Source organism: Streptomyces sp. NPDC047315, from assembly GCF_040643215.1.
Lineage (GTDB): Bacteria > Actinomycetota > Actinomycetes > Streptomycetales > Streptomycetaceae > Streptomyces.
The window spans coordinates 1-113,069 of sequence record NZ_JBEYTZ010000025.1; the positions used below are offsets into that span (position 1 = coordinate 1).

Annotated in this window: 100 protein-coding genes and 1 pseudogene (1 of these 101 running past the window's edge); 44 read left to right on the top strand and 57 right to left on the bottom strand. The window is 72.7% G+C overall.

The features are described 5' to 3' along the window. Nucleotides 1-84 precede the first annotated feature (84 nt). Nucleotides 85-1,044, top strand: a complete 960-nt coding sequence (locus ABZ842_RS26435; RefSeq protein WP_361541884.1) for an amidohydrolase family protein — start codon at nt 85-87, stop codon at nt 1,042-1,044. An 11-nt stretch (nt 1,045-1,055) separates the two neighbouring features. On the opposite strand, the gene ABZ842_RS26440 is transcribed toward ABZ842_RS26435, so the two are convergent. Beyond that, nucleotides 1,056-2,339, bottom strand: coding sequence for a helix-turn-helix transcriptional regulator (locus tag ABZ842_RS26440; RefSeq protein WP_361541887.1), 1,284 nt, complete (start codon nt 2,337-2,339; stop codon nt 1,056-1,058). Between the two features lie 317 nt (nt 2,340-2,656). Here ABZ842_RS26440 and ABZ842_RS26445 point away from each other — a divergent pair, with 317 nt between their 5' ends. The 3 genes from ABZ842_RS26445 to ABZ842_RS26455 all read left to right on the top strand — a co-directional run bounded on the left by ABZ842_RS26445 (nt 2,657) and on the right by ABZ842_RS26455 (nt 5,590). After that, a complete protein-coding gene (locus ABZ842_RS26445) occupies nt 2,657-4,009 on the top strand; it encodes a M64 family metallopeptidase (protein ID WP_361541537.1) in 1,353 nt (450 codons plus the stop codon). 171 nt (nt 4,010-4,180) lie between these two features. Beyond that, nucleotides 4,181-4,528, top strand: a complete 348-nt coding sequence (locus tag ABZ842_RS26450; RefSeq protein ID WP_361541540.1) for a hypothetical protein — start codon at nt 4,181-4,183, stop codon at nt 4,526-4,528. Nucleotides 4,529-4,603: 75 nt separating this feature from the next. Next, nucleotides 4,604-5,590, top strand: a complete 987-nt coding sequence (locus ABZ842_RS26455; RefSeq protein WP_361541543.1) for an aldo/keto reductase — start codon at nt 4,604-4,606, stop codon at nt 5,588-5,590. 24 nt (nt 5,591-5,614) lie between these two features. On the opposite strand, the gene ABZ842_RS26460 is transcribed toward ABZ842_RS26455, so the two are convergent. After that, nucleotides 5,615-6,067, bottom strand: a complete 453-nt coding sequence (locus ABZ842_RS26460) for a GNAT family N-acetyltransferase (protein ID WP_361541546.1) — start codon at nt 6,065-6,067, stop codon at nt 5,615-5,617. 135 nt (nt 6,068-6,202) lie between these two features. Here ABZ842_RS26460 and ABZ842_RS26465 point away from each other — a divergent pair, with 135 nt between their 5' ends. Then, nucleotides 6,203-7,120: an aldo/keto reductase gene (locus ABZ842_RS26465; RefSeq protein ID WP_361541549.1), complete on the top strand. Its 918-nt coding sequence runs from the start codon at nt 6,203-6,205 to the stop codon at nt 7,118-7,120. Between the two features lie 14 nt (nt 7,121-7,134). On the opposite strand, the gene ABZ842_RS26470 is transcribed toward ABZ842_RS26465, so the two are convergent. Further along, nucleotides 7,135-8,373 carry a Cmx/CmrA family chloramphenicol efflux MFS transporter gene (locus ABZ842_RS26470; RefSeq protein WP_361541552.1) on the bottom strand — a complete coding sequence of 413 codons (1,239 nt, stop codon included), beginning with the start codon at nt 8,371-8,373 and terminating at the stop codon, nt 7,135-7,137. A gap of 710 nt (nt 8,374-9,083) precedes the next feature. Between ABZ842_RS26470 and ABZ842_RS26475 the strand changes: the two genes are divergently transcribed. Next, nucleotides 9,084-10,763: an ATP-binding cassette domain-containing protein gene (locus ABZ842_RS26475; protein ID WP_361541555.1), complete on the top strand. Its 1,680-nt coding sequence runs from the start codon at nt 9,084-9,086 to the stop codon at nt 10,761-10,763. 151 nt (nt 10,764-10,914) lie between these two features. On the opposite strand, the gene ABZ842_RS26480 is transcribed toward ABZ842_RS26475, so the two are convergent. Then, entirely contained in the window at nt 10,915-11,346 is a 432-nt protein-coding gene (locus ABZ842_RS26480) for a nuclear transport factor 2 family protein (protein WP_361541558.1), read from the bottom strand. A gap of 246 nt (nt 11,347-11,592) precedes the next feature. On the opposite strand from ABZ842_RS26480, the gene ABZ842_RS26485 reads away from it, so the two are divergent. Then, nucleotides 11,593-12,528 carry an oxygenase MpaB family protein gene (locus tag ABZ842_RS26485; protein ID WP_361541561.1) on the top strand — a complete coding sequence of 312 codons (936 nt, stop codon included), beginning with the start codon at nt 11,593-11,595 and terminating at the stop codon, nt 12,526-12,528. Nucleotides 12,529-12,572: 44 nt separating this feature from the next. On the opposite strand, the gene ABZ842_RS26490 is transcribed toward ABZ842_RS26485, so the two are convergent. Further along, entirely contained in the window at nt 12,573-15,863 is a 3,291-nt protein-coding gene (locus ABZ842_RS26490; RefSeq protein WP_361541564.1) for a S8 family serine peptidase, read from the bottom strand. Nucleotides 15,864-16,014: 151 nt separating this feature from the next. Further along, the gene (gene soxR / locus ABZ842_RS26495) at nt 16,015-16,443 is read right to left on the bottom strand and encodes a redox-sensitive transcriptional activator SoxR (RefSeq protein ID WP_361541567.1); all 429 of its coding nucleotides are present in this window, start codon (nt 16,441-16,443) and stop codon (nt 16,015-16,017) included. Nucleotides 16,444-16,516: 73 nt separating this feature from the next. On the opposite strand from soxR, the gene ABZ842_RS26500 reads away from it, so the two are divergent. The 3 genes from ABZ842_RS26500 (at nt 16,517) to ABZ842_RS26510 (ending at nt 19,720) form a co-directional block, all read left to right on the top strand. After that, nucleotides 16,517-18,031, top strand: coding sequence for an MFS transporter (locus tag ABZ842_RS26500; RefSeq protein ID WP_361541570.1), 1,515 nt, complete (start codon nt 16,517-16,519; stop codon nt 18,029-18,031). Nucleotides 18,032-18,158: 127 nt separating this feature from the next. Next, complete coding sequence (locus tag ABZ842_RS26505; RefSeq protein ID WP_361541573.1) at nt 18,159-19,337, top strand: DUF418 domain-containing protein; 1,179 nt, start codon at nt 18,159-18,161, stop codon at nt 19,335-19,337. 50 nt (nt 19,338-19,387) lie between these two features. Further along, nucleotides 19,388-19,720 carry a glyoxalase superfamily protein gene (locus ABZ842_RS26510; protein ID WP_361541576.1) on the top strand — a complete coding sequence of 111 codons (333 nt, stop codon included), beginning with the start codon at nt 19,388-19,390 and terminating at the stop codon, nt 19,718-19,720. Between the two features lie 118 nt (nt 19,721-19,838). On the opposite strand, the gene nadE is transcribed toward ABZ842_RS26510, so the two are convergent. Next, nucleotides 19,839-20,669, bottom strand: coding sequence for an ammonia-dependent NAD(+) synthetase (gene nadE, locus ABZ842_RS26515; protein WP_361541579.1), 831 nt, complete (start codon nt 20,667-20,669; stop codon nt 19,839-19,841). 383 nt (nt 20,670-21,052) lie between these two features. Between nadE and ABZ842_RS26520 the strand changes: the two genes are divergently transcribed. The 4 genes from ABZ842_RS26520 to ABZ842_RS26535 all read left to right on the top strand — a co-directional run bounded on the left by ABZ842_RS26520 (nt 21,053) and on the right by ABZ842_RS26535 (nt 23,328). After that, entirely contained in the window at nt 21,053-21,271 is a 219-nt protein-coding gene (locus tag ABZ842_RS26520; RefSeq protein ID WP_361541582.1) for a hypothetical protein, read from the top strand. A gap of 139 nt (nt 21,272-21,410) precedes the next feature. Beyond that, nucleotides 21,411-21,974 (top strand): GNAT family protein, encoded by a 564-nt coding sequence (locus ABZ842_RS26525; protein WP_361541585.1) that lies wholly within the window; start codon nt 21,411-21,413, stop codon nt 21,972-21,974. 281 nt (nt 21,975-22,255) lie between these two features. After that, on the top strand, nt 22,256-22,834 hold the full coding sequence (locus tag ABZ842_RS26530) for a hypothetical protein (RefSeq protein ID WP_361541588.1): 579 nt from the start codon (nt 22,256-22,258) through the stop codon (nt 22,832-22,834). A gap of 68 nt (nt 22,835-22,902) precedes the next feature. Beyond that, nucleotides 22,903-23,328 carry a hypothetical protein gene (locus ABZ842_RS26535; protein WP_361541591.1) on the top strand — a complete coding sequence of 142 codons (426 nt, stop codon included), beginning with the start codon at nt 22,903-22,905 and terminating at the stop codon, nt 23,326-23,328. Here ABZ842_RS26535 and ABZ842_RS26540 read toward each other — a convergent pair. The 3 genes from ABZ842_RS26540 to ABZ842_RS26550 all read right to left on the bottom strand — a co-directional run bounded on the left by ABZ842_RS26540 (nt 23,306) and on the right by ABZ842_RS26550 (nt 28,676). Then, a complete protein-coding gene (locus ABZ842_RS26540) occupies nt 23,306-24,277 on the bottom strand; it encodes an NAD(P)-binding domain-containing protein (protein WP_361541594.1) in 972 nt (323 codons plus the stop codon). The genes ABZ842_RS26535 and ABZ842_RS26540 overlap by 23 nt on opposite strands. A gap of 161 nt (nt 24,278-24,438) precedes the next feature. Continuing rightward, nucleotides 24,439-25,788 carry an SWF or SNF family helicase gene (locus ABZ842_RS26545; protein WP_361541597.1) on the bottom strand — a complete coding sequence of 450 codons (1,350 nt, stop codon included), beginning with the start codon at nt 25,786-25,788 and terminating at the stop codon, nt 24,439-24,441. Next, entirely contained in the window at nt 25,785-28,676 is a 2,892-nt protein-coding gene (locus ABZ842_RS26550; RefSeq protein WP_361541890.1) for a DEAD/DEAH box helicase, read from the bottom strand. Before ABZ842_RS26550 ends, ABZ842_RS26545 begins: the two co-directional genes overlap by 4 nt. A 349-nt stretch (nt 28,677-29,025) precedes the next feature. Between ABZ842_RS26550 and ABZ842_RS26555 the strand changes: the two genes are divergently transcribed. From ABZ842_RS26555 to ABZ842_RS26570, 4 genes are all read left to right on the top strand, one after another. Further along, nucleotides 29,026-30,180: an acyl-CoA desaturase gene (locus tag ABZ842_RS26555; RefSeq protein ID WP_361541600.1), complete on the top strand. Its 1,155-nt coding sequence runs from the start codon at nt 29,026-29,028 to the stop codon at nt 30,178-30,180. Between the two features lie 70 nt (nt 30,181-30,250). Beyond that, nucleotides 30,251-30,433, top strand: coding sequence for a hypothetical protein (locus ABZ842_RS26560; protein ID WP_361541603.1), 183 nt, complete (start codon nt 30,251-30,253; stop codon nt 30,431-30,433). Between the two features lie 428 nt (nt 30,434-30,861). After that, a complete protein-coding gene (locus ABZ842_RS26565; RefSeq protein WP_361541606.1) occupies nt 30,862-31,275 on the top strand; it encodes a roadblock/LC7 domain-containing protein in 414 nt (137 codons plus the stop codon). 127 nt (nt 31,276-31,402) lie between these two features. Next, a complete protein-coding gene (locus ABZ842_RS26570; protein ID WP_361541609.1) occupies nt 31,403-32,509 on the top strand; it encodes a DUF6397 family protein in 1,107 nt (368 codons plus the stop codon). Between the two features lie 85 nt (nt 32,510-32,594). Here the strand turns inward: ABZ842_RS26570 and ABZ842_RS26575 are convergent, their stop codons facing one another. Then, nucleotides 32,595-32,900 carry a hypothetical protein gene (locus ABZ842_RS26575; RefSeq protein ID WP_361541612.1) on the bottom strand — a complete coding sequence of 102 codons (306 nt, stop codon included), beginning with the start codon at nt 32,898-32,900 and terminating at the stop codon, nt 32,595-32,597. A gap of 425 nt (nt 32,901-33,325) precedes the next feature. Between ABZ842_RS26575 and tdh the strand changes: the two genes are divergently transcribed. From tdh to ABZ842_RS26590, 3 genes are all read left to right on the top strand, one after another. Beyond that, the gene (gene tdh / locus ABZ842_RS26580; RefSeq protein WP_361541615.1) at nt 33,326-34,354 is read left to right on the top strand and encodes an L-threonine 3-dehydrogenase; all 1,029 of its coding nucleotides are present in this window, start codon (nt 33,326-33,328) and stop codon (nt 34,352-34,354) included. Nucleotides 34,355-34,464: 110 nt separating this feature from the next. Then, a complete protein-coding gene (locus ABZ842_RS26585; RefSeq protein WP_361541618.1) occupies nt 34,465-35,646 on the top strand; it encodes a glycine C-acetyltransferase in 1,182 nt (393 codons plus the stop codon). Between the two features lie 17 nt (nt 35,647-35,663). Next, complete coding sequence (locus ABZ842_RS26590) at nt 35,664-36,578, top strand: LysR family transcriptional regulator (RefSeq protein ID WP_361541621.1); 915 nt, start codon at nt 35,664-35,666, stop codon at nt 36,576-36,578. Nucleotides 36,579-36,617: 39 nt separating this feature from the next. Here ABZ842_RS26590 and ABZ842_RS26595 read toward each other — a convergent pair whose 3' ends face one another. Both ABZ842_RS26595 and ABZ842_RS26600 read right to left on the bottom strand, forming a co-directional pair. Further along, the gene (locus ABZ842_RS26595; RefSeq protein WP_361541894.1) at nt 36,618-38,723 is read right to left on the bottom strand and encodes an NB-ARC domain-containing protein; all 2,106 of its coding nucleotides are present in this window, start codon (nt 38,721-38,723) and stop codon (nt 36,618-36,620) included. Between the two features lie 221 nt (nt 38,724-38,944). Beyond that, nucleotides 38,945-39,394: a hypothetical protein gene (locus ABZ842_RS26600; RefSeq protein ID WP_361541624.1), complete on the bottom strand. Its 450-nt coding sequence runs from the start codon at nt 39,392-39,394 to the stop codon at nt 38,945-38,947. A 333-nt stretch (nt 39,395-39,727) separates the two neighbouring features. On the opposite strand from ABZ842_RS26600, the gene ABZ842_RS26605 reads away from it, so the two are divergent. Next, nucleotides 39,728-40,171, top strand: a complete 444-nt coding sequence (locus tag ABZ842_RS26605; protein WP_361541627.1) for an SPW repeat protein — start codon at nt 39,728-39,730, stop codon at nt 40,169-40,171. 151 nt (nt 40,172-40,322) lie between these two features. On the opposite strand, the gene ABZ842_RS26610 is transcribed toward ABZ842_RS26605, so the two are convergent. From ABZ842_RS26610 to ABZ842_RS26630, 5 genes are all read right to left on the bottom strand, one after another. Beyond that, complete coding sequence (locus tag ABZ842_RS26610; RefSeq protein WP_361541630.1) at nt 40,323-41,060, bottom strand: DUF2470 domain-containing protein; 738 nt, start codon at nt 41,058-41,060, stop codon at nt 40,323-40,325. A gap of 80 nt (nt 41,061-41,140) precedes the next feature. Beyond that, nucleotides 41,141-41,380 (bottom strand): DUF6296 family protein, encoded by a 240-nt coding sequence (locus ABZ842_RS26615; protein WP_361541633.1) that lies wholly within the window; start codon nt 41,378-41,380, stop codon nt 41,141-41,143. 109 nt (nt 41,381-41,489) lie between these two features. Continuing rightward, nucleotides 41,490-42,611: a serine hydrolase domain-containing protein gene (locus ABZ842_RS26620; protein ID WP_361541636.1), complete on the bottom strand. Its 1,122-nt coding sequence runs from the start codon at nt 42,609-42,611 to the stop codon at nt 41,490-41,492. 150 nt (nt 42,612-42,761) lie between these two features. Next, nucleotides 42,762-43,973: a cation:proton antiporter gene (locus ABZ842_RS26625; RefSeq protein WP_361541639.1), complete on the bottom strand. Its 1,212-nt coding sequence runs from the start codon at nt 43,971-43,973 to the stop codon at nt 42,762-42,764. A 64-nt stretch (nt 43,974-44,037) separates the two neighbouring features. Further along, entirely contained in the window at nt 44,038-44,898 is an 861-nt protein-coding gene (locus ABZ842_RS26630; protein WP_361541642.1) for a (2Fe-2S)-binding protein, read from the bottom strand. A gap of 415 nt (nt 44,899-45,313) precedes the next feature. Here ABZ842_RS26630 and ABZ842_RS26635 point away from each other — a divergent pair, with 415 nt between their 5' ends. The 5 genes from ABZ842_RS26635 to ABZ842_RS26655 all read left to right on the top strand — a co-directional run bounded on the left by ABZ842_RS26635 (nt 45,314) and on the right by ABZ842_RS26655 (nt 52,478). Beyond that, nucleotides 45,314-46,534 (top strand): ATP-grasp domain-containing protein, encoded by a 1,221-nt coding sequence (locus tag ABZ842_RS26635; protein ID WP_361541645.1) that lies wholly within the window; start codon nt 45,314-45,316, stop codon nt 46,532-46,534. A 38-nt stretch (nt 46,535-46,572) separates the two neighbouring features. After that, entirely contained in the window at nt 46,573-48,291 is a 1,719-nt protein-coding gene (locus ABZ842_RS26640; RefSeq protein WP_361541897.1) for an IucA/IucC family protein, read from the top strand. After that, nucleotides 48,288-50,054 (top strand): IucA/IucC family protein, encoded by a 1,767-nt coding sequence (locus ABZ842_RS26645; protein WP_361541648.1) that lies wholly within the window; start codon nt 48,288-48,290, stop codon nt 50,052-50,054. Before ABZ842_RS26640 ends, ABZ842_RS26645 begins: the two co-directional genes overlap by 4 nt. Beyond that, on the top strand, nt 50,051-51,256 hold the full coding sequence (locus ABZ842_RS26650) for a type III PLP-dependent enzyme (RefSeq protein ID WP_361541651.1): 1,206 nt from the start codon (nt 50,051-50,053) through the stop codon (nt 51,254-51,256). Before ABZ842_RS26645 ends, ABZ842_RS26650 begins: the two co-directional genes overlap by 4 nt. A gap of 226 nt (nt 51,257-51,482) precedes the next feature. Beyond that, complete coding sequence (locus ABZ842_RS26655; protein WP_361541654.1) at nt 51,483-52,478, top strand: phosphotransferase; 996 nt, start codon at nt 51,483-51,485, stop codon at nt 52,476-52,478. Nucleotides 52,479-52,509: 31 nt separating this feature from the next. Here ABZ842_RS26655 and ABZ842_RS26660 read toward each other — a convergent pair whose 3' ends face one another. Next, nucleotides 52,510-53,166: an HD domain-containing protein gene (locus ABZ842_RS26660; RefSeq protein ID WP_361541657.1), complete on the bottom strand. Its 657-nt coding sequence runs from the start codon at nt 53,164-53,166 to the stop codon at nt 52,510-52,512. 448 nt (nt 53,167-53,614) lie between these two features. Here ABZ842_RS26660 and tgmA point away from each other — a divergent pair, with 448 nt between their 5' ends. Both tgmA and tgmB read left to right on the top strand, forming a co-directional pair. Beyond that, a complete protein-coding gene (gene tgmA / locus ABZ842_RS26665) occupies nt 53,615-53,806 on the top strand; it encodes a putative ATP-grasp-modified RiPP (RefSeq protein ID WP_361541660.1) in 192 nt (63 codons plus the stop codon). Nucleotides 53,807-53,816: 10 nt separating this feature from the next. Then, nucleotides 53,817-54,746 (top strand): ATP-grasp ribosomal peptide maturase, encoded by a 930-nt coding sequence (tgmB, locus tag ABZ842_RS26670; RefSeq protein ID WP_361541663.1) that lies wholly within the window; start codon nt 53,817-53,819, stop codon nt 54,744-54,746. Between the two features lie 39 nt (nt 54,747-54,785). On the opposite strand, the gene ABZ842_RS26675 is transcribed toward tgmB, so the two are convergent. After that, on the bottom strand, nt 54,786-55,724 hold the full coding sequence (locus ABZ842_RS26675) for a CorA family divalent cation transporter (RefSeq protein ID WP_361541666.1): 939 nt from the start codon (nt 55,722-55,724) through the stop codon (nt 54,786-54,788). A 15-nt stretch (nt 55,725-55,739) separates the two neighbouring features. Beyond that, complete coding sequence (locus ABZ842_RS26680) at nt 55,740-55,925, bottom strand: hypothetical protein (protein WP_361541669.1); 186 nt, start codon at nt 55,923-55,925, stop codon at nt 55,740-55,742. Between the two features lie 577 nt (nt 55,926-56,502). On the opposite strand from ABZ842_RS26680, the gene ABZ842_RS26685 reads away from it, so the two are divergent. Genes ABZ842_RS26685 through ABZ842_RS26700 form a run of 4 tightly spaced genes read left to right on the top strand, consistent with a single transcriptional unit; the run spans nt 56,503 to nt 63,422 of the window. After that, complete coding sequence (locus ABZ842_RS26685; protein ID WP_361541672.1) at nt 56,503-57,480, top strand: hypothetical protein; 978 nt, start codon at nt 56,503-56,505, stop codon at nt 57,478-57,480. After that, nucleotides 57,477-59,651 carry a hypothetical protein gene (locus ABZ842_RS26690; RefSeq protein WP_361541674.1) on the top strand — a complete coding sequence of 725 codons (2,175 nt, stop codon included), beginning with the start codon at nt 57,477-57,479 and terminating at the stop codon, nt 59,649-59,651. The genes ABZ842_RS26685 and ABZ842_RS26690 overlap by 4 nt, the downstream gene beginning before the upstream one ends. Continuing rightward, entirely contained in the window at nt 59,648-60,589 is a 942-nt protein-coding gene (locus ABZ842_RS26695; protein WP_361541677.1) for a MoxR family ATPase, read from the top strand. Before ABZ842_RS26690 ends, ABZ842_RS26695 begins: the two co-directional genes overlap by 4 nt. Beyond that, entirely contained in the window at nt 60,582-63,422 is a 2,841-nt protein-coding gene (locus ABZ842_RS26700; RefSeq protein ID WP_361541680.1) for a TIR-like protein FxsC, read from the top strand. Before ABZ842_RS26695 ends, ABZ842_RS26700 begins: the two co-directional genes overlap by 8 nt. 19 nt (nt 63,423-63,441) lie before the next feature. Here the strand turns inward: ABZ842_RS26700 and ABZ842_RS26705 are convergent, their stop codons facing one another. The 3 genes from ABZ842_RS26705 to ABZ842_RS26715 form a co-directional block, all read right to left on the bottom strand. Beyond that, nucleotides 63,442-63,672, bottom strand: coding sequence for a YbdD/YjiX family protein (locus tag ABZ842_RS26705; protein ID WP_361541683.1), 231 nt, complete (start codon nt 63,670-63,672; stop codon nt 63,442-63,444). Beyond that, complete coding sequence (locus tag ABZ842_RS26710; protein WP_361541686.1) at nt 63,669-65,792, bottom strand: carbon starvation CstA family protein; 2,124 nt, start codon at nt 65,790-65,792, stop codon at nt 63,669-63,671. The genes ABZ842_RS26705 and ABZ842_RS26710 overlap by 4 nt, the downstream gene beginning before the upstream one ends. Nucleotides 65,793-65,935: 143 nt before the next feature. After that, nucleotides 65,936-66,142 carry a DUF3311 domain-containing protein gene (locus ABZ842_RS26715; protein WP_361541900.1) on the bottom strand — a complete coding sequence of 69 codons (207 nt, stop codon included), beginning with the start codon at nt 66,140-66,142 and terminating at the stop codon, nt 65,936-65,938. 298 nt (nt 66,143-66,440) lie between these two features. Here ABZ842_RS26715 and ABZ842_RS26720 point away from each other — a divergent pair, with 298 nt between their 5' ends. From ABZ842_RS26720 to ABZ842_RS26735, 4 genes are all read left to right on the top strand, one after another. Next, nucleotides 66,441-68,018: a sodium:solute symporter gene (locus tag ABZ842_RS26720; protein WP_361541689.1), complete on the top strand. Its 1,578-nt coding sequence runs from the start codon at nt 66,441-66,443 to the stop codon at nt 68,016-68,018. Then, nucleotides 68,015-68,701, top strand: a complete 687-nt coding sequence (locus tag ABZ842_RS26725; RefSeq protein WP_361541692.1) for a sigma-70 family RNA polymerase sigma factor — start codon at nt 68,015-68,017, stop codon at nt 68,699-68,701. Before ABZ842_RS26720 ends, ABZ842_RS26725 begins: the two co-directional genes overlap by 4 nt. Next, on the top strand, nt 68,698-69,051 hold the full coding sequence (locus ABZ842_RS26730; RefSeq protein WP_361541695.1) for a hypothetical protein: 354 nt from the start codon (nt 68,698-68,700) through the stop codon (nt 69,049-69,051). Before ABZ842_RS26725 ends, ABZ842_RS26730 begins: the two co-directional genes overlap by 4 nt. A gap of 93 nt (nt 69,052-69,144) precedes the next feature. Continuing rightward, nucleotides 69,145-70,011, top strand: a complete 867-nt coding sequence (locus ABZ842_RS26735) for an AraC family transcriptional regulator (RefSeq protein WP_361541698.1) — start codon at nt 69,145-69,147, stop codon at nt 70,009-70,011. An 87-nt stretch (nt 70,012-70,098) separates the two neighbouring features. On the opposite strand, the gene ABZ842_RS26740 is transcribed toward ABZ842_RS26735, so the two are convergent. From ABZ842_RS26740 to ABZ842_RS26760, 5 genes are all read right to left on the bottom strand, one after another. Beyond that, nucleotides 70,099-71,541, bottom strand: coding sequence for a M6 family metalloprotease domain-containing protein (locus ABZ842_RS26740; RefSeq protein ID WP_361541700.1), 1,443 nt, complete (start codon nt 71,539-71,541; stop codon nt 70,099-70,101). 301 nt (nt 71,542-71,842) lie between these two features. After that, the gene (locus ABZ842_RS26745) at nt 71,843-72,724 is read right to left on the bottom strand and encodes a universal stress protein (RefSeq protein WP_361541703.1); all 882 of its coding nucleotides are present in this window, start codon (nt 72,722-72,724) and stop codon (nt 71,843-71,845) included. A 194-nt stretch (nt 72,725-72,918) separates the two neighbouring features. Further along, entirely contained in the window at nt 72,919-74,082 is a 1,164-nt protein-coding gene (locus ABZ842_RS26750) for an isoaspartyl peptidase/L-asparaginase (RefSeq protein WP_361541706.1), read from the bottom strand. 134 nt (nt 74,083-74,216) lie between these two features. Next, nucleotides 74,217-74,918: a nitroreductase family protein gene (locus ABZ842_RS26755; protein WP_361541709.1), complete on the bottom strand. Its 702-nt coding sequence runs from the start codon at nt 74,916-74,918 to the stop codon at nt 74,217-74,219. Between the two features lie 62 nt (nt 74,919-74,980). Continuing rightward, on the bottom strand, nt 74,981-75,565 hold the full coding sequence (locus tag ABZ842_RS26760) for a TetR/AcrR family transcriptional regulator (RefSeq protein ID WP_361541712.1): 585 nt from the start codon (nt 75,563-75,565) through the stop codon (nt 74,981-74,983). A gap of 125 nt (nt 75,566-75,690) precedes the next feature. On the opposite strand from ABZ842_RS26760, the gene ABZ842_RS26765 reads away from it, so the two are divergent. Beyond that, nucleotides 75,691-76,128, top strand: a complete 438-nt coding sequence (locus ABZ842_RS26765; protein ID WP_361541715.1) for a VOC family protein — start codon at nt 75,691-75,693, stop codon at nt 76,126-76,128. Between the two features lie 28 nt (nt 76,129-76,156). On the opposite strand, the gene ABZ842_RS26770 is transcribed toward ABZ842_RS26765, so the two are convergent. Both ABZ842_RS26770 and ABZ842_RS26775 read right to left on the bottom strand, forming a co-directional pair. Next, the gene (locus ABZ842_RS26770) at nt 76,157-77,329 is read right to left on the bottom strand and encodes a serine hydrolase domain-containing protein (protein WP_361541718.1); all 1,173 of its coding nucleotides are present in this window, start codon (nt 77,327-77,329) and stop codon (nt 76,157-76,159) included. A gap of 133 nt (nt 77,330-77,462) precedes the next feature. After that, a pseudogene (locus tag ABZ842_RS26775) lies at nt 77,463-78,089 on the bottom strand (TetR/AcrR family transcriptional regulator); the annotation flags it as partial. Between the two features lie 148 nt (nt 78,090-78,237). Here ABZ842_RS26775 and ABZ842_RS26780 point away from each other — a divergent pair. Genes ABZ842_RS26780 through ABZ842_RS26790 form a run of 3 tightly spaced genes read left to right on the top strand, consistent with a single transcriptional unit; the run spans nt 78,238 to nt 81,168 of the window. Next, a complete protein-coding gene (locus tag ABZ842_RS26780; protein WP_361541721.1) occupies nt 78,238-79,680 on the top strand; it encodes an amidase in 1,443 nt (480 codons plus the stop codon). 46 nt (nt 79,681-79,726) lie between these two features. Further along, on the top strand, nt 79,727-80,344 hold the full coding sequence (locus ABZ842_RS26785; RefSeq protein ID WP_361541724.1) for a TetR/AcrR family transcriptional regulator: 618 nt from the start codon (nt 79,727-79,729) through the stop codon (nt 80,342-80,344). Then, the gene (locus tag ABZ842_RS26790; RefSeq protein WP_361541727.1) at nt 80,341-81,168 is read left to right on the top strand and encodes an NAD(P)H-binding protein; all 828 of its coding nucleotides are present in this window, start codon (nt 80,341-80,343) and stop codon (nt 81,166-81,168) included. Before ABZ842_RS26785 ends, ABZ842_RS26790 begins: the two co-directional genes overlap by 4 nt. 331 nt (nt 81,169-81,499) lie before the next feature. Here ABZ842_RS26790 and ABZ842_RS26795 read toward each other — a convergent pair whose 3' ends face one another. After that, a complete protein-coding gene (locus tag ABZ842_RS26795) occupies nt 81,500-83,035 on the bottom strand; it encodes an insulinase family protein (protein WP_361541730.1) in 1,536 nt (511 codons plus the stop codon). 1,216 nt (nt 83,036-84,251) lie between these two features. On the opposite strand from ABZ842_RS26795, the gene ABZ842_RS26800 reads away from it, so the two are divergent. The 3 genes from ABZ842_RS26800 to ABZ842_RS26810 all read left to right on the top strand — a co-directional run bounded on the left by ABZ842_RS26800 (nt 84,252) and on the right by ABZ842_RS26810 (nt 86,739). Then, the gene (locus tag ABZ842_RS26800) at nt 84,252-84,617 is read left to right on the top strand and encodes a hypothetical protein (protein WP_361541733.1); all 366 of its coding nucleotides are present in this window, start codon (nt 84,252-84,254) and stop codon (nt 84,615-84,617) included. Between the two features lie 77 nt (nt 84,618-84,694). Next, entirely contained in the window at nt 84,695-85,276 is a 582-nt protein-coding gene (locus ABZ842_RS26805; protein WP_361541736.1) for a carbonic anhydrase, read from the top strand. Nucleotides 85,277-85,284: 8 nt separating this feature from the next. Beyond that, nucleotides 85,285-86,739, top strand: a complete 1,455-nt coding sequence (locus ABZ842_RS26810) for a SulP family inorganic anion transporter (RefSeq protein WP_361541739.1) — start codon at nt 85,285-85,287, stop codon at nt 86,737-86,739. Nucleotides 86,740-86,842: 103 nt separating this feature from the next. On the opposite strand, the gene ABZ842_RS26815 is transcribed toward ABZ842_RS26810, so the two are convergent. The 25 genes from ABZ842_RS26815 to ABZ842_RS26935 all read right to left on the bottom strand — a co-directional run. Continuing rightward, the gene (locus ABZ842_RS26815; RefSeq protein ID WP_361541741.1) at nt 86,843-87,271 is read right to left on the bottom strand and encodes a DUF1992 domain-containing protein; all 429 of its coding nucleotides are present in this window, start codon (nt 87,269-87,271) and stop codon (nt 86,843-86,845) included. Nucleotides 87,272-87,333: 62 nt separating this feature from the next. Continuing rightward, on the bottom strand, nt 87,334-87,942 hold the full coding sequence (locus ABZ842_RS26820; RefSeq protein WP_361541744.1) for a GNAT family N-acetyltransferase: 609 nt from the start codon (nt 87,940-87,942) through the stop codon (nt 87,334-87,336). Nucleotides 87,943-87,945: 3 nt separating this feature from the next. After that, on the bottom strand, nt 87,946-88,230 hold the full coding sequence (locus ABZ842_RS26825; RefSeq protein ID WP_361541747.1) for an acyl carrier protein: 285 nt from the start codon (nt 88,228-88,230) through the stop codon (nt 87,946-87,948). Next, the gene (locus tag ABZ842_RS26830) at nt 88,220-89,740 is read right to left on the bottom strand and encodes an AMP-binding protein (protein ID WP_361541750.1); all 1,521 of its coding nucleotides are present in this window, start codon (nt 89,738-89,740) and stop codon (nt 88,220-88,222) included. Before ABZ842_RS26830 ends, ABZ842_RS26825 begins: the two co-directional genes overlap by 11 nt. 49 nt (nt 89,741-89,789) lie before the next feature. Next, nucleotides 89,790-90,293 (bottom strand): beta-carotene isomerase domain-containing protein, encoded by a 504-nt coding sequence (locus ABZ842_RS26835; protein WP_361541753.1) that lies wholly within the window; start codon nt 90,291-90,293, stop codon nt 89,790-89,792. A 7-nt stretch (nt 90,294-90,300) separates the two neighbouring features. Continuing rightward, on the bottom strand, nt 90,301-92,292 hold the full coding sequence (locus ABZ842_RS26840; RefSeq protein ID WP_361541756.1) for a class I tRNA ligase family protein: 1,992 nt from the start codon (nt 92,290-92,292) through the stop codon (nt 90,301-90,303). Further along, nucleotides 92,289-93,452: an FAD-dependent oxidoreductase gene (locus tag ABZ842_RS26845; protein ID WP_361541759.1), complete on the bottom strand. Its 1,164-nt coding sequence runs from the start codon at nt 93,450-93,452 to the stop codon at nt 92,289-92,291. The genes ABZ842_RS26840 and ABZ842_RS26845 overlap by 4 nt, the downstream gene beginning before the upstream one ends. Next, the gene (locus ABZ842_RS26850) at nt 93,449-94,768 is read right to left on the bottom strand and encodes a SidA/IucD/PvdA family monooxygenase (protein WP_361541762.1); all 1,320 of its coding nucleotides are present in this window, start codon (nt 94,766-94,768) and stop codon (nt 93,449-93,451) included. Before ABZ842_RS26850 ends, ABZ842_RS26845 begins: the two co-directional genes overlap by 4 nt. Nucleotides 94,769-94,846: 78 nt before the next feature. Beyond that, nucleotides 94,847-96,106: a saccharopine dehydrogenase family protein gene (locus ABZ842_RS26855; protein WP_361541765.1), complete on the bottom strand. Its 1,260-nt coding sequence runs from the start codon at nt 96,104-96,106 to the stop codon at nt 94,847-94,849. Next, on the bottom strand, nt 96,096-97,172 hold the full coding sequence (locus tag ABZ842_RS26860) for a saccharopine dehydrogenase (RefSeq protein WP_361541768.1): 1,077 nt from the start codon (nt 97,170-97,172) through the stop codon (nt 96,096-96,098). The genes ABZ842_RS26855 and ABZ842_RS26860 overlap by 11 nt, the downstream gene beginning before the upstream one ends. 82 nt (nt 97,173-97,254) lie before the next feature. After that, a complete protein-coding gene (locus tag ABZ842_RS26865) occupies nt 97,255-98,457 on the bottom strand; it encodes an acyl-CoA dehydrogenase family protein (RefSeq protein ID WP_361541771.1) in 1,203 nt (400 codons plus the stop codon). A 74-nt stretch (nt 98,458-98,531) separates the two neighbouring features. After that, nucleotides 98,532-100,385, bottom strand: a complete 1,854-nt coding sequence (locus tag ABZ842_RS26870; RefSeq protein WP_361541774.1) for an FAD/NAD(P)-binding protein — start codon at nt 100,383-100,385, stop codon at nt 98,532-98,534. Nucleotides 100,386-100,422: 37 nt separating this feature from the next. Beyond that, nucleotides 100,423-100,671, bottom strand: coding sequence for an acyl carrier protein (locus ABZ842_RS26875; RefSeq protein ID WP_361541777.1), 249 nt, complete (start codon nt 100,669-100,671; stop codon nt 100,423-100,425). Nucleotides 100,672-100,907: 236 nt separating this feature from the next. Then, nucleotides 100,908-102,077 carry an FAD-binding oxidoreductase gene (locus ABZ842_RS26880; protein ID WP_361541780.1) on the bottom strand — a complete coding sequence of 390 codons (1,170 nt, stop codon included), beginning with the start codon at nt 102,075-102,077 and terminating at the stop codon, nt 100,908-100,910. Between the two features lie 82 nt (nt 102,078-102,159). Beyond that, on the bottom strand, nt 102,160-103,656 hold the full coding sequence (locus ABZ842_RS26885) for an NAD(P)/FAD-dependent oxidoreductase (protein ID WP_361541783.1): 1,497 nt from the start codon (nt 103,654-103,656) through the stop codon (nt 102,160-102,162). A gap of 92 nt (nt 103,657-103,748) precedes the next feature. Further along, nucleotides 103,749-105,419, bottom strand: a complete 1,671-nt coding sequence (locus ABZ842_RS26890; RefSeq protein WP_361541786.1) for a class I adenylate-forming enzyme family protein — start codon at nt 105,417-105,419, stop codon at nt 103,749-103,751. Beyond that, on the bottom strand, nt 105,416-106,912 hold the full coding sequence (locus ABZ842_RS26895) for a lyase family protein (RefSeq protein WP_361541788.1): 1,497 nt from the start codon (nt 106,910-106,912) through the stop codon (nt 105,416-105,418). The genes ABZ842_RS26890 and ABZ842_RS26895 overlap by 4 nt, the downstream gene beginning before the upstream one ends. Continuing rightward, the gene (locus ABZ842_RS26900; protein WP_361541791.1) at nt 106,909-107,676 is read right to left on the bottom strand and encodes a 4'-phosphopantetheinyl transferase superfamily protein; all 768 of its coding nucleotides are present in this window, start codon (nt 107,674-107,676) and stop codon (nt 106,909-106,911) included. The genes ABZ842_RS26895 and ABZ842_RS26900 overlap by 4 nt, the downstream gene beginning before the upstream one ends. Next, nucleotides 107,673-108,758 (bottom strand): C45 family peptidase, encoded by a 1,086-nt coding sequence (locus tag ABZ842_RS26905; RefSeq protein WP_361541794.1) that lies wholly within the window; start codon nt 108,756-108,758, stop codon nt 107,673-107,675. Before ABZ842_RS26905 ends, ABZ842_RS26900 begins: the two co-directional genes overlap by 4 nt. A 68-nt stretch (nt 108,759-108,826) precedes the next feature. After that, nucleotides 108,827-109,750 (bottom strand): 3-oxoacyl-ACP synthase, encoded by a 924-nt coding sequence (locus ABZ842_RS26910; RefSeq protein WP_361541797.1) that lies wholly within the window; start codon nt 109,748-109,750, stop codon nt 108,827-108,829. Between the two features lie 97 nt (nt 109,751-109,847). After that, on the bottom strand, nt 109,848-110,273 hold the full coding sequence (locus ABZ842_RS26915; RefSeq protein ID WP_361541800.1) for a MaoC/PaaZ C-terminal domain-containing protein: 426 nt from the start codon (nt 110,271-110,273) through the stop codon (nt 109,848-109,850). Then, nucleotides 110,257-110,748, bottom strand: coding sequence for a MaoC family dehydratase N-terminal domain-containing protein (locus ABZ842_RS26920; protein ID WP_361541803.1), 492 nt, complete (start codon nt 110,746-110,748; stop codon nt 110,257-110,259). Before ABZ842_RS26920 ends, ABZ842_RS26915 begins: the two co-directional genes overlap by 17 nt. 94 nt (nt 110,749-110,842) lie before the next feature. Beyond that, a complete protein-coding gene (locus ABZ842_RS26925; RefSeq protein WP_361541806.1) occupies nt 110,843-112,315 on the bottom strand; it encodes a UbiD family decarboxylase in 1,473 nt (490 codons plus the stop codon). A gap of 180 nt (nt 112,316-112,495) precedes the next feature. Next, complete coding sequence (locus ABZ842_RS26930) at nt 112,496-113,011, bottom strand: hypothetical protein (RefSeq protein ID WP_361541809.1); 516 nt, start codon at nt 113,009-113,011, stop codon at nt 112,496-112,498. After that, nucleotides 113,008-113,069, bottom strand: partial view of a beta-ketoacyl synthase chain length factor gene (locus ABZ842_RS26935; protein ID WP_361541812.1) — the end only. 577 nt of this gene lie beyond the right edge of the window; 62 of the gene's 639 nt are visible here — the last part of the coding sequence; its start codon lies off the right edge, out of view; its stop codon occupies nt 113,008-113,010. The genes ABZ842_RS26930 and ABZ842_RS26935 overlap by 4 nt, the downstream gene beginning before the upstream one ends.

Here is a 113,069-nt window from a genome sequence, read left to right on the forward strand (position 1 = left end):
CCCGCCCGGGCCGCCGCCCGCCCGGTCGGCACGGGCCGGCCGGCCCGTGCCGACCGGGCCGGAGCGGACGCCAGCAATGCCCGGATCGACGTCCACCACCACTACACCGCTCCCGCCTGGCGCACCTGGGCGACCGCCCAGGAACTCGTCGACCCGGCGCAACTGCCCTGGTGGACCGCGTGGGATCTGGACGAGACCCTGACCGTGATGGACGCGGCCGGCATCGCCACTGCCGTCGTCAGCCTCGCCATGCCCGTCCGGGGCTTTCGCGACCGGGCCCAACTGCGTCAGAGCACCACGGTCGCCCTGGAGGCCGTCACCGAACTGACGCGGACCCACCCCGACCGGTTCGCCTTCTTCGCCCCGCTCTTCCCCGACGACCTGGAGACCTCCCGCTGGTCGCTCGCCCGGGGCCTGGACGAACTCGGCGCGGTCGGCGTCCAGATGCGGGCGAACACCCGCGGCGTCTACCTCGGCGACGCCTCCCACGACCGGCTCCTGGCGGAGCTGAACGAGCGCTCCGCCGTGATCAACACCCATCCGCACGAACTGCCGGGCACCGACCCCGGCCACCACGCCGTGCCGGGCGTGCCCGCCTTCTTCTGCGACTTCCCCCTGGACACCACGCGCGCCGCGGTCAACCTGATCCTCAACGGAACCCTGGACCGGTACCCCAACCTGTCCTTCATCCTGCCGCACGGCGGGGGATTCCTGCCCTTCATCGCCGATCGCATGGCGGCCTTCGCCGGCTTCCTGACCCCCGAGATCGACGGCGCGCGCGTGCGGGACTACCTCCACCGCTTCTACTTCGACACGGCGGCGCCGATGGGCGCGGCGTCCGCGGCTGCGCTGCTCGCCACCGCGGACCCCGGCCGCATCCTGTACGGCAGCGACTGGCCGGCCACCCCCGCCGGCACCGTCAGCGACATCGCCGCACCCGCGCTCGACCGGGAGAGCGGACTGAGCACCTTGCAGCGGCGGCGCGTCAACCGGGAGAACGCCCTGCGCCTGATGCCGGCCCTGGGGGGCCGCGCCGTGCGCTGACGGCCCGTGCGTCAGCGGTCCGGGCGCGGGGGAGCGGCCGGGGGCGGGCCCAGCGTGGTCGTCCCCGGGGCGGCCCGGTGGCCCAACCCCGTGCGGTACGCGTCCATCGCCGCCTCCGTGCGCCCCGTGCGGCGCAGCAGATCTCCCAGGAGCCGGCAGAGGTCGGCCAGGTCACCGCTGGCGCCGCTGCGCTCCAAGAACGCCAGCGCCTGCACGTAGTGCTTCTCGGCCTCCTCCGCGTCGTCGCGCTCCTCGGCGATCAGACCGAGCAGCCGGTGCGCGCCGCCGGCGTGCACCGCGCCGTGCCGGTCGCCCAGCCGCAACAGGGTCGCCGCGACCTCGGCCGCCTGGTCGAAGCGGCCCAGCCGGCGCAGCACGTCCGCCAACTCCACCTCCACCTGCGCGGTGTACAAGGTGGCCCGGCGGGCGGTCAGCATGTCCCGGGCCGTGCGCAACTCCCTTTCTGCAATGTCGAGTTCGCCGTTCTGGGCGTGGACGTACCCACGCATCCAGTGGCAGTGCGCCAAGTCCGTGCCCAGGCGCAGTTGACGGTAGATCGTCTGGGCCTCGGCGAGTGAGGCGTCCGCGTCCGCCGTGCGCCCCTCGGCGAGGAAGGTGCGGGCCACCTGGCGGTGCATCCCCGCCACCAGCGCCGGATCGCTGACCCGGGGCGCCAGCGCCAGGGCGACCTCGGCGGCGTGCGCGGCCCGTGCGTGCGCACCCATGTCGATGTACGGCCCGATGACCGCCGCGTACAACAGGACGAGCGCCTCCGGATCGGCCAGTCCGCTGGTGCTGAGCCCGTCGATCGCCGACTCCAGCAGATAGCAGGCGTACCGCAGTTCGCCGGCGAGCAGATGCGCCACGGCCCGGCCGCGGACCGCCCGGGCGCGCTTGGGCAGCGGGGCGTCCGCGAGTAGCCGCTCGGCCTCCTCGAAGCGGTCCCGCGCGAGGTCGAGCTCCCCGGTCTCCAGGGCGCAGTCGCCGAGGCCGAGCAGCGCCTCGGCCCGCTCGGGGCCGAGGTCCAGCGCTTCGGCCTCGGCCAGTAGCCGGTCGAAGCAGACGGCTGCCTCGGCGGCGGAGCCGGTGGCCAACTCCCGCTGGGCGTCGGTGAGGGCGTACCGCAATTCGGTGGCCAGCCGGGCGGGGCGGCCGGTGGTCAGCTCCTCGACCGACGTGTCGAGCCGCTCGGCGAAGAAGCGCAGCGCCGTCTCGGAGGGGCGGACCTTGCCCGACTCGACCGTGGAGACGTACGCCGGGGTGTACGCCGGCTCCGAGAGCTGACGCTGGGTCATGCCCCGTTGTTTGCGCAGCCGGCGCACCCGGCGGCCGATGTCGGCCCGCGCCGTCGACCCGGCCCGCGCCGATGGCGCCGCCTGTTCGGCGTGCGCCGTCCGCCCTGCCTGGTCGGTGTGCTCGGCCTGCTCGGCCTGTTCCTTCATCGGGCCCCACTCCGCTCGGATGCCTCCGTGTGCCGGGCCCAGTATCGCGGGCTGCCGCTGCGACTTCGGGTCGGACCGACCATTGCGCCGCCGGGGCCCGCACCCCTAACTTAAGCACGCGTTTCACTGAAATTAACAAGATGCTTAACTCTTCCCGGGGAGGGGATCCCATGCGCCGTGCCGTGCGCAGGAGCACCGCGGCGACAGCCGTGGCCGCCGTCGTCACCGCCGTCGTCGCCGTCGCACCGGGGGGCGCGGCCGTCGCCGCCACGCCCCCCGACCGGCCCGTGGTGGAGGTCGAGGTACCCGGGCCCGAGCGCGGCTCCGCGGTCGGATCCGGCCACGTCCTCGTCCCGCAGAACGGCCGGGACCGGCCGCGGCCGAGGCTGTCGGCGGCCGAGAGCGCCGAGGACGGCCGGGTCACCAAGCTGGTGGACAACGGCGCCACCGACGACCGCCTCGACATCGTCGTGGTCGGCGACGGCTACACCGCAGCCGAGCTCCCGCAGTTCCACACCGACGCCAAGGAGATCTGGGCCCAGACCGCCGCCGTCGAGCCGTACACGACGTACGAGGGCATGTTCAACATATGGGCGGTCGACGCCGTGTCCAACGAATCCGGCGTCAGCGGCGACCCGGACCGGGCCACCGTCCGCGACACCGCAGTCGGCTCCTACTTCTGGTGCGGCGACATCGAGCGGCTGCTCTGCGTCGACCAGGTCAAGCTCGACCGGTACGTGGCCAAGGCGCCCGAGGCCGACCTGGTGATCGTCCTCGCCAACAGCACCAAGTACGGCGGTGCGGGCTACAACGAGCCGAGCCCGAGCCTCGGTTACGAGGGCATCGCCACCGCATCCGCCGGCAACGCCAAGTCCGGCCAGGTCGCCATCCACGAGACCGGCCACTCGCTCGGCAAGCTCGCCGACGAGTACTTCTACCCCGGCTACCCGGGCTACGAGCAGTACACCGGCCCCGAGCCCGGCGACAGCAACATCTCCACCCTCTCCGCCGCCGACATCGCCGCCCAGCGCGTCAAGTGGCACCGCTGGCTCGGCGAGACCTCGCCCGACGGGGGCGCGGTCGGCGCGTACGAAGGCGGCGGATACTTCGTCAAGGGCCTCAACCGGCCCACCGACAACTCGATGATGCGATCGGTCGACAAGCCGTTCAACCTGCCCGGCGTCGAAGCGATGATCGCCGGCTTCTACCGCCATGCGAAGCCGCTGACCGCCGTGACGCCCACCGAATCCCCGCTGCGCGTGCGGCACACCGCGAAGGCGGACGTCGTCAAGCTCGCGGGCCCGGGCACCCAGCAGCTCACGGTCCGTTGGTACGTGGACGGCAAGGAGGTGCGCCGCCTCGCGGGCCGCACCCAGGTCCGGGTCGCGGAGGTCGCCCGCTACTTGGTGGACCGCCGCACCCACACCCTGACCGTCACCGCCGAGGACCGCACCGCATCGGTGCGGGACCCGAAGGTCGCCGCCACCATGAAGTCGGCGCTCTCCTGGAAGGTCCGCCTCTGATCCCCGACCCGCGGCGAACGCGCGTGCACCGTCGACCGCGCGTTCGCACGAGCGGGTGAGGAAACCGCCACCGCTCGCCCACAGGGCGGGCGGTGGACCGTTTCCCCCTCCCGGGCCGCGCGGTTTCCGTACGGTGGAAGCGGTGGAAGGCGTCGTCACCGGGAGGGGCGCGTGGACGAGGAAGCACGTCGGCGCATGCTCGTCGAGGTCCAGGCCGAGCGGGAACGGCTGCTGCCGCTGCGCGCGGAGGCCACGCGCACGACGATCGCCATGGTCAGACAGAACACCGAGCAGCCCCCGGACCTGGTGCCGTACCTGAACCTCGCGTACCTCCTCGGCGTGCGGCGCACCCAGGGCGAGGACGCACTGATCGCCTTCGCCCTGTCCCTGGCGAACTGGGCGGTGGCCACGGTCGACGAGGTGGCCAGTTACACCGGACGCAGCGCCGAACAGGTCGTCGACCAGTACGAGACGGACATCATGGCCGCGCGCGCCGAGTCGCCGGAGCCCTGGAGTTGACTTGGAGCGCGCTCCAGCAGGCAGGCTCCCGTCCCGTAGCCCGTGAACACCGCGGGCACGGACGAGGGGACCCCCATGAAGTACCGCCAGATCGGCACCGACCCGGCGACCCGCCGCGAGGTCAGCGTGCTCAGCCTCGGCGCGATGCTGTTCGGCACCCGTACCGACGAGGAGACCGCCTTCGCGCTCCTCGACCGCTACGTGGCAGCGGGCGGCACGTTCGTCGACACCTCCAACAACTACGCGTACTGGATCCACGACACCCAGGGCGGCGAGAGCGAGCGGGTGCTCGGGCGCTGGCGCGCCAGCCGGGGCATCGACGACGAGGTCACCATCGCGACCAAGCTCGGCGCCCGCCCGCTCGCCCCCGGCACCGGATTCCGGGACAACCCCGAAGGGCTGTCCGCCGACACCATCCGGGCCAGTGCCGAAGCCAGCCGCGAACGCCTCGGCATGGACCGGCTGCCGCTGCTGTACGCCCACATACGGGACCCGAAGACGCCGCTGCGCGAGACCGTCGAAGGCTTCGCCGCACTCGTCGCCGAGGGCACCGTGGGCCTGCTCGGGGTCAGCAACCACTGGGCGTGGGAGGTGGAGCGCGCCCGGTCGATCGCCGCGGCCGGCGAACTGCCCGGCTTCGAAGTCCTCCAGTACCAGCACAGCTATCTGCGCCGCCGCGTCGACCGGCCCGACCCCTACTCTCCCGACGGGCCCTACGCCGTGGTCGGCGGTGACCTCCTCAGCTATCTGCGCCAGGAGCCCGCGCTCGCGATGGTCGCCTACACCCCGCTCCTCGGCGGCGCCTACGCCCGCGACGACCGCCCGTACGGGCCGGACTTCGACCACGGGGGCACCGAGCCGCGCCTGGCCGCGCTCACGGCGGTGGCGAAGGAGACCGGCGCCACCGTCAACCAGGTCGTGCTGTCCTGGCTGATCGGCGCCGAGATCCCGATCATCCCGCTGGTGGGCGCCTCCTCGGTGGCGCAACTCGACGAGAGCCTGGCCGCGGTCGACCTGGAGCTGACGCAGGAACAGCGCACCAGGCTCGACGAGGCGGGCTGACCGCCCGCGGCCCGTCCCCGAGGGTCAGTCCGCGAGCGGCAGTGCGCGGGTGAAGACGACCATCGTCCGGCCGCGCCCGTCGTAGTCGGGCACCGGGGTGCAGGCGAAGCCGAGGGAGCGGTGGAAGGCGATCGACCCGGTGTTGGCGGGGGAGGTGATCGCCTTCAGCGCGGTCGCCCCCTGCGCCTGCGCGGCCTTCGCGAACGCCCCGTACAGCCGCCGTCCGAGCCCCGTTCCCCGGGCGTCGTCGCGGGTGGCGACGAGATGGACGTACCCCGTGCCGGCGGGGGTGGTGAAGCCGAAGACGTAGCCGACGACCTCCCCGCCGGCCCGCGCCACCAGGCACGTCGGCCCGAACTCCTGCACCATCGCCAGCAGGTGCAGGGAGCGCATGTCGCGCTCGCCCCAGAAGCGGGGATGGTCGGCGAGCACCCGGTGGAAGTCGTCCGTCGTTGCCGCGTCCATGGTCACGTTCATGCACCGCATCCTCGCAAGCGCGGTGCCCGCAGGGCCATCGGCCCCCGCCCTGACGACCCCGCCCCCCGGCGCGGACATGATCTGTCCCACAGCGACTTGAATCTCACACCGGTGTGACGTCCTACCGTCCCCACCATGACGACCACCGAGCACACCGCGAGCAACAGCCACCGCACCTTCGCCATCGGCGGCGACCTCCCCGTACGGCGCATCGGCTTCGGCACGATGCGCCTCGCCGACGGCCCCGGCGCACCCACCGGTGCAAAAGCCCCCGTCTGGACCGCGCCCAGCGACCGACCAGCGGCGATCGCACTGCTGCGGCGCGCCGTGGAACTGGGCGTACGCCTCGTCGACACGGCCGATGCCTACGCCCTCGGCGCCGGCGAGGAACTGGTCGCCGAAGCCCTGCACCCCTACGGGGACGAGGTCGCCGTCGCCACCAAGGTCGGCGTACTGCGCCCCGGGCCCACCGAATGGGTGCCGCTCGGCCACCCGGCGTACCTGCGCCAGCAGGCCGAGTTGAGCCTGCGCCGGCTGCGCACCGACCGCATCGACCTGCTGCACCTGCACCGCATCGATCCCGCGTTCCCGCTCGCCGAGCAGATCGGCGCCCTGCGACGACTCCGGGAGGAGGGCAAGGTCCGGCACATCGGACTCTCCGAGGTGAGCGTGGAGCAACTCGTCGAAGCGGAGCGGATCGCCCCGATCGCGAGCGTGCAGAACCTGTACAACCTCGCGGCCCGCGACCACGAGGCGGTGGTGGACCACACGGCCGCCCGCGGCATCGCCTTCCTGCCGTTCTTCCCGATCGCGATGGGGGACCACGCCGGGGCGGACGGGCTGCTCGCCGCCGTGGCGAAGGACATCGGGGCGACGCCGTCCCAGACCGCGCTGGCCTGGCTGTTGCACCGTTCGCCCACGATGATCCCGATTCCCGGCACCTCTTCGCTCGCCCATCTGCGGGAGAACACCGAGGCCCTGGCCATCCGCCTGACCGACGAGCAGTTCACGCGGATAGCGAGGGCCACGGCGAATCCGGCTGCTCCGCAGTGACGTGCCGCCGTGCCCTACGGCAGCGGTGCGCCCTGCGGCGTCGCGGCCCGAGTGTGACGGGCCGCGGCGCGCGTCCGCCCGACGGCCAGGGCGGCGCCCGCCAGCACGAGGGCCGCCGTCACGAGCGCGGCGCTCGACCACGGCGCCGAGCGGTAGCCGAGACCGGTGCCGATGGCGGCCCCCGCCACGCCCGGTCCCAGCGCGGCGCCGACGTTCATCGCCGCCGTCGCGTACGCACCGCCCAGCGTGGGTGCCCCGGGCGCCTCGTATACGGACCGGGTGATCAGCGTGGCGCCGACCGCGAACGACAGCGTGCCCTGCACGAGCACCAGGAACAGCGCGACCGGGAGGCTTCCCGCGGTCAGTGCGAACAGCACCCAACCGGCCAACAGGGCGGCGCTGCCGGGCACCAGCAGGCGTAGCGGCCGGGAGTCCGCGAGTCGCCCGCTGAGGGTGACGCCGACGAACGACCCGATGCCGAAGAGCGCCAGCACCACGGGCACACCGCCGTCCGCGAGGCCGGCGACGTCCGTCATCACCGGAGCCAGGAAGGCGAAGGTGCCGAAGGTCGCCGCATTGACCAGCGCCCCCAGGGCGAGGGTGACCAGCAGCCGGGGCCTGCCCAGCTCCCGCAACTCCCGGCGGGCGCTGGGCTGTTCGGCTCGCAAGGATGCGGACGCTCCCGCGTCGACGGGCTCGGCCACCGGCGTCGTCGCGGGCACCGAACGCAGGATCGCGACCACGACCGGTACGCAGACCAGCGCCACGGCCCAGAACGCCGCCCGCCAGGACCAGACCTGGCCGAGGACCGCGCCGGCCGGGACGCCGGCGATGCAGGCGAGCGTGATGCCCGAGATCAGTACGGAGATCGCCCGCCCCTTGGCGTCGGGCCGCACCATCGAGGTGGCGGTCGCCATGCCCACGGCGAGGAAGCCGGCGTTGGCGAGGGCGCCGACGACGCGGGTGGCGAGGAGGACGGCGAAGCTGTCGGTGAGCGCACCGACGACGTGCACGGCCATGAAGACCAACAGGAAGACCAACAGCGCCCGACGGCGGGGCCAGCGCAGGCTGACCGCGGCCATCAACGGTGCGCCGATCACCATCCCGATGGCGAAGGCGCTGGTCAGGGCTCCGGTGCTGGCCACGGACACCCCGAGGTCCCGGGCGATGTCCGGCGCGATGCCGGAGAGCATGAATTCGGAGGTGCCCTGGGCGAAGACGGCCAGGGCGAGCAGATAGACGGCGGGTGGCACGAAGCACTCCACGGTGATGGCGGGGCGGCGGCAGCCGCGCCCGCCGGGACGGCACAAAGCGCCGCCGCACAGCGGGCGCGGCACGACCGCGCACCAGAAGAAAAGGGGGAGGGGAGGGCCGCGGCCGGGACGGCGGCGCGCGACGTCAGACGGCGCGTGGCGTCCTGGAGAAGGGCGGCCCGTACGACGGTGCTTCGGCGGCGGGTACGGCGCAGCGACGCGCGGGCCCGTCAAGAAGGAATCGGGCGGCGCGTCACGCGGTACGGCAAGAGGCCACCGGAAGACCGGTGGCTAGCGTCTTGACGCCTCGGGGCTGCTCACGGAGGCCACCTTAGAGAGGAGTGGACGGGCGCGTCCACCCGGTTCTCGACCGCCGCAGCCGGACCGCCGCCAGAACCTCGCACGGACCGGTCGAGGAAAGGTGTTGACGGACCACCCGTCGCCTTATACAGTGTATATCGAACTTGTTGCCGTCGATCGGAGTTGGACGTTGCTCGTCTGAGGTCTCGCGATACCGCACCTCGTGTGCCCGTGCGCATCCCCGCACGGATCCTCGCCGTACGCGACCTCGACGCCTTAGCCGTCCTCCCCGCCGCAGCAGGTCCCTCTCGGGCCTCTTCGTCCGGTTCTTCGGGAGCCCAGGTCGCCGCGCCGAGCGGTATCGCCCACGCGTTGCCCCCGTCCGTTCCCGAGCAACCGCGAGGCCGCCCATGTCTACTCACCCCACTTCCCGCACTTCCCTTCCTTCCGTCTCCGCCTCCACCGCCTCCATCGCCGTCACCGACCTGACGTACGCCTGGCCGGACGGTACCGCCGTCTTCGACGGGCTCCAGACCGCCTTCGGGACCGGTCGAACCGGACTCGTCGGCCTCAACGGATCGGGTAAGTCGACCTTGTTGAAGCTGATCGCGGGCCGGCTGCGGCCGGCCGCGGGCGCCGTCAAGGTGACGGGCGAGGTCGGCTACCTCCCGCAGGACGTCGCCCTCGACACCGCCCTGCGCATCGACGAGGTCCTCGGCATCGCCGAAACCCGGGCCGCGTTGCACGCCATCGAGGCGGGCGACGTCCGGGAGGAGCACTTCGAGGCCGTCGGCGACGACTGGGACGTCGAGGAGCGGGCACTCGCCGCGCTCGGCGGCCTCGGGCTCGCCGACATCGGCCTGGACCGCACCGTGGGCGAGGTCTCCGGCGGCGAGTCCGTGCTGCTGCGGCTGGCCGCGCTGCTGCTGCGTAGGCCCGACGTACTGCTGCTGGACGAGCCGACGAACAACCTCGACCTGCACGCGCGTCGGCGCCTGTACGCCGCGGTGGAGGGGTGGTCGTCGGTGCTGGTGGTCGTCAGCCACGACCGGGAGCTCTTGGACCGCGTCGACCAGATCGCCGATCTGCGCGGCGGCGGGATCACCTGGTACGGGGGCACGTTCTCCGCGTACGAGCAGGCGCTCGCCGCCGAGCAGGAGGCCGCCGAGCGGATGGTCCGCGTGGCGGAGTCGGACCTGCGCAAGCAGAAGCGCGAACTGGCCGACGCCCAGGTCAAGTTGGCCAGGCGCAAGCGCTACGGCCAGAAGATGTGGGACACCAAGCGCGAGCCCAAGGTCGTCATGGGCGAGCGCAAGCGCCAGGCCCAGGTCTCGGCCGCCAAGCACCGCATCATGCACGAGGAGCGGCTCGTCGAGGCGAAGGGCCGCCTCGACGAGGCGGTGGAGGCGGTACGCGACGACGACGAGGTCCGCGTCGACCTGCCGGGGACGGCCGTCCCCGCGGGGCGCACCGTGTTCACCCTGCGCGAGCTGCACCTGGCGTACGGAGCGCGCGTGGCGGGGGAGTTCACCCTGCGCGGACCCGAGCGGATCGCGTTGGTGGGACGCAACGGAGCCGGCAAGACCACGCTCCTGCGCACCCTCGTCGGCGAGCTCTCGCCGGTGGCCGGCGAAGCCGTCGCCCATGTGCCGCACCGCTTCCTGCCCCAGCGGCTCGACGTGCTCGACGACGGGCTGACGGTGGCCGAGAACGTGGCGCGGTTCGCCCCGCAGGCGACGAACAACCGCATCCGCGCCAGGTTGGCCCGCTTCCTCTTCAAGGGCGCGCGGGCCGATCAACTCGCCGGGACGCTGTCCGGCGGCGAACGCTTCCGGGCGGCCCTGGCCGCGCTGATGCTGGCCGAGCCCGCTCCGCAACTGCTGTTGCTGGACGAGCCGACCAACAACCTCGACATGGCCAGCGTGCGCCAGCTGACCGAGGCGCTCGCGTCGTACGAAGGGGCGCTCGTGGTCGCCAGCCACGACCTGCCGTTCCTGCGGTCCATCGGGATCACGCGCTGGCTGCTGATGGACGGGCCCCTGCGCGACACCACCGCGGAGGAGGTGGCGGACGCCGTGATGGAGCGGTGATCCGCCCGGCCCCCCGGCCCGCCCGGCCCCCCGGCCCGCCCGGCCCCCCCGGCCCGCCCGGGCGCAAAGGGGCCGGGCCCCGGACGAAAGCGTCCGGGGCCCGGCTTCTTCATGTGGCGTGGACCGTCGGCGCAGGTCCACCGGTACGGGACTACGAGAGGTTGTCTCCCCAGCCGCCCTGCAGCATCGTCTGGAAGACCCACTTGCCGTTCTGTTTGATCAGGACGTCGGCGTAGCGGAGCTGCTGGGTGACGTCGCCCGCCGTCATCGTCGAGTCGGTGAACACGATGACCATCGCGGAGCTCAGGAAGACGGGGGTGCGGACCGAGTCGAAGGTGATGTCATCGGAACCCTCGCCCATCACGTGCGTCATGGTCTCGACGAACTGCCTGCGGTCCCACTGGGCGCTGGCGCCCTCGCCGGCGGCGTTGTCGCTGACGAGGTTCAGGGGGAAGACCGCGACGTCGGCCATCTTGTCGATGTCACGCCGCGCGGCAGCCGCGTCGTACTTTGCGAACCAGGCGTCGATGCTGGCGAGTTCGTCGGCGGTCGGGGTGTATCCGGCATCGGGCAGTTGGGGCACGCGCGCTCCTCACAGGACTGATCAAACTTGACTACCGAGAAGAGTATCTCCTTGCGATGGGCTAGTCAAACTTGATTAGGGGGTGGGTGATGGTAGGTGCATCCGTCCGGGCGATCTTGACCGGTGTCGGCGGCGGAGTTCAACCCGTGGCGGCCATCGGTCGGCGCCGCGCGGGCCGTATCGCCTGGTGATGGGCGAGCAACTAGGCTGGGAAGACCCGTTGATGACGAACGAGGGGACCGTGCGGTGCAGCGCTACGACCGGCTCAAGCAGATCCAACGCATGGACCCCGAGCGGGACTTCCACCGCATGTACCAACTCATCGCCACCCACGAGTTCCCCTGGGACTTCAGCCGCTCGCTGGAGCTGGCCCTCTTCCGCACCTACGCCGTCCCCAGCATCGGCGGGCTCCTGGCCCGTACCGCCGAGTTCGGCACGCGCGCCCAGAAGCGCTACGACGACACCGCCCTGCTGCTGGACGCCATCGTCGAGCACGGGTTCGACGACGAGCGGGGCCGCACCGCGATCCGGCGCATCAACCAGATGCACCGCAGCTACGACATCAGCAACGACGACATGCGCTACGTCCTGTGCACCTTCGTCGTGATGCCGAAGAGGTGGATCGACCGGTACGGCTGGCGCCGGCTCACCGACGTGGAGCTACGGGCCTGCGTCGGCTACTACCGCCACCTCGGCCGGCAGATGGGGATCCAGCAGGTCCCCGCCACCTTCGAGGAGTTCGAGGACTGCCTCGACTCCTACGAGGCCGAGCACTTCGGCTGGAACGAGGGCGGGCGCGCGGTCGCCGAGTCCACCCTGGCGCTGATGGCCTCCTGGTACCCCCGCCCCCTCGCGCCGGCCGTCCGCGCCGCGAGCGCCGCCCTGCTCGACGAGCCGCTGCGGCGCGCCTTCCGCTACCCGGAGCCCGCCCCCGCCCTGCGCGCCGCGGTCGACGGCGCCCTGCGGCTGCGGGGCCGGTTCGTCCGCCTCCTGCCGCCCCGGCGCACCCCGCACTTCGGCCGGCAGAACTGGGAGGTCAAGGGGTATCCGCAGGGCCATCGCCTCGCTGACCTCGGCACCTTCCCGGTGCCGGGCCTCAAGGGGTGCCCGGTGGACCACGGGGGGCGCCGGTCGGACGGACGCGGCGCCGTTCCCGTCGACGAAGCAGGGCCCGCGCGCTGACGCGAGCCCTGCCCGATACGGCCTACGTGTACGAGCCCGTCGGCTCAGCGGCCCCGGTAGGCGTCGTGGATGGTCTGCGTGACGGTGTTCCCCTCGACGTCCTCGGCCACGGCCTGGAAGGCGATGCCCTGCCCGGCCGCCGGGTTGGTGACGGAGATGGCGCCCTTGACCACGGGCACGTCGGTCCAGGTGCGGCCGTCGTCCAGGCTGGTGCGGACCGTGAGGGACTTCAGCCGCTTGCCCGCGGCGGAGCCCTCCACGACCACCGGGACCTTCATGGCGGCACCGGCCGGTGCGGTGGAGTCCAGGGCGAGTGCGGGCTCGAAGCGCACCGCGGACACGGGGAGGTCCACCGGTGCGCTGGTGCGCTTCGAGGTGAAGGTCCACTCGGCGCTGACCCTGGTGGAGGCCACGGTGTTGCGGTTGCGGGTGTACGTGGCGCTCAGTCGGTACTCCGCCTCGTCCGCCGGCACCGTGAACTCGTTCCAGCACAGGGGGGTCGTGGCCTGGTGGGTCTTGACCCCGTTGCGGTGCATCGCGATCGCGTAGGTGTCGGCGCGCAACTCCCCCCAACGGGCGCGGCCGTCCGCGTACAACGGCAGACAGCCGTGGATCACGTCGCCGTTGCGGGTGATCGCGCCTGAGCTGACCTGCGGGAGCCCGTCCTCCCAGGCCCCGACGGACGGCCCGAAGACCCCCACCCCCAGCCGGACCGTCTCGTCCCGGCCGGCGGCGTAGCGCTGGTATCCGCTGGCGAAGCTCGGCCCCCAGCCCGTCGGGCGCTGGTCCTCCATCGTCAGTTGCCAACGCACCCCGGCGGTGTTGACGTGCACGGTCGCCTTGCCGGGCAGCGGGACCGTCGCGGCGACCTGTCCGAAGGCGCGCCACCCGTTGTCGAACCGGACCCTGGCCTCCAGGGCGCCGGTGCCACCGGTCACGGGGCTGCCCAACTCCGCCGTGATGGTCGTGAGTTCGCTCTTCTTGACGTCCTTCTCGAAGCCCGTGGGAAGCGTGCGGCCCTTGACGAGGTGGGCCAGTTGGTAGCTCTCCCCGGGCCCCTTGGTCCAGACGCTGTTGAAGCCCTGACCCGTGACGCCCCGAGGGAGCGCCGGGCCCAGGTGCCCGATGCGGAACTTGTCGAAGGTGTCGTAGTACCAGTTGTCGCGGAACTCCTTGCCCTCGACGTCCGCGTACGTCAGCAACGACGCCATCTCGCTGGTGGCCGCGGGGTCGGGGGGAGTGATCCGCACCGGCTCGGTGACCCGGGCGTCCACGGTCACGGTGGTGTCCCGGTCGACGTTGAGATATGGCTGGTGGACCACGTCGGCGGGAGGCTGGGCCGCTCCGTCCAGCATGAAGGAGGTGAGGAAGTAACTCCCCTTGGGCACGCGCATCGTGTGGGTGTTGGCAAACCTGAAGTGGTCGAGGTCGTAGACCTTCTCACCGCCGAGTCCGGTGAGGCCCGCCATCAAGGTGTTGAAGCGCGGTGCCGGCTGACCGTTCCGTCCCACGTGCTTGACGGTCAGGTCGTACGACTCGACCTCGCGGTCCACCACGCCGAGGCTCCGGACGCTCTGGCCCCCGCCCGTTGCGGTGAGCACCGCCGTGTACAGGCCGTCGACGGCGCCGGCGCGGGTGTCGGCGGTGACGTCGACCGACGCGGTGCCGCCCGCCGGGACGGTGACCCGGTCGGCGGAGAGCCGGAAGAACCCGCTCGGCGCGGGCTTGCCGTCAGGCCCCTGGCCGGTGGCCTTCAGATCCAGCGCGACCGGTGCACTGCCGGCATTGCGGTAGGTCACCTTCTTCGTCACCGGCACGTCGTCGTGCCGCGGCCAGGACTGCCGTCCGAAGGAGAGGGTCGGAGTCTCCGCCACCACGGTCTTGCCGAGGGCCGCGGCGACGTCGAGTTGACCGTGCCCCTGCTCGAAGACCGGGTTGGGCGCGTCCTTCGCCGCCCCGGCGAGCACCCCCTTGAGCGCCCCCGCCTTCCAGGTCGGGTGCTTCTGCTTGAGCAGCGCCGCGGCGCCGGCCGCGTGTGCGGTCCCCATCGAGGTGCCGGTCCTGGAGGCGTACCCACCGCCCGGGGCGGCAGCCACGATGCCCTCGCCGGGCGCGACGAGGTCCGGCTTCATGCCCGCGTCCGTCAGGTTCGGCCCGCGGCCCGAGAACGCCGAGACGAAGTTGTACTCGTCGATCGAGCCCACGGTCAGGGCCTCTTCGACGGTGCCGGGGGTGGTGACGCTGGAATCGCCCTCGAATCCCGCGTTGCCCGCGGAGGTGACGAAGAGCGCGCCCGTGGACCGGGTGAGCCGGCTGACGGCCTCCTCGACCGGGTCCACGCCCGGGCCGTCCCGCCGCCCGAGGCTGAGGTTGACCACGTCGGCGCCCTGGGCCGTCGCCCACTCGATGCCCGCGACCACCGCGGAGGTGTCCGCGATGCCCGAGTCGTCGAGCACCTTGGCGTCGATGACGCCCGCCCCGTGCGCGATGCCCTTGCTGCGTCCCTGGGACGCCGCGCCCGTGCCCGCGGCGATGGAGGCGACGTGGGTGCCGTGGCCGTGGCGGTCGACCGCGTCCGGCGACGACGAGAAGTTGCGTTCGGCGAGCTGCCTGCCCGTCAGGTCGGGATGGGTCTCGTCCACGCCGGTGTCCAGGACGGCGATCTTCACGCCCCGGCCGTCGAACCCCGCCTGCCATGCGGCGGGCGCGCCGATCTGCACGGCGCTGCGCTCCAGCATCGAGCGGTACTTCGCGTCCAGCCAGACCTTCGCCACCCCCGGTGCGGAGACCCGGTCGGTCTTCGCGTCCGCGCCGGTCCCGGTGAGCGCGGCCCAGACCTTCGTCGCCGCGGCGGCGTCCTTCACCCGTACCGCCTGGGCATTGAGGACCGGTAGGTCGCGGCCGGCCTTCGCGGCTCCGACTGCTTGCGTCACCGCCGTCCTCGACGCCTTCGCCGCGCCCTCGTACCGCACGATCAGCCCGAGCCCGCCCGGGGACCGGTACTCCGGTCGGGACAGCTCCGTGACGTCGAAGAGCTGCTGGTCCAACCGACCTTCGGAGATCAGCCGTTGGGCGTCCAACGGGATGGCCAGGGTTCGATCGCCGCGCCGGGTGACATGGACGGGAACGTCCTTGCGGTCCGGTCCCCGATCGATCCGGACCACCTGACCGGAGCCGTCCACGACCACCGTGTCACCGGTGATCAGCACGACCTCGGTGGTGCGGCCCTCCGCGGCCGGCCGTGCGGACCCCTGCGCCGTGGCGCCGGTCCGGTCCTTGTGTGCGGCGGCGGCGCCCGGGCCGGTGAACCCGGCCACCATGGTCGCCGCCGCCACGACTAACGCAACGGTTCCTCTTCTTCCGTTTCTTCCGTGCTGCAAGACGCCTCCCCGAGAGAAGTTGGGAAAGAAGTCGTTCTGTGGTGAGGAGCGCTCGGCACGTTCGTCAGGTTCCCCGCATGTGCGTGATAGGGGAGCCGGTGTCAGCTCACTCGTCCGGGATCAGCCGGCGCGGACCCGCCCCCCGGGCGGCCAGGGCGTCCCCCGGATTGAGCACCCGGCACCGCTGCAACGACAGACAGCCGCAGCCGATGCACCCGGTGAGCTCCTGCTCAAGACGCTCGATCTCCCGCCGGCGCGCCTCCAGGTGCGCCGCCCACCGCCGGGAGATCCGCTCCCAGTCGCGCTTGCTCGGCATCCGGTGCTCGGGCAGCGTCTCGAAGACCTCCGCCAATTCCGCCAACGGGATGCCCAGCCGCTTGGCGGTCAGGATCAGCGAGAGCCGGCGCAGCACATGGCGTCGATAGCGGCGCTGGTTGCCCGCGGTGCGCTCCGCGGAGATCAACCCCTGCTCCTCGTAGAAGCGCACCGCGGAGGTCGCCACCCCCGCCCGGCGCGCCACTTCGCCCACGGTCATCAGATCACTCGGCCGACGGCTCACAACGGTCCCCTTGACTTCAAGTGAGGTTGAAGTTTTAGCGTAGCGTGCCGTGACTGCATCACCCACGCCACAGACCACGTCCGCGCCTGATCAGGACGGGTCGTCGACCCCTCAACCGCAGCCCGCCGCCCCCTCGGGCGGCTGGTCCGAACTGCTTTCGCGGCAGCACCTCGCGACCGTGCTGGTGCTCGCCGGCGGTGTCGCTCTGTACGCGATGAACCTGTACTTCACGGCCGCGCTCATGCCCTCGATCGTGTCCGACATCGGCGGCGCCCGGTACTACGCCTGGGTCGCCACGGGCTTCCTGATGGCGGCGGTCATCGCCTCGATGCTGGTCAGCAGGTGTCTGGCGAGCACGGGTGCCGCGCGGGCGTACGTCGTCGGCTTCCTCGTCTTCGGCGCCGGTGCCGCGCTCAACTCCCTCAGCCCCTCGATGGAGGTGCTGATCCTGGGGCGGGTGGTCCAGGGACTCGGCGGCGGTCTGCTGGCCGGCCTCGGGTACGCGGTGATCCGCGGCGCGCTACCGGACCGGCTGTGGGCCCGGGCCGCGGGCCTGATCTCCGCGATGTGGGGCGTGGGCACCCTCGTCGGGCCTGCGCTCGGCGGGCTGTTCGCCCAACTCGGGGCGTGGCGCTGGGCGTACGCGCTGCTGCTGGTGGCCGCAGTGCTCCTCGCCGTCCTCGCGTACCGCGTGCTGCCCCGCCACGGCGGCGGGGGCCGGGGCACGTCCCCGATCCCGCTGGCCTCGCTCGCGCTGCTCACCCTCGCCGCCGCGGCCTTCGGCGTCAGCTCCGCGGTCCCGCGGGGCTGGGCCACCGGCGCGAGCATCGCGGCCGGCGCCCTGCTGCTGGCGGGCTTCGTGCGGGTCGAGCGCCGCGGTGCCGCGACCGTCCTGCCGACCCTGGCCTACCAGCGCGGCAATGCGCTGAAGTGGGTGTACCTCACTGTGGCCGTGCTCTGCGCCGGGGTGATGGCCGAGACCTTCATCCCGCTCTTCGGACAGGAACTCGGCGGCCTCACCCCGCTCGCCGCCGGACTGCTCGGGGCCGCGCTGTCGGTCGGCTGGGTGGTCGCCCAACTCTTCAGCGTCGGCCTCGCGACGCCCGCGGCGCGCAGCCGGGCCATCCGCACCGGCCCCGTCCTGCTCACCGCCGGACTCGTCGCCTACGGGCTGCTCCAGGCCTCGTCCGCATCCGCCGCGCTCGTCGCGGTGTGGGCCGTGCTCCTCTTCGTCGCCGGCACCGGCATCGGACTCGCCTTCCCTCATCTGAGCGTGGCGGCGATGCGCAGCAGCACCGACGAGAACGAGGGCAGCAAGGCGGCAGCGGCGCTCAACACCACCCAGCTGATCGCCTACGCCGTGTGTTCGGCCCTCGCCGGCACCCTCGTCAGCCTCGGCGACGACTCCATGCTCGACTCCGCCCGCTACATGACGTTGGGCATCGCCGTCATCACCGCCCTGGGACTGATCACCGCGGTGCGCACCACGAAGGACGGCGCCCGGGAAGGGGCCCGGGAAGACGCCCGCGAAGACGTGCGCGGAGGCGCGCGCGACGGCTTGTAGCCGGTCGTTCGGGCAGCACCCCTCGTCCCTGCGAAGGGTGACCGGGCGAGGGGTGCATCTTTGTGTGTAGCAGCACGTCGTCCCCGGTCATGACGTACGGGGCGGGGAGCGCTTGGACGATGAAGGGGTGACTCAGACCCTGCCCCAGAAGCCCCCCTCGCACCTGGGCCGCTCGTCCGGTCGGCTGCCGCTGCTCGACGTGTTGCGCGGCGCCGCGATCCTCGGCACGTTGATGACCAACGTCTGGATCTTCACGAGCCCCGGTTCGGAGTGGGGCGTCCTGGAGGGCGTCACCGGAACGCCGTCCTTCGCGACCTTCCCCGAAGCCGTCGCCACCGTGCTGCGGCTGCTGGCCAACGGCAAGTTCCTGGCCCTGCTGACGGTGCTCTTCGGGGTGGGCCTGGCCATCCAGTACGCGTCCGCCGCCCGGCGCGGCGAACCCTGGCCGGGCCGCTACCGATGGCGGGCGCTGTTCCTGTTCGCCGAGGGCACCGTGCACTTCCTGCTGGTCTTCGCCTGGGACGTGCTGATGGGGTACGCGGTCACCGCACTGCTCGTGGCCTGGCTGCTCACCCGCTCCGAGCGCGCCCAGAACCGGGTCCTCTGGTGGACGGCCGCAGTGCACCTGACCTTCATGACGCTGCTGACCGCCGCGCTGGTGGCGGCGGGGCCGGCGGAGGCCACCTTGTCCGAGAAGGTGCGCGACCTGTACGCGCACGGCAGCTACGGCGAGCAGATCGCCTTCCGGTGGGAGAACGCCCTCGCGCTCCGGCTGGAGCCACTGCTCACCTTCCCGCTGCTCGTCTGCCTCTTCCTGCTGGGCGTACGGCTCTTCAGGGCCGGTGCCTTCGGCGACGACGCGACCGGACGGCGCATCCGGGCCCGGCTGTTGGCGTGGGGGCTCGGCATCGGACTGCCGTTGAGCGTGGGCGCCTCGCTCGCCGGGGCCGAGCTGTTCCTGCTGGACCGCTACGTCGGCGGCCCGTTGACCGCACTCGGCTACGTCGGTCTGATCGGTGTGCTGGTCGACCGCCTCAAGAGGTACGGCCCGTTGACGAACGGGCTGAGCGCCGTCGGCCGCACCGCGCTGTCCGGCTATGTCCTCCAGAACGTGCTGTGCATGCTCGTTGCGTACGGCATCGGGCTCGGTCTCGCCGAACGGCTCGGGGACGACTGGCACCCCTGGTGGGTGATCGGACTGTGGGCGACGGTGTGCGCGGTGCTGATGGTCGGCTCGACGTGGTGGCTGCGGCACTTCACGGCGGGCCCGCTGGAGTCCGTGCAGCGCTGGGCGCTGCGCCGCTGACCGGGACTGTCACAGGCGCGGTGCAGGATGGGCCCATGGAGGACGGGCCAGTGAACGAAGAAGTGATTCCGATCCTGCGGGTGGCCGACGCGGAGGCCGCCATCGAGTGGTACGCACGCCTGCGGTTCGCCCGGCAGTGGGAGCACCGCTTCGAGCCGGGCTTCCCGCTGTTCGTCGCGGTGGCCCGGGGCTCGATGCAGCTGTTCCTCTCGGAGCACGAGGGCGACGCCCGCCCGGACACCCTGATCTACCTCAAGGTCGCCGACCTCGACGACGTGGCCGCCGAGTTCGGCGTCGAGCCGCAGGCGCAGCCCTGGGGGCGCGTGCTGGAGCTCACCGACCCTGACGGGAACCGCCTCAGAATCGCCTCCGTCGACGGCTGACGGCTGACGGCTGACGGCTGACGGCTGACGGCTGACGGCTGACGGCTGACGGCTGACGGCTGGCACTCGTGGGGTCGGCGGCTGACCGTGCTGCCGTGCGGGGGCGGGAAGCGTTCGGTCAGGGGGCGATCGGCAGCTGTCGCTTGTGCTCGGTGAGTCGGTAGCGGTGGACGATGGCCGCGTGGGCGGCCTCATCGACCGGCCGGCCTTCGAGGAAGTCGTCGATGTGGTCGTAGGTGACGCCGAGCGCGTCCTCGTCTGGCTTGCCCGGGCTCAGTGTCTCCAGGTCCGCGGTCGGGACCTTGCCCACCAGCTCGTCGGGTGCGCCCAGGGCCTGTGCCACGGCCCGTACGCGCCGCTTGGTGAGCCCGGTGAGCGGTACGAGGTCGGCCGCGCCGTCGCCGAACTTGGTGAAGAAGCCGGAGACGGCCTCGGCTGCGTGGTCGGTGCCCACCACCAGGCCCTGGTGCGCGCCGGCGACCGCGTACTGGGCGACCATGCGCTGCCGGGCCTTGATGTTGCCGTGTACGAAGTCCTGGTGGTGCGCGTCGCCGAAGGCCGTGCCGGCGGCCAGCACCGTCTCCAGCGCTGCGTCGCTGGCGGGGCGCACGTCGACGGTGAGCACCTGATCGGCACGGACGAACTCCAGCGCCAGCTGCGCGTCCTTCTCGTCCGCCTGGACGCCGTACGGCAGTCGCATGGCGAAGAACGTCGCGTCCCGCCCGCTCGCCCTGACCCGTTCGACCGCGAGCTGGCACAGCCGGCCCGCGGTCGTGGAGTCCACGCCGCCGCTGATGCCGAGCACGAGGGAGCGCAGCCCCGTCGACACCAGCCGGTCGGCGAGGAAGGCCACCCGCCGCTCGATCTCCTGCTGCGCGTCGAAGGACGGGCGCACCTGGAGCTCCCGTGCGATGTCCAGCTGAAGGGATATGGGCGCCGGCTCGGTCACGGTTGCTCCTCGGTCGTGCCCGTGGGCAGGGACGGCCCGTGCCGTCGGAGGGCTGCCACGGGGGTGTGCAGGGGGACGGAAGCACTCTAAAGGAGCAGTGCGCGACCGCCTGCCGGCGGCGCACCGAAAATCGGACACCGTCGGTAATTAGCCATGATCATTCGGTTGCCGCCAGGCACTTTACTTGCCCTTGACCCGGTGGCAAGCTGACGGACACCTCGGCCCCCCACGGGAGAAACCTTCTCAACATCCCTTGCTCGCAAGGGAGTTGACTCCTGGGCTGATTTCATCGGAATCATTGAACCTGGATCGGAGTGCGAATGAACCGTCGTGTCCGTTGTGCGGCTTTTGTGGCGACTGTGGCGGCTGGTGTTGCCCTGACCTTGTCGAGCGGCACCGCCCACGCCCAGGAGCAGCAGCAGCCGGCCCCCCGCTCCGGGGGCCTGATCAACATCAACGGTCCGCTGATCTACAACACCGGGGACATCGACCTGCTGGAAGACGTCTTCGAGCACATCAGCATCCCGATCTTCGGGCAGGCCGTGCACCAGATGTACGACTGGGCCAAGTTCGAGGGCGGCCTCTTCGGCAAGAAGAAGTAGTCGGCGCACCGTCGGCGGACCGCTGTGCGCAGCGGTCCGCCGGACCGTCCCGATGCCGCGCGCAGCCCGAGCGGTCTGCCTTCGCCGGCCGGCCGAAACCGTCTGGACACCCCGGGGCGCGGCTTGATCGGATGGCACCATGACATCGTTTTGGACGGGTGAACGAGTGCGCTTGCGGGGCGTCGAGCCCGAGGACTGGGCCGCCTTCATGCGCTTCGACGCGCACTCCGGTCACCAGCGGACGGCGGACGCCCTCCATCCGCCCCGTTCGGCCGAGGGCTACCGAGCCTGGGCGAAGGAGGCGGCGACGGCCGCCCCCGACGGGGACGCGTTCCGAGTCGCCGTCGAAGCCGTCTCGACGGGGGAGTTGGTCGGCACCCTCAACACCCATGAGACCGATGCGCGCACCGGCCGCTTCGCCTACGGCATCGCGATCGGCGACGAGCACCAGCGCAAGGGTTACGCGAGCGAAGCCGCGGTGCTGCTGATGCGCTTCATGTTCGCCGAGCGGCGCTACCACAAGTGCGAAGTGCAGATCCACGCGTACAACGAGGCGTCGTTGGCGCTCCACCGTCGGCTGGGGTTCGTGGCGGAGGGGCGGTTGCGGGAGGCCGAGTTCGTCGCCGGCCGCTACTGCGACGTGGTGCTGATGGGCATCCTCGCTGACGAGTTCGCCGAACGCCACTCGCTGGGCGAGCCGTGACCGTGACGACGTCGCCCCTGTTCCCCCCGTCACCTGCGCCACCGCCGATGCCTTGAAGACACGCGTCCGTCGCGTCCGCCTGTCCGCCCGCCCGAATTCGGGTCAACACGCGTCGTCGCGACTCAGCACGACGAGTCACCCGGTGATAGATCCCGCCGTCTCCAGCCGGGTAGTTGAGTACGAGCACGGATGTCGTCGGGCTCCCGTGACGACAAGGTGGGGGCGCGCAGGGGCACCGCCCGTGCGCGCACGGAGCGAACTCGACCTTCTGGAGGCATGTCATGCGATGGTTAGCAAAGAGTGCGGCGGCCCTGTCGCTGGCCGGCGCCACACTCGTGGGCTCGGCGGGGGCAGCCTGGGCCTCCTGCGGCCAGGTGGACGAGGTCACGGCCTCGGCCGCCGCCTGCGCCACCGGATGGGGCAGCGGCACCAAGTCGGCCACCGAAACGGTCGCCGAGCCGCTGAAGAACATCAGAACCGGCCAGCACGCCTGCTATGACCGCATCGTCTTCGACGTCACCGGCGCCCCCGGCAAGGTCGGGTACCACGTCGGCTACGTGGACGCGTTCCACCAGGACGGCACCGGCGACCTGATCCCCGTCGCGGGCGGCGCGATCCTCCAGATCTACGTGAACGCCCCGAGCTACAACCCCTCGACGGGCCAGGCCGTGTACCCCGGGATCCCCGGGCAGAGCCTGCCGGGCGTGAACATCACCGGCTACCGGACCTTCAAGGACACCAAGTACGGCGCGAGTTTCGAAGGGCAGACCCAGGTGGGCATAGGCCTGCGCGCCAAACTGCCGTTCCGGGTCCAGCAGTCGGGCGACCAGGTGATCGTGGACGTGGCGCACACCTGGTAGCCGCGAGCGGCGCAGCACGGGCCCGCGGTGATGGGCCGCGCGCCGACGCAGGGACCTAAGCTGGCGTCATGAAGCGATGTGACAGCGGCGGCCGGAGAAGACGCCTGACCGAACTGGCCGGGTTCGCCGCCGCTGTCACGGTCTCCCACTACCTCCTCGGCCTCCTGTGGGTCGGCCACGCCGTGAGCGAGGTGGGTTCGGGAACGGACTCCGTGCCGATGGCCGAGTGCCGCTACACGTCGAACCGACCGGACGGCGCCACGGTCGCCGGGCACGACGTGCGCATCCTGCCGCTGCACATCTTGTGCCGGACCACGGACGGCCGGGTGTTCAACAGCCGGGTCGTCCCGTCCTGGTTCAATCCCGCCCTCGCCGGGTCCGCCGCGATCACCGCAGCCCTGGCGGGCGGCGCCCTGCTCCGCGCCCGACGGCGCACGTCGGCCGCGCCCCGGCAGGCGCCGGAGGATCAGATCAGGCCAGCGGCTCGGACCTGACCCGCCGGACCGCCACCGGTGAGTCCCACCGCTCAAGGCCCGCGGCGGTGAGCTCGTCGAGTTCGACGCGGGCCCGCTCCAACTGCTCCGTGGAGACCCCCGCTTCCTCCGCCGCGGCGAGCTTGTTCGCCAGGGCCGCGTAGTGGATGTCCAACCCCTGGGTGATCTGCGGCGCTGTGCCGCTGCCGCGGTGCGCGTCGATCTCGGCCGCGAAGGCGGGCATGATGCGCAACATGCTGGTCAGCCACGGCACGAGGTGCTCCGTGACCCCGGCGGCGCTCCCGCCCTGCCGAGATACCGCGAACGCCACCGCGTGGTGGAAGCCGTCGTACATCATGTCCGTGGCGGTCAGCAGCGCGAGGTCGTAGAGCGCGGCCAGACCCACTTCCGCACCGAGGTGGCGCGGGGTGCCCAGGACCTCCAGGGCGGCCCGGTGCTCGGCGAAGACGGCCTCGTCACCGCTGTAGAAGACGAACGCCTCCTCGGTCGCGATCGTCGCCGGGATCGCCATGATCCCGCCGTCCAGATACGCGGCGCCGTGCTCCTTCGCCCACCGGGCGCACGCGCTCGCCTGCTCAGGGGACCCGTTCGTCAGATTGACCAGCGTCCGCCCCCGCAGGTCCTCGGCCCCGGGCTCCAGCACGTCCCGTACGGAGTCGTAGTCCAGTAGGCAGACCAGGACCAGGGAGCTCGCGCGGACCGCCTCCGCCGCCGATGCTGCCCGTACGGCGCCACGTTCCACCAGCGCGTCGGCCCGGGCCTGCGTACGGTTCCAGACCGTCACCTCCCAACCCCGGTCGAGCAGAGCCGCCGCGAGCGCCCGGCCCATGTCCCCGAGCCCGATCACACTCACGCGTCCTTCGCTCACCACAACACACTCCCGTCGTGCACGTTCCTCCGCTGCCACCCACCACCCTCTGCTGACGGCGCGCACCGGGCAAGTAGGCACAATTGAGTGGGTTACTTACCTTCTGGTTGGTGATCCGTCGCCAAGTTCACCGACGTGGGAGGACGGACGCCGTGTCGACGTCACGGGAACGGCCGGGAACGGCCCGGGCGGCGGGCACTCAGTGGTGCCGCGCCGCCCGGCCGTCCCCCGCGGCAGTGCGTTCAGCCGCCCGTTCCGCTGAGGACGCCCGCCACCGCCGCTGCCGGGTCGAGGTCCCCGGGACCCGCCGGGCACCAGCGCGACCGCTCCTTGCGGTACGGCCACCAGCGTCCGTCCGGGCCGTACCGCACCTGCGCCTCCGCGCCGACCACGGTCCAGCGCCCCGGACCCGCCGCGCGCAGGGCGGGGCGCTCCGCCGCCTCCCACGCGGCGTCCAGTGCCGCCGCCGCCCGGTGAAGGTCCTCGGGCCCCGGCGTCCAGTCGTCACCCAGGACCGCGAGCGCCGCCGGACCCCCCGCCCGCCAGGCGCGTACGGCCAGCTCCAACTCGGCCCGGTTGCGGCCCGTGCCGGCGGCGAGCCGGGCAGCGATGACCGGACCCGGCACGGCCGCGGCCAGCCGCACCGCGTCCTGGTCGAGCGTCAACCCGGGCTCCACCGGCAGCGAGCCGTGCCCTGCCGCCAGCGCCTCCGCCAGCAGGCGGTGCGCCCGTACGGCCGCGTCGGTGGCGAGGAACTCCAAGGCGTCCGTGTCGACGCCTGACACCGGGTCGGACTCGGTGTCCAGCGACGGCGGCAGCCCCGGCTCGTCGGGCACGAGAGGCGGTGGCGGCAGCGGCGGGAGGATGTCGCGCGCCGCGAACGCCTCGGCGGCCGACACCCCCGCCGGGCCCGCCCCGTCCCCGGCGTCCGTGGCCGCGTCCGAACCGTCCGCGGCGTCGCTCGCCTCCGCGGACGCGCGCGCCACGCTGCGGGCCTGGAGCTCGTCCAGCAGCCGCCGCTCGCCCCGCCCCCGCATCAGCAACAGGACGAAGGGGTCCTGGTCCAACAGCCGGGCCACCTCGTAGGCGAGGGCGGCGGCGTGCGGACACAGGTCCCAGGCGCCGCAGTCGCACTCGGGCTCCAACTCGCCGATGCCGGGCAGCAGGTCAACCCCGGCCGTCGCCGCGTCCTCCACGAGGTGCGGCGGCATCTCCCGGTCGAGCAGGGCCGCGATGTGGCCCGCCCGGTCGACGGCCATGTCCAAGAAGCGGTCCCAGGCGTCGTCCGTCAGCTCCTGCAACAGGACGTCGCTGCGCTGTCGGGTGCCGTCCCGGTCGCGGACCACCGCGGTGATCCGGCCGGGCCGCACCGACACGGCGCCCACCCCGCCCTCCCGGGCCTGCTTGCGCCCCCGCTTCAACTGCACCGAGTCGAGCGCGGTGTCCTCCAGGGCCTTGATCCAGGACCGGCCCCACCAACTGCTCGCGAAGCCCCGGCCCCTGACCGGCGGCAGCGCGTCGAAGGTCTTCTCCTCGCCGGCCGCGCCCCTCGCGCCGGCCCCGCCGCCGTCGTACGCGTCGTGGTCGCTCATCGCCCCGTCCCCCCTCGCAACTCCACCAGGTCCGCCAACTCGGCGTCCGTCAGTTCGGTGAGCGCCGACTCGCCGGCGCCGAGTACCGCGTCCGCCAACTCCCGCTTGCGGGCCAGCATGTCGGCGATCCGGTCCTCGATCGTGCCCTCCGCGATGAGCCGGTGGACCTGCACCGGCTGGGTCTGGCCGATGCGGTACGCACGGTCGGTGGCCTGCGACTCGACCGCGGGATTCCACCAGCGGTCGTAGTGCACCACGTGCTCTGCCCGGGTCAGGTTGAGCCCGGTGCCCGCCGCCTTCAGGGACAGCAGGAACACCGGCGCCTCACCCCGCTGGAACCGGTCCACCATCACCTCGCGCTGCGCGACCGGGGTGCCGCCGTGCAGCAGTTGGGTCCGCACCCCGCGGGCCGCCAGGTGCTGCTCCAACAACCGGGCCAGCTGCACGTACTGGGTGAACACCAGCACGCTCGCGCCCTCGGCCAGGATCGTGTCGAGCAGCTCGTCGAGCAGCTCCAGCTTCCCTGAGCGACCCGGGATCGTCGGCTGCTCCTCCTTCAGGTACTGCGCCGGGTGGTTGCAGATCTGCTTGAGGGCGGTGAGCAGCTTGACCACCAGACCGCGCCGCTCCATGCCGCCGGCCTCCGAGATCGCGGCCAGCGTCTCGCGGACCACCGCCTCGTACAGCCCCGTCTGCTCCGGGGTGAGCGCCACGGCCCGGTCGGTCTCCGTCTTCGGCGGCAGCTCCGGCGCGATGCCGGGATCGGACTTGCGCCGGCGCAGGAGGAACGGGCGCACGAGCGCCCCGAGGCGCTGGGCCGCTGCGGGGTCGGTGCCGCCCTCCACGGCCTGCGCGTGACGGGTGCGGAAGGTGCCGAGACGACCGAGGAGGCCCGGAGTGGTCCAGTCGAGGATCGCCCACAGCTCGGTCAGGTTGTTCTCCACCGGGGTACCGGTCAGGGCGACCCGGGCCCTCGCCCCGATCGTCCGCAGCCGGCGCGCCGTCGCCGAGTACGGGTTCTTGACGTGCTGCGCCTCGTCCGCGACGACCATGCCCCAGGGCACCTCGCCCAGTCGGTCGGCGTCCAGCCGCATCGTGCCGTACGTGGTGAGGACGAACCCGCCGGCCTCCCCGACGCCCTCCAGGTCGCGCAGGGCGCCGTGGAAGCGGCGCACGGGGGTGCCCGGCGCGAACTTGGCGATCTCGCGCTGCCAGTTGCCCATCAGGGAGGCGGGGCAGACCACCAGCGTGGGGCCGGCGGCGGACGGCTCGCCCTGCCGGTGGAGGTGGAGCGCGATGAGCGTGATGGTCTTGCCGAGGCCCATGTCGTCGGCGAGGCAGCCGCCGAGGCCGAGCGAGGTCATCCGGTTCAGCCAGTTCAGGCCGCGCAGTTGGTAGTCGCGCAGGGTCGCCGCGAGCGCCGCGGGCGCCTGGACCTCCTGGGACCCGCCCTCCGGGTCGGCGAGCCGGTCCCGCAGCCGGGCCACCCAGCCCGCCGCGTCCACGTCCACCCGTCGGCCGTCGACCTCGGCGGAACCGGTCAGGACGGCGCCCAGCGCGTCCACCGGCGTCACCTTCCGGTCCTGGCTCGACCGGGCGCGCTGCAACTCCTCCGGGTCGACCAGCACCCACTGGTCGCGCAGCCGCACCAGCGGCCGGTTGGCCTCGGCGAGCCGCTCCAACTCCTCGCGCGTCAGTTGGTTCCCGCCCAGGGTGAAGCGCCAGTTGAAGGTGAGCAGCGCGTCGGCGGACAGGAAGGACGGCAGGCCGGAGTCGCCGAAGTCGCCCCGCGGGCCGTCGACGGACTCCGGGGGGCCGATGACGGCGCGTGCGGTCAGCCGGTGCGCCATCTCCCTCGGCCAGTGCACCTGCACCCCGCAGGTGGCCAGCGCGCGGGCGGCGTCCCCGAGCAGTTCGGCGACCTCCTCGTCCGCGAGGTCGATGGTGTCGGGCACGGCCGCGTGCAGCAGCGGGGTGAGCGGGGTCCAGGCGCGGGCCGCCCGGCGCAGCGCGAGCAGCGCGTCCATGCGGGCGCGCGGGCCGAAGGGGGCGGCGGAGCCGTGCGCGCCGCGGGCCTGCGGGGAGCCGCCGGCCCACACGTCTGCCGCGTCCATCACCACACCGGGGTCGCTCACGCTGTGCATCTGGAGGACGGCCCGGAACTCGGGCTCGGCCGCCTCCGCGTCCGTGTCCTTGGTGGTGGGGGCGGTGAGTTCGATGCGCAGCGAGAGGCGTACGCCCGCGTCGTGCCCCGCGGCGATGTCCGCGGCCCAGGCGCGCGCCTGCGGAAGGTGTTGGGGCGCATCCCCGGCGTACGCCGGCGCCTCGGTGACGGTCGTGGCCGCGGGCGTACGGGGCAGGACGTCCGCGACCGCGTCGAGGAACGCCCGCACCAGCGCCTCGGGCTCCGGCAGCAGCAGGTCCTCCGGGTCCGCCGCGTGCGACGGCTGCGGCGCCGTGCACGGGACCGCGTGGGCGGTCGGCGGTATCGACGCGGTGAGCGTACGCAGGTGCTCCAGGTCCGCCGGGGTCAGCGGACCGATGCGCCAGGCGTCGTGATCGCCCCGGCTGAGACCGGGCAGCACCAGTCCGCGGGCGACCAGGTGGAGGGCGAGCAGCGCGGCACCGCCCCAGAAGGCGGCCGACGCGGAGGCTCCGGCGGAGCTGCGGATCCGGGTGAGCACCGGCAGGGCGCCTCGCACCGGCAGCAGCAACGCGGGCACGGTCCACGGTCGGACGTCGTCCCCGACCACGGTCAACGGTTCGACGGAGCCGGCAGGGCAAGTCGGCGGGGCCTCGCCGTCCGGACGCCAGAAGGCGAGTCGTCCGGTGCGGGCCGGGTCGCCTGGCAGGAAGGTGACGTGGCAGGCGGCGAGAGCAGTCAGCAGAAGGTCTCCGGGACAAGGGGCGAGGTGGGGTCCGTCGGCCGGCGAGGGTGTTGCCGCGGAAGGTCTTAGCACAGTGATGACCAGATTCCTCAAATTTGACTACTGGGGGGCTCAAGGAATCGCCGAGGGTACCCGACGTGTCTGCGGTGTGCACGGTTCTGCCTTGTGATTCCCCTCACGTGGGGCTTGCGGGTCGACGGGGGGTGTACCCAGCGACACCCCGACCGGCGGGTTGGCCCCGGTCGGTCCGGGTGGTGGCTCCATGGCCCAACGACCGCTCCGAATCTACGTTTTCTCAGGTCAGCGCAGTCGCGCAGCATCCCGTACGACTCAGAGACCGGAGACAGCCATGCCCCGTGCCAGCACCACCCCGCCCCAGCGACCGCCGTCGCCGGCGACCGCCCCCTCGGGCGCGACCGCCGTCGCGGAGGCCGTACGGGACCGGTCAAGGGGCGCGCAGGGGCCCACGGTGGGCGCCGAGCGCGCATCCGGCAGCGAGTTCGCGCCCCTGCTGCGCACCGTCAAGGAGCAGGGCCTGCTGGCGTACCGCAAGGGCTGGTACGCCCGCGGGATCGGGGTCAACCTGCTGTGCCTGGCCGGTGTGGTCGCCGGCATGTTCGCCGTCGGCGGCTCGTGGTGGGTGCTCCTGCTGGCGCCGGTGCTGGCCGTCTTCTCCGCGCGCACCGCCTTCATCGGCCACGACGCCGGCCATGCGCAGATCACCGGTGACCGGCGGATCAGCCGGATCATCCAACTCGTCCACGGCAACGTCCTGCTCGGCATGAGCCAGGAGTGGTGGAACGACAAGCACAACCGCCACCACGCCAATCCGAACCACATCGACAAGGACCCCGACGTCGTCGCGGACGTCCTGGTCTTCACCCAGCACCAGGCCGTGGGCCGCACCGGCTTCCGCGGCTGGCTCACCCGCCACCAGGCACTGCTGTTCTTCCCGTTGACCACGCTGGAGGGCATCGCGCTCAAGGTCTACGGATTCCAGTCGGTGTTCGATCCGAACGGCCCGGGCAGGACGGCGCGCGCCCGCGTCGTCGAGGGCCTGCTGCTCGCCGTCCACGTCGTCGGCTACGTCGCCCTCCTGCTGGCCTCGATGCCGGTGGGCCAGGCGCTGGTGTTCGGCCTGGTCCACCAGATGCTCTTCGGCCTCCACCTGGGCATGGCCTTCGCCCCCAACCACAAGGGGATGGAGATGGTCGACGCCGAGACCGGCAAGGGCTGGGGCCACCTGCGGCGGCAGGTCCTCACCTCCCGCAACATCCGCGGCGGCCGGGTCACCGACTGGTTGCTGGGCGGGCTGAACTACCAGGTCGAGCACCACCTCTTCCCGAGCATGCCCCGACCCCACCTGAGGCTCGTGCAGCCGCTGGTGCGGGCGCACTGCCGGCGACTGGCGCTGCCGTACGTCGAGACGGGGCTGGTCGAGTCCTACCGGCAGGCGCTGGCGCACATGCGCGAGGTCGGTGAACCGCTGCGTCAGGGCGCATAGTGGAACTGTGGGACGGGCCGGTACGTTCCACCGACAGGAGCGGCGAGGGGCCGCGCGAGGAGGCACCGAGATGTCGACACGTACCAAGATCGTCATAGGCGGAGTGGCCGTCGGCCTGCTCCTGATGCCGCTGATCGGCTTCTGGCTGTCACTGCTGGTGGTCCTCGGTGTGCCGGCGGTGGCGTATCTGATGCTCGACCCCAGCCAGCGCCGCAGGCTGCGCCGGGTCACGCGCAAGGAGATCGGCCGCTGATCCGCCGGTTGGGAGTTCGACGCGAGTCACCTGCGGGATCGGCGCGATGAAAGCCCGCGCCGAATCCCTGTGGGCTTCGTGGCGAGCGGGCGGTATGGCGCGAGCGATTTCGATGCGAGTGGTGAAGGGAATTTCCCCTCGTCCGTGAGGGCAAATTCGCTGCCCCTTCGGCCGTGCTGGAGCGGTGATTCCCCTCGGCGTCGCCGGTGTCAACTCCCGGTGGAGGAAAGGGCCTTTGTGGTCTCATTTCCTGTCCCTCCGTGTCAGCTTTCGACGAGGAGGGACGTCAGTCTCAGATGGAATATGCCGGGCGGATACACGCTGCCCGACACCGCGATTCGACGGACCCGGAACACCTTGCTCTGCGCTCTGGTGTGCGAAAGGCTGTCGCGTGACACGGGGAACGCGTGCGCGGGAGGGGCACAACCATGCCGCTGGACAAGGGACTTGACTGGCTGCTCGACGACCTCACACAGCGGATCGAGCACATTAGGCACGCCTTGGTGCTCTCCAACGACGGGTTGGTGACGGGGGCGAGCGCGGGCTTGGCGCGGGAGGACGCGGAGCATCTCGCCGCGGTCTCCTCGGGGCTGCATTCGCTGGCCAGGGGCTCCGGCCGACACTTCCGGGCGGGCCGGGCGCGTCAGACCATGGTGGAGTTCGACGAGGCGCTGCTGTTCGTCACGGCCGCCGGGGACGGTAGCTGTCTGTGCGTGCTCAGTGAGGCCGAAGCGGACGTCGGCCAGATCGCCTACGAGATGACCCTGATGGTCAACCGGGTCGGCGAGCATCTCGGCGTGGCTGCGAGGCGGCGCGAGGGTGAGCCGTCTGACCTGCGGTGATTCTCCAGAGCCTGGAGGGCCGTGGCCGGAGGTCGCCAGGTTATCCACAGGCTCAGCGCGATGACGGCGCACCGGGCTACGGTCATTACCCAGAGTGTTGGTGATCTCACGGGGGAGGCCGATGGCCATGGCAGGACAGGAAGCGTTGAGGACGCAGGGCACGTCGGGTGTGGCGGCTGCGCAGGACGTGGCCGCGCTGGGCGCGGCGGATTCGACGGCCGCGGTGACGCCCGGAGCGTCGGGGGCGCCGGCCGGCAGGGAGCGAATGACGGGCGGAGTGACGCCCGGCCGTGCGGCCAAGGCCCTGGAGCTCCAGCGGGGCGAACTGCAGCTCGCGGTCGAGTTGGGACACATCCGTACGAAGGGCGGTGACGCCGGCGCCCCGTTGAGGATCGCTTCGGAGGAGGTCGATCGATGGCGGCAGCGCGAGGGCTTCCCGGACGTCCTGCGTCGCCGGCTGCGCACCGTGGGTACGCAAAGCGGTGCCGAGCTGCTCTCGATCAGCCCGGAGCGGTTCACCCGCCTTGCGCGCACGGGCCATCTCGCACCGGTCCGCTTCTATCTGAACCGGTACCGGGCGGTCGTGTGGCTCTATCTCGCCGAAGAGGTCGAGGACTTCGGCCGGGACCATCCGGAGCTGTTGAGCGGTCGGATGCCGCCGGGGCTGCGCGCCCTGGCCGACGGGGGAGAGGACCTGCGCCCGCGCGCCTGGCGGAGCAAACGGATGGGGCTGTACCTGCGGGCGACGAGTGACCCGTGGCAGCGGGCCGCGGGCATCGCCTCGCTGCTCGATCCCCTGAGCGTCGCCGACGTGGTGCCCGATCCGTACGAGCGCTCCCACCTGGGGGTGCTACGGCCCGACCTGGTGCTCCTGCGCCCGGCCTCCGCCCCGGCTCACGAGCTGGTGCAGCGCATCCTGAGCGCGGATGATCCCGATGAGATCGAGTGGTACCGGGTCTGTCTGATGCAGGAGCTGAGCGCAGCGCGGCAGGTGAGGTCCGCGCCCCGGCCCACACGGGACACGCCGGCAGTCGCAGCAGCGGGAGGCGCACCCGAGATCGCTTGGGGAGACACAGCAGTGGACACGCCGCTGCCTGCGCCTCACGTGGGCGGCCCGGCCAGCGCTGACGAGACGGCTGCCCATCGCGGGCGCCCGGTGGAGAAACGGACCTCGTCACGAGGGCGGAGCCTGTGGCGCCGGCTCCGTATGCGGCAAGTCAAGGCCCTGGTGTGACGGCGATGGCACACCACTCCCCAGCCCCGAGGTCTCGTTCGCCGAGCCCTCGAAGCCCTCGGGCCCATGTGTCGGTTGGCTGACGTCAGTACTGGCTGGTGCTGTGTGGCTCACAGGCCACCGACGGCACCGTGGCGCCACCGCCTTCCTGCACGGCCTGCACCACCGCCTGATGCAGGGTCCGGCTGTCGTCCTCGGACTGGCAGGGCGTGGGGCTGCCCGACATGGTGAACCAGTCGGATGCGCCGCTGTACTGCACCGCGACGCGCGCTTCACCACCGGCCCAAGTGGTGTGCACAGTGAGATCCCCGGTCAATACGCCGACTTCGTCGGTAATCACTCCTCCGCGACCGGAGTACACCCCGGTCGTCGTCCACGATGCCCAGCTCATCCTCCCAGGTTCGCACCACTGGTCCATCTGCGCGACTGAAGCCCCTTCCGGGGCGCGCCCCCGCCGATTCGGGGATACCCTTCCGCCGCCCTCGTGCCGATGCGGCGCGTCGCCGGGCGAGCGTCCCTCACCCTCCGTGAAGTTCTTCTGTGGGCACGCTTAAGAAATCCTCGATGGACTCCCGCGGCGACGCTCGGCAGATTGGTCTTCGCCCTCGGTAGCTGCCACCGACTGGATCCATCACCGTTTGCGGTGGTCCCGTCGGCTGCCGCAGCCTGACCCTAGCCAGCTAGCTTTACCCCTTTTGTTCGCATTCGTTATTTGTTGTCTGTTGCTCGTCGCTCGTTTGCTCGTTGCTTGTCGCGAGCGACGCCCCGTCGTCCCGCGTCGTCCCTGACCGTTCGTCCCACCCTGGAGCCGTCCCGATGAAGGCACTCGTCAAACAGCACGCCGAGCCCGGCCTCTGGCTCATGGACGTGCCGGAGCCACAGCCGGGCCACGGCGACGTGTTGATCAAGGTGCTGCGCACCGGCATCTGCGGCACCGATCTCCACATCCGCAACTGGGACGCCTGGGCGCAGCAGACCATCAGCACGCCGAGGGTGCTCGGGCACGAGTTCGTGGGGGAAGTTGCCGCGCTGGGGCCGGACGTCGAGGACATCGCCGTGGGCGACGTGGTCAGCGGAGAGGGCCACCTGGTCTGCGGCAAGTGCCGCAACTGCCTCGCGGGCCGGCGCCATCTCTGCCGGAACACCGTGGGGCTCGGAGTGGGCCGGGACGGTGCCTTCGCGGAGTACGTGGTGCTGCCCGCGTCCAACGTCTGGGTGCACCGCACCACGGTGGACCTGGACGTCGCCGCGATCTTCGACCCCTTCGGCAATGCCGTGCACACCGCGCTGTCGTTCCCTCTGGTGGGCGAGGACGTGCTGATCACCGGCGCCGGCCCCATCGGGATCATGGCCGCCGCGGTCGCCCGCCACGCCGGCGCCCGCAACGTCGTGATCACCGACGTCAGCGAGGCCCGGCTGGAGATCGCCCGCAAGGCGGGGGCCACGCTCGCGCTGAACGTCGCCGACCGCCCCATCGCCGAGGCCCAGCGGCAACTGGGTCTGAAGGAGGGCTTCGACATCGGCCTGGAGATGTCGGGGCGGGCCGAGGCCATGCGCGACATGGTCGACAACATGACCCACGGCGGGCGGATCGCCATGCTCGGCCTGCCCGCCGAGGAGTTCGCCGTCGACTGGTCGAAGATCGTCACCTCGATGATCACCGTCAAGGGGATCTACGGACGAGAGATGTTCGAGACGTGGTACGCGATGACGGTCCTGCTGGAGGGCGGTCTCGACCTCAGCCCCGTGATCACGGGAAGCTACGGCTACCGGGACTTCGACGAGGCGTTCGACGAAGCGTCCACGGCCCGTAGCGGCAAGATCATCCTCGACTGGACCGGCTGACCCGCAACCGCAACCGCACCCCCCCGCCTCCGGCACCGCCCCAAGCCGGCACCGCGACGGGCACCGGCCTGACCGCACCGTCCACCACCGCACCCCAAGGGAGCACCCGCATGTACGCGTCCGTGCGCGACGAACTCCGCACCACCCTCGACGAGATCCGCGAAGCCGGCCTGCACAAGCCCGAGCGCGTCATCGGCAGCCCGCAGAGCGCCCGGGTGTCCGTCGCCTCCGGCGAGGTGCTGAACTTCTGCGCCAACAACTACCTCGGCCTCGCCGACCACCCCCAGGTGATCGGCGCCGCCAAGGAGGCCCTGGACCGCTGGGGCTACGGCATGGCCTCCGTGCGCTTCATCTGCGGCACCCAGGACGTGCACAAGGAGTTGGAGGCCCGCCTCTCCGCCTTCCTCGGCCAGGAGGACACCATCCTCTACTCCTCCTGCTTCGACGCCAACGGGGGCGTCTTCGAGACCCTGCTCGGCCCCGAGGACGCCGTGATCTCCGACGCCCTCAACCACGCCTCCATCATCGACGGCATCCGACTGAGCAAGGCCGCCCGGCACCGCTACGCCAACCGCGACCTCGCCGAACTGGAGCAGCGGCTCAAGGAGACCCAGGACGCCCGACGGCGGCTGATCGTCACCGACGGCGTGTTCTCCATGGACGGCTACGTGGCGCCCCTCGCCGAGATCTGCGACCTCGCCGACCGCTACGACGCCCTGGTCATGGTCGACGACTCCCACGCCGTGGGCTTCGTGGGCCCCGGAGGCCGCGGCACCCCCGAGCTCGCGGGCGTCATGGACCGGGTGGACATCATCACCGGCACCCTCGGCAAGGCCCTCGGCGGCGCCTCCGGCGGATACGTGGCCGCCCGCGCCGAGATCGTGGCCCTGCTGCGCCAGCGCTCCCGCCCGTACCTCTTCTCCAACTCCCTGGCGCCCGTCATCGCCGCCGCCTCGCTGACCGTCCTCGACCTCCTGGAGTCCGCCGGCGACCTGCGCGAGCGCCTGCGGGAGAACACCGCGCTCTTCCGCACCTCGATGACCGAAGCCGGCTTCGAGATCCTGCCGGGCGACCACCCCATCGCCCCCGTGATGATCGGCGACGCCGCAGCGGCCGGCCGGATGGCCGAGCTCCTCCTGGAGCGCGGGGTCTACGTCATCGGCTTCTCCTACCCGGTCGTCCCCATGGGGCAGGCCCGCATCCGGGTCCAGCTCTCCGCCGCGCACTCCCCGGACGACGTGCGGCGGGCCGTCGCCGCCTTCGTCGGCGCACGGCGCGCACTGGAGTCCTGAGCTGGCAGGATGGCGGTGTGATCGACCCCCGACGGCTGCGCATCCTGCGGGCCGTGGCGGACCACCGTACGGTGACCGCCGCGGCTGCCGCCCTCTACCTCACCCCGTCCGCCGTCTCGCAACAGCTGAGCGCACTGGAGCAGGAGACCGGGCACGCCCTGCTGATCCGCGGCGGCAAGGGCGTGCGCCTCACCCCGGCCGGCGAGATCCTACTCTCCCACACCCATGCGGTGCTGGCCCAACTGGAGCGTGCGGAGGCCGAGTTGGCGGCGTACGCGGGCGGGGCGTCCGGCGAGGTGTCGGTGGTGGCCTTCGCCACCGGGATCGCCGAGGTCGTGGCCCCCGCGATCGGGCTCCTCGCCGCCGACCACCCCGGGATCCGGGTCCGCGTGCGGGACGCGGAGGGCGACGAGAGCCTGCCGCTGGTGCTCGACGGAGCGGCCGACCTGGCCGTGGCCGTCGAGTACCGGGGCGCGCCCGGGGTGGACGACCCCCGGCTCTCCCGCGTACCGCTGCACGCCGAGCCCTTCGACGCCGTCCTGCCCGCCGGCCACCCGCTCGCCGACCGGGACCACGTCGAACTCGCCGCGCTCGCCATCAGCGACTGGATCAGCCCCTACCCCGGGAACCCCTGCCACGACATGGTCGTACGGGCCTGCGAGCGGGTGGGCTTCCAGCCCCGCGTGGTGCACACGTCGGACGACTTCCGCGCCATCGTCGCCCTCGTCTCCGCGGGTGCGGGGGTGGCGCTCGTGCCGCGCTCCGCGCTGCGCGGCATGGAACTGCGCTCCGCCGTCGTACGCCCGGTGTCCGGGCCCGCCGCGACCCGTCGGGTCTTCGCCGCGGTGCGGCGCGGTGCCGAGCGGCACCCCCTGCTCAGTCCGGTCCTGGACGCCCTCGGCAAGGCGGCGGCCGACCTCGTCGTCGGCTGAAGGACCGCCCTCGTGCGTCCCGCCGCCGCTACGGGGGCGTCACCCCGACGGCGGGACCAGGGCCGCCTTCAGCCCCGCGGCGAGATCGGAGTTGGCGCCCTGCTGGAAGGCGCGCTCGTACGCCGCGTCACCGACGCCCTCCCGGGCGGCGCGCTCGCACTGCTCGCGGACGGCGCGGAGTTCCGGAGTGCCCCGCTGCGGGTGCCCGACCGTGCTCCAAAACGCCTGCCCCGTGCCGTACACCTGACCGACGCGCTCGCCGTCGCCGGCAGCGGCGATCGCCGCCGCGAGGGCGTCGAGCCCCAGCGCGATGCCGAAGTTGTCCCCTATGCCCTGCTTGCCTTCGAGCATGGCGCGCGCATGGATCGCGGCGTCGTGCGGATTGCCGCAGAACAGGGCGATCAGACTGAGCTGGTAGTCCAGATAGGCACGCGTCCACGACTCCCCGCGGTCCACGCAGCCCGCGCGCAGGGACAGCGCCAGCTCCCGCGCCTCCTCCAGCCGTTGCAGACCCGTGAGGGCGAAGACCTGGACGAGGTGGCAGCGCAGCCGACCCGGGGAGTCGAACGGCCGGCCGATCGCCCTGCCCACGGCGTGCGCGGCCATCTCGCCCGCCGTCTGCGGGCGCCCCGTCAACAGGGCGATCAGCCCGGAGAGGTAGGCCGCCTCCAAGATGCCCTCCGGGGCCCCGTCTTCGTGGGCGGAGAGCGTGCAGTCGTCGCTCGCGAGCTGCGCCCTCTCGTAGTCACCCTGGAGGGTGATGGTGACCCCGAGCGCCCACAGCCCCCGGGTCCGTTCGGGTCCCGGCTCCGGATGCGCCTTCAAGGTCTGGTCCAGATAGTCCCGGGCCTCGTGCAGATGACCGCAGCAACTCCAGAAGAACCCGACCACCCCGGCCAGCCGCAGCGCCCGTGCGGGGGCGGTGCGCAGGAAATGATCGAGCGCCGCGCACAGTTCCGTGTGCACGGCGCTGATCCTCCGGTACCAGTGGGCCTGCTCGGGCCCCAGCCACTCGCGGTCGGCGCGCTCGGCGAAGCGTAAGAAGTGCTCGGCGTGGCGCTGCGCCATGACCGCGTCCTCCTCCAGGGCCCGCAGCCACATGGCGCCGTACTCCCGGATGGTGTCGAGCATCCGGTAGCGGATGCCGTCGCCCTCGGGCGTCTTGATCACCCGCAGGACGCACATGTCCACCAACCGTTCGAGCAGCGGCCCGATCTCGGTGGACGGCAACGGCCCGCCCGAGCACACCGCCAGCGCGGACGCCTCGTCGAAGTCGCCCCGGAAGACCGTGAGCCGGGCCCACAACAGCCTTTCGAGTGGCGCGCACAGCTCGTGACTCCACCCGATCGCGGTACGCATGGTCCGGTGCCGCTCGGGTCGTACGGTGGTGTCCTCCGTGGCTTCGAGGACGTCGAAGCGGGAGGTGAGGCGCGCCGCGACCTCCTCGATGCCGGACTTGCCGGCCTGGGCCGCGGCCAACTCCAGCGCCAGCGGAATGCCGTCGAGCCGCTGGCAGATCCACCGCGCGGCCTGGTACGCGTCGCCGGTGGTGAAGCCGCCCTCGGGGGGGAGTTCGGTCAGCTCCGCGATCGGGCCCGGCGCCGGCGGCACGACGCCGCCGGCGGCTGCGACGCGCTGGGCGAACAGCTCCAGCGCGTCCGGGCCCTTCACCGGCAGGGGGTCCACAGGGATCACCCGCTCGTCGTCCAGCCCCAGCGGCTGGCGGGACGTGGCGAGCACGGTCAGCCCGGGGGCCGCCGTGAGCAGATCGCCGACCAGCACGCGGCACGGGTCGACCAGGTGCTCGCAGGAGTCGAGCACCAGCAGCAGGCTCTTTTGGGCGAGCCACTCGCACAGCGCGTCGACGGGCATCCGGGGGGTGTGGTCGGAGAGGTCGCAGGCGTCGGAGACGGTGGCCAGCAGCAGCCGGTCACCGTACAGCGGGGAGAGCTCGGCCCAGGCCACCCCGTCGGGAAATCCCTCGACCGCCATGTGCGCGGCGCGCAGCGCCAATCGGGACTTGCCCACGCCGCCGGGGCCGACGAGGGCGACGAGACGGTGCTTCCGCAACGTCCGGTCCAGCCGGAACAGCTCCCAGTTCCGTCCGACGAAACTTGTCGATTCCTCGGGAAGGTTGCCCAACACGGGGTCATTGTTGCGCACTTCGTACCCCCTTGGCCCATCCACGGACCCGTCGAATTGCCGAATGCGGCGGGAAATCGACTGCCTGTCGACCGGGTGCGCACGGTTCCGGCCACTGGTGCGTCACCGCTGTTCACCGCTGTTCGTGCGGAGGCCGGGCCCGGTCTCGCGGGCCCGGCCTCCGCACGATCAGCGAGGTCCGGCGGTGTGGCGCCGTGACGGAATCACGGCACCTGCGGCTGCGGCGGAACGCTCGGCACGGTCACCGAGGGTACTGCCGGCAGTGCGGGCACCGAGGTCTGTGCCGGCGCGTCGCCGACGCTCGGGGTGGCGGTCGACGACGGGAGGTTGACGTTCGCCAAGGAAGTGTTGATCTTACTGAGCAGATCGGCGACGGCGGCGTTCACATCGGCGACGACGGCGTCGGAGTCGGCCTTCGAAGAGGCGGCCAGGTCGTTGATGGCGCTCTGGAGCGAGGCGAGGAATTCGTCCACCGTGTCCGCGCGCACCACGTCCTGGGTGGCGCCCTGATCGGGCGTCGGTGCCGCGGAGGTGGCGGCGGGGGCCCCGGCCGTCGGGGCTTCGAGCGCGGCGGCGGTGCCGGCCGTCGTGAGGGCGAGGGCGGCGCACAGTGCTGACGGCACGAGCACGCGGGTCACCGGTGCGAGACGCATACGGGGCTTCCTTCCGGAGGTGGGACGTTCTCTCGCTCACCGTGTGAAGGGCGTATACGCAACGCAACTGCTGGCCGTTGCGCCACACGGGTGAGCCGTCTCCGTGTCCCCGGCGCTGACCAGCGACTTCCCCGCGCGAGTCGAAGGTCACCCGACGGTCGGTCGACGTACGTCAGAAGGGTGAGGGCCGGCGGGTCCACGGGCGTGAAGTCATACGACCTTTCTCCGCCAGATCCCTACCCATAAGGAACGGATAAGGGCAAAATGGAAATGCGCGGCTCAATGGCGCGCAGTTCGGTCAGACGTACAGCGCACAGTGAGGAGGCGAGTCGTATGGCCGACGTCTCACACAGGGGAGATCTGGCGGGGCATCCCGACATCGGAGAGATGCGGGACCGCTATGCCCGCGTGCTCGGAGGGCGCGACGTCGCGCTCGTGGACGGCCCGGTGTTCCTGGTCGGTCTGGCGTGCGCGGTTTCCCCGTGGATAGTCCACTTCTCCAGCAGCCAGCCCGCTCTTGCGACCCACAACCTGATCATGGGCGTCGCGATCGTGGTGCTCGCGCTCGGGTTCACGGTCATGCCACAGCGGATGTACGGCCTCAGCTGGGCCATGTGCGTCATGGGCGCGTGGATGATCATCGCGCCGTGGGTCGTGGGTACGAACCCCGACAAGGGGGTCATCTGGACCAACGCCGTTCTGGGCGGCCTCACCTTCCTGCTGGGGTTGGCCTGCACGGCGGCGGCGGTGAAGAGCGGTAGGAAGGAGCGCACCTGACGTCGTGTGACGCCTGATCGCGCACTCCCGCCGGGCTGTTCACGCCCGCCAGGGACCCGCGAAGGGTGTGGGCCGGCCCGTCGAAGGAGGCGGACCGGCCCGCGCGCCGCTGTCAGCGGCCCGCGCGGGCCCCGAGATCCGCAAGGGGAACCTAGTCGGCGAACTTGCTCCGCGGCGCGCGACGGCGCGCCGCGTCGAGCAGTGCGTGGATGCGCGCCCCCGCCTCGTCCGGCTCCCACAGCTGTGCGGGGAAGGGTAGTCGTACGTCCTCGTGGGAGCGGGCGTGTTCCAGTCGGAGGGTGATCCCGTAGCGGTCGACGGCCACCGGCAGCGCCCGCCGCACGCCGAGCAGCCGACGCGGCTTCACCAGGCGCAGCAACACGTCGACGAGGTCGCCGTGGTCGTCGGCCATGTGTGTGAGCATCCCCGCCTCGCACGTGGCCAGCGGATCCGCCTCGGCCGCCATCAACTCCCGCAGGCCGACGGACGTCCGCTCGCCCCCCTGGTCGAGCATGGCGTGGCCGAACTCCATGCAGCGGCTGCCCGCCGGGCCCTGGTGGGTCGACCCGGGCAGCAGCCAGCCGGCCAGTACGACCCGGGCCCGCACCCGGTCCCGTACGGGCGTGGGTGCGACGTCGGTGAACTCCAGCGTGGCCCGTACGGCTTCCGCGCCCGCCGGGCACGGTGCGTCCGCGCTGCGCTCGGGGTCCGCTTCCCACTCGTCGGTCGGGTGGAGGTGGATCCGTTCCGCTCCGCCGGCGCCCTGGAGCCGCGAGACGTCCACCCGTCCCTCGTCGGTGACGACGGTCATCGAATCGGCGGCCGTCAGGATCGTCCTGATCCGCTCGGCGCTCGTCGGCGCGGCGACGGGAGGGGTGAACAGGCGCATGCGGAACTCCACACCATCGAGAGGTTAGGTTTGCCTAACCTAATCTGTCTTGCGGTGTGTCGCCAACCCCGCCGCGCGGCTCAAGCCGCCAGCGGGCGTACGGTCACGGGCATTCCGGGGGCCTGGTGGCCGCCGCTGGCGAGCATGCGCACCTCGCCCTGCGCGCTGATCTCGGCGCGCACGATGCCGGTGTCGTCCTCGTACACGGGGTGGCCGCCGGCCCCGGCGCGCTCGGTGCGACGGACGACCACGACGTCGTCCTCGACGGCGGACCCGCGGAACACGAGTTCGTAGACCTCTGCGACCTCTGCGGACTCCATGGCGCCTCCTCGGTGCGGGGTCGCCCGCTTCCATGGTCGCGCAGGTGGAGGCGTGGTGCAGCCCGCCCCCACCTGCGCGATTTCGCGCCGGGCCCCGCGGCGGTCGGCGTCAGGCCGCGTGCTCGCCGGGCGCCAGTGCGCCGTACACGATCGAGGCGATCTCGTCGAAGGCCGCGAAGTCCATCGTCAGCCGGTTCTTCGTCAGGGCGAAGGCGATTCCGTTGGCCGTGTCGCCGAAGGCGTAGCTGCCGCCGGCGCCGGCCATGCCGAAGACGCTGCCCGCGGTGTCCGCGCGCTCGGGCAGGCCGAGGGCGTATCCGAGGCCCCACGCGGCGTCGTTGCCGAAGACCTGGTCGGGCCCGGCGAAGGAGACGGCCGTGGCCTCGCGCAGCCGCTCGGGCGCCAGCAGCCGAACGCCCGGCAGCTGGCCGAGGAGTGCCGCGTACATCCGGGCGATCGCGCGGGCCGAGGTCTTCGCGCCCGCCGGGATGTCCGCGGCGAGCACGTCGGGGCGGTTGCCCAGTTCGGCGGTCGGGAGGAGCGACCTGGGGCCGGCCTTGAACATCGGCAGGTCGTCCGGGAGCTGGGCCAGCACCTCCGCGGAGCCCGGCGCGTCCTCCAGGACGGCCAGTCGACCCTGCTCGGCGGCCGGGACGCCGAAGTACAGCTCCCCCTCGACGCCCAAGGGGGCGGCGACATCCTCGGCAAGCAACTGCGACACGGGCTTGCCGGTCGCCCTGCGCGCCACCTCGCCGAGGACGTAGCCGAAGGTGTACGCGTGGTACCCGGTCGCGGTGCCCGGCTCCCACCAGGGCTTCTCATTGGCGACGACGGCGCAGATGCGGTCCCAGTCGCAGACGTCTGCCACGGTCGTGGTGCTCGGCAGGCCGGGCACCCCCGCGGTGTGGTTCAGGGCGTGCCGCACGGTCACCCCGTCCTTGCCGTGCGCGGCGAACTCGGGCCACAACTCGGCCACCGGGGTGTCGTACGAGAACAGCCCGCGCTCCACCAGCACGTGCACGACCGTGGCCGTGGCCGCCTTGCCGATCGAGTAGTTGTAGAAGACGGTGGCCGGCGTGACCTCCCGACCGGTCGCGGGGTCGGCGACACCCGAGGCCACGTCGACCACGAGGTCTCCGCGGTGGTACACGGAAACCTGTACGCCGCGCTCCGCGTCCGAGGCCACGAGGCGGTCGACGGTCTGCTGCACCTGCTGCTGGATGTCGCTCATGTGGATCTCCTCACGTCGTTCGATCGTCATGATGACGGTCGGCACCGACAAAAGGGATCGGTGATCGCGTGATCAATTGCGCGCGGCGGCGGGCGGGTGACCCGCGGCGCGGCGGGACCGCCCGCTCGGGCCCCTCGTCGCCGGGCTTCGTCACCAGGCTTCCGGGCCGGTGCCCTTCGCCGCCGCCGGCGACGCCCGGCCCTCCCCGGCCCGTAGCCTCAGCGCCAGCAGAGGGAACGCCAGCACCGACACCATCGCGGCCCCCACCAGCGCCGCCGCCTCGCCGGACGAGATGACCCGCCGGTCCAGGCCGATGGCGGTGATGGCGACGACGAGCGGCAGACAGGTCGCCGAGTACAGGGTGAGCGCCCACCGGTCGGTGCGTCCGAGGTCGCGCGGTGCGAGCGCGTACACCGGAAGTCCCCGTACGAGGAGGAACAGCAGCAGGAAGAGGGGGAGGAGCGCCAGCGGCCGGCCGCCGTCGAGCAGCGCGTCCAGGTCGAACTCGATCCCGGTGACCACGAAGAACAGCGGCACCAGGAAGCCGAAGCCCAGCGCTTCGATCCGGCCGAGGACCTCCTTGCCGCTGTCCGGCGCCGCGCCGTCGAGGACGATCCGGGTGAGCACGCCCGCCGCGAACGCGCCGAGGAGCGTGTCGAGCCCGAAGACCGCCGCCAGCGCGAGCATGGACACCAGCAGCAGCATCACGAACCGCACCGCGAACTGTCCGCTGCTGTGCAGGGTGTTCGCGACGACCCGGGAGAACCACGGGGAGCGGGGCCGCAGCGCCCACAGCACCGCCGCCGCGGTGATCACGGCGAACCCGGCCAACAGCGCGACGGACTCGGCCGGCCGTCGGCCGCTGAGCAGCAGCGCCATGGCGATGATCGGGCCGAACTCGCCGACCGCGCCGAAGGCCAGCATCACCGTCCCGAACCGGCCCTTCAGATCGCCGCTGTCGCGCAGCACCGGCAGGACCGTGCCGAGGGCGGTGCTGGTGAGCGCGGTCCCGATGACGACGCTGCGGGCCGTGTCGCCCGCGGTCAGTGCCAGGGCCACCCCGATCCCCAGCACCAGGGCGATCAGCCAGGCCCACAGGGAGCGGCGCAGGGTGTCGCCGCGCACGGCGCCCCACTCGATCTCGTAGCCGGCGAGGAAGATGAGCATCGCCAGGCCGAGGTCCGAGAGCGTGTCGACGACGGTGTCGGGGTGGGCCCAGCCGAGGACGGCGGGGCCGACGAGGACGCCCAGCAGGATCTCGAAGATCACCAGCGGAACGCGGATCCAACGGCCCGCCGCCTGAGCCAACACCGGCGCGAGCACGGCGGCGGCCATGATGAGGATGAGCGTTCCCGGGTGCATGGCCAGATGGTAAGTACCCAAAAGGTGGAATCTGGCCATATCTAGCCGGGTTTGCCCCACGAGGTCAGGGGGCGTCGCCCTCCAGCCGGCGCAGCCGCTCGGCGTCGCAGGTCCGCGGGCACGTGCCGCAGGCTTGGTCCGACCGGATCGTGTAGAAGAGACAGCAGCTCATCCGGGTGCGCGTCGGATGCGAACGGCCGTCACGCCCCGTCAGCCGCCGCACGTCCGCGCCGCCCAGGTAGGGCGCTATCGGTCCCGGCAGCAGCCGACTCGCCGCGGCCACCGCGCGCTCCTCCTCGCCCATCTCCCGGCCCGCGTACCAGACGGCGGAGACGAGGTCGTCCCCGACCATGCCCCACAGGGCCCGCGGCCCGCGGCGCAGGTGCGGGCCCATCGCCGCCAGCAGGGGGCGTACGTGCGAGGCGACCGCCTCCCGCAGTTCGTGGTCGAGCGACTGCTGGTCGGGGACCACCCGCACGCCCGGCAGCCCGGCCGCGGGGTCCTCCGGTAGACAGACGAAGCCGCCCGGCACCACGGCGAGATCGCCGGGCCGGTGGCCGAAGCGGACGTCTTCGGGGCGCAGCAGCGGCACCCGGCCGTCCAGGTACCACGGCCCGCTGATCAGCAGGCACGCCGCCCACAGGCAGGTGTGCAGCGCCCGGGACGCGACCACGTCGGGCCGGGCCGCATGGGCGTACCGCTCCTCGATGCGTTCGGCTTCCGCCGCCAAGAAGGCTTCCAGCAGGGCCGGTTGGTACGCCAGTTCGGCGCCGCTCGTCCAGCCCCGGCCCGCCGGCGAGCAGGGCGGGGCGACCTCGATGTGTCGGGTCGTCACATGGGTGGCGAGGCGCCGGTAGGACGCGGTGAGCAGGGTGGAGCAGCTGAGGGCAGCTCCGGCAGGTGCGGGCGCCGGGGCCAGTAGCACGGGTACTCCTCGGGTGGAACCAGGGGGAGCCGTCGGGGCGGCGGGTACAAAGCGGCGACGCGGTGACGCAGCCACGGGGGTGACGACGCGTCCAGGGTGACGACGCGGCGTGACGGACGCGCCCGAACGGCGTACGGAACGCGGGGGAGAAGGTAAGGCTCACCTTAACCACATCGTCCTATCATGCGCGAACTCGGGGTGCGGCGCGCCCAATTGGCATGTTTAGGCATGCCTAACCTAAGCTCCGCCGTGATGATCCACCGCGACCGGGTCGATCTCCGGCGTGTCCGCACCGAAGGCCGTGCCACCCACGGCCGCCGTGCCCGCAGCGGCACGGCGCCGGACCTCCCGGCCATCGGACCGACACCGGTCGACCCCCATGCCCAGCGAATGTGCGCGCGGAAGTAATTCACCCATGCAGACCATGCAGAGTACGCAGTCGGCCCCCGCCCGACAGCTGTACGTCCTCGCCCTCAACCCCACCGACTCGGTGTCCGAGGGCTTCCTCCCCGCCGCCGAGCGGCTGGGCCTGCGAACGATCCTCCTCACCGACCAGCCGGACGCGCACCGCGAACGCCACCCGGACCTTGAGGCCCTCACGTGCGACGTCCGCGACCCGCACGCCGTCATCAGCCGCATCTCCGCCCACCGCGCCCCCGCCGCCGTCTTCAGCAACAGCGACCACCTCCAGACGTCGACCGCGCTGGCCGCCGCCTACTTCGACCTGCCCGCCAAGGACTGGCGCGCCGCACTGCGCACCAAGGACAAGGCGGAGATGCGCCGCCGACTGGCCGCCGCCGCAAGCCCGACCGTGCGCAGCCTGGAGATCGCGCCCGGCCAGGACCCCGCGACCCTCGTCGACGTCCCCTGCCCCGCCGTGCTCAAACCGCGCGAAGGCGTCGCCAGCGAGGACGTCGTACACGTCCGCGACCGCGCGGAACTGGTGCGCCGCAGCGCCGAGGTCCGGGCCCGCCGCCCCGGCGCCGCCCTCGTCGTCGAGGAGTACCTGCCCGGCGAACTGCACACCCTGGAGACCGTCGGCGACGGCCGCCGCCTCCATGTCCTCGGCGGCTTTCGCACCGACCTCTCCCCGCTGCCGTACTTCATCGAAGAGCGCCTCACCTACGTTCCCCGACTCCCCGAACCGGTGGTCGCCCAGGTCCTGGCCGCCCTCGACGCCCTCGGCGTCGGCTTCGGGGCCTGCCACACCGAGTTCGTGGTGCACCGGGGCGAAGCCCGGATCATCGAGGTCAACTACCGGGCCATCGGAGACCAGTGCGACCTGCTGCTCGCCGACCTCCTGGGCGTACCCCTGTTCGACCTCGTCCTACGCACCCACCTCGGGCAGCCGCTCCCCGTCGACCTCGGCGCACGCACCGACGGCGCGGCCCGTCTCGACTACCCCCTGGCCGACCGCGCGGGCACCCTCACCGCCGCCCCCGGCCCGGCCGATCTGACCGTGGGCGACGTGACGCTGACGTACCGTCCGACGCGCGCCGTGGGCGAACGCCACGACCTGTACCGCACCAACCGCGACTTCCTCGGCATCCTCCGGGCCACCGGCCGCAACCAGACGTCCGTCGACCGCGCGGTGACCGACTTCCTGGCCCGACAGAGCTGGGAGATCACCCCGTGACGGAGCTGGCAGACCACCCCGTGACCGACGGCACCGTCATGCTGAACGCGCTCAGCGCCCTGCTGCGCGAGGACGCCGCCGGACTGCGCAGCCGCACCACCCGGGTGGACCTGCCCGACGGGACCTGGCTGCGCCTGCCGACCGACGACGACGCCCTGCTGCTGCCGGTGCGCCGCACCGAACCCGGCTTCCAACACCACGAAGAGGCCCGGCTGCCACTGCTGCGCCGGGAGTCCGACGGCACGGTACTCACCGGCTGCGACGAGGTGCTGCACGCCCTGCGGGCCCTCGCCGACCCCCGCGACCGCGCCGGCTACGACGCCTTCGCCCAGGAGTGCCGCGAGGCGACCGCCGCCGCCCGGCAACAGACGCGGACCACCGACGCCGTGCACCGGGACCTCGTCACGCGGTACGGAGCCGACCCGGCCCGCTGGAACGGCCCCGGCGCCAGCCTCGCCTTCGACGCCCTCGCCGCCCGGCTGGACCATCCGGTCTATCCGACGGCCCGCGGACGCGCCGGCCTCACCAGCGGGGAGCTACGGGAGTACGCACCCGAGTTCCACCCCTGCTTCCGGCTGCGATGGCTCGCCCTGCCCCGGGACGCGGTGGCCCTCAGCGGCACCCCCGACGAGCAGCGTCCCGACGCCTGGCGCTGGCCCAAGCCCTCCGAGGTCGACCTCCCCGACCACCTCGACGCCAGCCACCTCGCCCTGCCCGTCCATCCGCTCACCGCGACCGGCCCCCTGACCGAGGCGCTGCGCGCCACCGGCCTCGCCGACCGCGCCCACCTCGCGAAGCGACCCCACCTCGACGTCTTCCCCACCCTGTCGCTGCGGACCGTCGCCCTGGCCGACCGGCCCACCGTCCACCTCAAGCTGCCCCTGGCGACCGCCACCCTCGGCCGGCTCAACCGGCGCACCATCAAACCCGGCACCCTCGCCGACGGCGCGGCGGTCCAGCGGCTCCTCGCCGCCGTCGTGGCCCGCGAACCCCGCTTCCAGGGCGTCGTCCTCCTCGCCGACGAGACCCACTACGCCCACGCCGACCACGAACTCATCGCCGCCCTCGCCCGGCACCAGCCCGCCGACCCCGACGCCACGTCGACCGCGGTCCCCCTCGCGGCCCTGCTCGCCCCCGCCCCCGGCGGCGGACTCGTCATCGACCGCCTCGCCGACCGCCACCACCGGGGCGACGTCCTCGCCCTCCTCGACACCGTCCTCACCCTGCTCTTCGACTGGCAGACGACCCTCTTCGGCCACGGCATCGCCCTGGAGTCCCACCAACAGAACGTCACCCTGCTCCTCGGCGGCGCCGGCCCGCGCCTGGTGTTCAAGGACAACGACGGCCCCCGCATCCACGCCGGCAGGGCGCGCGCCGCCCTCGGCGCACCCCTGCCGGACTTCGCCGACCGGCGCATCGTCGTCGACGACGACCGCGCCCTGATCGACCTGTTCACCACCATCACCGTCCACCTCTGCGCGGGCGCCTTCGCCTTCGCCCTCGCCCGCACCGGCCACGCACCCCTGAACACCCTGCTCGCCCTCGTGCGCGACCGGCTCGCCGACGCCGTGGCACGCCTGGACGCCGGACCCCGCACGGCGCTGCGCACCCACGTCCTGGACGCCGCCCACCTGCCCGTCAAGGCGATGGTCACCGCGGGCACCCTGCTCGCCAAAGAGAGATCAGGCGCCTTGGACATCAACAAGCACTACACCACGGGCCCCAACTACCTGCTGCCGGGGAGCGACGAGCGATGACCGGCACCACCGCCGACCAACCCGCCCCCTTCGCCGGCCCGCCGACGCAGCCGCCCACCGCCGCGGAGGCCGTCACCCACACCCTGCTGAACTGCCTGCTGCGCGAGGTGTGCGGCCCCGAGCGCCAGACCGCCGTGATCGACGGGCAGTTGCTGCTGCGGCTGCCGCGCCTGGGAGTGCTGCTGCGGGTGGCGCTGCGCCGCACCTCCCTGCTGGGCGCCCACCGCTTCACCGGCCCCGTCACCGAACAGCGCGACGACGGCTGGTACGAGGTGGGGTGGCGCCGCCTCGCCGAGCACACGCACGCCGAGCTGACCCTGCGCACCGGCACCCGCAACGAGGAGTTCCTCGCCCAGGTCACCGCCAGCCACCGGGGGGTGAGCGCCGCACTGGACGCCGCGGCGCGCGGCACCGCCCGGGCCGCCCCGCCCGGCGACCGACTGGCCTGCTACCTCGCGTCCGAACAGTCCCTCGCCCTCGGCCACCGCTTCCACCCCACACCCAAGTCCCACTCCGGCGACCCCGCCGCCTGGACCGCGTACGCCCCCGCCGCCGGCGTGTCCTTCCCGCTGCGGCTGCTCGCGGTGCGCGCCCACCTGGTGGCCGAGGAGGCCGCCGAACCCGGCGCCACCGCCGCCCTCGACCGGCTCGCCGCCGCGCCCCCCGGCTATCGGATCCTGCCGGCCCACCCCTGGCAGTACGAACACCTGCGCACCGCCCTGCGACCCCTGCTGGAGCGCGGCGACGTGCTCGACCTCGGCACCGGCCACCGCCGCTTCACCCCCACCGCTTCCGTCCGCACCCTCTACGACGGCGACACCTTCCTGAAGTTCAGCCTCAACGTCCGCATCACCAACTGCCTGCGCAAGAACGCCTTCTACGAACTCTCCGGCGCTGTCGCCCTGACCCGGATCCTCGCCCCGGCCCTCGCCGACCTGGCCGCCCGCTTCCCCGGCGCCGCAGTGCTGCGCGAACCCGCCTACCGCAGCCTGCGCGCCGTGGACGCGGCAGGCCGCACGGACACCGCCCTGCTGGAAGGGCTCGGCGTGATCGTGCGCGAAGGGCTCGCCGCCCGGCTGCGGCCCGGCGTCACCCCGCTGCTCGCCGCCTCCGTCGCCGACGAGTACCCGACCGGGCCCGGCCACGTCTCCCGCCTCGGGCCCGCCGCCGACCCCGCCGCGGCCCTCGCCTGGTGGCGCGCCTACCTCTCCCTGCTCGTCCCGCCCGTCCTGGCCGCCTACTTCGACCACGGACTGGTCCTCGAACCCCATCTCCAGAACGTCGTCGTCGGCGTCGGAGACGACGGCCACCCCGCGCAGATCCTCTTCCGCGACCTGGAGGGCACCAAGCTCCTGCCGGAGCACCACGCCGAAGCGCTCGCCGCGCTGCCGCCCGACGTCGCCCGACCCATGACCTACGACGCCGGGCACGGCTGGGACCGGGTCGTGTACTGCCTGCTGGTCAACCACGTCGCCGAGGTGCTGGCGGCGCTCGCCGACCTGCATCCGCACAGTGAGGCGGCGCTGTGGTCCCAGGTGCGGCACACCATCCGGCAGTACGCCGACGAACACGGCTGCCCGCCCCGGCTGCGCGCCCTGCTGGCCGGCGTGCCGCTGCCGGCCAAGGCCAACTTGCTGACCCGCTGGGAGCGCTCGGCCGACCGGGACGCCGGATACGTCCGGCTGCCCTCGCCGCTGGCCGAGGACCTCCTGTCCACCGTCCGCGCCCCCGCCCCCGCCCGCGTCGACCGGAGCCCTCGATGACCGCCGTGCCCGACCTCGTCCGCGCCCTGCCCGACGAGCAGTTGCCCGCGTACGTCCACGACCTCGACGCGCTGCGCGGACACGCCGCCCACATCCGCGGCTGCCTGGGCGGGCGGGCCGAGTTCCTGTACGCGGTCAAGGCCAACCCGGACCCCCGCGTCCTGGCCGCCCTCGCGCCCCACGTCGACGGCTACGAGGTCTCGTCGGGCGGCGAGGTCGACCACGTCAGCGAGGTCGTGCCGGGCCTGCCGCTGACCTTCGGCGGGCCCGGCAAGACGCCCGCGGAGATCGCGACGGCGCTCCGCCGCCAGGTGGCGCGCTTCCACGTCGAGAGCGCGCACGAGTTGTGCGTCCTCGCGGCGCTGGCACGTGCCAACGCGGCGCCGGGCGCACCCCCTGTCGGGGTGCTGCTGCGGATCAACCTGCCGGTCGCCGGCGGGCTGCCCGCCAGCACCGCCCTGGCGATGGGCGGACGGCCATCGCCGTTCGGGATCGACCCCGGCGATGCGGACGCCCTGCTGCGCCGGCTCACCGACGGCAGCCACCCCGGCCTGCGGTGGCACGGGATCCACGCCCACCTCGCCAGCGGACTGACGGCACCCCAGCAACTGGACCTGGCGCGGCAGATCGTCGCCTGGTCGGCCGCGCTCGCCGCCCGCCACCGGGTGGCCCTGCCGGAGGTCAACATCGGCGGCGGCATGGCCGTCGACTACGCGCGCCCCACCGAGCACTTCGACTGGGCGGCGTTCGGCGCCGGCCTCGCGGACCTCGCCGACGAGCACCCCAAGACCGTGCTCGGGATCGAGCCGGGCCGGGCCGTGACCGCGTACAGCGGCTGGTACGCCACCGACGTCCTGGACGTCAAGCGCAGCCACGGCGAGACCTTCGCGGTGCTCCGCGGCGGCACGCACCACCTGCGGACCCCCGCGACCAAGGGCCACGACCAGCCGTGCGCCGTGCTCGCAGTCGACGACTGGCCCCACCCCTGGCCGCGGCCCGCCGCCGCGGACGGCGAACCCGTCACCTTCGTCGGTCAACTGTGCACCCCGAAGGACGTACTGGCGCGCCGGGTGCCCGCGCCCGGCCTGCGGGCGGGGGACCGGGTCGTCTTCGCCCTGGCGGGCGCCTACGCCTGGAACATCTCCCACCACGACTTCCTGATGCACCCCAAGCCCCGGTTCCACTACCTCCCGCGGCAGTAGGGCGCTTCTTACGGATCAGGCTGGGTGAGGGAGCGGGGTCTGGTGCCGTGGATCTCAAGGCGGAGGAGGGAGTCGACGCGGAGTGTCGGCGACCGACGACAACGCGGAGAGGCGCGGTGCCAGGGCACGCGAGCCCAGCAAGATCCGTAAGAAGCGCCCTAGCCCCAGGGCGCCGTCCCGATTTATCGGCATGCCCCGCCGGGGCGGTCTGGGTTAGCGTCCCGACATGAAGGATCAGCCGGACGGAATCGACGAATCCGATGTGCGAGCGGCCCTGGCGGCCTGGGAGATCGACGCCGCGGACCTCGCGTACGCGCCCGTCGGCTTCGGCGACTACCACTGGACGGCGAAGGACACCACCGGCGGACGGTGGTTCGTCACGCTGTCGGACCTGACGGACAAGAATCACTGCGGGATAGGGGCGGACGCGGCCTGGCAGGGGCTGCGCCGCGCCATGGACACCGCGGTACGGCTCAAGGACCGCGACGGCCTCGGTTTCGAGGACGGCGGCTTCGTGCTCGCGCCCCTGAGCACCGCCGACGGCCGGAGCGTGCGCCGGCTGGGGGAGCGGTACGCGCTGAGCGTCTTCCCGTACGCGAGCGGCAGCAGTGGCGACTTCGGCCAGCGCCTCGCCCCCTCGGAGCGGGCCCGCACCCTTGAGACGCTGGCCGCCCTGCACGCCGTGCACCCCCCTGCCGTCACCCGCGTCATTCCGCCGCAGTTGTCGGCGCGGGAGCGGCTGGAGGAGAACCTGGCGGCCGTGGCCGGGCCGTGGAGCGGCGGCCCCTGGTCCGAGCCGGCTCGCGAGGCGACGATCCGGCACGCCGCGGGGCTGCGTCGACGGCTCGACGAGTTCGACGCGCTCAGGGCCGAAGTGAGCGGCCGGGGCGCGGCGCTGGTGGTGACCCACGGCGAGCCGCACCCCGGGAACCTCCTGTGGCACCGGGGCCGGCAACTGCTGCTCGACTGGGACACGGTGGGGCTGGCCGTGCCCGAGCGCGATCTGTGGCTGGTGGCCGACGGGCCGGACGACCTGGCCCGCTACGAGGAACTGACGGGACGTGCGCCCGACCCGTCGGCGCTGGCGCTCTACCGGCTGCGGTGGGACCTGGAGGACGTCGACGCGTTCCTCGGCTGGTTCCGCTCCCCGCACGCCGCCACGCCCGACCTGGAGCAGGCGTGGGACGGGTTCCTCGACACCGTGCGACGGCTCGCCGCCTGACCGCGCGTCGGGAACGAACCCCGTGGCCGGCTCACTCCGGCCACGGGGAGTCCAGGATCGTCCGCACGAAATCCCCCCGCTCGAAACCGGGCACGAAGTGGTCCAACACGTCCGCCTTCACATTTCCGAAAGTCGTCTCGGGTTTCGGGCTGATGCCGTCGGTGAACGCCTGGAGGATGCGCCGTTTGAAGTCCGGACGTGGATGGAGAGTGACGATCTCGGCACGATCAGTGGCGGAGATGTCCGAGAAACCGATCCCGAGTACGTCGTACTCGACGCCCGCCGTCACGAGCGCCACCTCGGGCTCCATGAACTCGGGAATGCCTGGCGTGGTGTGCAGGGCGATGGCGGTCCACACCCGACGGATGCCGTCCTCGGGCACCTGATGGCTTTGGAGAAACCTCCGGGCCTCGTCGGCGCCGTCCACCTCGAATCGACGACCGCTGTCGCGGAAGCGTTCGTCGAGCCCCAGGTCGTGGAACATCGCCCCGATGTAGAGCAGTTCGGGGTCGAAGGAGAGCCCCCGGTGGCGGCCCTGGAGGGCGCCGAAGAAGTAGACCCGCCGAGAATGGTCGTAGACGAGGGAACTGGTCGTCTCCCGTACGAGTTCGGTCGCCTCCTGTGCGAGCCTGGTGTCTGGTACGTGCACGCCCGCGACCGCGGGATGGTCGTCCGTCACTGCGTTCACAGCCTTTCCCTACGATCCTGCCGTCTGTCGGATGACGGTGGCACTCCATCATTGCGCGGGCATGAAGTCGCGGAACGGTGGAACTCACCGAAGAGAAACGCTCCATCACGCTGTGTTCACCATCGAGGGAGGTGCACAAGCGATTACCGGGGTGATCGTGGTCAGTGGTGCCGGAGGGGCGGATGGTGACGGAGGTCACTCTCCATTCCGGTGCACGGAATTGCGGCTTCAAGCGTCTTGATAGGTGCCGGGAAAACGCCAACGGCTCGTTCGCGCGGTCGCGTTCGTCGTTCAGTGGGTGATCGTGGAGTCGGGTGGGCGTCCGGCGGCAAGCTTTTTCCGCAATATAACGTTATGTAATGAACTGGCTACATCACCGCCACGTATTGCTCCTTACGCGGTCACGTAGTGGCCCGAGAACAGTCCCGTGCGGGGCAGGGAGAAAAGCATGAAACCGTTCGCGTGGAACTACGCACGTCCGGCCGAGCTGTCACCAGTCGTCGACCAGTACTCGTACGACTCCGCCCTTCAGCTGAACGTCCTCCCGGACGGCCGTCCCGCCATCATGGACCGGGCGCTGCTGGCGGCGGTCGGCACCACCACCTCGACAGCAGGTTCCGCGACTCACTTCGACGACTGATCCCCCACAGATGACGGTGCTGATCCTCACCAGCGAGCAGGACGTGACCGCGGACATGGTGGTGGCGCAACTCCACCGGAGGGGCGTTCCCCTGGTCCGGTTCGACCCGGCGGACCTCCCGGAGGAGGGCGCGCTATCCGCCGAGTACGTACGGGGCGAATTCCGCGGCTATCTGTCCACGGGCGGGCGTGTGGTCAGCATGGACAGCCTGCGCGCCGTCTGGGTGCGCAGGCCCGGCGAGCCCGCTGCGCACGCGGCCGAGCCGTCCGCGTGGCTGACCGCGGAGAGCGGACAGGCGCTGTACGGCATGCTGCACAGCACGCGGGCCCGCTGGATGAACGAACCCGGTGCGGCTGCCCGGGCGCGGTTGAAGCCGTGGCAGCTGCGCATCGCGCACGAGAGCGGGTTCCCGGTGCCCGCGACCGTGATCACGACCTACCCCCAGGTCGCACGGCAGTTCGCCGACCAGTACCGGCACGTCGTGGTGAAGGCGGTGTCGGGCAAGCCGCCGAGCGACCCTCCGATGGCGCTGCCCACCACGCTCGTCCCCTCGGACGCGGACTTCACCAACGTGGCCGCGGGGCCCACCCTGCTCCAGCGGTACATCGCGAAGCGGGCGGACATCCGGCTCACCGGCGTCGGCGACGAACTCTTCGCCGCGCGCAAGCTCGCGGAGCCGGGCCAGGTCGACGGTCGCTACGGGCAGACCGGACACCACTGGCACGCCGTCGAGGTGCCGGAGCGCGTGCGGCGCGCCGTGCTGGCGTACAAGGAGTCGGCCCAGCTCGCCTACGGCGCCTTCGACTTCGCCGAGGACGCCGAGGGCACCTGGTGGTTCCTGGAGTGCAACCAGGGCGGCCAGTTCGGCTTCGTCGAGTTGGAGACGGAGCAGCCGGTCGCCGAAGCGGTGGCGCGCTGGCTGAGCTGTCCCCAGGAGTGACGGCCGGGACGGGTCCGCACCCCCGCCCCGGCCGCCGTCCTACCGCAGCCAGCCGCGGCGGCGGATGTACCACAGCGGGATCAACGCCGCGACGAACGTGAGGAGCGTCGTCACCAGGAAGCCGTGCTTCCACGTCAGCTCCGGCATGTTCGTGAAGTTCATCCCGTAGAAGGTCGCGATCAGCGTCGGCGGCAGGAAGACCGCCGTGATGATCGTGAACACCTTGACGATCTGGTTCTGCTTCACGTCGAGCGACGTCATGATCGACTGCTGGAGGTAGCGGACCTTGTCGTGCTCGTAGCTCGCGTGCTCCTTCACTCCGTTGATGTCGTCGATCAACACGTCGATCAGCGGCGCGAGCGCCGGGGTGCGGCCCTCGGCCTCCGCCCGCAGGTGGCGGGCCGCGCGGGCGAGCAGGAGTTGCGACTCCTGCGACCGGGAGACGATCTCCTCCGCGGAGTTCATCCGGGCGATGGTGTCCTGCATGTTGCCGACGCCGATCTCCCTGCCCCGGTCGTCGTAGCCGTCCGTCGCCAGCGTGATCTCGTCGCTCATCGCCTCCAGTGCGTCGCTGGCGTAGTCGATGACCCGCTCCTGCGCCTCGTTGAGCGCGTACAGCAGTGCGTACATCACTCCGTGTGCGCTCTGCGCGAGGTGGGGCAGTCGACGCAGCCGGGCGAGGGCCTTGTCGAACGGCGGGAAGGGCACCTCGGGTTGCAGGGTGACCAGCACGTCGTCGCCGAGGGCGAAGACGAGCCGTTCCCGGCGCACCGTCGTACCGCTGCGCACGTTGATCGCGATCGGGAGGTAGACGAAGGTGTCGCCCTCCCACACCCGGTCGCCGGCGGCGGCGAAGTCGACGCCGGTCGCCCGCTCCGCCTTCGCCAGCGCCGCCGCGTCACCGGCCGGCACCTGCATCCAGTGCTTGCGCAGACTCGCCACTTCGTACGTCCCCGTCATGCGTCCGTTGTTGGGCATCTCTTGGCTCTCCCGTCACGGGTTGTACGGCGAGGTGGACGAGGAGTCGGACCGGCTCGGCGGCGGTTCGGGCGCGCCGTAGTGCACGATCAGCAGCGCGGCGCAGATGAACAGGTACAGGCCGATGGTGAAGGCGAGCGCCTGACGTTCGAGGTTCGGACGCTTGGAGCGGTTCGAGGCGGACGAGTTCAGCGTGACCATCACAAACCCCCACGGTGGTGGACGGGCGGACCCGGGCTGCCCGGCCGGGCACGCCACGGGACTACGGTGGTGACGCCCCCCGGTCAGTGGGCCGGGGCGGCGCGAAGAAGACGGGGAGCGGCGCACGGCGCGCCGTCTGCGGGGCGGCGGCTCAGCAGCCGCCGGCACGTGGGGCGACGCTCAGCGGGGGACCCGGAAGGGGGCCGTGCGCGAACCGGAGCGGGGCCGATCGTGGCCCGGACTACTGCCGTCCATGTCCGCCTCCCTCCCGGTCGGGCTCGGCGCCGGACTCGTCGGTACGAAGCGGTCCGGACGTCCACGAGCGCTGTCGACGTCACTGTGTCACTGTGCGTCCGGTCCGTCGCCGCAGTTCTCGGCAGGGCGGACCCAATGCGTCGTACATGCTCGCACAGGTGCACAAGCCCCTTCAAAGGGGGCGTGTATCCAGCCATTGTGCGCCGTCTACGGTCGGCCGGAATGCGACGGTGGGGCGGGAAGCCGACGAACGCGTACCGACGTTGATCGCCCGTTGCTACGCTGCACGGCATCGCAGGCAGGGGAGCACGGGGAGGCGGCGATGGTCCCACGGCTGGTGTTCGTCCACGGGATCGGTGGACCCCGCGACCCGGCCCGCGACCGGGCGGGCTGGTGCGCCGCGCTCGCCAAGGGGATGGCCGACGCCGGGCACACGCGGTTGGCCGACGCCCTGCTCGACCGGGTCGACTGCGTCTTCGCCCACTACGCCGACCTCTTCCGCACCGAGCAGGCCCAGGGCACCGCGCACGCACCGACCGCGGCGACCGAAGAGAGCGAGCTGCTGGCGCAGTTGGTGGTCGCCTGGGTGGAGCAGCGCGCTGCCGCCGATGCCGACGGTTCCGCCCCGGGCGAGTCGGACGAACGGATGCGGCTGCTGCTGGCCCGCGCCCGTGCCGCGGCAGACGCACACGAGCAGAGCCAGGGCGCCCTGGACGTGGTGCGCCGGGCGGTCAACGTGGCGACCACCGTGCTGTCCTTGCGGCCCTGGTCCGCAGCCGCCGGCTGGATCACCCCGAAGCTGATGGCCCACCACCTGGCGCAAGTGGCCCGCTATCTGGCCCGCGGCGAGCGGGACCTTGCGGGGCGAAGCCTCGACCAGCGGATCCGGGCCCGGATCGCGCAGGCCGTCGACGGACGGCCCGCGGTCGTCGTCGCCCACTCGCTCGGCACGGTCGTGGCGCTGGAGACCCTGCACGAAACCCCCTCGCCCATCCCGCTCCTGGTCACCCTCGGCTCACCGATCGCCCTGCGCACCGTCGTCCGCCCCCGGCTGGTGCCCCAACCGCCCTCCGTGCCCGCCTGCGTCGCACGGTGGCACAACCACTGGGACCGCGACGACGTCATCGCCGCCCGCCCGTTCCTGGAGGACGACCTCCTGGCGAGCCCGACGGGCGTCCTGCCGCGCACCCGCCGCGTCGACTCCGACGGCTTCTGGGTGCACGCCGCCGAGACCTACCTCGCCCACCCGGACGTCGCGGGCCCCGTCGCCGAAGCCCTCCAGGACCTGGCGGGCGCATGAAGAGGCCCGCACCCGCCCGCCACGCCCTCGTCGTCGCCCCGCACTGCACCTCCATGCCGCCGCTGGCCCGGCTGGCCGGCGCCGCCACGGCCCTGTACGAAGCGCTCACGGACCCCGCCGTCGGCGGCTGCGCCCCCGGACTGCCGTCGGGCAGCGGCCTCGTCCACGGCACCGAACTGACCAGCGCCGCCGTGACCGCAGCCGTCCAGGAGGCCACCGCCCACGCGGCACGCCGCGGCGCGGTCCTGGTGCTGGCGCTGCTCGGCCACGGCTTCGTGCCCGGCAGCGCCACCGGCCTGCGCCTGATGGGCGCGGACTCCGTCGAAGACATCCGCCTGTGCTCGGTGAACGTCCCCGAACTGCTCACCGACGCCCTCGACCACCCCGGCATCCCCGGCGTCCTCGGCATCGTCGACACCTGCCACGCCGCCGGCGCCCTGCCCACCGCTGCGGACCTCACCGCCGGCACCCGCCACGGCCACAGCCGGATCAGCCTGCTCATGGGCGCCTCCCTCACCGAAGCCGCCGTCGACCTCGCCTTCTCCCGGGCCCTCGCCGACGCTCTGCGCACCGGCATACCGGGCGCCGGGCGGCTGCTCACCCCCCGGCGGTTGCGCGACCAACTCGGCGCCACCGTCATCGGCCAGAGCGTCACCGGCTTCGACTACGACGGCACCCCCAGCGATCCCCTGTGGCTCGCCCGCAACGTCCGGCACGACGACGCCGGACCCGCCGGCCTCGCGGGCCGACACGCCCACGACGTGCTCGCCGAAGCCCTCGGCGCACTGACCCCGCCGATCCCCGTGACCGGCACCGACCTTCCGTTCGTCCACGCCTGCCGCGCCGAACTGGGCACCCGCCCGCCCTCCGTGACCGGACAACAGGCCGAAAGCGCCCTCGACCGGTTGGAGACGGCCGTACGCACCGTGACGTTCATCCGCGACTGGCTCGGCGCCGACGTCACCACCTCGACCCTGCGCTACGCACTGCGCACCCTCTTCGCCGACGAACGCCGACCCCAACCCCTTCTCGCCGGCGCCGGAGCCGTGACCGACGTCGCGACCGTCGACGAACTGACCTTCAACCACCCCACCGCCCAGCCCGACGGCACCCGCGACCTCACCCGCTACGTCGCCCTCCTCGCCCACGCCTGCGGCAAGGACCTCGCCAGCGCCGAACTGCGCACCTGGGCCCGCGAGGTGCGCATCGCGCCGACCGTGCTCAACGACGCCGTCGACCACGTGCGCGACCTGGTCTGCCGACACCGCCTCAGCCTCGTCGTCAGCCTGCACTCCTCCCTCGTCGGCGACTGGCCGGAAGTCCTCGACGCCTGGCTGCTGCGCGACGGCTCGACCGTCGCGCAAGCACAGTTCCCGAGCGACGGCGCCGACCGCGACGGGGCCGAAGCCGCACTGGAAGCGGCAGCGCTGTGGGCCCAGGACCTCGCACGGCAGTACGCCCTCCCCCTGAAACGGCTCGACGTCGCCGCCCCCGGCTCCCTGCTGCTGGACTGGCGACCCGAGGCGGCCGGCATCGGCCTGCGCATCGGGGTGCGTTTCGACGTGCGCCTGCACTGGAGCGACCGGCTCACCCCCGACGCCGTGCTGCGCAGCATCGAGGGCACCTTCACCGAACGGTGGGAGACCATCTCCCGCTGCGACACCGGAGCCCCCGTCGACTGGCTCGCCCACGACGACGTCCACGACCGCCAGGGGCTGCGCGGCCGGCTGCGCAACGGCCGCTACGCCCGCGGCATCGGACTGGTCCACCACCCCGGGAGCGACTCCGCACTCCTGGAGACGCTGCTCGCCTACACCCCGGTCCTGCTCTGGCCGGGAGTGCCGGCCGGCTTCCCCAAGGAGCGGCACGCCTGTCTGGACGCCGGCTGGTGGGCCATGCCCGGCGCCCTCGACCGGGCCTACCGGGGGCGCTGGGACGAGTCGAGCGCCCGGGCCGTCGTCGACGGGTCCGACCCCGGCTGCGCCGCGACCTTCGCCGACCTCGACGCCCTCGCCGATCTGCGCGCCGTCTGGGACGACGAGGAATGGCTCCGCTTCTGTTGGAACTACCGGTCCGTGCCCACGGCTTCGAACCACCGGTCCGTGCCCACGGCTTCGAACCACCGGTCCGCGCCCACGGCCCGGACCACGGACGAGGAGAGCGCCCGATGACGTACTACCGCGGAGACGGCGTGGCCAGGCCCGGCACCCGGCTGCCGGCGCCCCCGCCCTGGCGCACCTTCCCCCGCACCACCGGGGCCACCGTCTTCCAACCGCCCGAGGGCCTGACCGAGGCGGTGAACGCCGCCCTCGCCCTGCGCCGTCCGCTGCTGATCACCGGCGGCCCCGGCACGGGAAAGTCCACGGTCGTCGAACAGGTCGCCACCGAACTCGACCTCGGCCCCGTGCTGCGTTGGCACATCACCTCCCGCAGCACCCTCGGCGACGCCCTCTACCGCTACGACGCCCTCGGCCGCATCCACGCCCACCGACTCCAACAGGCCGGGGCCAGGCCCGGTCAGGACGCCGGGTCCGACGCGATCGAGGACTTCCTCACCCTCGGGCAGCTCGGCACCGCGCTGCTGCCCGCCTCGCGTCCGCGCGCCTTGCTGATCGACGAGATCGACAAGGCGGACCTCGATCTGCCCGGAGACCTCCTCGACGTCCTGGAACGCGGCGAGTTCCACATCCCCGAACTGTTGCGGGAGGGTCAGGACGAGGCGCTGGTGCGGATGTGGGACAGCGCGGAGCGCCGGCTGGTGCGCGACGGGCGCGTCCAGTGCACCGAGTTCCCGTTCATCGTGATGACCAGCAACGGCGAGCAGGACATGCCCGCGCCCCTGCTGCGCCGCTGCGTGCGCTTCACCATGCCGAAGCCGGACGCGGAGCTGGTGCGCCGGGTGGTCCGGGCCCACCTCGACCTCGACGTCGGCGACGAGGGGCCGGCCGCGGCCGTGGTCGACGAGTTCGTGCGACGCGTCGCCTCCGGCGGCAGCGTCGCCGTCGACCAGCTCCTGAACGCGCTGCACCTGCTGCACGGCACGGCGCGCAGCCCGGACGAGCAACTGCGCGTCGTGGAGCTGTTGCTGAAGGACCTTTCGAGTGCCTGAGCCGGGCCGGCCCACGGTCCACGACGCCCTCGGCCGGGTCGTCGAGGCGCTCACCGGCCTCGGCCACGACCTCGACGGCGTCGCGATCGCCGACCTGCTGTGGCTGGCGACGCGTAGCGGACGGCCCGTCGGGGCCGTGGACGCGGACGCCGACGGCCACGTGCCGCGGACGGACGAGCGGGAACGGCGGCGCGATGCGCCGGTTGTCCCCGAGCGCCCGGAACTCTCCGTCCACACGCCCGCGGTCGACGGCGATGGGGAAGCCGAGTCCGTCGGCGCGGCACGGGAGGTCGTCGTCCCGCGGGCCTCCGCGCTGCCCAGGGCGCGCCAGATCGCCACCGCCCTCAGGCCGCTGGCCCGCCCTTGGCCCACCGGCCGCACGACGCGGCTCGACGTCGACGCCACCGTCGCCGACTACGCCCGCGGCGGCGAACTGGTCCCCGCCTTCGCGCCCGCTCCGGAGCGGTGGTTCGACCTGACCGCCGTGGTCGACCGCTCGCCCACCATGCGGGCGTGGGACGACACCGTCAGCGAGCTGTTGCGGGTGCTGGCCAGCTCCGGGGTCTTCCGCACCATGCGGGTGGCGGAGTTCGACACCAGCGGGGACGGGCCGCTCGCCCCCGGAGCCCGGCTGCCCATCCGTTCCTCGGGCGCCCGCGGCCTGGTGCTCGTCGTCTCCGACTGCGTGCCCGGCAGGGCGGGGGAGCAGTACTTGTGGGACCAGGTCCACCAGTGGGCGAGCGCGGTGCCCACCCTCCTGGTCAACCCCCTGCCGCAGGAGAAGTGGCGGCGCAGCGGCCTCGACCTGCCCGCCGTGCGCGTCACCGCGCCGGCGGCGCCCGGGGCCCGCAGCGGCCGGCTGCGCTTCGCCCGCCCCGCGGTGCTGGACGCCCTGCCGCACGGCGATCGGCCCCCCGCGCCCGACGACTGGCTGCCCGTGCCGGTCGTCGGACTCTCCCCGCGCGTCATCCAGCGCTGGGCGCGCACGGTGATGCGGGGCGACCCGACGGGCTGTCAGGCGGTCCTCGTGCCCGCGCCGGGCGTCTTCCCCCGCCCGCCCGTGCCGCCCGTCGACGGCGTGCGCGCCGTGGAGTCCTTCGTCCACCGCGCCTCCGACCCCGCGCTGTCCCTCGCCGTGCTCTGCTCCTCCTTCGCGCGGCTCAGCCCCGCCCTGCTGCACCTGGTGCGACAGGAACTGGTGCCGCAGGCCACGACCGCGGACGTCGCCGAAGTCCTCACCGGTGGCCTGGTGTCGCTCGTCGACGGCTCCGGCGACGGCCCGGGCCCCGTGCTGGCGTTCCGGCCCGGCGTGCGGGAACGGCTGGCGCGCGGCCTCGGCGTACGGGACGAGCACCGCACCCGGGAGGCGGTCAGCCGCTACATCGCCACCCACCCCGTCGCCGGCGCGGAGTTCCGCGCACTGGTGCCGGACCCGGCCGGAGAACACGACATCGCCGCGGACTCCGCGCCCTTCGCGTTCCTGACGGCGGAGCCCGTCGAGACGCCGACGCGGCAGCCCCCGCCTCAGTCGTTCGTACCGCCCAACCTAGCTCAACGTACGGCGGATCATCGGCCGTACTTCTTCTTGAGTTACGCGCACACGCCGCGGTACGGGGCGGGGGGGCCCGATCCGGACATGTGGGTGGAGCGGTTCTTCCGTGACCTGTGCGGTCACGTGATGGCCATGACGGATCTGCCGGCCGGTGTCCCGGCCGGGTTCATGGACCGGGAGATCCGCTCGGGCGAGGGCTGGTCCGAGCGGTTGGGCGAGGTGCTGGCGGACTGCCGCGTCTTCGTCCCGCTGTTCTCGCCCCGGTACTTCGCGAGCGAAATGTGCGGAAAGGAGTGGTACGCCTTCGCTCAACGGGCGATCTACCACCAGGCGAGGAACGACCGCCCCGCCGAGGCGATCGTCCCGGCGCTCTGGGTGCCGATGCCTCCGGAGCAACTGCCGGGACCTGCCGAAAGACTCCAGTTCAACCACCGGGCCTTCGGCGACCGCTACGTCACCGACGGACTGTACGGCCTGATCAAACTCCGCGTCTTCGAGGAGGAATACGAGACCGCGGTGTACGAACTGGCGAAGCGGATCGTCACCGTCGCGGACGCCACCAGGATCGGCCCCGGCTCCCCGGTCGACTACCGGCACGCGCCCAGCGCCTTCCGAAAGGCCAGCAGCGGCCCGCGCCCCATGCACCTGATCGTCGCCGCACCCACCCGCCACGACCTACCCCAGGGCCGCAACCCGGACTACTACGGAAGGCAGTCCCAGGACTGGAACCCGTACCTTCCGGACTCCGCGCGGCCCTTGGCCTACGTCGCCCAGGACCTGGTGCGCTCCCTGGACTACCAGGCCACCCTGTCCTCGTTCGACCACCTGCCCCGGCACGGCTTCGTACCGAACCAGCCCGAGGTGCTGATCATCGACCGCTGGGCCCTCGTCGACGACGCGCGCTGCGCCCGGCTCGCCGAGTTCGACGCCCGACCCTGGGTGACGGTCGTGGTCCCGTGGAACCGCGACGACCCCCAGAACCGGCTCTCCGAGGCGGAGTTGGCCCAGCGGCTGGAGCGCACCTTGCCGCATCTGATGAGTCCCGGTCGGGCGGCCACCAGGGCAGCCGCGCACGGGGTGCCGAGCATGGAGGCGTTCGGGCAGGTCCTGCCCCAGGTCGTCGAAGTCTCCGCACAGGAGTACTTGAGGCACAGGGAGCTCTTTCCAGACCCGGCATCCCTCGGCGCCGAACCCCGTGAACGGCCCCGGTTGCGCGGCCCGAGTTCCGAGTACGCGATCCGGCGCAGCCTCGAAGGCGAGCCCGAGGGGCGCTCGGAGTAGCGCCCCTCGGGCAGCGGCGTCAGCAGCAGCGGGACTGCGGTTCCTGCTCCAACTTCCGCGCCCGCTGGCGCTGGAACTCGCGCCGGGTCGGCGGCGGCAGGTGCGGATGGTTCCGGCGGTGGTGCACGCAGTGCCGCTCGTACGCCGTCTCGCCGCTGACCTCGCGCAGGTACCACAGCACCGTGCGCGCGCCGCGCGCGAGGGCCCGCACCGCCGTGGCGGCCCGGGACGTCGCGGCCGAGCCCGTCACTCGCGCACCTCGACCAACTCCCGCTCCTTCGTGGTGCCGATCCGCGAGGCGACGTACGGGGTCTCGCTCGTCGGCGGCGGGGTGGGCGAGCGCACCGCCCGTACGCACACCACGGCGGCATTGACGATCACCGTGGCGACGAGGAGCACGAAGAGCACGATCAGCACGCCGTCCACGGTGGAGTTGAGGACGATGGTGTCCATGTCGTCCATGTTCTTCGCGGGCGCCAGCACCTTCCCCGCGTCGATGGCGTCGGCGAACCGTTCCCGCTGGGCGAAGAAGCCCACCCGGGGGTCGTCGGAGAAGACCTTCTGCCAGCTCGCGGTGAAGGTGACCGCGACCGTGAAGGCCAGCGGGACGCCGGTGACCCACGCCCAGCGCAGCCGCCCGGACTTGATCAGCAAGGTGGTGGCCACGGTCAGCGCCACGGCGGCGAGCAGTTGGTTGGCGATGCCGAAGAGCGGGAAGAGCTGGTTGATCCCGCCGAGCGGGTCGGTCGCCCCCGCGTACAGGAAGTACCCCCAGCCGGCCACGACCAGGGCGCTGGCCAGCCAGATGCCCGGCTTCCACTGCACCCGGCCCATCGGCTTCCACACGTTGCCCAGCATGTCCTGCAGCATGAATCGTCCCACCCGGGTGCCGGCGTCCACGGTCGTCAGGATGAACAGCGCCTCGAACATGATGGCGAAGTGGTACCAGAACGCCTTCATGCCCTGGCCGCCGATGACGTCGGAGAAGATCTGCGACATGCCGACGGCGAGGGTCGGCGCCCCTCCGGTGCGGGCGACGAGCGTGCTCTCCTCGACGTCCTTCGCCGCCGCGGCCAGGTCCTCCGGGGAGATGGTGAACCCGAGGTTGGCCACGGCCGCCGACGCCGATTCGACCGTGTTGCCGAGGACGCCGGCCGGGGCGTTCATCGCGTAGTACAGGCCGGGGTCGAGCACCGCGGCGGCGATCAGGGCCATCACGGCGACGAACGACTCCATCAGCATCGCCCCGTAGCCGATCATCCGCACCTGGGACTCCTTCTCGATCAGCTTCGGGGTGGTCCCGGAGGAGACGAGGGAGTGGAAGCCGGAGAGGGCGCCGCAGGCGATGGTGATGAAGAGGAACGGGAAGAGCGACCCGGCGAACACCGGGCCCGCGCCGCTGGAGGCGAAGGAGGTGACGGCGTCGGCCTTGAGCACGGGCGTGGCGAAGACCACGCCGAGCGCGAGCAGCGCGATGGTGCCGATCTTCATGAAGGTGGAGAGGTAGTCGCGGGGCGCGAGCAGCATCCACACCGGCAGCACCGAGGCGATGAAGCCGTACGCGACCAGACAGAACACCAGGGTCTTCGGGCTCAGCGTGAAGGTGTCGGCCAGCGAGGACTCCTGGATCCAGCCGCCGCCGACGATCGCGAGCAGCAGCAGCGCGACACCGATGAGGCTGGTCTCAAGCACCCGGCCGGGCCGCAGGACGTGCAGGTAGAAGCCCATGAAGAGGGCGATGGGGATGGTCATCGCCACGGAGAAGGTGCCCCAGGGCGACTCGGCGAGGGCGTTCACCACGACCAGCGCCAGCACCGCCAGCAAAATGATCATGATGGCGAAGACGGCGATCAGGGCCGCGGTCCCGCCGACCCTGCCGATCTCCTCACGGGCCATCTGGCCGAGGCTCTTGCCGTTGCGCCGCATGGACAGGAACAGCACCACCATGTCCTGCACCGCGCCGGCGAAGATCACGCCGAAGACGATCCAGAGCGTGCCGGGCAGATAGCCCATCTGCATCGCCAACACCGGGCCCACCAGCGGGCCGGCGCCGGCGATCGCGGCGAAGTGGTGACCGAGCAGCACTCGACGGTCCGTCGGCTGGTAGTCGACCCCGTCCTCCAGCCGCTCGGCCGGGGTGGCCCGGGTGTCGTCGGGCTTGAGCACCCGGGTCACGATGAAGCGCGCGTAGAAGCGGTAGGCGATGGCGTACGAACCGAGGGCGGCGGCGACCAGCCAGACGGCGGAGATCTCCTCCCCGCGGGCGAGCGCCAACACCCCCCAACAGATCGCGCCGACGATCGCGACGGCGCTCCACAGCAGGAACTTCTTGGGATTGGCCCGCAATGCGGATACGGGGGACCGGGACACACAGGCTCCTTGAGCGGTCGGGCGGTTTCGACGGTCGAATGGTGTTGTCGTGTGGTGGTGTGGGGGGTGTCGAGGTGCGGACGGGGGACTCACGACGGCCGTGCCCGCGCGGGGACGGCCCGGAGCCGAACGGCGCGGCGCCGTCAGGACTCCGGGCGGCGCGGACGGGTCAGCCGATAGGCGACGAACAGGGCCAGGCTGCAACCGGGCACCCAGGCCAACTGGTACCAGTAGAAGAACGGCACTCCCGCAAGGCGCGGGCGCTCCGTCGCGTACCCGGGCACCCACAACAGCGCGACGAGCGGCGCGAGGAGGAGTGCCCCGGCCGTCACCCGACGGGCGCGCGACACGGCCGTCGGACCGTCCCGCCCCGGACCCCGCACGTTCGCTGTCACAGATCCTCCGCACATGTCCGTTCCCGGCCGGGTGATCGCCCCCCGACCTCCCGGCGAACACTCGGTGTTGTCGCCGGTCTGTGGAAGAGTTGCCGGTCGTCGCGGTTTGGTTGACACGGGACGTCCGGTGGATTTCCTCAGGTCGTCAGGGCGCGGGACGGACCGTCGGCGCACCGGGCGCCGAGGGCCGACCGATGACGGACCGCGCGTGCCGACCGGCACCGCCGAAGACCCGCACCGCGGATGGTGACCGATGCCCGATGGGGCCGTAGCCACGGCGTTCCTCGCCGTCATCGGCGCCGCGTCCCTGCTGGCGGCGTCCGCCCGGCGCTTTCGCAGCACCGACAGGCTGCCGTCGCTGGAGGGCTGGGCGCTCGCCGACCGGAGCCTGGGCGCGGGCTGGATCTGGCTGCTGCTCGGCGGGACGGTCTTCACCGCGTACACCTTCACCGCCGTCCCCGGCCTCGCCTACGGCAACGGCGCGCTCGCCTTCTTCGCCGTGCCCTACACGGTGATCGTCTGCCCGATGGCGTTCGTCCTGCTGCCCCGACTGTGGTCGGCGATCAGAGCGGGGGGCCACATAACCGTCGCCGACTACGTCCGGGAGCGGTACGACTCCCCGGGCCTGGCGCTCGCCGTCGCCCTCACCGGCATCCTCGCCACCATGCCGTACCTCGCGCTGCAACTCCTCGGCATCCGCGCCGTCCTGGAGGCGGTCGGCATCACCGACGCCTCGCCGCTCGTCGCCGACCTCGCGATGGTCGCCCTCTTCGCCGGCCTGGCGATCGCCACCTACCGGCACGGACTGCGCGCCCCGGCCGTGATCTCCGCCTTCAAGGGCGTCGCCGTCTTCGCCTCCGTGTTCGCCCTCGTCTGGCTGGTGCTGGACGTCTTCGGCGGCCCCGGCGGGGTCTTCGACGCGGCGGCGGCCAGGCTCGCCGCCCACGACCACCCGGCCAGCCACCCCCTGGTCCTCGAAGCGGACCAGCAACCGGCCTTCGCCTCGCTGGCCGTCGGCTCGGCGCTCGCCCTGCTGATGTACCCGCACGTGCTCACGGTCGCCTTCGCCGCGTCGGGGCCCGCCGCGCTGCGCAAGGCGTGCGTGGGGCTGCCCGCCTGGACGGCCGTGCTCGCGCTCTTCGGGTTGCTGGGCATCGCCGCGATCGCCGTGGGGATCCGGACCGCGCCCCAGGGCGTCGAGTCCGCGGTGCCGCTGCTGGTCGACCGACTGATGAGCGCCCCGCTGGCGGGGCTGGTCTTCGGGGCGATCACGGTGGGCGCCCTGGTGCCGGCCGCGGTGATGTCGGTGGCGGCGGCCACCTCCTTCGTCCGCAACGTGTACGTGGAGTACGTGCACCCCACGGCGACGCCCAAACGACAGGTCCGCATCGCCAAGGTCGTCTCGCTCACGGCGAAGCTGGGCGCGGTCGCCTTCGTCTTCGGGCTGCGCGACCAGGCGGCGGTGAACCTCCAACTCCTCGGCGGCGTCTGGATCCTGCAGATCCTGCCCGCCGTGGTCGTCGGCCTCTACACCCGGCTGCTGCACCCGCGCGCCCTGCTCGGGGGATGGGCCGCGGGCATGGCGTTCGGTACGGTCGTGGTCGTCAGGGAGGGCTTCTCGCCCGTGGTGTCCTTCGTGCCCGTCGGGGCGGGCGGCCAGGGCCCGGAGGTGTACGCGGGACTCGTGGCGCTGCTGCTCAACCTCGTCGTCGCCGCAGCGGGCACGGCCCTGCTGCGCCGCAGGGGCGCGCCGCGGGGCCGCGGCGCCGGCGCACCGCACCACCGCCCCGGAGCAGGCCCCCGACCCGAGACCGGAACGAGTACGCCATGAGACGCAGCACGCGCGCCCTGCGCTCCCCGGTCGTGACGGTCCGCCACCACCGCACCGCCCCCGACGCGGACCAGCCCGCCGGCGGCGCCGTACGCGCCGCACCCGGCGCCCCCGACGCGGTCGGGAGCGTCGTCGAAGACGCGGGTGAGAGCGGTGTCGAGAACGTCGCCGAGAACGTCGTGGAAGGCGCGGACGGCGAGCGCGAGGCCGCCCTCGCCCGACTCTTCGAGGCCCACTACACCTCGATGCTGCGCCTCGCCGCGCTGCTGGGCGCGGACGACCCGGAGAACATCGTCGCCGAGGCGTACTACGAGATCTACCGCAAGTGGCGCAAGCTGCGGGACGTCGACCGCGCCGAGGCGTACTTGCGCTCGGTGGTCTGCAACCTCACCCGGATGCGGATACGTCACCTCCAGATCGTCCGCAAGCACGCCGAGGCGCCCTCCGTGGAGCCCGCCGCGTCCGCCGAGTACACGGCGCTGCTCCACGACGACCAGCAGGCCCTCATCCACGCCCTCCAACGACTGCCCGCCCGTCAGCGCGAAGCGCTCGTGCTGCGACACTGGATGGGGTTGAAGGAGGGCGAGATAGCCAAGGCCATGGGGATCTCCGCCGGCAGCGTCAAGACCCACACCGCGCGCGGTCTCGCCGCCCTGACCCAGATGATGGAGGGCCGCCGATGAATCCCCCTGACACAGGGGACGCACGGGCCACAGGTGCGATAGGGGCTGCGGGGGCCGCCGAGACCACCGGTCCGGTGCCCGCACCGGTGCAGACCGAGGAGCGGCTGCGCGAGGCGATGGCCGCCCTGGCGGGCCACGTCCACCCCGCACCCGACGCGTACCGCACCGCGCGCGGGCAGTGGCACCGCCGCGAGCGCCGCCGACGGCTCGTCCTGGGTGCCCTGGTAGCCGTGGTCTTCACCCTGGCGACCCTCGTGGGCCTGTGGGTGCTCAACTCCGCGCCCGCCACCTCCCCGGGCGTCTTCGACGGCGAGCGGATGCCCGCCCCCTCCGCGCCCCCCGGCGGCTGAAGCGCCCTCGACCCCACCGGATCGGGCACGGGACGTCGGGTGCGGCAGAGTGAACCCTTCCTACGGTGGCGATCGACGAGGAAGGGGGCCGGGGTGCTGGACCGGCTGAACGAAGCCATGGAGCGCATCGAGGAGCGGTTGGACGGGACGGTGGACGCGGCCGAGTTGGCGGCCGTCGCGATGACCTCGGAGTACCACTTCCGACGGCTGTTCTCCGCCCTGGCCGGGATGCCGCTGTCGGAGTACGTACGACGCCGCCGGCTCACGGTCGCGGGCGCCGAGGTGGTCACCGGACGCCGAACGCTGTTGGACATCGCGACGGCCCACGGATACGGCTCGGGCGAGAGCTTCGCCCGGGCGTTCAGGGCCTTCCACGGGGTGGGACCGGGCGAGGCCCGGCGCACCGGCGCCGTCCTGCGCTCCCAGTCACGGCTCTCCTTCCGCCTCACCGTCGAAGGGAGCAGCACCATGCGGTACCGCGTCGTCGACAAGGGCGCCTTCCACGTCGTCGGGAAGAGGACCCGGGCCCCCATGGTCCACGTGGGCGCGAATCCGGCCCTGGAGGAGTTCGTACGGGGAATCGACCGCGGCGTCATCGAGCGCATCGCGGAGCTGGGCGACCAGGAGCCGGCGGGCGTGGTCGGGGTGACGGACGACCTCGACCCCAGCCGGGCCGAGGGCACCGAGTTCACCTACTACCACGGGGTGGTGACCTCGCTCCGGCCGCCCGACGACCTGGACCGGCTCGCCGTCCCCGCCGGGACCTGGGCCGTGTTCGCGTACGCGGGGACCTTCCCCGAGGCGCTCCAGTACCTGTGGCGGGACGTCTTCACGCAGTGGTTCCCCGCCAACCCGTACCGCACCCGGCCCGGCCCGGAGATGCTGCGGGTCGAACTGTTCGACGACGGACGGCGGGCAGTGGCGGAGTTGTGGATTCCGGTCGAGGCCGACGGCGTCTGAGCCGGTCGCGCGGCCCGCGCCCGCGCGACCGTCGGCCGCGCCCGGCCCAGAGGAGGGCGCCCGGCCCAGACGAGGGTCGCCGGCGGCTCAGACGACGGTGACCCTCGCGGTCACGCTTCCGTCGGCCGCCGAGATGTCGCTCAGCCGCACCCCGCTGTCGACACCGGCGTGCGAGAGGGAACTGGGCGACGTGGCCTCGGTGAGCGAGGTGTTGCCGGAACTGCCGGGGAAGGGGTCGCCGCAGTCGCCGCCGTTGCGGTCGCCCTCCAGGTCGCGCAGGGCGTCCGCCTGGAGGAGCGCGACCTTGTAGCCGCTCTTCTCGTCGGCGTTGTCCTCGCGGCCCTCGTTGATGTGCCACACCAGCAGCCCGCCGGCGGGCAGGGACACGTCGTACCCGCTGCGCTGGCGGTTCTCCACCAGGAAGTACTCGCTGCCCCCGGCCCCGGCCCCGGCTCCGGCCTTCCAGAGCCGGTGGACGGTGCGGCTGGACTTGACGTCGTCGAAGGTGACGCTGCCGTTCGCGGCCACCACGGTGGCCTGCGCCCACCCCTGCTGCACCTTGCACCACGCGGAGGGGTGGACGGGTACGTCCCCGTCGCCGCCCCACGAGCCGCCGGACATCAGGCACCAGTCGCCCGCGCCCTCCGACGAGCCGTCGGTGTCGTACAGGTCGGGGAAGCCGAACAGCAGATGGCCCAACTCGTGCGCGCACACGCCGATCTTCGCGTCCTCCGGGATCGTCAGGTACGCGTACACCTTCGTGCCGTCGGTGACGTGGGCCTTCGGCAGCACCCACTTGTGCGACCACAGGTCGCCCCGGCTGCCGCTGGTCTCGCCGCCCGTGCCGGCGTGCACCACGATGAAGGCGTCGACGAAGCCGTTGCCGTCGTTGTCGTACGGGCCGAAGTCGATGGCCCCGTCCGCGGCGAGGGCGGCTTCCCGCGCCATGATCGGAGCGCGCGCGGCGCCGCTCGGCGTGCCCACGCCGGAGTTGTCGTTGGCGTACCAGGCGAGCGGCTGCGGCAGCCGCAGTGGGCCGACGACCTCGCCGACGATGTCGACCAGACCGTGCGTCACCTCGCGGAAGTACTCGCGGACGCTGCCGTTCGGCAACACGCCCAGGGAGAAGAACAGTTCCTCGAAGTGCTGCTCGGTGGTCGCCATCGGCTTGTCGGAGAAGTCCGCCAGCACCACGGCCACCCGCACCTCGCCGCGCAGCGGCTTGCGGGTGCCGGCCGCCGTCATCACGGTGAACTGCGGGGTGCCGGGCGGGAAGTCGTCGGCGGGGATGATCGTGCCGTCGTCGAAGCCGGGCGGGCGGGTGCCCGGTGCGATCGCGGGCTGGGCCGCCAGCGTCTGCACGAGGTCGCCGGGGCCCTGTTGTTCGGCGAGCATGCGCCGACGCAGCCCCGGGCTGGCGGCGACGGCGCAGAAGTCCGACCACGCGGCCCGCGCGCGGTCGTCCGGTCGACGCAGTCGGTCGGGTCGGTTCGTTCGGTCCGGTCGGTCCTGGTGAATGTGGTGCGGCAAGGTGTTCCCCCCGATGGGCCGTCGGTGCCGTGGTTCCGCAAGCATCGTAGGGAATGCGCCACTCGGGGCGCGATGCGTTCGTCCGGAGCGTCTGCGTCCGACGGGGTCCGGTGGGGTCCGACGGGGGTACGGACGGCGGCCCCGGGGCGCTTTCACTGCGGTTCCACGGCGAAGGGCGTGCACCGGTGCACGGTGCACGCCCCACGCCTTCATCCGGTGACCCTCAGGTCACGGACCTTGCGGCCCTTGGCCCTTCGCGGCCTGCAGGCACCCGGCCCGTCGGCTGCACGGCCCCGTCGCGTCAGGGGCGACCCCCGCGCACCACCGCGACCGGGCAGTGCGAGTGGTGCAGCAGCGCCTGGCTGACCGAGCCCAGCAGCAGCCCCACGAACCCGCCGCGGCCCCGTGCGCCCACGACCACCAACTGGGCGTCCTCGCTGGCCTCGATCAGCGCCTGACGGACCCGGTCGTGCACCAGCCGCCGGTGCACCGTGACGTCCGGGTACTTGTCCTGCCAGCCCGACAGGGCCTCGGCCAGCACCCGCTCCTCCGTGTCGCGGAGCCGGTCGATGCCGTCGACCAGGTTGCTGGGGTGCCCCGGGTCGTCGCCGCCGCGCTCGGTCCAGGTGTTCCACGCGTGCAGCGCGACGAGTTCCGTGCCGCGCAGGGAGGCTTCCGCGAAGGCGAACCCGACCGCCTCGTCCGCCTCCGGCGAGCCGTCCACCGCGATCAGCACCGGACCGGTGCGGTCCGCTTCGCCGCGCACCACCAGCACCGGGCAGCGGCCGTGGGCGGCCAGGTGCACCGCGGTGGAGCCGACCAGCAGGCCCACGAAACCGCCCATGCCGCGGCTGCCGACGACCACGAGCGACGCCTCGCGCGACAGGGCCTCCAACACGGTCAGCGGCTCGCCGGTGACGAGGTCCTCGGTGACCTCGATGCCCGGCTCGCTCTCCCGCGCCCGTTCCGCGGCCTCCCGCAGCCAGCGCTCGGCGATGTTGCGCAACCCGCCCTCGCGGGGACCCAACGGCGAGGGTTCGAGGTTCACGTGCATCTTCGGCCAGATGAACGCATGCACCACACGGAGCCCCACACCGCGTAGCCGCGCCTCGTGCGCAGCCACCTCCACGGCGGTGAGACTCGATTCCGAGCCGTCCACTCCGACCACGACCGGACCGTTCATCACAGCACTCCCATCCTCGTGCTCGCGCAGCACTGTCTGCCTCCAGTCTCGGCCCGCCGACCGGGGCCCGCCATGGGTCGAACGGCCATGACCTCCGGGCCGAACTGCCCTGATGACCGTCCGTGGCCGTCGAAGCGCGCCCGGTGGCTGCGTGCGTCAGGTGGCCACGGACGCGTCAGGTGGCCGCGGGCACGTCAGGAGTTCGCGGGAGACTCGTCGGGGAAGACCTTGGTGACGACGGTGCCGTCCTCGGTCAGATAGCCGTGCAGCATGCCCGGGCTGCTGTGCGGGGCGTCGAAGTCGCCGTCGGGCCCCAGGGCGATCACCCCGCCGTCCCCGCCGAGCGCGGGCAGCCGCTTGACGACCACCTCGTACGCCGCGGACGCCAGCGGCAGCCGTCCGAACTCCATGAGATTGGAGATCGTCGAGGTCGCGGCGCCCCGGATGAAGACCTCGCCCGCGCCGGTGGCGCTCGCGGCGAGCGTGCCGTTCTTCGCGTACGTACCGGCGCCGACGACGGGGGAGTCGCCGATCCTGCCCGGCAGCTTGTTGGTGAGGCCGCCCGTCGAGGTGGCCGCCGCGAGGTCGCCGCGGCCGTCGACGGCCACCGCGCCCACCGTGCCCTTGGACTGCTCGTCGGCCAGGGCCTCCGGCGACGCGGCTGCCGTCTTGGAGCCGCGGGCCGTCTCCTTCGCGCGCATCAGCGCGTCCCAGCGGGCCTGCGTCCAGAAGTAGTCCTGGGTGACGGTCGTCAGGCCGTGCCGCTGGCCGAAGTCGTCCGCGCCCTCGCCGGCGAGCAGGACATGCCGGGACTTCTCCATCACCAGCCGGGCGCCCTCGATCGGATTGCGCAGGCTGCGCACCCCGGCGACGGCGCCCGCCGCGAGGTCCGAGCCGCGCATGATCGAGGCGTCCAACTCGTGAGCGGCGTCGGCGTTGAACACCGCGCCCTTGCCCGCGTTGAACAAGGGGTCGTCCTCCAACACCTTCACCGCCGCCTCGACCGCGTCGAGACTGGAGCCGCGGCGGTCCAGGACCTGCTGGCCGGCGCGCAGCGCGCGGGCGAGCCCGTCGCGGTACGCCTTCTCGCGCGCCGGCGTGGTCGTCTCCCGGTCCAGGGCCGCGCCCGCGCCGCCGTGCACGGCGAGCACGACGTCACGGGCGTCCGGCCGGGGCTTGGTGCCGGGCTTGCCCTGCGCCGTCTTTCCCTGCGCGGGCTTGGGCTGCTCGGCGGCGAGAGGCACCGTCGAGGACGACGGCGCCGGCTCGCCGGCCTGCGGTACGGCGACGAGGGCGGCGGTCACGGTGACCGCGAGCAGCGAGGGCAGGAACCAGGCCGGGGTGCGACTGCTGGGCATGGGGCGCTCCTTGTCACGGGGTGCGCGTACCGCCTCGGTGGCTGCGCACCGACTGAGTGGACGCGCCCGACTGTACTGTCATGCCCATGCCTTGATCGAGAGTGCGGTTGGCCCGTCCGGGCCCACCGGCGGGTTCAGACCTCGACCATCACCTGGTCCAGTGACTTGCGCACCAGATCGGGCACCTGGCAGTCCGGCGCGGGATAGCCGACCGGTATCACCGCGAACGCCTTCTCGTTCGCGGGCCGGCCGAGGACCTCGGACAGGAAGCGCATCGGGCTCGGCGTGTGCACGAGCGCGGCGAGCCCGGACAGGTGCAGGGCGCTCAGGAGCATGCCGACGGCGATGCCGACCGACTCGTCGACGTAGTAGTGCTTGCGCTTGCTGCCGTCGTCGCCGAGCCAGTAGCGCTGCTGGAAGACGACGACGAGCGCCGGGGCGTCCGTGAGGTGCGGCTTGACCTCGTCGGTGCCGAGCGGACGCAGCGCGGCCAACCACTCGTCGCCGAGCCGCCCGTCGTAGGAGATCTGCTCCTCGTCCTCCGCCGCCCGGCGGATGCGCCGACGGATGTCGGGGTCCCGGACCATGACGAAGGTCCAGGGCTGTTGGTGGGCGCCGGACGGCGCGGTCGCGGCGCAGGCGATGGCGTCCCGGACGACCTGGAGCGGTACGGGGTCGGGGGCGAACTGGCGCACCGTGCGCCGCTCGTCCATCCGGGCCCGCAACTGTGCCGCGCGCGCCAGGGACTCGTCCTGGGGCATGCGCTCGGGCCGGTAGGGGACGGGGCGGTAGGGCTCGCCGTGGGTGGGGGTCCAACGCTCGGTCGTAGTGGGCATGCCCGCGAGTGTGCCGCGTTCCGCCCGCCGGCGGCAGGGGTCGCGTCGCGCTCGGCGGATTCTTACATCCGCAATCCGGACAGCAGGCGGTCCAAGGCCCGTTCGGCGTCGGTGAGCGCGGTCGGGGCGGTCGAGCGCGCCAGCCAGATCGCCGCCTCGTTCATCGCCCCGGACAGCAACCGCGCCAGCGGTGCCACCGGCTGGTCCGCGATGACGCCGGCGGCCACGAGGCCCTCCAGCGCCTGTGCCAGGTGCCGGGCCGACGCGTCGTCGTCCATGGCGCGCCACTCGTCCCAGCCCAGCACCGTGGGCGCGTCCACCAGCACGATCCGGCGGACGGCCGGATCGGCGCCGGCCGCGAGGAAGGCGCGACAGCCGGCCCGCAACTGCTCCCAGGGGTCCGCGTGGGCGTCGGCGGCCCGGGCGACCCGCTCGCCCAACTCGGCCTGGACCTCGGCGACCACGGCCCGGAAGAGGCCCGCCTTGCTCGCGAAGTGGTGGTAGGCGGCGCCCTTGGTGACGCCGACGGCCGCGGCCACTTCGGCGAGGACGACGTCGTGATACCCGTCGGCGGCGAAGCGGCGCCGACCCTCCGTCAGTAGCGCCCGTCGCGTCGCCGCCCGCTGCTCGGCCCGGCTCGTCGCCATGTCCGTACCGCCTTCCCTTTTCGCGTACCCCGGGTATGCTAACTCCACACTTCACATACTCCGGGTATGTGAAACGGGGTGGGGCCGACGTCCGCACCCTCCCGCCACGACGAAGGGAACCCGTCATGACCAGCACGCTCGGTGGCTTCTACCCGGTGATCTGCACCCGCGACGTCGCCGCCTCGCGCGACTTCTACACCCGCCACCTCGGCTTCGAGGTCACGTTCGAAGCCGACTGGTACGTGAGCCTGCGCCGCCCCGACGCGCCGCAGTACGAGCTGGCGCTGCTCGACCCCGCCCACCCCAGCGTCCCGGAGGGCCACCGCGCCCCGATCCAGGGCGGGCTCCTGCTGAACTTCGAGGTCGACGACGTGGACGCGGAGCACCGGCGCCTCGTCGGCGCGGCGCGGCTGAAGGAGCTGCTGCCGCTGCGGACCGAGGAGTTCGGCCAGCGCCACTTCATCGTCGCGGCCCCGGACGGGGTGATGGTCGACGTCATCACCGTCGTCCCGGCGACCGACGCGTACGCCGAGCAGTACGCCGAGGGCCACGCCCCCTCCTGAAGGCCGGCCCTGGCGTGAAGGGGTTCCGTCAGCGGCACAGCGCCGTGTCCATCACGGCGAGCAGGGCATCGGTGGACGCGTCGGTGCGCGGGGTCTCGTTGACGACGACGGTCACCTGCCGGCCGTCCGCGGCCACGGCGCCGATCGTGTGGTGGCCGGCGCGGGTGCCCCCGGTGTGCCCGGTGAACCGGCCGCCGCACGACAGCGGTCCGGTGATCAGGCCGAGGCCGTACCGGCCTTCGGGGCCGAGCCGGGCCGGGTCGCCGGGCACGGTCGTCCGCATGTCGGCCAGCCGCTCGGGGCTCAGCAGTCGGCCGTCGAGCAGGGCGGCGAAGAACGCGTTGACGTCCGAGGCCGTCGAGATCAGCGCACCGCCGGCGCCGCCCGCGGAGGTGTTCCACGTCGTGCCGTCCACTCGGACCGGCTCGCCGTCGTCCCAGTCGTCGGCGTTGTCGCCGTTGTCGTGCGTCGTGAAGTAGCTGCGCGAGTGCGGGCCCCGGATGGTGGGGGAGGAGCCCGGCCAGTACGTGTCGCGCAGCCCCAGCGGCTCGATGACCCTGCGGGTGACCTCGGCCTCCACGGGGCGACGGGTGACCTGCTCGATGACCATGCCGACCAGTACGTAGTTGGTGGTCGAGTAGTGCCACTGCGACGCCGGGCGCGGTTCGCGCAGCGCCAGCCCCACCAGTTCCCGCGGGGTGAAGTGGTGGCGGCGCAGCCAGGTGACGTCGGCGTCGGCGAGGGCGGTGCTGTGGTCCGGTAGTCCGCTGGTGTGCTGGAGCAACTGCCGTACGGTGATGGTGCGGCCGTCGTATCCGTTGCCGCGGACCAGGCCCGGCAGATACCGGTCCACCGGTGCGTCGAGCGACAACAGCCCCTCGTCGACCAACTGGAGGGCGGTCGCCGCGGTGAAGGTCTTGGTGATGCTGCCGATGCGGAACCGGTCGGTGGCGTTCATCGCCCGGCCCGTACCCAGGTCGGCCCGTCCGCTGGCCGCGGACCACCGCTCGCCGCCCCGGCCCGTGACCTCGGCCGCCGCGCCCGCGAGGCCGTGACGCCCGGTCAACTCGTCCAGCCCCCGCTGGAGCGCGGGCCGGGGGTCCACCGCGTGTGCCGAGGCGGGAGGGGGCGGCGGCGCAGCGGCGGCGGGAGCGGTGGAGGCGAGGAGGGCGGCGAACGCCAGGAGCGGTACGGAGGGCATGGCCGCAACGCTAGGGCGCTCGGTGCTCCGGGGCGCGCCGGCTACCTCCCCCATCTGCGGTGGAGCGCGCTCCACCCCCGTGACCGCCGTGGCCCCGCCCCGGGCCCGGCCGTGACGACGGGCCGGCCGCCCGCTGCCACAGGGCGCCGAGGTGGGCATCGAGCACGCCGAGCGCCTCGTCGAGGGTGAGGCGGTCGATGAGGACGTGGGCGGTGAGGCCGTCCGCGAGGGCCAACAGGGCGCGGGCCTCCCGCCGGGGGTCGACGTACGAGCCCTCGTCGACGTCCGGGTCGGCGTCGTCGGCCGCGCTGCTGTCGGCGTCCGCGCCGCCCTCCGCGATGAGCCGGGTGAACATCTCTTCCAGGGCCGCGTAGTTCGTCCGCAGCGGGCGGGCGAGTCCCGGGCTGACGGCCGCCTGCGCGACGAAGGCCAGCCAGACCCGCGCCTCGGCTCGGTGGGCCGGGTCGAGCAGGGCCACTTCCGTCGCGGCGTGACCGAGCGCGCTCGCCGCCGACTGCGCGGGGGCGCGCACCACCCGTGCCCGCACGCGTTCGCCGATCCGCTCGCCGACCTGTTCGAGCGTGAAGACCAGCATCTCGTCCTTGGTGCTGAAGCAGCGCTGGACGGCGCCCATCGACACCTGGGCACGGGCCGCGACATCACGCAGGGTCACGCCCTCCAAGCCGCGTTCGTCGGCCAGCCGACAGACGGCCTCCGCAATCAGCCGGCGTCGGCCCTCGTGATCCACCTGCCGTGGCATGTCGCCACCTCCTCGCGCTCTTCCTTGGCCGAACGTGCACGTACGAACCCCTGCCGTGCCTACGGGCACTTTATTCGATGCGGGTGCATCGGTTCGTCGTCTACTGTTCCGATGCAAACGCATCGGAACGTGAGAGTAGGTCGAGCACATGCTGGAAGCCCTGTGGAAGCTGTCCGCCGGCGCGCAGGCGGAGGCGGTGCGCCGCGGAGAGGTGGCGGCCGTCGCCCTCGTCGAGAGCCATCTGGCGCGGATCGCCGAGGTCAACCCGCAAATGAACGCGGTCACCCAACTCCTCGCCGAACGGGCACTCGAAGCGGCGGCGGCGACCGATCGACGACGCGCGGCGGGCGAGGAGTCGGGCCCCCTTGCGGGCGTCCCGTTCACGGTGAAGGAGTCGACGCCGGTCGAAGGCGTCCCGACCACCTTCGGAGTCCCGCGCTTTCGCGACCTGGTGGCCGCGGCGGACGCCCTGCCCGTGGCGCGGTTGCGCGCGGCCGGCGCCATCCCGATCGGGCACAGCAACATGCCCACCCTGGTCCTGGCCGGAGTGCACTCCCGCAGCGAACTGTTCGGCGACACCGCCAACCCCTGGGACGGCCGGCGCACCCCAGGCGGCAGCAGCGGGGGCGACGGCGTCGCCGTGGCCACGGGCATGGCCGCGCTCGGGCTCGGCAGCGACGCCGGGGGATCGGTGCGCATCCCCGCCCAGTTCTGCGGGGTGGCCGCACTGAAGCCGACCACCGGCCGCTTCCCGTCCGACCAGCGCGTCCTCAGCCCTGACGACGTCGGCCCCGCGTCGCAACTGCTCGTCACCGACGGCCCGTTGGCGCGCCGCGTCGGGGACTTGAAGCTCGCGTACGACGTGCTGGCCGGAACCGACCCCAGGGACCCGCGGGCGGTGCCCGTGCCCGCCTACGGCGAACCCCTGCCCGCGCCCGTCCGCGTCGCGGTCGTACCGGACCCCGGCGGTCACGGCGTGCACCCGTCCGTCCGTGCGGCGGTGGAGCGCGCCGCCGAGGCCCTGCGGCACGCGGGGTACGAGGTGTGCGACGTACCGGACGTGCCGCGGCTGGACGAAGCCCTGGACGCCTACGGCCGCCTCACCGTCACCGAGTTCGCCCCGGCGTGGCCCGCCGTGCGCACCCTGCTCGGCGCGGGCGGCGACCGCTACATCTCCTACGCGATGGAGCGGACGCCGCCCGCGAGCGCCGACGAACTGGTGGCGCTGATGGGCACCTGGCTGGGCATCCGGCGCTCCTGGGCCGAATTCCTCGACGCGTACCCCCTGGTGCTCGGCCCGGTCTTCACGGAGCCCCCGTTCGAGCCGGGCCTGGAGTCGCGCGACCGGGCCGGCCGCGACCGGGTCGCCACGGGCATGCGCCTGTGCACGGTCACCAGCTTCGTGGGCGTACCGGCCGTGGCGGTGCCGACGGGGGTGGCCGACGGGCTCCCCACCGGGGTGCAGATCGTGGGACGCGCCTTCCGGGAGGACCTGTGCCTGGCCGCGGCCCAGGCGATCGAGGACCGCATGGGGGTGCTCGCCCCGGTGGACCCGGCCGAGCCGGACCCGGCGGGCGTGCCTGATTCCTGAGTCGGCCCACCGGAACGCTGATGGTCGTCCGGTATGGCGATACGGTATGGCCACGAGTGAGGTTGGATCGGTGCGCAGACGGCGCGCAGGCGGGGCCCGTCGGGCGCAGGTGCTGAACCACGTCGTGGAGGTGTTGTCCGAACGAGGCTTCGCCGCGACGCGGTTCGCCGACGTGTCACAGGCCTCTGGTGTCGCGGTGTCCACCTTGCAGGGTTACTTCGGTTCGCGTGAGGACATGCTGATCGAGGCCCTGCAGGGTTCGACGTCGAGTGAGGTCGCGGCCCTGGCGGAACTCGCTGCGGGGGTCGAGGACCCGTGGCAGCGGTTGGTCGCCCTGGTCGACCGAGGGCTGTCCACGCCGGTGGGCACGTGGCGGATGCTGATGGAGTTCTGGACCGCCGCCGCCCACGACGCCGAACTGCGCGCGCACGCCGCAGGACTGGCCGAGCGGTACCGACGGCCGTTCACCGACGCCGTGCAGCGCGGCGTGGACTCCGGAGCGTTCTCACCCCGCTTCGACGCCGCGGCCGTCGTCGACGTCGCGGTGGCGACGATGGACGGCTCGCTCTACCCGCTCGTGCTGGATCACCGTGCCTCGGCCGAGCGGGACTACCGCGACGTGGTGCTGGCCCAACTCGCCTTCGTCCTGGGAGTCGACGCATGACGGTCCTGGTCACCGCCGCGAGCGGGAAGGTCGGGCGCGAGGTCGTGGCGCAACTCCAGGGCCGCGGCGTAAAACCGAGGGAAGGATCCCGGCGCAGCAGCCCCCCGCTGGACTGGAACGATCCGGCCACCTGGCCGGCGGCGCTCGACGGCGTGGACCGGGCGTTCGTGATCGTGCCCGGCGGGGACGACGGGCACCGCTCGGTCACCGGCCTCGGGCGTGCGGTGTGCGAGTTCCTCGATCTGGCACGGAGCCGCGGGGTGACCCGCGTGGTGCTGATGACCGCACTGGGCATGGAGCACGCGCCGGTCGAGGTCGAGCACCGGGGCGTGGAACTGCACCTGCAACGCAGCGGCCTGGAGTGGACGATCCTGCGGCCGAACTGGTTCTTCCAGAACCTCACCGACGGGCCGCTGCGCGCACTCGCCGACTCCCACCAGGGCGTGTTGCGGCTGCCGACCGGAGATGCCGCGGTCAGCTTCATCGACACCCGCGACATCGCCGCCGTCGCCGTCGAGGCACTCCTCGGCGCTCACGTCGGCCGTGCGTACGCGCTGACCGGACCGCAGAGCCTGACCCTCGCCGGGGTCGCCGGCGCCTGCCTGGGCTCGCCCGCGCCCGTGAACGCCTACGAACCGGTGAGCGAGGCGGACTTCCGCCGCACGGCGCTCGGCCTGGGCTGGCACCCCGAGTACGTGGCGACCGTCAGCGGCCTGTTCGCCGCCATCGCCGCCGGCCATGCCGCGCCGGTCCTCCCGGACACCGCCCACGTCCTGGGGCGGGCGCCCCGGTCCCTGGCCGCGTTCGTCGAAGGGATCCGATGATCCGCATCGACCCGATCGCCCACGGCGACGCCGTGGGCGATCGCACCCACCAGCCTTCTCCGGGACCCCCGCCCAAAGGCGGGCGACGCCACGCCGCAGACAGGCCCTAGGACCTTTCTTGTGGATCTTGCTGGGCTCGGGTGCCCTGGTGCCGCTCCCCCTGGGCCTTCGGCCCGGGAGGTGCCCCCACTCCGCGTTGTCGTCGGTCGCCCCTGGCCCCCTGTGCCCTGCGGGCACGGTGGGACCCCCACCGCATTGACTCCCTCCTCCGCCTTGAGATCCACGGCACCAGACCCCGCTCACTCATCCAGCCTGATCCGTAAGACAGGCCCTAGCGTCGGGACGCCTTCGACACGGGTGCCGGTGCGGCTTCGCCCTCGTCCTCGTCGCTCTCGGCGAAGGCGGAGAGCTCGTAGTGCAGTTCCTTCGGCACGCCGGCGTCGATCGCGGCGACCGCCTCGCCGATGCCGGCGAACAGCTCCGGCACCACCGGGGTCGCGCAGTTGCCGCGCCCGAACAGCACCCGCCCGGGGCCGTTCACCTCCACGCCCACCACGTCGGCGAAGGGCAGGTGATGGACGTCCCCGCGTCCGTCACGGCTCCACACCGCGTCGTCGGTGAGCACCAGACGGGCCGTGCGCGCCTGCGGAAAGCGCAGCCGGGCGAACATCGGCGGCTTGAAGTGTCTGCCGCCGCTCGGGAGTTCCCCGCCGCGGGGGTGGGCGCAGCCGCCCTCGGTGAGCGGGGCGCCGTCGGGCTGAGCCAACTCCACCTCGACGTCCTCGGGGACGACCAGCAGCGCCGTGCGCAGGGCCGCCGCGAACGCCTGCCGCGCGCCGTCCGGGTCCACCGCGGCGAGTGCGTCGAGACGAGCCGTGGCGTCCTGGTACGGAATGTTGGACAGCAGGCACGCGCCCGCCTGCCCGAGCTCCGCCGGCAACGCCCGCGGGTCGAGCCACACTTCGCGGAAGCCGGCCACCTCCTCCGCGAGCTCCGCTTCGGTCATCCCCTCGGCGGCCAGGCGCAGGGCCTCGCGCCACAGGATCTCCGCCACGCGCCGCTGCTGTCCGGCGCGGGCGTCGACGACGACGGTGAACTCGCCCAGGCCGCCCCCGGTGTGCACGCGCGCACCGTCGACGTCGTACGAGAGTCCCTCCCGGTGGCGCAACACCTGCCGCAACCGCTCCTGGAGCACGGCGTGCGCCGCGGTCAGGGCGGCGCCGTCGAGGTCGGCGTGCAGGGCCAGACCGGGGCCGGGCACGTTCGCCACGACCCAGTGCGGGCCGGGTGACATCACCGGTTGGGCGCCACCGCGCTCGGGCCGCTCACCGGGCGGCAGGGGCAGCCGCAAGGCGGGCGGCGGCGGGCCGGTGAGCAACAGGACGGCGTTGCCCGCGTGGAAGGACCGGGCGACGGTCTCGCGCACGGCCTCGACGGCGATCCGGTCGGGGCCGGGGCCGCCCCACGAGGCGAGCCCCGCGCCCACGGTGCCGTAACGGGCGGACAGCAACTCCGCGGTGACCGGGTCGATCACCCCGCTGGCCTCGGCGGCCAGCACCCCCGCTTCGCGTTCGATCCGGTCGACGGGCAGCGCGGCGAGGGCCTTGCAGACCGCGGCCAGGAAGTCGACGACCTGCTCGTCGGTGCCGGAGACGCTGAAGTCGGTCACGGTGAGGGAGACGGAGGCGTTGTGTTCGTGGTGCAGCCTCGGCAGGGTGCTCATCGCGAGGTGCTCGACGAGGTGCGTGACCCCGATGGTGCGGAACGTCTCGTCACTCGCGCCGTGGCCGAAGACGAGGGCGGCTTCCAGCGGACCGGGCGCCGCTGACCACAGGACGGGCACTCCGTCGATCACTTCGCGTTGCATGGCCTGAGCATATGATCCTTCTCCGCTGTCGTGTGCACGGCCGGATCAGTGGACCGCGGCGGAAAGTCGGACCGTCGCCGTCCGCCCTCCGTCGGCTGTCATCAACACCTCCCGACAGAACAGATCAAGCCGAATCCCGGCGTGTTCCAGGACGGGTGGGAGCTCTCCCCGGGGCGGCGGGCGGGCGAGCGTAGCCGGACCACCGACTCCTCCAGGTCGAAGGGTTCGGTGAGGTGGTCGGCCGCGCCGAACGCGAATCCTGCGACCTCCCCACTGGAGGCGGCTCGCGGCCGTGAGCAGCAGCACGCGACAGCCCAACTGCCGCTCGACGACGGACCGGCACACGTCGTCCTCGGTGTCCCGGGAATGTCGTGGTCCAGGACGACGACGTCATACGCGTGGATGTCGAGCATTCCCTCCTCGGTCGCCGTCCTCGGCGATATCCGCGGAGACGGCCGCGAGTCGAAGTCCCGAATGCACCGCCTCCGCGGGATATGGCCCGTCCTCGACGATGAGCACCCGCATGCGCCCCCTTTCCCGCTTCGATACCGACCACCCGGCCGTGACCCGATTGGCCCTCGCTCTGCACACGGCTCCGCGATCCGCCGCCACAGCGGCGAAGGAGGGCGGCGTGGAGCTTCTGCCCCGGGCGATCGTGTGACACGGCAGCCCGGAAATGCCGCGCAAGTTCGTCAGCGTTCCCGACCATTGCCGTACACGTGACGGGAAAGGCCGTCGACATCGGCCCGAACGGCGCCGGCGACTGGCTCTTGCCGAATGGCACGGCATTCGGACTCCCTCAGAAGTACGCCCATGAGATGTGGGAATTCGAGCTGCCGACGGAGCCCGGGGTGCGTGTCCCGCACCCCTGCCAGACGCGGCCGGATGACCGGTGTCGCCCACCCGTCCGGCCCAGCCGGTTCCGAGCGGTGCGATGCGTACGTCACCGGGTGCGCCGACCTCCGCGGAAGACTCCACCGGCCCAAGCCGCGGCCCTCGCCGATGACGCCGTCGCGGCACGTACGGTCGCACCGGAGCGCGGGGCAGGGCGGCCGGGTCGATCGGCCGTCCCGGCTACGCCGTCAGCCACGCGGACCACTTAGGACATCCCAGAAAGGATCACCAGGCGTTAACGTGTTCCTTGACCTTCTGTTGACCTAGTTGGTCAATCCTTGACGTGCGAACGACAGCGCCAGCAACCCGGAGGGAGGACGGCATGCGGCACACGGCAGCCCGAGGTCTGTTACCGCTTCTTGTGATCGTCCTGTTCGCCCTGCCCTTCCTCGCTCCCACCGTGACCGCTGCGTCCGCACCCGTCCTCAGCTACGGCCCCACCAAGACCGAGCCCGGGAAGGAGCCCCGGGGCAGGACCTGCGAGCAGACGGGCGAAACGGCCAGTCCGTTACGCGCCCGCGACCGGCACCGAAGCGTTGACGTCGCGCCGGCGACGCCCCGCCCCCCACGGGCGATGAAGGATCCGGCTGCGGCGTACGAGCCGGACGTCCCCGCCGAGCACCACCAGCGCGGGGCGAGATCCCTCACCGCTCACACCCCGGCCGCACTCCAGGTCTTTCGCTGCTGAGACCAGAGTCCTTCCCCCCACCTGTGCCTTGACAGCCCGACGCGCCCCAGGGGCGCGCCAGGAGGATTCACCACACCATGCAGCCCCTCATCGACAACGCCCGTGCGTTCGGACGACACCCTGAGGAGTTCGCGCGGCTGGCCGCCGGCCAGTCCCCCCAGGTCCTGTTCATCACCTGTTCCGACTCCCGGGTCGTGCCCGCGCTCATCACCGGCGCACGCCCCGGGCAGCTCTTCGAACTGCGCACCGCGGGCAACATCGTCCCGCCCTACGCCTCCGTTCACCCCACCAGCGAGGCGGCCACCATCGAGTACGCCGTGGAGATCCTCGGCGTCCAAGACGTCGTGGTCTGCGGCCACTCCCACTGCGGCGCCGTCGGCGCCCTGGTCCGCGGCGACGACCTGACCGACGTGCCCGCCGTGCGCGACTGGCTCGCGCACGCCGCGCCCACCGCCACCTCCGGTGGCGCCGACGACCCCGCCGTGGCGGACGCGGTGCAAAGCCACGTCCTCGCGCAGCTACTGCGCCTGCGGTCCTACCCGTGCATCGAACAACGGCTCGCGAGCGGCCGGCTGAGGGTGCACGGCTGGTACTACGAAGTGCACACCGGCTCCGTGCAGACCCACCGTGCGGACACCGACGCCTTCGTGGCGCTGTGAGTACCCCGATGACCAGGTTCCCCCACTTGCGGCAGGACTTCGCCGCATCCCTCGTCGTCTTCCTCGTGGCGCTCCCGCTGTGCGTGGGCGTCGCCGTCGCCTCGGGCGTCCCGGCCGAACTCGGCCTGATCACCGGCATCGTGGGCGGCATCGTCACCGGCCTGATGCGCGGCAGCAGCCTTCAGGTGTCGGGTCCGGCAGCCGGACTGACCGTGCTGGTCTTCGAAGCCGTCCGGGAGTTCGGACTGCCGGTGCTCGGGGCGATCGTGCTCGCCGCCGGCCTCCTGCAGGTCCTCATGGGCTTCCTGCGCACCGGGCGCTACTTCCGAGCCGTGTCGGTCTCGGTGGTGGAAGGCATGCTCGCCGGCATCGGCCTCGTGCTGATCGCCGGACAGCTCTACGCGATGGCCGGCTTCGCGGCCCCCGCATCGGGGCTGGACAAGATCGCCGAACTGCCCGGGGCGATCCTGCGCGCACTGGACTCCACCGACGCGCTCGCCTCCATCGCCCTCGGCGTGGGCACCGTCGCCGTGCTCGTCCTGTGGCGGCACGCGCCGCGCCGGATGCGTACGGTCCCCGCGCCGCTGGCCGCGGTGGGCCTGGCCACACTGGTGGCCGCGGTCGGCGGGCTGCCCGTCGCCACGGTCACGGTGCAGGGCCTGCTCGACTCGATCCAGCCCCCGTCGGCCGACGCCTTCGGCGAGTTGGCCACCGCGGGAGCGATCGGCACGGTCGTGGCGTTCACCCTGATCGCCTCGGCGGAGTCCCTGTTCGGAGCAGCCGCGGTCGACCGACTGCACGACGGTCGGCGCACCGACTACGACAAGGAACTCATCGCCCAGGGCACGGGCAACGCGGTGTGCGGAGCGCTCGGCGCCCTGCCCATGACCGCGGTGATCGTGCGCAGTGCGGCGAACGTCCAGGCGGGCGCCCGGACCAAGGCGTCCCGCGTGCTGCACGGCGTGTGGCTGCTGCTGTTCGCGGCGCTGCTGCCGTCGGCCCTGGCGTACATCCCGATCCCGGCGCTCGCGGCCATCTTGATCCACGCCGGCTGCAAGCTGGTGCCCGTGCGGGGGCTGGCGAGCCTGTGGCGCCAGCACCGCGGCGAGGCCGTGGTGCTGGTGGTCACCGCCGTGTCGATCGTCGTGATCAGCATGTTCGAGGGCGTCCTCATCGGTCTCGCGCTCGCGATCGCGAAGACGGCGTGGGAGGCGTCCCACGTCCGCCTGGAGGTCATAGACAAGGGCGCCGGTCCCGTCCAGGCGTACCTGTCGGGCAATGCGACCTTCCTGCGGCTGCCGAAGATACTGGACAGCCTGGAGGCGCTGCCGAAGGACCGCCCGGTGGAGCTGGACCTGACGGGACTGCACCACCTGGACCACGCGTGCCGTACGGCACTGGAGACCTGGGCGGAGCGCCACAGCGCGGCCGACACCGAACCGGTGCGGATGACCACGCACTGACACCGGCGCACCGCGCAGCGCGGTCGCCCGGGTCACCGGGTGCGCAACGGCGCGGCGTCGACCTTCGGGTCGGCGCCGCGCTGACGTTCCCGCCCGGGACCGATCACCCGGCGGAGCCGGTCGCCCCGCCATCGGCCCGTCGCGCGCGCCACTCGCGGGCGATCTCGTCCAGGTCATACGGCTTCAGGCCCAGCGGCGGACCCGGTGGGGGCCGCAGCATCATTTCCATGATCCGCGGGTTCACCTCCGCCACGATGCGACGGGCCGCTTCCGCGGAGGGCGCGGCCCACGCCGCCTCCAGGGCGTCCTCGGCCTCCTTGCGCAGGGCGAGGGCGGGCGGAAGGACTCCCATCCCCTCCCGGGCCATCTTCCGCTTGATCCACCACAGCTCGTCGTAGGGGGCCTCGATGTCGGCGGGGAGGGGCTTCCCGGCTCCCGGCAGGGAGGCGAACTCGCCCCGCGCCTCCGCATCGCGGATCTGGTGGTCCACCCAGGACTCATGACTGACACCCGGCGGTTTGCGTTCGGTCATGTGTCCATCGTCCCAGACCGTCCGGCACACCCGCAGGCCGCGCTCCCGACCGGCGGCGGGCCTCAGGCGCCGGGCGGGCCGGGCTCGCGCCCGGCGGTGAGCGTCTGGGCGACCCGGGGCCACTCGGCCCGTAGGACGCTGTAGTACACGGCGTCTCGGCGGCGCCCCGAAGGCATCGGGTTGTAGCTGCGCAAGGTGCCCTCCTCGGTGGCGCCGATGTTCGTCAGGCCCTTGCGCGCCTGGAGGTTGAGGACGTCGGTCTTGAATTCGACGCGCTCGGCGCCGAGCTCCTCGAAGGCGTGGCGCAGCAGGAGGTGCTTGGCGTGCCGGTTGACCCCGGTGCCCCGGTACCGGCTGCCGAGCCAGGACCAGCCGATCTCCAGGCGCGCGTCGTGCTCGCTCACGTTGCCGTACGACATGCTGCCGGCGATGGCGCCCGTGGCCTTGTCGGTGACGGTGAAGACCACCCGGCGGCCGTCGCGGTGGTCCGCCAGGCAGGTGTCGAAGTAGCGGGTGAAGTCTTCGTCGCTGGCGACGCTGGACACGAAGTACGTCCAGATGGCCGGGTCCATGGCGACGGCTCGCGTGCCGTCGCGGTCGGCTTCCGAGATCGGCGCGAGGCGTACGCGCTGGTCTTCGAGGGTGGTGGTGGCGCGATCGGTCCAGGGCATGTGTCAGACGTCCTCGTCGGTGTCGCCGCCCTCGCCGCTCGCGGGGCCGGTGAGGGCGTTGGTGATGTCGCGGAGGGTGTGGAACTGCTGGAGGTCGAGTTCGGTGAAGTGCGCGGGATCGGTCTCGGTGGCCTCGCACAACTCGGTCAACAACAGGATCTTGTTGAGGGACGTGAGGTGGTAGGTGTGGGTGAGGTGGGCGTCGAGGTCGATGGACTCGGGTGCGACGGGATGGGTCAGCAAGGTCGCCAGGTGGTGGCGCGCGGTGGTCTCGGTATCAGGATGCACGAATGCCCTCCCTGGGGTCGTTGACGGCGTCGAGGTAGGTGTCGAGGATCTGTCGGCGGCGCGGCTTGTACTGATGGGTGAGGAGCCCGTTGTCCGGAGTGAAGGGAGGGTCGGCGACGATCACCCGGTGGACCTGCTGATCAGCGGTGAGCGAGGCGTTGGCGTCCTTGAGGTGGGTGGTGATGGCATCGATGTCGGGCGGGGCGCCGCTGGGTGAGACGACCGCGACGAGGTGCGTCTGGTGGGGGCAGTAGAGGACCGCTTCGGCGATCGCCGGATGCCGTTTCAACCGCTCCTCGATGGGACGCACCACGATCTTGCGGCCGTTGGTGAGGACGATGGTGTCGTCGGCGCGGCCGTGCACGTAGAGGAAGCCGTCCTCGTCGAGGTGGCCGATGTCGCCGGTGCGGACCGTGTTGCCGGGGCCGAACATCCGCTCGCTGTCGCCGGGGCGGGCGTAAGCGTAACGGGTGTTGACGGGATGGTCGCTCTCGACGGTGATGTGGCCGTCGGCGTCGACGTGGACGCGCTTGCCCGGCAGCGGCTTGCCCACGCTGCCGATCCGATGGGCCCCGGGATGGTTCTTGGTCACGATGCAGGTCTCGTTGAGCCCGTACCCCTCGTAGAGGGGGAGGCCGGCTTCCTCGTAGAAGGCGAGCACGTCGGGGGCGGCCGGGGCCGAGCCCGTCCACAGATAGCGGATGCGGCGGCCGAAGACGGTGCGCGCGGCCTCGGCCAGGGCGGGGCGCGGGGTGGTGCGCGCCATCCGGTTGGTGATGGTGCGTCGGGCGTTGTCGAAGAAGGCGGGGATGCCCATGACCACGGTGGGCTCGGTCCGCGGCAGGGTGGCGAAGGCCGCTTCGGGCGTGGTGAGGGTGAGGCCGTGGCCGTGGGCCAGCGCCGAGTACACCCAGTAGCGCTGCTGGAGCAGGGAGAGGGAGAGGAAGACGAAGAGGTCGTCCCCGCGGGTGTGGTGGAAGAGTTCCTGCACCGCGCTGAGCGAGCTGTGGATGCTGCCCGCGGTGGCGCCGAGCCCCTTGGGCTCGCCCGTGCTGCCGGAGGTGAACTTGATCGTGGTGACGTCCTCGGGTTGCCAGCTGACCGGCGGGAGCGGGTCGAACGCGTCGTCGGGGGGCAGTTCGAGGACTCGGCTGGCAGGCAGCGTGCGCGGACCGCCGGCGTCGGTGGCGCGGTCGGTGAACAGCAGGGCGAGGTCGTAGCGGTCCACCAGGTCGGGGGTGGGGGCGAACTTCCCGGGGTCGAACCCCGCGGTCTGGACCTTCAGCCGGAGTGCGGCGAGGTCGAGCAGGACCCACGCGAGGCCGTTGTCCGCGAGGATGCCGATGCGGTCGCCCGGTCGGACGCCCAGGTCGAGCAGGAAGCGGGCGACCTGCCCGGCGCGCCGGTGGACCTCGGGCAGCGGGTGGACCTCGGTGCGGTGGAGCGTGGCGACGGTCAGGTTGCCCGCGCTGGGCGGGGTCGCGGCGATGCGGTCGAGGATGGTGGTCACGGCGGGTTGTCACGCTCCCTGGGTCGAGGGTGTGGCGGGTGCGCGGCGGTCACGGCAGTTGCTCGCGGCCTTCGGTGGACGGACCGAGGGTGATCAGACAGGAGGAGGTGCGGTGGTCGGGGGTGAGGCGGGTGGCGACGTGCAGCGTGTCGGTGAAGAAGTCCTCGGTGGGCTTGCGGCAGACCCGTAGGCAGATCTGTGGTGAGGTCTCGGTGAGGAAACGGCACGTGGGGATGTGCAGGGTGGTGGGCCCGGTGCGCTCGACGGGGCCCACCAGCCAGCGGAACAGGTGGGGGATCGCCCGGGCCAGGGTGCGGGCCGTGGCCCGGGGCGCGCGCCGGCCGAGCCCGCCGATGGCACGGGTGACGGCCCGGCCGCCCATCAAGTCGGTGAACGTGCCGTGCACGGCCGTGCGGAGTTGAGCGTCGTCGAGGTGCTCGTGTTCGTGGCGCGACTCGTCGGCGACGGCCGCGTAGCCGCTCAGCGGGGACCGGTAGCCGATGTGCCGGGGGTGGATGCGGCGGAACTTCCGGAGGAAGAAGGCGTCGAACACGGCGGGTTCACTCTCCGGGGTCGAGGGGTGCGAAGAAGGTGGTGGCGGTCAACTCGACGGGCGTGCCGGCCGGGACCAGGGCGACGGCGTCGGGCCACGTCCGGGGCGGCCCGGTGCGCAGCGACTCGGCGAGCCTGTCGCTGAACCGGGGCATCAGCGGCTGCGCGAGGTGGGCGAGGAGCCGGGCGGCGGCCAGTTGCAGGGCGGTGGTGGTGCGGTCCTCGGCGTCGTGGTCGGGGTGGTCCGGGTGGTGCGCCTGCGCCGCGGCGAACCGGACGGTGTCGGCGACCAGGTCGCGGAGGCGGACAGCCGCCTGGTTCAGGGAGAAGCCGTCCGGGCCGAGGTGGTGGGCGGTCGCGGTGAGATGGGTGTCGAGCAGCCGCAGGAACGCGGTGTGCTGCGGCGTCCAGGTGCCGGGCTCGGGGGCGAGCCCGCCGTGGCGGTCGACCAGGTGGGCCCCCAGGTCGTGCAGCCACTTCTGCCAGGTGCCGATCAGGGTCCGGCGCAAGGTGTCGTCGAAGGAGGCGCTGCGGTAGTCGGTGCGCTCCGTCTCGGGGCGGGTCAGGCACAGGTGGTAGCGGACCGCGTCCACGGTGCGCGGGGTCAGGACGTCCTTGCCCCAGACGGCGTGCCGCCGGCTGGTGGAGAACTTGCTGCCCTCCAGCAGGTAGAACTCGTTCACGTGGTAGTCGATGTCGGGCTCCCACCCGGGGTGGGCCAGGTGGTACAGCGCCGGGTACAGCACGGAGTGGTAGAAGCTGTTGTCGTAGCCGAAGAAGTGGACGATCTTCCACCGCTCCTCGGGCCGGTCGGCGCTCCAGGACTCGCCCAGCCTCTCGCCGAGGGCCTGGATGCCGTGCAGGAATCCGTACGACATCTCCGGCCACACCCAGATGACCTGGCCCGGCGTGTCGCCCTCGGCGGGGGTGACGCCCCAGTCGGCGGGGTGGGTAACCGGGACGTCCAGCCGGGCGCGGCGGAACAGCCGCGTCGCGAGGTCCTTGAGGCGGGCGGGCGTGCGGCCCCGTCGCTGGTGGTCGGTGACGACGGCGTGCAGGTCGTGCAGGGGGAGGGTCCAGCGGGTCAGCGGGGCGCGCCGCGGCGCCGCGGCGGACCCGTTCGCGGCCCTCGGGCGCAGGAGGTCGGCCACCGTGTTGGGCTCGCCGCACTCCTCGCAGATATTGCCGTTGGTGGGCTGCTTGCAGACGGGGCAGTCCCCGCTGACGTCGACCTCGTACAGATAGCGGCCCGTCTCCGCGTCGAAGAGGGCGTCGGTCGCGGTCGGGGTCACCCCGGCGGAGTCGGCGATCCGGGTGAAGTAGCCGCGCAGCCCGTCCCGGTACCCGGGCGCCGTGGCGGTGACGGTGTACTGGTCGGGGACGACGTCCAGCAGCGCCAGGGTGGCGGCGATCTCGGCGCTGTAGTGCGCCGCGGTCTCGGCGGGCGTGCGCCCCTCCCGCAGCGCGGCGTCGGTGACGTAGCTCTGGAAGTCGTCGCTGCCGGTGAGGTGCCAGGCCCGGGTGCCGTTCATGCGCTGGAAGCGGACGAAGGCGTCGGCGCCGAGGTAGGGGCCGCTGAGGTGCCCGAGGTGGAGGTCCCCGTTGGGGGTGGGCGGCGTGGAGAAGACGAAGACGGGGCGGTCCTCGAAGGTTCCGCGCGCGGTGGCGCGCGCGGTGGTCAGGGCGCGGTCGGCGTCGCGCCAGTACTGGGTGAGGAAGACCAGGTCGCGCTCGCCGGTGTTCTCCAGTACGTGGGCTTCGAAGGGTTCGAACAGGGCGACGGTGCCCGGCCCCACCGGATGGCGCTCGCCGTTGCTGACCACCACGCCCTGACCGGCGACGACCACGAAGCACTCGGTCTCGTCGTGACGGTGGCTGGTGGTGGCCCGACCGGGGGCGACCACGCCCCAGCCGGCCCCCACCCCGAGCCCGTCCACGGAGCTCATGCGGATCCCGAAGGCGTCGGTGAGCGGTGCGTCGTCCCAGCGGTTGAGCATCATGTCGGGTCCTTCCGGACGGATGGCGCGAAAGCATCGGACGGGGCGGCGCCGACCGCGTCGGGTGCGGACGCGGAAGCGGGCTCGGGTTCTGGGTCGGGTTCGAGGAGTCGTACGGTGCGCAGGGCGAGGGAGGGGGCCAGCCGGTAGCCGGAGCCGCCGGCTGCTCCGGTGAACACCAGGCGGCCCGTCGGGGTGAGGGGACGCACCTGCGGCCCGTCGGGGTGGTAGGCGTCGCAGAAGACGCGCCCGGAGACGGCGTGTTCGACGAGGTGGGGCGCGTACCGGCCCAGGACGTCCCGGGCCGCGGCGAGATCGGCGCCGGTGAGCGCGGTGTCCAGCCGCTCGGGGTCCACGTCCCACTCGGTGCAGGTGTACGAGAACAGCCAGTGGCCGCGGTGGTGGTACGGGAGGAGGAAGGCGTCCTCCTCGTGGAAGACCACCACGCCGTCGTCCGGGCCGGGGGCGCGCTCGACGTGCAGCGCCACGATCTTCTTCACCCGGGCGCCGATGGGCGCGACCAGGTCGCGCCAGGCCGGATGCCCCAGCCACGGCCCGGGTGCGAGGACGGTGTGGTCGGCCTCCAGCGTCTCACCGGTGCTGAGGGTGAGCCGGGTGCGGTCGACCGCCGGGTCGAGCCGGGTGACCGTGACGCTCTCCCGGACGGGGACGCGGGGGCGCAACTCGGCCATGAGCGCGAGGGTCAGGGCGGGGACGTCGGCGTAGTGGCAGCCGTCGACCGCCCAGCCGGCCGTGCCCGCGGGCAGTTGGATCAGCGGATGCGGCGCACCGACCGCGGGCCGTAGGCGCGCCTCGCGAAGATACGTTTCGTCGAGGCGGGTTCCGGCTGCGGCGACCACCGTCATGGGCAACGGGTGGACGGGCAGATCAGGACGGGTCGCGGCGAGGGCCGTGAGACGGAGTTGGCTCTCGGCGGCCATGGCGCGCACGGCCGCGCTGGCGCCCCGGGGGAAGTGCAGCCCCGCGGAGCGCCGGGTGGCGCCGCCGGCGACGAGGTCCTTGTCGATCACGGTCACCGAAGCGGTGGGGCGGGCGGCCAGCACCTCCCGGGCGACGAAGCAGCCGATCACTCCGCCGCCGACGACGGCGACGTCCGTGTGCGCGGGGCGGCGGGCTCCCGAGGGGGAGCGGGTGGTGGTCATGTGCCCTTCCCCGCTCGGGGGCGCTGTTTGGTGGACCACTCGATGAAGGACGGCAACTGCTCGTTGCTGGCGACCTTGCTGAGCCGGTCCGCGATGCGCTGGCTGCGCCAGGCGTTGAGGCTGAGGTTGGGGTCGGCCAGACCGCGTTGGCCGCGCGCGCCGTTTTGGACGAAGACGCGGCGGTCGTCCGGCCCGTCCCACCGCACGGCGTAGTCCTCGTCGACGCGCAATTCCTCGCCCTCGTGCTCCAGCCGCCCCGCGATCGGCGCGAGGAAGTCCAGCGGTGCGGGCGCGAAGCCGGTCGCCCAGATCACCACGTCCGCCTCGAAGAGCTCGACCGCCTCGTGGTCGTCGTTGTGCCGGGCGGACACCTGCCAGTCGCCGCACAGCCCGGCGGTGACGTCGAGGACGGTGCGATTGGGGTAGAGCCCGACGAGGTCGACCTGGCCGTCCACGAACCGGTGCAGATACGTGCGCTGGTAGATGTCGCGCAGCGTGGTGTCCGAAATTCCGTCGCTGGTGAGGACGTTGCGCTCGTTGAAGGACTGCCGCAGGCCCCGGCTCAGGTGGAAGAAGTAGTCGGCATGCGAGGGCACGTAGTAGTCGTTGGTGAAGGGGGAGTCGTCGATGGGGAAGTAGTTGCCCCGGCGCGAGATCCACGAAGCCCGGCGCGGCAGCTCGGACACCGGCCGGGAGATCAGGTCGAGGAGCGCCTCCGCCCCGGACTGGCCGCCGCCGATGACGACGACGCGTTTGCCGCCGAGGTCCCCGGCGTGGTCCAGGTACGCACTGACGTGGAACTGGGTGGGGCCGAGCCCGGCGCGCACCTGCGACGGCACCCACGGGGTGCTGCCCACCCCGAGAACCACGTTGTCGGCGGTGAGCGTGCGGCGGTTGGTGCGGACGGTGAAGACCCGGTCGAAGGCGACCTCCTGGACGTCCTCGCCGAAGACGACGTTCTTGTTGCTGCGGCTCGCCCACGCCAGGTAGTTGCGGAACTCGGCCCGCGGCACGGCGTCGAACCGGGCGTTGAGGAAGTGGTACAGCCGCCCGCTCTCGTGCAGATAGGCCAGGAACGAGAACGGATTGGTCGGATCGGCCAACGTCACCAGGTCCTTGAACAGCGAGACCTGGAGGGTGTTGCCGGGCAGCTGCTGCCCGTCGTGCCAGCTGAAGGCGTCCTTGCGGTCGAGGAAGAGATGGGTGACCTCGGGCCGGGCGTGCAGCAGCGACGCCAGGCTGAGGTTGGCCGGTCCGACGCCGACGCCCAGACAGCGGTAGTGCGTCGGACCGGATCGTGGGGGCTCGTGCGCCATGGGGGACCTCTCCTTCGGGCGCGTCGCCGCGCTCGGCGATGCGTAGCGGATCGGACGGGCTGTCGAACGGCCCGGTGCCTACGCCGCGCCCGGGTCGGGCCCCCGGGCGTCCGGGCGGGCCGGCGCAGGCGCGCAACTGGTGGTGGTCAGACCGTGCTGCCGGAGGGCTTCGAGCCAGCCGGCGACCTCACCGGGTGACTCGGCGGCCCGCTGGAGTCCCGGCCGCAGGGCGCCGTCGACGACCCGGGTCACGGCGTGCGCGAGGGGGAGACCGACGCAGCGGGCCATGGCGGACTCCTCGGCGCTGCCGGTGACGTCGAGCAACTCACCGCCCCGCCAACCCGGTTCGGCCCCGTCCCCGCCGGCGGCCTCCGGCGCGAGGGTGAGTTCGACGTGGAGGACGACGCGGTCCCGGTCGGCCGGGGTGGTGGGGTGCGCGCGGGCGAGGTCGTCGGCGAGGTCCCTGATCCGGCCCTCGTCGCCCCCGGCCACCGTCGCGAAGACGTCCCGCCAGGCCGCCCGCCAGCCCTCGTGCCGCAAGGTGCCCCGGACGAAGGTCGCAAGGCGCCAGGCGGGCGGGAAGCCGTACTGGGCGATGAAAGGGAGGCTGTCCCGATTGGGGTACACCTCGAACGTCTCCCCACCGACGGCCAACAGGCGCACCGCCTCCCACGGGCGCGGCGCGGTGCGCTCGGTGCCGCCGTCGAGGTAGCGGGCGGGCGTGCGCAGCGCGGCGAGCACCCCGTACGGCGCCCAGCTGAAGCGGTAGCGGAACTCGTCGGGCACCGCCGGCACGCCCCCGCAGTACGAGGTGAACCTCGCCGTGGCCGGCCCCTCGCCGACCTCCCGCCGCGCCCGCTCGACCAACCGGTGCGCCAACAGGTGGTCGATGCCGGGGTCCAGACCGCTCTCGGTCACCACGACGAGACCCCGCCCGGCGCCCTGAGCGGCCTGCTCGGCGAGTTCGGGCGTGGTGTAGCTGGTGCAGGCGAAGTGGGCGCCCCGTGCGGCGGCCACCGCGAGCAGCCGTGGATGCTGGGAGGCGGGCAGCATGGAGGCGACCACGTCCCCCGCGCCCACCGCGGCCTCCAGGGCGCCCGGCGTCAGTGCGCGGACCTCGGCGCGCCCGCCGAGGCCGAGTGCGTCCAGGCGCTGCGCGGCCCGTTCGACGGTGCGATCCCACAGCACCACGCGCCGGGCGTCGCGGCACAGCAGACCCAGCCCGCTGCGCCCGGTGGACAGCCCGGTGCCGACCCAGTGGACGACCCCGCTCGCCTGCGCCGCTCGACCGGTCGTCGCCGCCACGCCGTCGCCGTCACGACTCTGCCTAGCGGGCATGGGCCTCTTCCTCACTGTCGGTGGGGGACGGGTGGCGGCCCACGGCCGTGGCGAACGCGGCACGGCAGCGCGCCCATGCGGGGGCGGCGTCGAGGACGCCCAGATGCGGCAGCAGATCGGCGGAGAAGGACCGGCTCGCTACGACCGGTACCAGGGCCGGCAGGTTGTCGATGGCGATGAGGTCCACCGGGGGCGGCGCGTCCAGGAGCCGCAGCGCCGGCCGCTCCCACGTGGTGAGCGCGGTCGACAGCGGCAGCACGTTCAGCGGCGAGTTCACGTCGCAGGTGACGTCCGCGATCACCGACAGCCGTCGCCCGGCGGCGGGCAGTTGGGCGGGGGTCAAGAACGGCGGTACGGGCCGGTTCACCAGCACCGTGTTCACGAGCACGTCGTGCCGGAGCAGCGCCGCACGGTCGAGGGACCTGGTCTCCGCCAGGTCCCAGCAGGTGGGCGCGGTGCCCGCGACCGCGAGGGCGTCCCGGGCACCGCGCCCGCATCGGCCGAGCGCCCCGATCACCAGCGCGCTGCACCCCGGCTCGGACGCGCCGGCAGCGAGCAGCGCGTCCAGGTCGGCGCGGCTGCCGGGGCGCAGGGGGGCCGACAGCGCACCGCGCCGGTGCAGCACGGCGAGTGCGGCCCCCACGTATCCGGCCCAGTAGCCGAAGGCGGCGTGCCGCCGCCCGGCCTCGTCGGTGAGGTGCTCCAGGTCGAGCAGCACCCCGCCGCCGGCGGTGAACCGGCGCAGCAGCCGGGCCGCCCCCGGCTGCGCCTTGTAGGCGTGGCCGAAGTAGATGTGCCGGTGCCGCAGTTCGTGCGGGGTGTCGGGGAGTTCCTTCAGGCCCAGCACGTACGCATCGTGGGGGGCGCTCGGCCAACTGCCCCGAGCGGCGGTGGCACAGCCGGCGCCGGCGTAGTCGGCGAGCGGGAAGGCGCGCTGCGGCGACTCCTCGACGGTGACGCGCACGCCCCGGCGGACCAACTGCGCGGCGTCCTTGGGCGTCAGCGGCGCACGGGTCTCGCTGGCACGGACCTCGTGCCGCATCCAGAGGTGGGGCGGTGAGGACATCAGGGCTGCTCCTGACGGGGAGGGCGGGGGCGGGGCCGGCCGGGGCGGTCGCATCCGGCGGGGGCGCTGCGGCGGCGGGGAGTCATCCGAGGAGGAGGGGGCGTCGGGTGTCGATGGTGTCGGCGATGGCCTGGCGCAGCACGTCCGTCGCCCCTTCGTAGATCCGCAGCGAGCGGATCTGCCGGTAAAGGCGCTCGGGCAGGCTGCCGTGGACGATGCCGGCGGCACCGAAGAGCTGGAGGCATGTGTCGATGATGGTCTGCGCGGCCTCCGTCGCGTGGACCTTCGCGATGTTCGAGTGGCGGGCCGCGTCACGGTGGTCCCGGTCGTACGCCCAGGCCGCACGCGCCACCAGGAGCGCGGCGGCGTTGAGCTGGATGTCGACGTCCGCGAGCGAGGCGCGGACCACGGGCAGGGCGAAGAGCGTGGTGCCCTGGGCCGGGCGCGCACGGGTGTGCGCCAGCGCCGCGTCGCTGGCCCGCCGGGCGAACCCGACCGCCGCCGCGCCGACCGTCATCCGAAAGCGCTCCAGGAGGTCGAGCGCGATGACGAACCCCCGCCCGGGCCGGCCGAGTACGGCATCGGCGGGCAGCCGACAGGCGTCGAAGCGGAGGTGTCCGAAGGAGCGCGGTGCGATCGCCGTCACCCGCTCGCCGATCGACACCCCCGGGGCGTCGGCGGGCACCAGGAAGGCGGTGAGACCCAGCGCCCCCGGGCCCTCGCCCGTGCGGGCGACCACCACGAACAGGTCGGCGATCGTCGCCTGGGCGATCCACGCCTTGTGGCCGTCCAGGACCCAGTCGCCGCCAGCCTCGCGCCGGGCGGCGAGGCCGACGGCCGACAGGTCGGAGCCGGCCTCCCGCTCCGAGATCGCGAATGCGCCGACCAGCGAGCCGTCCGCCAGCCGCGGCAGGTACCGCTCCTGCTGCGCCGCCGTGCCGTGCCGGGCGATCGGCGTGGCCGCCAGCGACTGGATGGAGTAGGCGAAGTCCACCAGGTCCTCGGCGTACGCCAGGGCCTCCCGCGCCAGGCACACGGTCCGCAGGCCGCGGGGGACGCCCGGCGGCGCCGTCCGGGTGGTGTCGAGGGCGGCGAGCCAGCCGTCCTCACCGAGCAGGTGGACCAACTGCCGGCCCGCGGCGTCCGGGTCCATCCGGCCCACGGTCCGCCACAGCGGCCGATGGCCCTCGCACCACATACCGATCTCCTCGGCGAAGCGCCGGTGCTCGTCGGAGAAGAAGGGCAGAGCCACGATCTCGGGGTCGAAACTGCTGACGGCGTCCACGGGGCTACTCCGGGCCGGACGGGGGCCGTTGGGCCCTTCGGGCAGGGTGGTCGGGGACGAGGGCTGACGTGGCGTCACGAGAAGAGCACCGCCCGGGATATCGCGTCGGCGTCCTCCAGGATCACCGAGCCGACGCCGGGGCGGATCCCAGCGGCGGTGGCCCAGTGCACGTACTCCGTCGGCACCCCGTAGGCGAACCGCCGGGGGTGGGCCGTCCCCGCCGCGTCCACCACCCGGTACGGCCGGGTGGTCACGTCCAGACCGCCGCTCTCCCAGCCGCCCGCCCCGTCGGGGATCCGGTACGGGCGGCACTGCCCCGTCGCGCGCAGGTGCCGCAGCAGCGGATTGCCGCTGCGCCGCAGGTCCACGTCGGGGATCCGCGCCTCGATCAAGGTGGTGGTGCGGGCGTCGGAACCGGGGACGGCGGGGGAGCCGATGACGAAGGCGCCGCGCGCCGGATCGGTGCGCACCCTGGTGCCGGGCCCGGTGACCCTCAGCAGCCCGCAGTCGATGAGGGCGGCCATCTCCTCCACGCGCGAGCGCGGCGGGCCGATCGAGAGGTAGGCGTTGAGGGGGGTGAACCAACCGGCCACCTCGTCGCGGTAGGACGCGCCGGTGATGCCGCCGTGGTCGATCGCCGACCGCACCTCGTTGCGCAGGTCCCGCAGCACGTCCAGGGCGGCCTTGAGGGGATCGTCCACATTGCCGCCGCGGGCGTGCCGGGCGTCGTCGCGCAAGTGGCGCAGCAGCCAGCGGTTGAAGTCCTCGCGGTCGGCGAACGTCCGCCGCCCCCAGGGGTGTTCGACCATCGACCAGTCCCACTCGTCCGGCGCGCTCACGCCCCAGCGGCGCAGCAGCTGCGGGCGCTCCGCCTCGTGGCAGCTGCGGTACGCGGCCAGGAACCGCTCGGCCGCCGCCGCGCCCGACCGGGCGGCGACCAGGGCGTGGTGGTACACCGCCCGCACCTCGGCGTCCAGCAGCGGCCACACGTGCCGGCCGAAGGTCGCCCGCGGCGCGGCCCGGACGAGTTCGATCGCCTCCGGGGTGAGGAACAGCGGCTCGTGCCGGCCGGCCGGCCCCTTCTGGTTCTCCCCGCGCGCGTGGTACGGCACCCCGCGCCGCGACCCCGCCCACAACACCGGCTCCTGGCCCGACGGCAGGTATTGCAACCCGGCGCCGGACGGCACGTACTTGCCGCCCCGCCCCTCCGTCAGCAGCGCGAGGACGTCGAAGAACGCCAGGCCCAACCCGCGGATGCCGACGGACTCGCCGGAGGCGATGGCGTCCAGGTCGACGTCGGCGGGGTTGGCCGGCGGGACGTACCGCAGCCCGCCGCGGTCGGCGAAGCGCGCGAACTCCCGCTCCTGCGCGTCCGGTTCCACCGGGCCGTGCCCGAGCGCCAGCACCACGGCGTCCAGGCCCGTCAGCCGTGTGCCGTCGTCCAATGTCACGCACTGCCCGTGCCCGTCCCCGTCCAGCGCCACCGCGGTCGCCCGGTGCACCACCACCCGCACGGTGTGCGGGGCGAGCGCCACGACACGGCCGAAGACCCACTCCAAGTAGCGCCCGTACTGGGTGCGGGACGGGTAGTCGTCGGGGCCGGGCCGCTCGGCGCCCGGCCACCGCCGCCCCTCTTCGGCGCCCCGGAGCAGCCAGTCGTACAGGCTGGGCCCGGGGCGTACGGGTCCGGCGCACCGCACGCTCCCGTCGGTGAACTGGCTGACCTGGGAGGTCACCGTGTTCATCAGCAGGTGGTGGGACTGCTCGGTGCGCCAGACGCGGCCGGGGCCCGGGGGGTGGGGGTCGACCACGTGGACGGTCAGCCGTTCGGCGCCGGTGTGGTTCGCGCACAACCGCTCCAGGACCGCGAGGCCCCGCGGGCCGGCGCCCACGACGCAGACGGCTCTCGTCGACTGTGGCACGGTCACCTCTCCTTCCCTCCTTCCCCGGTCCGCGGGCGCTGGGTTAGTGCGCCGCTGCCCGCCGGGCTGCTTCTTCGGCGAATTCCCCGAAGGTCATTTCGGGGAGCTTCTCCATCTCCTCGTCGGAGAATTCGACGCCATGGGTGTCCAGCTGCATGACGAGCTCCGCGATGGACAGCGACTCCAATTCGAGCCCGCCATCTCCCAGGGGGGTTTCATCGGATACCGAAGCCACCTCGAAATTCATGCCGACAAGCGCATCGATCACGACTTTTCGCAGGTCTGATGGCATGGCACGGGCCTCCTATCGATAGGGGAACGCCCTGGGGGAACCACTGTGAAGCCCAGAGGGCGCAGTGCGGAAGCAGGGCGCAACGGGCGCCCGAGAATGCGGAGAAGAGTCCTCTTCCCGACGGGGAAGGGAATGCGCTTTCTTAGTGAAGCGCATTTCTTCGGAAAATCCAAGCCATGGTGCGCTGTTGGTTTGATTATTTTTCTGGAGTTCGGTTGCCGGCGAAGTTTTCACGGTCAGGCTTCGACGTCGAGATCGGTGAGCGGATAGGCGACGCAGGAGTGGGCGAAGCCGAAGCGTTCGTCGGACGCCCGCAGCCGGGCTTCCTCGGCGTGGAAGACCTCGCCGGAGCAGATCCGCACCCGGCACAGCGCGCACTCGCCGGAGCGGCAGGAGGAGCGCGGCAGCACGCCGTGGTCCTCCAACGAGTCCAACAGCGGCCGTCCGCGCCGGGCGCGAAAGCGCGCGTCCGGCCCGCCCCGGCCCCGCACGGTGACGGTGACCTCCTCCTGCGCGTCGAGTCCGGCGGGCCACTTCGGGTCCTTCGGCGGCGGCAGGGCGACACTGTTGGCCTCCAAGCGGATCCGTCGCCGCGGCTGCCCCAGCGACCGCAGCACCTCGACCATCGGGGCGTACTTGCCGGGTGCCCCGCACAGATAGGTCGTGCGGCCGTTCAACGGGCCGACCAACCGGGTGATCAGCTCGGCGTCGAGCGGCCCGAGGTGCCCCTCCCACCCCGCGGCCGGCTCGGCGACGACGTGGTGCACCACGACGTTCGGATGTCGGTCGGCGAGGGCGTCCAGGGCGTCGCGGAAGATGATGTCGCCCGCGTGCCGGGAGCAGTACAACAGGGTGAAGCGGCGCGGGAGTCCGTGGTCGACGATGTCGTGGATCATGCTCATGGCCGGGGCCACCCCGGAGCCGCCCGCGATGAAGACGACCTCGTCCCCGTGGAACAGCTCGTTGTGGTGGAAGGTGCCGATCGGCGGGCCGCTGGTGAAGCGGTCCCCTGGGCGGACGGTGTCGACCAGGTGGTTGCTGACCCGCCCGCCGGCGAGCCGGCGCACCGTCAGGTCGTAGTGGTCGCGCCGCGCGGGGGAGGAGGAGATGGAGAACGCCCGCGTCGTCACCGCGCCGTCGACGGGCACGGTGAGGCTGACGTACTGGCCGGCGAGGAAGGCCGGCAGGTCGCCGCCGTCGCCGGCGCGCATTCGTAACGTCTTGGTCGACGCGGTCTCCTCGATGACCTGGGCCACGGTCAGATCGAGTTCGACGGGGTGGTGCTCGGCGACTTCGGCGAAGGCGTCGGCGGGGTGCGTGACGCCGCGGGCGGCCCGTCGCTCCAAGGTCGCGATCACCTCGTCCGCGCCGTCGAAGAGTCGGGCCAGGGGGTTGACCGATGCCATGGGGACCTCGTTCGCCGTGGGGATCGCTCGACGGTTGTCGCTGTCGGGTCGTCGCGGGTCTGGGGTGTCATGGGACGCGTTGTCACAGGGCGGCCAGCAGCCGGTGGCACATGCGTGCCGCGGTCACGATGGTCGAGTTGTAGCCGCCGGCCGTGACCCAGTTGCTGACCAGGACCAGGCCGGGCACGTTGGGCTTGAGGTCGTCGTCGTGGAACAGCCAGCTGTCGGCGGCCTCCTGGTCGAAGCCGTAGATCGCACCGCCCGGCTGGCCCAGATAGCGCTTGAAGGTCAGCGGGGTCGCCAGTTCGGCTTCCTCGATCACGTCCCGCACGCCCGGGGCGATGGTCTTCACCAGTTCCAACAGCTTGTCGGCGTAGGCGACCTTCGCCCGCTGGTACTCCGCGGCGGGCACCTGCTCCCACGGCCGGGAGTACTGGAGGGTGATCAAGTTGAGCTGGGTGGCGCCCGCGGGCGCACCGCCCGTCGGCCGGACGTCGTAACAGCTCGCCAGCGCGAAGGGGACCGCGTCCAGCGAGCGCATGCCGTGCGCCACGGTCGCCTCGTCGAGGTCGACGGTGACGAAGTTCGTCGCCGTGGTGAACCCGAGTTCGGCCGCCGGCGCGTCCAGCCCCAGGTACAGGGCGGTCGCCGACACCCCCATGCGGCGTGCGCCCAGGTCCGCCAGCACTGCTCCCGGCACCTCGGCGGGATCCATCAGCCGGGTGTAGGTGGTGGTCGACGGAGCGTTGGAGACCACCACCCGACAACTCACCGACTCCCCGCCGGCCAGCCGCACCCCGCAGACCCGCCCCGCGCGGGTGACGATCCGCTCGGCCGCGGTGTGGAACCGCGCCTCGCCCCCGGCGTCCAGGAAGGACTCCAACATCGCGTACGACAGGACCTGGCTGCCGCCGACGACCTGGTACGGCTTGGTCTCCACGAACAGCGCCAGGATCCGGGCGAAGTCCATGAAGGAGACCGACGAAGGCAGTTGGCCGTTGTAGCACCAGTAGGACGACAGGGCGAACTTCACCCGCTCGTCGGTGAAGAAGTCGTCCAGCACCGCCCGGTAGCTGCGCAGCCCGTGGCGGCGGACGTCCCTCAGCCCGGACAGCCAGCGCAGCTGCTCGTCCATCCGGTGCAGGTTGGCCCGTGCCGTCAGCTGCCACAGACCGGTCTGCCGCACCAGGTCCAAGAAGCGCACCAGCCGGGTCCGCTGCCCGGGGAAGTGGCCGTCGAGCACGTCCGCCACGCCCTGCCAGTCGGCCGGCAGCGTCACGTCCACCACCCCGGGCACCACCGTCCGGTACAGCCGGTCGTCGGCGATGAACCGCACCCGGCGCGTCACGTCCATCTCGTCGAGCACGCCCCGCAGCGGCGCCGGCCCGCCGATCCCGCCGAGCTGGTGCAGCGACACCTCGAACTCGAAGCGGCCCCGGACGAAGGTGGTGGCCGCGCCCCCGGGGACGTTGTGCTGCTCCAGCAGCAGCGTGCGCATGCCGCCGCGCTGGAGCGTGGTGGCGGCGGCCAGGCCCGCGTTGCCCGCACCGATGACGATCACGTCGTAGTCGACGCCCATACCTCGGCTCCCTCCTGTGGTCGGTGGTTCACCCGCGCCCCCGGGGGGCGCGTCCCCTGCTCTCCCCGGGGGCGGGGCGGCGCGGGCCGGCGTCAGCCGCCGGCGATCAGGTCCTTCGCCCGCTCGCGCACCAGGCGCTTGAGCACCTTGCCGGTGATGCCCACCGGGATCCGCTCCGGCGCCACCACCACCGCGCCCGCCACCGGCGGCAGTCCGTGTTCGGCGAGCGCGGCGTTCACCCAGGCGGTCGGATCGTCGGGCGGGTTGGCACCGTCGGCCAGGGTGAGCAGCACGTACGTACGGGCCACCCCCTCGTCCTCCCAGCCGAAGGCCACCCCCTCGTCGGCCAGGCCGACCACCGTGCAGTCCGAGACCTCCGGAAGGCTGCGCAACAACACCTCCTCCGTGTACGCGCTGTAGACGACGCCCTCCTCGGTGCGGACCGCGTCCGTGGTGCGGTCCAGGTGGAAGAAGGTGTTCGCCGCGTCCCGGTACACCAGGTCGCCGGTGAGGAAGTAGCCGCCCAACCACTGCCGGTGCCAGCGGACGTTGTCGTTCCAGAAACCCGGCGTCAGCGAGCGCGAGCGCACGCCGAGCCGCCCGACCCGGCCCGGCGGCAGCACCGTGCCGTCCTCGGCGAGCGCCGCGGCCTGGGCGAAGCGCATCGGACGCCCGATGCACCGACCGACGTTCGCCCCGCCCGCCCGGTGCACGAAGTCGAACAGCACGTAGCCCATCTCCGTCGAGCCGAACATGTCGATGAAGATCGCCCCCGGGGCCCTGCGCGGCTTCAGGTCGGGCCCCGTGACCGGGTGCGAGCCCTTCTCCAGTAGCCGCCGGATGTGCACCTCGTGGGCGGCGTCACCGGAGGCGTAGTACGCCTCCACGCTGGACAGGTCGCGCTCCGTCAGGTCCTCGCCCGCCATCTCGCTGAAGGTGTGGGTGAAGCCGAAGACGATCGTCGGGCGGTGCTTCTCGATCCCGTCGAGGACGGCCTTGCCGCTGGGGTCGGTGAAGTGCACCACCGGCGCCCCCAGCACCAGCGCCAGCAACGTGTTCGACATCGCCGACACGTGGTGCCCCGGCAGCGCCAGCAGCCGCTTGCGCACCGAGCAGTCCTGACCGTCCGCCAGCCGGCTGAGCGCCCCGTGGAACAGCGTCTCGTGGGTGTGGAAGGCGGCCTTGGGCACGCCGGTGGTGCCCGAGGAGTGCGAGATCAAGATGGGGTCGGTCGCCGTGTGCCGGAACGGGAACGCGGCCGGCCGGTGCGCCCGGTCCTCGGGCACCACGTCGGACTGCACGGCCACGAACAGCGGCGCCGGGTCGTCCTCCAGGTGCACCAGCAGGTCGCCGTGGAACGGCTCGCGGGTCATCACCCCGACCACCTGCTGGCGGCGCAGGTACTCGCGCCGCACCGGCAGCGGCATGTTCGCGTTCACCAGCGAGGCGATCGCACCGATGCTGGTCAGGGCCATCAGGTTCAGCGCGAAGTCGATGATGGACGTGGACACGATGGCGACCGCGTCCTTCGCCCGCACCCCGGACCGGTGGTAGAAGCCGGCGTACGCCTCGACGACCTCGTGCAACTCGCCGAGGGTCAGCACCTCGGGACGGTCCCCCGACGGGGCGCGCCAGGAGCCGTCCGTCCACAGGACCTGCTCGTCCATCGAGCGCCCGTACAGCGGCAGCCGGTGCAGCACGTTGCCCGCACCGAGTTCCCCGTCGGCGAGTATCTTCCGACGCAGTTCCTCACTGATCATCATGTGGTGGTCTCCTGATCCTTCGAGGGATGGTGCGAACGACCGACCGGGCCGTCCGCGGGAGCCCTGCGGGCGGGGGACGGGCCGCGGGCGCGGTCGAGGGCGCGGTCCACGAGCAGACCGGCCGCGCCCAGGTACTCCCCGGGGTCCAACAGCAGGTCGACGTCCACCGGGAGCCGGTCCGCGCCGCCCGACTCCCGTAACGCGGCCACCAGCGCCTCGCGCGCCGAGGCCCCCGACTCCATCGCGGGCACCGCGCGCGTGACCGCTTCTTTGGCCCGCCGGCGCCCCAGCGCGGCGCCCAGCGCCACCGCCAGCCGCTCGGTCACCAAGCTGCTGCCGGTCAGGTCGGCGTTGGCACGCACCCGCTCCCCGTCCACCCGCAGGCCCTCGGCCAACTCTGCGGCCGTGTGCGCCGCCCCGCCCGCCAGCCGCAGGCACTCCCGCAGCGGCTGCCACTCCGCGTGCCACGCCCCGGCCGACCGCTCGTCCTCGCCCATCACCGACTGCTGTACGACCAGGGCGTACACCGGCAACTGGCGGGCGGCCGTGGCGACGAGTGTGCTCAGCACCGGATTGCGCTTCTGCGGCATCGCGGACGACCGGCCCCGCCCCGGCCGCGCCGGCTCGGCGACCTCCGCGATCTCGGTGCGCGCAAGGACGAGCACGTCGGCCGCGAACTTGCCGAGCGCCGTGCCGACGAACCCCAGGGCGGCGGCGAGGTCGGCCACGGGTGTGCGGGCGTGGTGCCAGGGCAGCGGGGGCGCCGCGAGCCCCAACTCGCGGGCGACCGACTCCACCAGCCGCAGCGCCCGGTCCGCTCCGGGCACGCCCGCCGCGCGCAGGTGCTCGTCGTACCCGGACAGGGTGCCGGCGGCGCCGCCCATCGACACCGGCAAACCGCGTGCCAGCAGGAGGGCGATCCGCTCGTGCGCGGCGCCCACCAGGGTCAGCCACCCGGCGGCCCTCAACCCGAACGTGGTGGGCACCGCGTGCTGGGTCAACGTACGGGCTGCCGCCACCGTGTCGCGGTGGCGTGCGGCGACGTCCGCAAGGGCCGCACTGATGCGGTCGAGGTCCACCAGCAGCAGACGCAGCGCACGGGTGGCCACCAGCATCGCCGCCGAGTCGAACACGTCCTGGCTGGTGCACCCGGCGTGCACGTGCCGCGCCGCTGCGGGGTGGACGTCGGCGACCAGCTCCGTCAGCCGGGCCACGAAGGGGACCACGGGATTGGCGGCCTCCCGGGCGTCGCGCGCCAACTCCACCGGATCCAGCGCGCCGCTCGCCCCAGCCGCCTCGATCGCCGCCGCCGTGTCGGCCGGCACGGCTCCCAGGCCCGCCTGGGCTGTGGCCAGTGCGACCTCGAAGGAGACCATCGCCGCCAGCCACGCCGGGTCCGACGTGACCGCTTCGACGGGTGTGCCCGCCCACACGGGGGACAGCAGCCCGGAGTCGGGGCCTGCGCTGTGGCGCCCTGCACCGGTGGTGGTCATCGGCCCGCTCCCGTCGTCCGCACCGTCCGAGCCGTGCTCGGTCCCTCAGCCGGCCAGGCGTGCAGCGCGAGCGGCACCGCACGCCCCCGCGACACCACCGCGACCATCACCCGGTCCCCGGCGGGCCGCCCGGATCCGGCGCGGGTCGCCCGCGGCGCCGCGACGAGCCGGGTCCGTCCCCACCACGGGGCCCCGCCCGCGGAGTCGACGCCGGCCAGTTCGCAGCGGGCCGCGCCGTCCGCCCTCACCAGCCGGACCTCGCGCCCACCGCGCGCCAGCCCCCGCCCGGTCGCCTTCACCGCCGCCTCCAGGAGCGTCCACGCGGAGAAGAACGCCTCCGGGGTCGCCAGGTCCCCGAGCCGGTCCGCGCCCGGATACACCGTCCCCAGCACCCGGGTGCCCGAGTCGACGTGCCGTACCACCTCCACGTCGGCGCCGATGGGCTCGTCGCGGCGGACCGCGACCAGCAGCGCCCACGCCGAGCGCGACCAACTCACGCACCACCGCGGATGGTCCACCAGCACGGGCCGCCCGCCGGGCGCGGCGGCGATGCGCAACCCGCCGGGCCGGCCGCCGACCGTTGCCGCGAGGACCCGCCGGATCGCCGTGCGCGCACGGACGTAGCGCTCGGCGGACGCCGGGCTGGCGAGGCGGTCGGCCCGCGCCCGCTCCGGGGCCGACAACGCGTCCCGGGGGTCGTCGGCGCCGCCTCGGCACACCGGCTCCCGCAGGTCGAGCAGCCACAGGGCCGCGGTCCCCGTCATGCGCCCGCCGCCCCGCTCATGGCCCCGGTCGAGAAGACCCGGGGCACGGCCTGCGGCTCGGGTTCCACGAGGTGCAGTGCGCCGACCGCCGGCCGCAGCGCCACCACCGCGACGGTTCGCTCGACGCGGACGTCACCGGTGCCCGGCACGAAGATCGGCGGCGTCGACAGCAGCGCGAGGTGCTCGGCGGGCGAGGCCGTCGGCGGCAGGGCGCCCAGCCGCAGGGCGCACGCCTGAAGCCGGCGCAGCGAGGAGTTCCGGGCGAACACGTTCAGCTTGTCGAACGGGATGAACTCGGGGTGCAGGAAGTGGTTCGTGTGGACCGGTTGGGCGGCGCGGACCACGTGCATCCGCCCGTCGAGGAACTCCACGCACGCGGCGGTGTCCGCGCGGGTGTCGCAGAGGGTGAGCGAACGGGAACTGGCCAGCCGCAACCCCTCCAGGACGCCCAGCGCCTCGTCCACCGACCCCGCCCCGTCCAGCACGTGACGCACCGCCAGGTACGGCGGCACCCCCGGCCCCCACCGGCCGCCGAGCACCAGGTTGATGCCCACGGCGAGCCCGTCGCTGTTCAACCCCAGATAGCCGAGCAGCCCGGCGAAGCTCAGGACCAGCACCTCGCGCGGCGCACCGGTCCGGCGCACCGACAGCACCGCCGTCTGGTCCTCCAGATCGCCGTTGAGGTCGACCGTCTGCGCGAGGACGGGGTCCGTGCCCCGGGCGCCGACGCGCGCGTAGGTGGTGCAGTCCCCGTGCGGCCGGCGAACGGTGCGGTACCCGGCGACCTCGCGGCGCACCTGCAGCAACAGCGCCTCCCGGTGGCTGATGCCGGCGCCGGCGGCCAGCCCGCGGATCTCCTCGGCGAGCTCCGGCACGGCCCGTTCGATCTCCGTGTCGAAGGCGGCGAGCACGGGCTCCAGGCCCGCCAGGGACAGCGGGGAGTCCAGCAGGTGGTTCAGCCGCGCGAGGCCGTCCCCGAGGAAGGACCGCAGGTGGGCGGCGCGCGCCGCGCCGTGCTGGCGGCCGAGTTCGAAGGGGTCACCGGCCAGCCGGAGCAGCGGGGCCGGCGCCGGCCCGCTCACCGCGGCACCGCCCTCGTGACGTCACGGCCCTTCCCGATCCCTACCATCGTCCGACACCTCTCCTCGCGTCAGGTGAGCTTGCGCAGCAGGACGCCGTGCCGGGCGCCCGGAACGCTGGAGGCCAGCAGATACAGCCCGTCGGGCCGCGCCCCGCCCGCGGCGACGAGGTCGGCCAGGTTGACGAGCGGGTCGGCGGCGAAGCAGTGGCCCACGCGCGCCACGTTGTCGGTGCGCACCTGCTCGGCCCTGAAGCCGGCCTGCCGCTCCTTGAGAGTCAGCAGCGGACGCACCAAGTTGGCCGGGAGCACCGCCGTCACCTTCTCCGGGGAGACGCCGGTGACGCGCTCCAACTCCCCGTTGACAGCGACGGCCAGACGGGGGTCGATCTGGTCCTCGCCGCCCAGCGCGCCGGCGTCCTGCGCGGCGGCGGTGGCCAGCACCGCGAAGGCGCCCGGCCCCTGGACCGCGGTCAGCAGACAACTCGCGGCACCATCGCTGAACAGGGCGAACTTCTCCAGCCGTACGGCCTCGTCGACGATCCGGTCAGCGGTGACCACCAACACCCTGCGGTGTGCGCCGCAGGCGACCAGCGGCCGGGCCAAGTGCAGGGCCGCGAGCAGGTTGTTGCACCGGTTGAGCGTCACCCCGCAGGCGAACGACACCCCCGAAAGCCCCAGTCCCCGCACGATCGCGCCGAGGAAGGCGGCGTGGTCGTCGACCGAGCCGGGGACCGCACTGGTGCATACGACCAGCCCGTCCACCGTCGACGGCGGCACCCCGACCGCCGTCAGCGTCGCCGCCCCGCTGTCGACGGCCAGGTCCACCGTGCTGCGCCCGGTGCGGAAGAAGCTGCCCCAGCCCCAGGTGTCGGGGGCCAACGGGATGCCGTACTGCGCCACGCGCCCCGGCAGGTCGTCGACGGCGGTGTAGGGCTCCTCGACCTCACCGAGCACATAGCGGGGCGCGAGGAGGAAGACGGGGGAGGTGTTCATCCGTCCGGTTGTCCCTTCGAGTGCCGTGGTGGTCGGAGGTCGGTGGTCGTCGGTCAGCGGTCGTTGACGGGCGGCCGTCGGGGCGGGCCGCGGTGCGTCACGGCGGCAGACGGACGACCGCCCGCGCCTCCGCGAGCACCCGAACGCCGTCGCAGGTCACCGTCAGATCGACGCGGACCCGGCCGTCGTCGCCGCGCTCCGCAACCCGACCGCGGACCTCGACGCGCGCACCGCGCCCGTCGTCCGGCACCGCCACCGGTCGGCTGAACCGGGTGCGCAACTCCACGACGGCGCCGCCGTCCCCCGCCCACGCGGTCACCGCCCCCGCCGCCACCGCCAGCGTCAACATGCCGTGGGCGACGACGTCGGGCAGCCCGGCCTCGCGCGCCACCCGCGCGTTCCAGTGCACCGGGTTGAAGTCCTCGGCGGCCCCCGCGTACCGCACCAGGTCGCCCCGGGTGAGGGTGACCGTGCGCACCGGGAGCTCGGTGCCCGCGCGGACGTCCTCAAGACCGGTCGTCATCGGGTCCACCGCCTTCGACCGCGGTCAGGGACACGAACGTCATGTGGGTGGTGACCACCGGTGCGCCGCCGGTGTCGCACACCTCGCCGCGCAGGCTCAACACGTCCCGGCCGCGCAGCGTCTGCGCCCCGGTGATCTCCAAGGTGGTGACCAGCCGGTCGCCGGCCCGCACGGGGCGGACGTACTCGAAGCGCTGGCTGCCGTGGACCAGGTACGTCGGATCGAAGCCGACGTCCTCGTACCGGAACACCTCCCGCATCGCGCGCATCACCACCACGAAGGGGAACGTCGGCGGCGCGGGGACCTCCCGGCGGCGCGGGCTCTGCGCGCCGCCCACCGCCACGTCCTCCACCGCCTCGTCCCCCGCGTCCGCGTCCCCCACCGCCTCGGCGAACCGCCGGAGGGCGCCCGCCTCCACCAGGTACGGCGCGGCGGGCGGGTACGTCGTGCCGACGCACTGCGGGTCCAGGCCCATGTCGCTCCATCCATACGTCTCGTGTCGAAGGGCGCCGACGCCCGCGGATCCCGCGCGCCGTCGGCCGCTCGATCAGTCGGCCGTGCGGTCTCGCTCAGTCGTCCCAGTGGTCGACGACGCTGCGCCGCACGTCGGCCGGGTACGCCTGGGCGAAGGAACTGTGCTGGAGCCGGCCCTCGCCCCAGGCGGGCAGCAGACCGTCGTGGACCACGCTCGGGCCGCGCATCGCCGCGCGCTCCTCGGTCGAGTAGCAGGCCATGAACGGCAACACCACGCCGTCCCACGACGCGCGCCGCTCGCGCGGGTGCAGCCGGGTCGCCAGCGCCCACGTCAGATCCGCCTCGTTCGACGGGTCCACGTCGTCGTCGAGGACGAAGGTGGCCGGCATCATCGCGCTGGGGCCACCGCTGTTGTGGATCACCTCGCCGATCCGCCTGACGAACTCCGCGGAGTCCACCCCCGGCAGTACGGCGCGCCAGGTGTCGGGCACGGTCACCACCGTCCAGTGCATGGCCGCGGCGAACGGCATCCACACCGTGGTGATCGGCAGGCCCGCGGCCCGCAGGGCGTACAGCACGTTCGCCGCCCGACCCGTCCCGGTGACCGTGTGGTACTCGTCCGGCGGCCGACCCTCGGCGACCAGCGGCCAGATCGGCGCGGAGCGGTGGGTGATCGCCGACACGGAGAACACCGGCTGCGGCGAGGTGTGGGTGGAGGCGTACCCGGCGTACTCGCCGAACGGCCCCTCCACGCTGTCGCGCCCCACCGACAGGTGCCCTTCGACGACCACTTCGGCGTGCGCCGGCACCTCCAGGTCCACGGTCTCGCAGCGGACCACCTCCACCGGCTCGCCGAGCAGCGCACCGATGTAGCCGACCTCGTCCACGCCCCGCGGCAGCGGGATGCCCCCGACCACCGGGATCGCCGGCGCCCCGCCCTGCACCAGGGCGTACGGCATCGGCTCGCCCCGCTCGGCCCACGCCTGCCACACCAGACCGAGGTGTTGCGGAGGCATCACCAGACCGGTCATCCGCTGCGCGTCGAGCATCATGATCCGGGTGATGGACCAGTTGGTCCACGCGCCGTCGGGCGTCTTGGCGACGATCACGCCCCAGGTGTTGAGGTAGCGCCCGCCGTCCTGTTCGTGGATGCGGGGGATCGCGAAGCGGTCCAGCCGGGCCTCGGGTCCGAGCAGTACGTGCTGCTTGCAGGGGGCGTGCCGGCGCGCCACCTCCTTCGGCGGCACGGGCGCCGCGTCACGGGTGCGCACCAGGTGGTCCACCAGGCTCGCAGCGTCCGCATCGGGCGACAGTCCCACCGAGAGGGCGAGCCGGGCCAGCGGCATGTCGGGGCGCGAGCTGACCCCCGCGGGCGCGCCCAGCAGCCGCATCCCGATCCGGTCCTCCACGACGCGGGTGAACAGCGGTGCGGGTGCGCGCAGTTCGTAGGAGCGCCGGGTGTGGGCCGCCGCCTCCAGATCAGCGCTGACGGGCCGGTCCACGGTCTTGAGGTCCCCGATGGCGGCGAGCGCATCGAGGTACTGGCGCGTGTCGACGAGGTGGGCCATCACGACGCTCCTTCCGTCCGGGCCCGCGGGGCCTCGGTCTCCTTGTGCACCACGTCTGCGGCTCCAGTGGGCGCCGCGGCCCGTCGCACCTTCGACACCTGCGTCCTCCCTCGACGTCGCCAGCCCCGATCCGAACCGCCTCAGTGCCCCCGCCCGGCGCACCGGACAGGGTCGTGCGGCTCACTTCAGACAGGCGCGGAACCGACAGACCTCGGCCCCGTCGCGCATGCAGCTGACGACCTCGTCGTCGGCCTTCACCCCGATGCCCTCGAACCAGCCGGCGCGCAACTCCAGGCACGGACACCGGTACTCGGCCAGCGAGCGGCTGGCCGCGAGCATCTTCAGGGCGAAGTGCTCGCGGACCACGGTGTCCCAACTGCCGTCCGCCGCGAACCCGGTGACGTCCAGGCGCACCATGGCCCGGGAGAACATCAGCCGGGCCAGCGCCTGGAGCACGGCGGCCACCTCCCGCGGGCCGCTGCCGGCGGGCAGCGGATGGCGCCGGCCGTACTGCCAGGCGACGCGCCGGGCGACGAACCTCATCACCTCCGCGTTCAGCTCGTTGGCGACCTCGGCCCCGAAGCGGGCCCGCACCGCCTGGTACCAGCGGGCGTCGTGCAGCCACCAGGACTGCCGCAGCACTGCGATCTCGGCGGCGAGCGGAAAGTCCGGGCCCTTCCCGACGTCGTGCGTCACGGTCCCTCCCCGTCGTCTCCGTCGTCCCCGTCGTACGCGCCGTTCCCGTCGTCTATGT

Bases quoted from the DNA above. Each gene is read 5' to 3' on its own strand.
- ABZ842_RS26885 (WP_361541783.1), bottom strand. From the start codon at position 103,656: ATGGGCGTCGACTACGACGTGATCGTCATCGGTGCGGGCAACGCGGGC.
- ABZ842_RS26695 (WP_361541677.1), top strand. From the start codon at position 59,648: ATGACGTACTACCGCGGAGACGGCGTGGCCAGGCCCGGCACCCGGCTG.
- ABZ842_RS26685 (WP_361541672.1), top strand. From the start codon at position 56,503: ATGGTCCCACGGCTGGTGTTCGTCCACGGGATCGGTGGACCCCGCGAC.
- ABZ842_RS26730 (WP_361541695.1), top strand. From the start codon at position 68,698: ATGAATCCCCCTGACACAGGGGACGCACGGGCCACAGGTGCGATAGGG.
- ABZ842_RS26915 (WP_361541800.1), bottom strand. From the start codon at position 110,273: ATGACGACCGGTCTTGAGGACGTCCGCGCGGGCACCGAGCTCCCGGTG.
- ABZ842_RS26650 (WP_361541651.1), top strand. From the start codon at position 50,051: ATGACCGCCGTGCCCGACCTCGTCCGCGCCCTGCCCGACGAGCAGTTG.
- ABZ842_RS26640 (WP_361541897.1), top strand. From the start codon at position 46,573: ATGCTGAACGCGCTCAGCGCCCTGCTGCGCGAGGACGCCGCCGGACTG.
- ABZ842_RS26760 (WP_361541712.1), bottom strand. From the start codon at position 75,565: ATGGCGACGAGCCGGGCCGAGCAGCGGGCGGCGACGCGACGGGCGCTA.
- ABZ842_RS26560 (WP_361541603.1), top strand. From the start codon at position 30,251: ATGTCGACACGTACCAAGATCGTCATAGGCGGAGTGGCCGTCGGCCTG.
- ABZ842_RS26615 (WP_361541633.1), bottom strand. From the start codon at position 41,380: ATGGAGTCCGCAGAGGTCGCAGAGGTCTACGAACTCGTGTTCCGCGGG.
- ABZ842_RS26880 (WP_361541780.1), bottom strand. From the start codon at position 102,077: ATGGCATCGGTCAACCCCCTGGCCCGACTCTTCGACGGCGCGGACGAG.
- ABZ842_RS26855 (WP_361541765.1), bottom strand. From the start codon at position 96,106: ATGCCCGCTAGGCAGAGTCGTGACGGCGACGGCGTGGCGGCGACGACC.
- ABZ842_RS26755 (WP_361541709.1), bottom strand. From the start codon at position 74,918: ATGCCCACTACGACCGAGCGTTGGACCCCCACCCACGGCGAGCCCTAC.
- ABZ842_RS26840 (WP_361541756.1), bottom strand. From the start codon at position 92,292: ATGATGCTCAACCGCTGGGACGACGCACCGCTCACCGACGCCTTCGGG.
- ABZ842_RS26635 (WP_361541645.1), top strand. From the start codon at position 45,314: ATGCAGACCATGCAGAGTACGCAGTCGGCCCCCGCCCGACAGCTGTAC.
- tgmB (WP_361541663.1), top strand. From the start codon at position 53,817: ATGACGGTGCTGATCCTCACCAGCGAGCAGGACGTGACCGCGGACATG.
- ABZ842_RS26605 (WP_361541627.1), top strand. From the start codon at position 39,728: ATGGCCGACGTCTCACACAGGGGAGATCTGGCGGGGCATCCCGACATC.
- ABZ842_RS26625 (WP_361541639.1), bottom strand. From the start codon at position 43,973: ATGCACCCGGGAACGCTCATCCTCATCATGGCCGCCGCCGTGCTCGCG.
- ABZ842_RS26895 (WP_361541788.1), bottom strand. From the start codon at position 106,912: ATGACCACCACCGGTGCAGGGCGCCACAGCGCAGGCCCCGACTCCGGG.
- ABZ842_RS26620 (WP_361541636.1), bottom strand. From the start codon at position 42,611: ATGAGCGACATCCAGCAGCAGGTGCAGCAGACCGTCGACCGCCTCGTG.
- ABZ842_RS26465 (WP_361541549.1), top strand. From the start codon at position 6,203: ATGACGACCACCGAGCACACCGCGAGCAACAGCCACCGCACCTTCGCC.
- ABZ842_RS26455 (WP_361541543.1), top strand. From the start codon at position 4,604: ATGAAGTACCGCCAGATCGGCACCGACCCGGCGACCCGCCGCGAGGTC.
- ABZ842_RS26600 (WP_361541624.1), bottom strand. From the start codon at position 39,394: ATGCGTCTCGCACCGGTGACCCGCGTGCTCGTGCCGTCAGCACTGTGC.
- ABZ842_RS26525 (WP_361541585.1), top strand. From the start codon at position 21,411: ATGACATCGTTTTGGACGGGTGAACGAGTGCGCTTGCGGGGCGTCGAG.
- ABZ842_RS26585 (WP_361541618.1), top strand. From the start codon at position 34,465: ATGTACGCGTCCGTGCGCGACGAACTCCGCACCACCCTCGACGAGATC.
- ABZ842_RS26805 (WP_361541736.1), top strand. From the start codon at position 84,695: ATGCAGCCCCTCATCGACAACGCCCGTGCGTTCGGACGACACCCTGAG.
- ABZ842_RS26655 (WP_361541654.1), top strand. From the start codon at position 51,483: ATGAAGGATCAGCCGGACGGAATCGACGAATCCGATGTGCGAGCGGCC.
- ABZ842_RS26745 (WP_361541703.1), bottom strand. From the start codon at position 72,724: ATGAACGGTCCGGTCGTGGTCGGAGTGGACGGCTCGGAATCGAGTCTC.
- ABZ842_RS26445 (WP_361541537.1), top strand. From the start codon at position 2,657: ATGCGCCGTGCCGTGCGCAGGAGCACCGCGGCGACAGCCGTGGCCGCC.
- ABZ842_RS26795 (WP_361541730.1), bottom strand. From the start codon at position 83,035: ATGCAACGCGAAGTGATCGACGGAGTGCCCGTCCTGTGGTCAGCGGCG.
- ABZ842_RS26925 (WP_361541806.1), bottom strand. From the start codon at position 112,315: ATGGCCCACCTCGTCGACACGCGCCAGTACCTCGATGCGCTCGCCGCC.
- ABZ842_RS26920 (WP_361541803.1), bottom strand. From the start codon at position 110,748: ATGGGCCTGGACCCGCAGTGCGTCGGCACGACGTACCCGCCCGCCGCG.
- ABZ842_RS26725 (WP_361541692.1), top strand. From the start codon at position 68,015: ATGAGACGCAGCACGCGCGCCCTGCGCTCCCCGGTCGTGACGGTCCGC.
- soxR (WP_361541567.1), bottom strand. From the start codon at position 16,443: ATGACCGTGGGCGAAGTGGCGCGCCGGGCGGGGGTGGCGACCTCCGCG.
- ABZ842_RS26765 (WP_361541715.1), top strand. From the start codon at position 75,691: ATGACCAGCACGCTCGGTGGCTTCTACCCGGTGATCTGCACCCGCGAC.
- ABZ842_RS26785 (WP_361541724.1), top strand. From the start codon at position 79,727: ATGGCCACGAGTGAGGTTGGATCGGTGCGCAGACGGCGCGCAGGCGGG.
- ABZ842_RS26815 (WP_361541741.1), bottom strand. From the start codon at position 87,271: ATGACCGAACGCAAACCGCCGGGTGTCAGTCATGAGTCCTGGGTGGAC.
- ABZ842_RS26770 (WP_361541718.1), bottom strand. From the start codon at position 77,329: ATGCCCTCCGTACCGCTCCTGGCGTTCGCCGCCCTCCTCGCCTCCACC.
- tdh (WP_361541615.1), top strand. From the start codon at position 33,326: ATGAAGGCACTCGTCAAACAGCACGCCGAGCCCGGCCTCTGGCTCATG.
- ABZ842_RS26780 (WP_361541721.1), top strand. From the start codon at position 78,238: ATGCTGGAAGCCCTGTGGAAGCTGTCCGCCGGCGCGCAGGCGGAGGCG.
- ABZ842_RS26860 (WP_361541768.1), bottom strand. From the start codon at position 97,172: ATGTCCTCACCGCCCCACCTCTGGATGCGGCACGAGGTCCGTGCCAGC.
- ABZ842_RS26910 (WP_361541797.1), bottom strand. From the start codon at position 109,750: ATGAACACCTCCCCCGTCTTCCTCCTCGCGCCCCGCTATGTGCTCGGT.
- ABZ842_RS26720 (WP_361541689.1), top strand. From the start codon at position 66,441: ATGCCCGATGGGGCCGTAGCCACGGCGTTCCTCGCCGTCATCGGCGCC.
- ABZ842_RS26850 (WP_361541762.1), bottom strand. From the start codon at position 94,768: ATGGCGCACGAGCCCCCACGATCCGGTCCGACGCACTACCGCTGTCTG.
- ABZ842_RS26690 (WP_361541674.1), top strand. From the start codon at position 57,477: ATGAAGAGGCCCGCACCCGCCCGCCACGCCCTCGTCGTCGCCCCGCAC.
- ABZ842_RS26810 (WP_361541739.1), top strand. From the start codon at position 85,285: ATGACCAGGTTCCCCCACTTGCGGCAGGACTTCGCCGCATCCCTCGTC.
- ABZ842_RS26565 (WP_361541606.1), top strand. From the start codon at position 30,862: ATGCCGCTGGACAAGGGACTTGACTGGCTGCTCGACGACCTCACACAG.
- ABZ842_RS26750 (WP_361541706.1), bottom strand. From the start codon at position 74,082: ATGCCCAGCAGTCGCACCCCGGCCTGGTTCCTGCCCTCGCTGCTCGCG.
- ABZ842_RS26845 (WP_361541759.1), bottom strand. From the start codon at position 93,452: ATGACCACCACCCGCTCCCCCTCGGGAGCCCGCCGCCCCGCGCACACG.
- ABZ842_RS26680 (WP_361541669.1), bottom strand. From the start codon at position 55,925: ATGGTCACGCTGAACTCGTCCGCCTCGAACCGCTCCAAGCGTCCGAAC.
- ABZ842_RS26645 (WP_361541648.1), top strand. From the start codon at position 48,288: ATGACCGGCACCACCGCCGACCAACCCGCCCCCTTCGCCGGCCCGCCG.
- tgmA (WP_361541660.1), top strand. From the start codon at position 53,615: ATGAAACCGTTCGCGTGGAACTACGCACGTCCGGCCGAGCTGTCACCA.
- ABZ842_RS26900 (WP_361541791.1), bottom strand. From the start codon at position 107,676: ATGACGGGGACCGCGGCCCTGTGGCTGCTCGACCTGCGGGAGCCGGTG.
- ABZ842_RS26530 (WP_361541588.1), top strand. From the start codon at position 22,256: ATGCGATGGTTAGCAAAGAGTGCGGCGGCCCTGTCGCTGGCCGGCGCC.
- ABZ842_RS26535 (WP_361541591.1), top strand. From the start codon at position 22,903: ATGAAGCGATGTGACAGCGGCGGCCGGAGAAGACGCCTGACCGAACTG.
- ABZ842_RS26790 (WP_361541727.1), top strand. From the start codon at position 80,341: ATGACGGTCCTGGTCACCGCCGCGAGCGGGAAGGTCGGGCGCGAGGTC.
- ABZ842_RS26820 (WP_361541744.1), bottom strand. From the start codon at position 87,942: ATGCCCTGGACCGATCGCGCCACCACCACCCTCGAAGACCAGCGCGTA.
- ABZ842_RS26890 (WP_361541786.1), bottom strand. From the start codon at position 105,419: ATGATGATCAGTGAGGAACTGCGTCGGAAGATACTCGCCGACGGGGAA.
- ABZ842_RS26800 (WP_361541733.1), top strand. From the start codon at position 84,252: ATGCGGCACACGGCAGCCCGAGGTCTGTTACCGCTTCTTGTGATCGTC.
- ABZ842_RS26575 (WP_361541612.1), bottom strand. From the start codon at position 32,900: ATGAGCTGGGCATCGTGGACGACGACCGGGGTGTACTCCGGTCGCGGA.
- ABZ842_RS26475 (WP_361541555.1), top strand. From the start codon at position 9,084: ATGTCTACTCACCCCACTTCCCGCACTTCCCTTCCTTCCGTCTCCGCC.
- ABZ842_RS26570 (WP_361541609.1), top strand. From the start codon at position 31,403: ATGGCAGGACAGGAAGCGTTGAGGACGCAGGGCACGTCGGGTGTGGCG.
- ABZ842_RS26545 (WP_361541597.1), bottom strand. From the start codon at position 25,788: ATGAGCGACCACGACGCGTACGACGGCGGCGGGGCCGGCGCGAGGGGC.
- ABZ842_RS26440 (WP_361541887.1), bottom strand. From the start codon at position 2,339: ATGACCCAGCGTCAGCTCTCGGAGCCGGCGTACACCCCGGCGTACGTC.
- ABZ842_RS26675 (WP_361541666.1), bottom strand. From the start codon at position 55,724: ATGCCCAACAACGGACGCATGACGGGGACGTACGAAGTGGCGAGTCTG.
- ABZ842_RS26555 (WP_361541600.1), top strand. From the start codon at position 29,026: ATGCCCCGTGCCAGCACCACCCCGCCCCAGCGACCGCCGTCGCCGGCG.
- ABZ842_RS26875 (WP_361541777.1), bottom strand. From the start codon at position 100,671: ATGCCATCAGACCTGCGAAAAGTCGTGATCGATGCGCTTGTCGGCATG.
- ABZ842_RS26460 (WP_361541546.1), bottom strand. From the start codon at position 6,067: ATGAACGTGACCATGGACGCGGCAACGACGGACGACTTCCACCGGGTG.
- ABZ842_RS26610 (WP_361541630.1), bottom strand. From the start codon at position 41,060: ATGCGCCTGTTCACCCCTCCCGTCGCCGCGCCGACGAGCGCCGAGCGG.